This is a genomic window from Micromonospora sp. DT46 (genome assembly GCF_049841735.1).
Classification (GTDB): domain Bacteria; phylum Actinomycetota; class Actinomycetes; order Mycobacteriales; family Micromonosporaceae; genus Micromonospora; species Micromonospora reichwaldensis.
The window spans coordinates 223605-338639 of sequence record NZ_JBNCKW010000008.1; the positions used below are offsets into that span (position 1 = coordinate 223605).

General features: G+C 73.7%; 99 protein-coding genes and 1 pseudogene (1 of these 100 cut by a window edge). 52 read left to right on the forward strand and 48 right to left on the reverse strand.

All coding sequences use genetic code 11. The features are described 5' to 3' along the window. Positions 1-86: 86 nt before the first annotated feature. Entirely contained in the window at positions 87-1376 is a 1290-nt protein-coding gene (locus tag ACLQ20_RS23275) for a cation:proton antiporter (protein WP_425857680.1), read from the forward strand. A 36-nt stretch (positions 1377-1412) separates the two neighbouring features. Here ACLQ20_RS23275 and ACLQ20_RS23280 read toward each other — a convergent pair whose 3' ends face one another. Beyond that, entirely contained in the window at positions 1413-2354 is a 942-nt protein-coding gene (locus tag ACLQ20_RS23280) for an NAD(P)/FAD-dependent oxidoreductase (protein WP_192581624.1), read from the reverse strand. A gap of 164 nt (positions 2355-2518) precedes the next feature. On the opposite strand from ACLQ20_RS23280, the gene ACLQ20_RS23285 reads away from it, so the two are divergent. After that, a complete protein-coding gene (locus ACLQ20_RS23285) occupies positions 2519-2734 on the forward strand; it encodes a DUF3072 domain-containing protein (protein ID WP_327027624.1) in 216 nt (71 codons plus the stop codon). Here ACLQ20_RS23285 and ACLQ20_RS23290 read toward each other — a convergent pair. After that, entirely contained in the window at positions 2728-3243 is a 516-nt protein-coding gene (locus ACLQ20_RS23290; protein ID WP_151457665.1) for a metallophosphoesterase family protein, read from the reverse strand. The two genes, ACLQ20_RS23285 and ACLQ20_RS23290, sit on opposite strands and share 7 nt — an antisense overlap. 159 nt (positions 3244-3402) lie before the next feature. Here ACLQ20_RS23290 and ACLQ20_RS23295 point away from each other — a divergent pair, with 159 nt between their 5' ends. The 5 genes from ACLQ20_RS23295 to ACLQ20_RS23315 all read left to right on the forward strand — a co-directional run bounded on the left by ACLQ20_RS23295 (position 3403) and on the right by ACLQ20_RS23315 (position 8005). Continuing rightward, positions 3403-4782 (forward strand): glycoside hydrolase family 6 protein, encoded by a 1380-nt coding sequence (locus tag ACLQ20_RS23295; protein ID WP_425857681.1) that lies wholly within the window; start codon positions 3403-3405, stop codon positions 4780-4782. A 77-nt stretch (positions 4783-4859) separates the two neighbouring features. After that, a complete protein-coding gene (locus ACLQ20_RS23300) occupies positions 4860-5669 on the forward strand; it encodes a helix-turn-helix domain-containing protein (protein ID WP_425857682.1) in 810 nt (269 codons plus the stop codon). A 52-nt stretch (positions 5670-5721) separates the two neighbouring features. Continuing rightward, a complete protein-coding gene (locus ACLQ20_RS23305) occupies positions 5722-6306 on the forward strand; it encodes a general stress protein (protein ID WP_151456269.1) in 585 nt (194 codons plus the stop codon). Positions 6307-6525: 219 nt separating this feature from the next. Then, complete coding sequence (locus ACLQ20_RS23310; RefSeq protein ID WP_151456268.1) at positions 6526-7008, forward strand: MarR family winged helix-turn-helix transcriptional regulator; 483 nt, start codon at positions 6526-6528, stop codon at positions 7006-7008. A gap of 10 nt (positions 7009-7018) precedes the next feature. Next, on the forward strand, positions 7019-8005 hold the full coding sequence (locus ACLQ20_RS23315) for a pirin family protein (protein ID WP_151456267.1): 987 nt from the start codon (positions 7019-7021) through the stop codon (positions 8003-8005). Positions 8006-8086: 81 nt separating this feature from the next. On the opposite strand, the gene ACLQ20_RS23320 is transcribed toward ACLQ20_RS23315, so the two are convergent. Further along, positions 8087-8215, reverse strand: coding sequence for a hypothetical protein (locus ACLQ20_RS23320; RefSeq protein WP_255474758.1), 129 nt, complete (start codon positions 8213-8215; stop codon positions 8087-8089). A gap of 142 nt (positions 8216-8357) precedes the next feature. Between ACLQ20_RS23320 and ACLQ20_RS23325 the strand changes: the two genes are divergently transcribed. Then, a complete protein-coding gene (locus ACLQ20_RS23325; RefSeq protein ID WP_425857683.1) occupies positions 8358-9947 on the forward strand; it encodes a phospholipase D-like domain-containing protein in 1590 nt (529 codons plus the stop codon). A 28-nt stretch (positions 9948-9975) separates the two neighbouring features. Here ACLQ20_RS23325 and ACLQ20_RS23330 read toward each other — a convergent pair whose 3' ends face one another. Next, complete coding sequence (locus ACLQ20_RS23330) at positions 9976-10713, reverse strand: hypothetical protein (RefSeq protein ID WP_425857684.1); 738 nt, start codon at positions 10711-10713, stop codon at positions 9976-9978. Positions 10714-11089: 376 nt separating this feature from the next. Between ACLQ20_RS23330 and ACLQ20_RS23335 the strand changes: the two genes are divergently transcribed. Continuing rightward, positions 11090-11917 carry a SigB/SigF/SigG family RNA polymerase sigma factor gene (locus ACLQ20_RS23335; RefSeq protein ID WP_151456265.1) on the forward strand — a complete coding sequence of 276 codons (828 nt, stop codon included), beginning with the start codon at positions 11090-11092 and terminating at the stop codon, positions 11915-11917. 149 nt (positions 11918-12066) lie between these two features. On the opposite strand, the gene ACLQ20_RS23340 is transcribed toward ACLQ20_RS23335, so the two are convergent. Genes ACLQ20_RS23340 through ACLQ20_RS23350 form a run of 3 tightly spaced genes read right to left on the reverse strand, consistent with a single transcriptional unit; the run spans position 12067 to position 14892 of the window. Continuing rightward, positions 12067-12684: a GNAT family N-acetyltransferase gene (locus tag ACLQ20_RS23340; RefSeq protein ID WP_327027616.1), complete on the reverse strand. Its 618-nt coding sequence runs from the start codon at positions 12682-12684 to the stop codon at positions 12067-12069. Beyond that, a complete protein-coding gene (locus ACLQ20_RS23345; protein WP_425857685.1) occupies positions 12681-14210 on the reverse strand; it encodes an APC family permease in 1530 nt (509 codons plus the stop codon). The genes ACLQ20_RS23340 and ACLQ20_RS23345 overlap by 4 nt, the downstream gene beginning before the upstream one ends. Positions 14211-14250: 40 nt before the next feature. After that, positions 14251-14892 (reverse strand): GOLPH3/VPS74 family protein, encoded by a 642-nt coding sequence (locus ACLQ20_RS23350; RefSeq protein WP_151456262.1) that lies wholly within the window; start codon positions 14890-14892, stop codon positions 14251-14253. 126 nt (positions 14893-15018) lie between these two features. On the opposite strand from ACLQ20_RS23350, the gene ACLQ20_RS23355 reads away from it, so the two are divergent. The 3 genes from ACLQ20_RS23355 to hrpB are packed head-to-tail and all read left to right on the forward strand — an operon-like array spanning position 15019 to position 18738. Continuing rightward, positions 15019-15861, forward strand: coding sequence for a helix-turn-helix domain-containing protein (locus ACLQ20_RS23355; RefSeq protein WP_151456261.1), 843 nt, complete (start codon positions 15019-15021; stop codon positions 15859-15861). Between the two features lie 39 nt (positions 15862-15900). Further along, complete coding sequence (locus tag ACLQ20_RS23360) at positions 15901-16101, forward strand: DUF397 domain-containing protein (RefSeq protein ID WP_132235920.1); 201 nt, start codon at positions 15901-15903, stop codon at positions 16099-16101. Positions 16102-16131: 30 nt separating this feature from the next. Continuing rightward, positions 16132-18738: an ATP-dependent helicase HrpB gene (hrpB, locus tag ACLQ20_RS23365; protein WP_327031187.1), complete on the forward strand. Its 2607-nt coding sequence runs from the start codon at positions 16132-16134 to the stop codon at positions 18736-18738. A gap of 63 nt (positions 18739-18801) precedes the next feature. Here the strand turns inward: hrpB and ACLQ20_RS23370 are convergent, their stop codons facing one another. Beyond that, positions 18802-19527 carry a PP2C family protein-serine/threonine phosphatase gene (locus ACLQ20_RS23370; protein ID WP_151456716.1) on the reverse strand — a complete coding sequence of 242 codons (726 nt, stop codon included), beginning with the start codon at positions 19525-19527 and terminating at the stop codon, positions 18802-18804. A 228-nt stretch (positions 19528-19755) separates the two neighbouring features. Between ACLQ20_RS23370 and ACLQ20_RS23375 the strand changes: the two genes are divergently transcribed. The 4 genes from ACLQ20_RS23375 (at position 19756) to ACLQ20_RS23390 (ending at position 24525) form a co-directional block, all read left to right on the forward strand. Beyond that, positions 19756-22368: a glycoside hydrolase family 9 protein gene (locus tag ACLQ20_RS23375; protein WP_425857686.1), complete on the forward strand. Its 2613-nt coding sequence runs from the start codon at positions 19756-19758 to the stop codon at positions 22366-22368. Between the two features lie 211 nt (positions 22369-22579). Continuing rightward, complete coding sequence (locus ACLQ20_RS23380) at positions 22580-23515, forward strand: hypothetical protein (protein WP_425857687.1); 936 nt, start codon at positions 22580-22582, stop codon at positions 23513-23515. Between the two features lie 50 nt (positions 23516-23565). Next, on the forward strand, positions 23566-23826 hold the full coding sequence (locus ACLQ20_RS23385) for a hypothetical protein (RefSeq protein ID WP_151456714.1): 261 nt from the start codon (positions 23566-23568) through the stop codon (positions 23824-23826). Positions 23827-23991: 165 nt separating this feature from the next. Further along, positions 23992-24525, forward strand: coding sequence for a GNAT family N-acetyltransferase (locus tag ACLQ20_RS23390; protein WP_425857688.1), 534 nt, complete (start codon positions 23992-23994; stop codon positions 24523-24525). A 52-nt stretch (positions 24526-24577) separates the two neighbouring features. On the opposite strand, the gene ACLQ20_RS23395 is transcribed toward ACLQ20_RS23390, so the two are convergent. From ACLQ20_RS23395 to ACLQ20_RS23405, 3 genes are read right to left on the reverse strand one after another with little or no spacing between them, the layout of a single operon-like run. Then, the gene (locus ACLQ20_RS23395; RefSeq protein WP_358118986.1) at positions 24578-25543 is read right to left on the reverse strand and encodes a TIGR03885 family FMN-dependent LLM class oxidoreductase; all 966 of its coding nucleotides are present in this window, start codon (positions 25541-25543) and stop codon (positions 24578-24580) included. A 55-nt stretch (positions 25544-25598) separates the two neighbouring features. After that, on the reverse strand, positions 25599-27011 hold the full coding sequence (locus tag ACLQ20_RS23400) for an NADP-dependent succinic semialdehyde dehydrogenase (RefSeq protein WP_425857689.1): 1413 nt from the start codon (positions 27009-27011) through the stop codon (positions 25599-25601). Between the two features lie 12 nt (positions 27012-27023). Further along, positions 27024-27287, reverse strand: a complete 264-nt coding sequence (locus ACLQ20_RS23405; RefSeq protein ID WP_151456710.1) for a DUF6343 family protein — start codon at positions 27285-27287, stop codon at positions 27024-27026. A 279-nt stretch (positions 27288-27566) separates the two neighbouring features. On the opposite strand from ACLQ20_RS23405, the gene ACLQ20_RS23410 reads away from it, so the two are divergent. Both ACLQ20_RS23410 and ACLQ20_RS23415 read left to right on the forward strand, forming a co-directional pair. Continuing rightward, on the forward strand, positions 27567-28190 hold the full coding sequence (locus tag ACLQ20_RS23410) for an antibiotic biosynthesis monooxygenase (RefSeq protein ID WP_132235902.1): 624 nt from the start codon (positions 27567-27569) through the stop codon (positions 28188-28190). Positions 28191-28391: 201 nt separating this feature from the next. Then, on the forward strand, positions 28392-29243 hold the full coding sequence (locus tag ACLQ20_RS23415; protein ID WP_327027603.1) for a GDSL-type esterase/lipase family protein: 852 nt from the start codon (positions 28392-28394) through the stop codon (positions 29241-29243). A 72-nt stretch (positions 29244-29315) separates the two neighbouring features. On the opposite strand, the gene ACLQ20_RS23420 is transcribed toward ACLQ20_RS23415, so the two are convergent. From ACLQ20_RS23420 to ACLQ20_RS23430, 3 genes are all read right to left on the reverse strand, one after another. Continuing rightward, entirely contained in the window at positions 29316-30074 is a 759-nt protein-coding gene (locus tag ACLQ20_RS23420; RefSeq protein WP_370518956.1) for an EcsC family protein, read from the reverse strand. A gap of 38 nt (positions 30075-30112) precedes the next feature. Next, positions 30113-30256 carry a hypothetical protein gene (locus ACLQ20_RS23425; protein WP_165947802.1) on the reverse strand — a complete coding sequence of 48 codons (144 nt, stop codon included), beginning with the start codon at positions 30254-30256 and terminating at the stop codon, positions 30113-30115. A gap of 103 nt (positions 30257-30359) precedes the next feature. Then, entirely contained in the window at positions 30360-31202 is an 843-nt protein-coding gene (locus ACLQ20_RS23430) for a peptidase M23 (RefSeq protein ID WP_327027600.1), read from the reverse strand. Positions 31203-31619: 417 nt separating this feature from the next. Between ACLQ20_RS23430 and ACLQ20_RS23435 the strand changes: the two genes are divergently transcribed. Genes ACLQ20_RS23435 through ACLQ20_RS23445 form a run of 3 tightly spaced genes read left to right on the forward strand, consistent with a single transcriptional unit; the run spans position 31620 to position 33718 of the window. Next, complete coding sequence (locus ACLQ20_RS23435; RefSeq protein ID WP_151455215.1) at positions 31620-32540, forward strand: proteasome assembly chaperone family protein; 921 nt, start codon at positions 31620-31622, stop codon at positions 32538-32540. Positions 32541-32577: 37 nt separating this feature from the next. Then, positions 32578-33375: an exodeoxyribonuclease III gene (locus tag ACLQ20_RS23440; RefSeq protein WP_151455214.1), complete on the forward strand. Its 798-nt coding sequence runs from the start codon at positions 32578-32580 to the stop codon at positions 33373-33375. A 28-nt stretch (positions 33376-33403) separates the two neighbouring features. Then, positions 33404-33718 (forward strand): antibiotic biosynthesis monooxygenase, encoded by a 315-nt coding sequence (locus tag ACLQ20_RS23445; RefSeq protein ID WP_327027597.1) that lies wholly within the window; start codon positions 33404-33406, stop codon positions 33716-33718. Between the two features lie 38 nt (positions 33719-33756). On the opposite strand, the gene ACLQ20_RS23450 is transcribed toward ACLQ20_RS23445, so the two are convergent. Together ACLQ20_RS23450 and ACLQ20_RS23455 are read right to left on the reverse strand one after the other, a co-directional pair. Continuing rightward, positions 33757-34434: a class F sortase gene (locus ACLQ20_RS23450; protein ID WP_151455212.1), complete on the reverse strand. Its 678-nt coding sequence runs from the start codon at positions 34432-34434 to the stop codon at positions 33757-33759. 8 nt (positions 34435-34442) lie between these two features. Beyond that, entirely contained in the window at positions 34443-35066 is a 624-nt protein-coding gene (locus tag ACLQ20_RS23455; protein WP_425857774.1) for a hypothetical protein, read from the reverse strand. Between the two features lie 228 nt (positions 35067-35294). Between ACLQ20_RS23455 and trmB the strand changes: the two genes are divergently transcribed. The 3 genes from trmB (at position 35295) to ACLQ20_RS23470 (ending at position 40269) form a co-directional block, all read left to right on the forward strand. Beyond that, entirely contained in the window at positions 35295-35924 is a 630-nt protein-coding gene (gene trmB / locus ACLQ20_RS23460; protein ID WP_425857775.1) for a tRNA (guanosine(46)-N7)-methyltransferase TrmB, read from the forward strand. Positions 35925-36036: 112 nt separating this feature from the next. Beyond that, the gene (locus tag ACLQ20_RS23465; protein ID WP_151455210.1) at positions 36037-38541 is read left to right on the forward strand and encodes a DEAD/DEAH box helicase; all 2505 of its coding nucleotides are present in this window, start codon (positions 36037-36039) and stop codon (positions 38539-38541) included. A gap of 357 nt (positions 38542-38898) precedes the next feature. Beyond that, the gene (locus ACLQ20_RS23470) at positions 38899-40269 is read left to right on the forward strand and encodes an MFS transporter (RefSeq protein ID WP_425857690.1); all 1371 of its coding nucleotides are present in this window, start codon (positions 38899-38901) and stop codon (positions 40267-40269) included. A gap of 61 nt (positions 40270-40330) precedes the next feature. Here ACLQ20_RS23470 and helR read toward each other — a convergent pair whose 3' ends face one another. The 4 genes and pseudogenes from helR to ACLQ20_RS23490 all read right to left on the reverse strand — a co-directional run bounded on the left by helR (position 40331) and on the right by ACLQ20_RS23490 (position 44382). Continuing rightward, positions 40331-42505, reverse strand: coding sequence for an RNA polymerase recycling motor ATPase HelR (gene helR / locus ACLQ20_RS23475; protein ID WP_425857691.1), 2175 nt, complete (start codon positions 42503-42505; stop codon positions 40331-40333). A 358-nt stretch (positions 42506-42863) separates the two neighbouring features. Further along, on the reverse strand, positions 42864-43382 hold the full coding sequence (locus ACLQ20_RS23480) for a hypothetical protein (protein ID WP_425857692.1): 519 nt from the start codon (positions 43380-43382) through the stop codon (positions 42864-42866). 37 nt (positions 43383-43419) lie between these two features. Further along, a pseudogene (locus ACLQ20_RS23485) lies at positions 43420-43677 on the reverse strand (DUF664 domain-containing protein); the annotation flags it as partial. A 24-nt stretch (positions 43678-43701) separates the two neighbouring features. Continuing rightward, positions 43702-44382 (reverse strand): HAD family hydrolase, encoded by a 681-nt coding sequence (locus tag ACLQ20_RS23490; RefSeq protein ID WP_425857693.1) that lies wholly within the window; start codon positions 44380-44382, stop codon positions 43702-43704. A gap of 160 nt (positions 44383-44542) precedes the next feature. Between ACLQ20_RS23490 and ACLQ20_RS23495 the strand changes: the two genes are divergently transcribed. The 3 genes from ACLQ20_RS23495 (at position 44543) to ACLQ20_RS23505 (ending at position 48447) form a co-directional block, all read left to right on the forward strand. After that, on the forward strand, positions 44543-45187 hold the full coding sequence (locus tag ACLQ20_RS23495; protein WP_151455206.1) for a hypothetical protein: 645 nt from the start codon (positions 44543-44545) through the stop codon (positions 45185-45187). Positions 45188-45513: 326 nt separating this feature from the next. Continuing rightward, positions 45514-47298: a hypothetical protein gene (locus tag ACLQ20_RS23500; protein ID WP_327027588.1), complete on the forward strand. Its 1785-nt coding sequence runs from the start codon at positions 45514-45516 to the stop codon at positions 47296-47298. Positions 47299-47355: 57 nt separating this feature from the next. Next, positions 47356-48447: a glycosyltransferase family 2 protein gene (locus ACLQ20_RS23505; RefSeq protein ID WP_425857694.1), complete on the forward strand. Its 1092-nt coding sequence runs from the start codon at positions 47356-47358 to the stop codon at positions 48445-48447. Positions 48448-48469: 22 nt separating this feature from the next. Here the strand turns inward: ACLQ20_RS23505 and ACLQ20_RS23510 are convergent, their stop codons facing one another. From ACLQ20_RS23510 to ACLQ20_RS23525, 4 genes are read right to left on the reverse strand one after another with little or no spacing between them, the layout of a single operon-like run. Next, positions 48470-49414, reverse strand: coding sequence for an ABC transporter substrate-binding protein (locus ACLQ20_RS23510; protein WP_358118999.1), 945 nt, complete (start codon positions 49412-49414; stop codon positions 48470-48472). Then, positions 49414-50262 (reverse strand): ABC transporter ATP-binding protein, encoded by an 849-nt coding sequence (locus ACLQ20_RS23515; RefSeq protein ID WP_425857695.1) that lies wholly within the window; start codon positions 50260-50262, stop codon positions 49414-49416. The genes ACLQ20_RS23510 and ACLQ20_RS23515 overlap by 1 nt, the downstream gene beginning before the upstream one ends. Positions 50263-50287: 25 nt before the next feature. Continuing rightward, positions 50288-51379, reverse strand: a complete 1092-nt coding sequence (locus ACLQ20_RS23520; RefSeq protein ID WP_425857696.1) for a FecCD family ABC transporter permease — start codon at positions 51377-51379, stop codon at positions 50288-50290. Then, positions 51376-52422: a FecCD family ABC transporter permease gene (locus tag ACLQ20_RS23525; RefSeq protein ID WP_327027582.1), complete on the reverse strand. Its 1047-nt coding sequence runs from the start codon at positions 52420-52422 to the stop codon at positions 51376-51378. Before ACLQ20_RS23525 ends, ACLQ20_RS23520 begins: the two co-directional genes overlap by 4 nt. Positions 52423-52576: 154 nt before the next feature. On the opposite strand from ACLQ20_RS23525, the gene ACLQ20_RS23530 reads away from it, so the two are divergent. Further along, on the forward strand, positions 52577-52936 hold the full coding sequence (locus ACLQ20_RS23530) for a YciI family protein (RefSeq protein WP_425857697.1): 360 nt from the start codon (positions 52577-52579) through the stop codon (positions 52934-52936). Between the two features lie 12 nt (positions 52937-52948). Here the strand turns inward: ACLQ20_RS23530 and ACLQ20_RS23535 are convergent, their stop codons facing one another. Beyond that, complete coding sequence (locus ACLQ20_RS23535; protein WP_132235868.1) at positions 52949-53389, reverse strand: cytidine deaminase; 441 nt, start codon at positions 53387-53389, stop codon at positions 52949-52951. Between the two features lie 190 nt (positions 53390-53579). Between ACLQ20_RS23535 and hrpA the strand changes: the two genes are divergently transcribed. Then, positions 53580-57602, forward strand: a complete 4023-nt coding sequence (gene hrpA, locus ACLQ20_RS23540; protein WP_425857698.1) for an ATP-dependent RNA helicase HrpA — start codon at positions 53580-53582, stop codon at positions 57600-57602. Here hrpA and ACLQ20_RS23545 read toward each other — a convergent pair. Both ACLQ20_RS23545 and ACLQ20_RS23550 read right to left on the reverse strand, forming a co-directional pair. Beyond that, positions 57569-58909, reverse strand: coding sequence for an FAD-dependent oxidoreductase (locus ACLQ20_RS23545; protein WP_425857699.1), 1341 nt, complete (start codon positions 58907-58909; stop codon positions 57569-57571). The two genes, hrpA and ACLQ20_RS23545, sit on opposite strands and share 34 nt — an antisense overlap. Positions 58910-59074: 165 nt before the next feature. Beyond that, a complete protein-coding gene (locus tag ACLQ20_RS23550; RefSeq protein ID WP_151456383.1) occupies positions 59075-60004 on the reverse strand; it encodes a LysR family transcriptional regulator in 930 nt (309 codons plus the stop codon). Positions 60005-60039: 35 nt separating this feature from the next. On the opposite strand from ACLQ20_RS23550, the gene ACLQ20_RS23555 reads away from it, so the two are divergent. The 7 genes from ACLQ20_RS23555 to ACLQ20_RS23585 all read left to right on the forward strand — a co-directional run bounded on the left by ACLQ20_RS23555 (position 60040) and on the right by ACLQ20_RS23585 (position 68678). Beyond that, positions 60040-60771 (forward strand): succinate dehydrogenase cytochrome b subunit, encoded by a 732-nt coding sequence (locus tag ACLQ20_RS23555; protein WP_151456382.1) that lies wholly within the window; start codon positions 60040-60042, stop codon positions 60769-60771. 1 nt (position 60772) lies between these two features. Continuing rightward, positions 60773-62710 carry a fumarate reductase/succinate dehydrogenase flavoprotein subunit gene (locus tag ACLQ20_RS23560; protein WP_358119010.1) on the forward strand — a complete coding sequence of 646 codons (1938 nt, stop codon included), beginning with the start codon at positions 60773-60775 and terminating at the stop codon, positions 62708-62710. Then, positions 62707-63471, forward strand: a complete 765-nt coding sequence (locus ACLQ20_RS23565; RefSeq protein ID WP_132235856.1) for a succinate dehydrogenase/fumarate reductase iron-sulfur subunit — start codon at positions 62707-62709, stop codon at positions 63469-63471. The genes ACLQ20_RS23560 and ACLQ20_RS23565 overlap by 4 nt, the downstream gene beginning before the upstream one ends. Positions 63472-64208: 737 nt before the next feature. Then, positions 64209-65393, forward strand: a complete 1185-nt coding sequence (locus tag ACLQ20_RS23570) for a zinc-dependent alcohol dehydrogenase (RefSeq protein WP_327027576.1) — start codon at positions 64209-64211, stop codon at positions 65391-65393. Then, entirely contained in the window at positions 65390-66334 is a 945-nt protein-coding gene (locus ACLQ20_RS23575; RefSeq protein WP_425857700.1) for an SDR family NAD(P)-dependent oxidoreductase, read from the forward strand. Before ACLQ20_RS23570 ends, ACLQ20_RS23575 begins: the two co-directional genes overlap by 4 nt. A gap of 86 nt (positions 66335-66420) precedes the next feature. Further along, positions 66421-67422, forward strand: a complete 1002-nt coding sequence (locus ACLQ20_RS23580; RefSeq protein WP_225852431.1) for a serine hydrolase — start codon at positions 66421-66423, stop codon at positions 67420-67422. Positions 67423-67532: 110 nt separating this feature from the next. After that, the gene (locus tag ACLQ20_RS23585; protein ID WP_327027574.1) at positions 67533-68678 is read left to right on the forward strand and encodes an MBL fold metallo-hydrolase; all 1146 of its coding nucleotides are present in this window, start codon (positions 67533-67535) and stop codon (positions 68676-68678) included. 30 nt (positions 68679-68708) lie between these two features. Here the strand turns inward: ACLQ20_RS23585 and ACLQ20_RS23590 are convergent, their stop codons facing one another. After that, entirely contained in the window at positions 68709-70220 is a 1512-nt protein-coding gene (locus ACLQ20_RS23590) for a deoxyguanosinetriphosphate triphosphohydrolase family protein (protein WP_327027573.1), read from the reverse strand. Positions 70221-70368: 148 nt separating this feature from the next. Between ACLQ20_RS23590 and ACLQ20_RS23595 the strand changes: the two genes are divergently transcribed. The 6 genes from ACLQ20_RS23595 to ACLQ20_RS23620 all read left to right on the forward strand — a co-directional run bounded on the left by ACLQ20_RS23595 (position 70369) and on the right by ACLQ20_RS23620 (position 78798). Beyond that, positions 70369-72912, forward strand: coding sequence for a Tex family protein (locus ACLQ20_RS23595; protein WP_425857701.1), 2544 nt, complete (start codon positions 70369-70371; stop codon positions 72910-72912). 555 nt (positions 72913-73467) lie between these two features. Next, on the forward strand, positions 73468-73902 hold the full coding sequence (locus ACLQ20_RS23600; protein WP_151455460.1) for a hypothetical protein: 435 nt from the start codon (positions 73468-73470) through the stop codon (positions 73900-73902). A gap of 393 nt (positions 73903-74295) precedes the next feature. Next, the gene (locus ACLQ20_RS23605) at positions 74296-74991 is read left to right on the forward strand and encodes a sugar transferase (protein WP_425857702.1); all 696 of its coding nucleotides are present in this window, start codon (positions 74296-74298) and stop codon (positions 74989-74991) included. After that, positions 74988-76136 carry a DegT/DnrJ/EryC1/StrS family aminotransferase gene (locus tag ACLQ20_RS23610; RefSeq protein WP_151455459.1) on the forward strand — a complete coding sequence of 383 codons (1149 nt, stop codon included), beginning with the start codon at positions 74988-74990 and terminating at the stop codon, positions 76134-76136. Before ACLQ20_RS23605 ends, ACLQ20_RS23610 begins: the two co-directional genes overlap by 4 nt. Continuing rightward, positions 76133-76777 carry an acetyltransferase gene (locus tag ACLQ20_RS23615; protein ID WP_132235840.1) on the forward strand — a complete coding sequence of 215 codons (645 nt, stop codon included), beginning with the start codon at positions 76133-76135 and terminating at the stop codon, positions 76775-76777. Before ACLQ20_RS23610 ends, ACLQ20_RS23615 begins: the two co-directional genes overlap by 4 nt. 149 nt (positions 76778-76926) lie before the next feature. After that, positions 76927-78798, forward strand: a complete 1872-nt coding sequence (locus tag ACLQ20_RS23620) for a polysaccharide biosynthesis protein (RefSeq protein ID WP_425857703.1) — start codon at positions 76927-76929, stop codon at positions 78796-78798. Positions 78799-78858: 60 nt separating this feature from the next. Here the strand turns inward: ACLQ20_RS23620 and wecB are convergent, their stop codons facing one another. The 4 genes from wecB to ACLQ20_RS23640 are packed head-to-tail and all read right to left on the reverse strand — an operon-like array spanning position 78859 to position 83376. Further along, on the reverse strand, positions 78859-79983 hold the full coding sequence (gene wecB / locus ACLQ20_RS23625) for a non-hydrolyzing UDP-N-acetylglucosamine 2-epimerase (protein ID WP_425857704.1): 1125 nt from the start codon (positions 79981-79983) through the stop codon (positions 78859-78861). Further along, complete coding sequence (locus ACLQ20_RS23630; RefSeq protein WP_425857705.1) at positions 79980-81218, reverse strand: glycosyltransferase family 4 protein; 1239 nt, start codon at positions 81216-81218, stop codon at positions 79980-79982. The genes wecB and ACLQ20_RS23630 overlap by 4 nt, the downstream gene beginning before the upstream one ends. Then, positions 81215-82342 (reverse strand): NAD-dependent epimerase/dehydratase family protein, encoded by a 1128-nt coding sequence (locus ACLQ20_RS23635; RefSeq protein ID WP_425857706.1) that lies wholly within the window; start codon positions 82340-82342, stop codon positions 81215-81217. The genes ACLQ20_RS23630 and ACLQ20_RS23635 overlap by 4 nt, the downstream gene beginning before the upstream one ends. Next, positions 82336-83376, reverse strand: coding sequence for an SDR family NAD(P)-dependent oxidoreductase (locus ACLQ20_RS23640; protein ID WP_305069292.1), 1041 nt, complete (start codon positions 83374-83376; stop codon positions 82336-82338). The genes ACLQ20_RS23635 and ACLQ20_RS23640 overlap by 7 nt, the downstream gene beginning before the upstream one ends. A 194-nt stretch (positions 83377-83570) precedes the next feature. On the opposite strand from ACLQ20_RS23640, the gene ACLQ20_RS23645 reads away from it, so the two are divergent. Then, the gene (locus ACLQ20_RS23645; RefSeq protein ID WP_425857707.1) at positions 83571-84926 is read left to right on the forward strand and encodes an O-antigen ligase family protein; all 1356 of its coding nucleotides are present in this window, start codon (positions 83571-83573) and stop codon (positions 84924-84926) included. Here ACLQ20_RS23645 and ACLQ20_RS23650 read toward each other — a convergent pair. The 5 genes from ACLQ20_RS23650 to ACLQ20_RS23670 form a co-directional block, all read right to left on the reverse strand. Continuing rightward, the gene (locus ACLQ20_RS23650) at positions 84813-85991 is read right to left on the reverse strand and encodes a glycosyltransferase family 4 protein (protein WP_425857708.1); all 1179 of its coding nucleotides are present in this window, start codon (positions 85989-85991) and stop codon (positions 84813-84815) included. The two genes, ACLQ20_RS23645 and ACLQ20_RS23650, sit on opposite strands and share 114 nt — an antisense overlap. After that, complete coding sequence (locus tag ACLQ20_RS23655; protein WP_327027559.1) at positions 85969-87186, reverse strand: glycosyltransferase; 1218 nt, start codon at positions 87184-87186, stop codon at positions 85969-85971. Before ACLQ20_RS23655 ends, ACLQ20_RS23650 begins: the two co-directional genes overlap by 23 nt. A gap of 134 nt (positions 87187-87320) precedes the next feature. After that, positions 87321-88718, reverse strand: coding sequence for a lipopolysaccharide biosynthesis protein (locus ACLQ20_RS23660; protein ID WP_327027557.1), 1398 nt, complete (start codon positions 88716-88718; stop codon positions 87321-87323). Positions 88719-88732: 14 nt separating this feature from the next. Further along, complete coding sequence (locus ACLQ20_RS23665; RefSeq protein WP_225852284.1) at positions 88733-89671, reverse strand: NAD-dependent epimerase/dehydratase family protein; 939 nt, start codon at positions 89669-89671, stop codon at positions 88733-88735. Between the two features lie 220 nt (positions 89672-89891). Next, entirely contained in the window at positions 89892-90836 is a 945-nt protein-coding gene (locus ACLQ20_RS23670; RefSeq protein WP_151455448.1) for an NAD-dependent epimerase/dehydratase family protein, read from the reverse strand. Between the two features lie 212 nt (positions 90837-91048). Here ACLQ20_RS23670 and ACLQ20_RS23675 point away from each other — a divergent pair, with 212 nt between their 5' ends. Next, on the forward strand, positions 91049-91978 hold the full coding sequence (locus ACLQ20_RS23675; protein ID WP_425857709.1) for an NAD(+)/NADH kinase: 930 nt from the start codon (positions 91049-91051) through the stop codon (positions 91976-91978). Positions 91979-92319: 341 nt separating this feature from the next. On the opposite strand, the gene pgm is transcribed toward ACLQ20_RS23675, so the two are convergent. Together pgm and glgC are read right to left on the reverse strand one after the other, a co-directional pair. Next, the gene (pgm, locus tag ACLQ20_RS23680) at positions 92320-93966 is read right to left on the reverse strand and encodes a phosphoglucomutase (alpha-D-glucose-1,6-bisphosphate-dependent) (protein WP_151454390.1); all 1647 of its coding nucleotides are present in this window, start codon (positions 93964-93966) and stop codon (positions 92320-92322) included. Continuing rightward, entirely contained in the window at positions 93963-95195 is a 1233-nt protein-coding gene (gene glgC, locus ACLQ20_RS23685) for a glucose-1-phosphate adenylyltransferase (RefSeq protein ID WP_132235810.1), read from the reverse strand. The genes pgm and glgC overlap by 4 nt, the downstream gene beginning before the upstream one ends. A gap of 95 nt (positions 95196-95290) precedes the next feature. On the opposite strand from glgC, the gene glgA reads away from it, so the two are divergent. From glgA to glgB, 4 genes are all read left to right on the forward strand, one after another. Next, the gene (gene glgA, locus ACLQ20_RS23690) at positions 95291-96493 is read left to right on the forward strand and encodes a glycogen synthase (protein ID WP_358119034.1); all 1203 of its coding nucleotides are present in this window, start codon (positions 95291-95293) and stop codon (positions 96491-96493) included. A gap of 70 nt (positions 96494-96563) precedes the next feature. After that, complete coding sequence (locus ACLQ20_RS23695) at positions 96564-97079, forward strand: DUF3592 domain-containing protein (RefSeq protein ID WP_358119036.1); 516 nt, start codon at positions 96564-96566, stop codon at positions 97077-97079. A gap of 515 nt (positions 97080-97594) precedes the next feature. Continuing rightward, a complete protein-coding gene (locus ACLQ20_RS23700; RefSeq protein WP_425857710.1) occupies positions 97595-99688 on the forward strand; it encodes a maltotransferase domain-containing protein in 2094 nt (697 codons plus the stop codon). Continuing rightward, the gene (gene glgB / locus ACLQ20_RS23705) at positions 99676-101778 is read left to right on the forward strand and encodes a 1,4-alpha-glucan branching protein GlgB (RefSeq protein WP_425857711.1); all 2103 of its coding nucleotides are present in this window, start codon (positions 99676-99678) and stop codon (positions 101776-101778) included. The genes ACLQ20_RS23700 and glgB overlap by 13 nt, the downstream gene beginning before the upstream one ends. Positions 101779-101821: 43 nt before the next feature. On the opposite strand, the gene ACLQ20_RS23710 is transcribed toward glgB, so the two are convergent. From ACLQ20_RS23710 to ACLQ20_RS23740, 7 genes are all read right to left on the reverse strand, one after another. Next, the gene (locus ACLQ20_RS23710; protein ID WP_425857712.1) at positions 101822-103069 is read right to left on the reverse strand and encodes a PQQ-binding-like beta-propeller repeat protein; all 1248 of its coding nucleotides are present in this window, start codon (positions 103067-103069) and stop codon (positions 101822-101824) included. A gap of 99 nt (positions 103070-103168) precedes the next feature. Then, positions 103169-105193, reverse strand: coding sequence for a family 10 glycosylhydrolase (locus tag ACLQ20_RS23715; protein ID WP_425857713.1), 2025 nt, complete (start codon positions 105191-105193; stop codon positions 103169-103171). Between the two features lie 129 nt (positions 105194-105322). Then, positions 105323-105823 (reverse strand): hypothetical protein, encoded by a 501-nt coding sequence (locus ACLQ20_RS23720; RefSeq protein ID WP_425857714.1) that lies wholly within the window; start codon positions 105821-105823, stop codon positions 105323-105325. A 144-nt stretch (positions 105824-105967) separates the two neighbouring features. Then, entirely contained in the window at positions 105968-106456 is a 489-nt protein-coding gene (locus ACLQ20_RS23725) for a hypothetical protein (RefSeq protein WP_425857715.1), read from the reverse strand. A gap of 103 nt (positions 106457-106559) precedes the next feature. Then, the gene (locus tag ACLQ20_RS23730; protein ID WP_425857716.1) at positions 106560-107231 is read right to left on the reverse strand and encodes a hypothetical protein; all 672 of its coding nucleotides are present in this window, start codon (positions 107229-107231) and stop codon (positions 106560-106562) included. A 2-nt stretch (positions 107232-107233) separates the two neighbouring features. Then, the gene (locus tag ACLQ20_RS23735) at positions 107234-107611 is read right to left on the reverse strand and encodes a PadR family transcriptional regulator (protein ID WP_327031078.1); all 378 of its coding nucleotides are present in this window, start codon (positions 107609-107611) and stop codon (positions 107234-107236) included. A 164-nt stretch (positions 107612-107775) separates the two neighbouring features. Continuing rightward, positions 107776-108816 (reverse strand): App1 family protein, encoded by a 1041-nt coding sequence (locus ACLQ20_RS23740; RefSeq protein ID WP_132235800.1) that lies wholly within the window; start codon positions 108814-108816, stop codon positions 107776-107778. A gap of 180 nt (positions 108817-108996) precedes the next feature. Between ACLQ20_RS23740 and ACLQ20_RS23745 the strand changes: the two genes are divergently transcribed. The 4 genes from ACLQ20_RS23745 to ACLQ20_RS23760 all read left to right on the forward strand — a co-directional run bounded on the left by ACLQ20_RS23745 (position 108997) and on the right by ACLQ20_RS23760 (position 113362). After that, a complete protein-coding gene (locus tag ACLQ20_RS23745; protein WP_425857717.1) occupies positions 108997-110616 on the forward strand; it encodes a hypothetical protein in 1620 nt (539 codons plus the stop codon). Between the two features lie 61 nt (positions 110617-110677). After that, a complete protein-coding gene (gene yaaA, locus ACLQ20_RS23750) occupies positions 110678-111475 on the forward strand; it encodes a peroxide stress protein YaaA (RefSeq protein WP_425857718.1) in 798 nt (265 codons plus the stop codon). A 101-nt stretch (positions 111476-111576) separates the two neighbouring features. Then, positions 111577-112251, forward strand: coding sequence for a hypothetical protein (locus ACLQ20_RS23755; RefSeq protein WP_151454376.1), 675 nt, complete (start codon positions 111577-111579; stop codon positions 112249-112251). A gap of 136 nt (positions 112252-112387) precedes the next feature. Continuing rightward, on the forward strand, positions 112388-113362 hold the full coding sequence (locus tag ACLQ20_RS23760) for a TAXI family TRAP transporter solute-binding subunit (protein WP_425857719.1): 975 nt from the start codon (positions 112388-112390) through the stop codon (positions 113360-113362). 10 nt (positions 113363-113372) lie between these two features. Here the strand turns inward: ACLQ20_RS23760 and ACLQ20_RS23765 are convergent, their stop codons facing one another. Next, entirely contained in the window at positions 113373-114827 is a 1455-nt protein-coding gene (locus tag ACLQ20_RS23765; RefSeq protein ID WP_327031075.1) for a sensor histidine kinase, read from the reverse strand. Between the two features lie 9 nt (positions 114828-114836). After that, positions 114837-115035, reverse strand: the end of a protein-coding gene (locus ACLQ20_RS23770; RefSeq protein ID WP_132235788.1) for a response regulator transcription factor. Its footprint extends 458 nt past the window's final position; only the last 199 of its 657 coding nucleotides appear in the window; its start codon lies off the right edge, out of view — the gene reads right to left on this strand; its stop codon occupies positions 114837-114839.

The following is a 115035-nucleotide window of genomic DNA, read 5'->3' on the forward strand; positions in this document are numbered from 1 at the left end:
TCCGAAGAGGAATACGAGAAGTCTTCCGGGGGCAAGGACTTGCACCACCTGCCCGCACGCCGTGGGCGAGGCGGAGAGGTGGGGTCGTGGAGCCGGTAGACGTGGCGTTCGCGGTGGTCGGTCTGGGCGCGCTGCTGGCGGGGATCCTGCCCCGCGTGCTCGAACGCCGGCCACTGTCCATGCCGATCGCCTTCCTGGGGCTGGGCATGCTGGTCTTCCTCCTCCCCGTCGGGCTGCCGGACCCCGACCCGCTCGCGCACCCGGAGATCGCCACCCACCTCACCGAGATCGGCGTCATCGTCGCGCTGATGGGTGCCGGGCTGAAGATCGACCGGCCGTTGAGCTGGGCCCGCTGGTCGTCGACCTGGCGGCTGCTGGCCATCGCCATGCCGCTGTGCATCGTGGCGGTGGCGGTGCTCGGCTGGTGGTGGGCCGGGCTGGTCCCGGCCGCCGCGCTACTGCTGGGGGCGGCCCTCGCCCCGACCGATCCGGTGCTCGCCGCCGACGTGCAGGTCGGCGAGCCCACCGACGTCGAGGACTCCGAGGACGAGGTCCGCTTCGCCCTCACCTCCGAGGCCGGGCTGAACGACGGGCTGGCCTTCCCCTTCGTGTACGCGGCCATCGCCATCGCCACCACCAGCCTCGCCCCCGGCGACTGGCTGGGCCACTGGCTCGGCGTGGACGTGCTCTGGAAGGTGGCGGCCGGGGTGGCGGGCGGGTGGCTGGTCGGGTGGCTGCTCGGCAAGCTCTTCTTCCGGGCCCCGAGCAAGCTGCGGCTGGCCCGGCACTCGGAGGGCTTCCTCGCGCTGGCCGCGACCTTCCTGGCGTACGGGCTGGTGGAGGTCGTCAGCGGGTACGGCTTCCTGGCGGTGTTCGTGGCCGCGCGGGCGATCCGGGCCGCCGAGCGCACCCACGAGTTCCACGCCGTGCTGCACGACTTCGCCGAGCAGGTGGAGCGGCTGCTCACCGTGCTGTTGCTGCTGCTCTTCGGCGGCGCCGTGGTGGGTGGCCTGCTGGGCCCGCTGACCTGGCCGGCCGCCGCGGTCGGACTGGCGCTGGTCTTCGTGGTCCGCCCGCTGCTCGGCTGGTTGTCGCTGCGGGGGGCGCCCGGCCGGCCGGCCGAGCACTGGGTGATCGCCCTGTTCGGCATCCGGGGCGTCGGCTCGTTCTTCTACATCGCGTACGCGACCGCGAAGACCGACTTCCCCCAGGCGGACCTGATCTGGGCGACCGTCGGCCTCGTGGTGATCGTCTCGGTGGTGGTGCACGGCATCGCGGCGACCCCGGTGATGCAGTTGCTGGACCGGGCGGGGGAACGCACGTCCGACCCGTCCGAACGCCGCCACGCCGGCGAGCCCGTCACCGCCGGGGGTTGACCGCCCGGCCCGCCGGTGTGCGCAGGGGCCGCTTCCTCACCCTGCGCCCAGGCGGGTGACGAGGGCGCGGCCGAGGTCGCGACCGGAGAGCCAGGCGCTCTGCACCCGGGGTGCGCCGAACGCGTCGCCGGCCAGCCCGACGCCGTCGGCGTCGAGGTGGTACGTCCCGCCGGGGCCTTCGGTGGGCTTCGCGTACGTCCAGCGGTGCACGTGCACGTGCTCCGCCGCTTCGGGCAGCCCCAGCAGGTCCCGGACGGCCTCCTCGATCGCCGGGCCGGCGCCGGAGGGCTGGGCGAGGTGGCCGGCGGCGAACCCGGGCGTGGTGTGGGCGACCAGCACCGGCGCGTCGTCGCCGCGGCGGTCGCCGTCGTCGCAGACGAGGTTGAGCAGCGGGTGGTCGTTGACGAAGGCGCCCCGGAAGGTGGCCCACCGGCGGGCCGGGAAACGCAGCACCCCGGCCAGGGACGGCGACCAGCGTTGGACCTGCGTGGCCCGGGTGGCGGCGGCCAGGGCCGGGTCGAGCAGCAGGGCCGCCTGCGGCCCCGGCATGGCGAGCGCCACCGCCTCGCAGGGCCGCCCGTCCACCACCGGTCCGGGCGCGACGCCGAGCACGAGCCGGTCCACGGTCACCGGCAGGTCCCGGGCCAGGTGCTCCACCAGCGTCCGCAGCCCCCGGGTCGCCGCCCAGCGCATCGGGCCGGGCGCCGCACGCCGGCCGTCGGCGCCGTACGCGACGAAGGTGTCGGTCCACTCGCGGGCCAGGCCGGCCGCGCGCCATCCCTCGGCCACCTCGGCGAAGTCCGGATCGCTGACCGTGAAGTAGGCGGCGCCCGTGTCCGCCGGCCGGCCGTCGAAGCGGCGGCTGGCCATCCGGCCGCCGGCCACCCGGGCGCGCTCGCGGATCTCCACCGGGATGCCGGCGCGGGCCAGTTCCGTCGCGCACGCCACTCCGGCGATGCCCGCGCCGACCACCACCACACCCGCCCGCTGCGCCGCCGTCATCCGGTGATCGTATGCGCGCCCGCGTCGCCCGGACGGCCGGAGACACGCCCGACGCGTCCGGGCGTACGACGCGCCGGAGGGCCGCATGGATCGGCGCCGCACGGGGTATTGGCACGTCTGTTCGAAGGAAGGTGGAGATCATGACGGACCGCAGCAGCAGCCAGGCCGACCCACAGAGCGCCATCAAGGACCCGGACGAGTGGGTCACCGGCGAGGAGCCGCCGACCGCCGCCCAGGAGTCCTACCTGGCGACCCTGGCCCGGGAGGCCGGCGAGGAGCCGCCGGAGGGCCTGACGAAGGCCGAGGCCTCCAAGCGGATCGACCAGCTCCAGGAGGAGACCGGCCGCGGTCAGTGACCGGGCGGGCGGCGCGGTGGCAGGCGGTGCAGTTCGACCTCGTCGAGCCGTCCCGCCGCCACCCGCGCCGTCAGGTACGTGGCGTACGGCTGGGCCCGCCGGTCGGTGGGCGAGCCGGGGTTGAGCAGCCGCAGGCCACCCGGGGCGACCGTGTCCCAGGGGATGTGCGAGTGGCCGAAGACCAGCACGTCGGTGTCGGGGAAGCGGGCCGCGCAGCGGCTCTCCCGCCCGGTCTTCGGGCCGGTCTCGTGCACGACGGCGATCCGCAGCCCGTCGAGTTCCACCCGGGCGACCTCCGGCAGCCGGGCGCGCAGCGCCGGCCCGTCGTTGTTGCCGTACACCCCGACGAGGCGGCGGGCCCGGGCGGCGAGGGCGTCCAGCAGCGCCTCGTCGACCCAGTCCCCCGCGTGCAGCACCACGTCGGCGGCGTCGACCGCCGCCCAGAGCGGCTCCGGCAGGTCCCGGGCCCGCTTCGGCACGTGGGTGTCGGCGGTGATCACCAGGCGCATCCCGCCATTCTCCCCGCGGACCGCGCGCCGCGGCCGGCCCGCCGCCCCGGAAAGTCGCGGCCTCGACGCGGACCCTTCACATCGCGGCAATCAGCACGTAGTTTGACGGCGATGCATGGGAGCGCTTCCAGCGGTGCTCCTCGATGGATGGGAGATCCCGTGAGAAGCAGACCCGCACTCGCCGCGCTGAGCGCCGCGGCGGCGCTCACCGTCGCCGCCACCGTCACCGTCGGCATCGTCCGCGCACCCGCCGCGGTCGCCGCCGACTCGGCGTTCTACGTCGACCCGGCGACAGCCGCGGCGGCCTGGGTCGCCGCCAACCCCGGCGACCCCCGGGCCGCCGTGATATCCGGCCGGATCGCGAACGTTCCCCAGGGCCGGTGGTTCACCCGGACCAACACCTCGACCGTACGGTCCGAGGTCGACGCCCTGGTCGGCGCGGCGGCGGCTGCCGGGAAGGTGCCGATCCTGGTCGTCTACAACATCCCGAACCGGGACTGCAGCGGCGCGAGCGGCGGCGGCGCGCCCGACCACGCCACGTACCGGCAGTGGGTCGACCAGGTCGCGGCCGGCCTGGCCGGACGGCCGGCGACCATCGTCCTGGAACCCGACGTGTTGCCGCTGATGACCAGCTGCCAGAACGCGGCCCAGCAGGCCGAGACGAAGGCCTCCATGGCGTACGCCGGCAAAAAGCTCAAGGCGGGCTCGGCCGCCGCGAGGGTCTACTTCGACATCGGGCACTCCGCGTGGCTCGCCCCCGGCGAGGCCGCCTCCCGGCTGCTCGGCGCGGACGTCGCCAACAGCGCGGACGGCATCTCGCTCAACGTCTCCAACTACCGGCGCACCGCCGACGAGGTCGCCTACGCCAAGGCCGTGATCGCGGCGACCGGGCTGTCCCGCCTCAAGGCGGTCGTCGACACCAGCCGCAACGGCAACGGGCCGGCCGGCTCCGAGTGGTGCGATCCGGCCGGGCGGGCCATCGGCACCCCGAGCACCACCGCCACCGGCGACTCCGCCATCGACGCGTACCTGTGGGTGAAGCTGCCCGGCGAGGCCGACGGCTGCATCGCGCCGGCCGGCCAGTTCGTGCCGCAGCGGGCCTACGACATGGCCCTGGCCGCCGGCCCGGCCCCCACCACCGCCCCGCCGACCACCGCCCCGCCCACGACGGCGCCCCCGACCACCGCCCCGCCCACGACGCCCCCGCCGAGCACTCCCCCGCCGACCGGCGGCTGCACGGTGTCGTACACCCCGAACTCGTGGTCCGGTGGCTTCACCGCCGAGCTGCGGGTGACCAACCACGGCGCCGCGCTCACCGGCTGGACGCTCACGTTCGCCCCCGGCGCCGGGGTCCGGCTGACCAACGGCTGGAACGGCGACTGGACCCAGTCGGGCGACCGGATCACCGTGCGCAACGCCGCCTGGAACGCCGGCCTGCCCACGGGCGGCACGGTCTCGCTCGGGTTCCAGGGCACCTGGCCGGGCGGCGCCCTGCCCACCCCGACCGGGTTCACCCTCAACGGCACCGCCTGCTCCTGACCGCCGCGCCTCGCCCGTCCCGCACGGGGCGGGCGAGGCCCGGGGCCGTCCCGCGCAACGCGGCCTAGAATCGGCGCGTGGGCGTGGCCGTGGCGGTGGAGGAGCGGCGGGCGCCGGTCGGGGCGCTGCTGCGGCAGTGGCGCAGACGGCGCGGGCTCAGCCAGCTCGCCCTCGCGGTCGGGGCGGAGATCTCCACCCGGCACCTCAGCTTCGTGGAGACCGGGCGCTCCGCGCCGAGCCGGGAGATGGTCCTGCGGTTGGCCGAGCACCTCGACGTGCCGCTGCGTGACCGCAACCGGCTGCTGCTGGCCGCCGGGTACGCCCCCGTCTACTCCCACGCCCCGCTGGACTCCCCCGAGCTGCGACGGGTCCTCGACGCGGTACGCCGGGTCCTGCGGGCGCACGAGCCGTACCCGGCCGTCGCGGTGGACCGGCGCTGGAACCTGGTGGCCGGCAACGCCACCCTGCCGCTGCTCACGGAGGGTGTCGCCGCACACCTGCTCCGGCCGCCGGCCAACGCGCTGCGGCTGACGCTGCACCCCGAGGGCATGGCGCCCCGGATCGCCAACCTCGGCGAGTGGCGGGCCCACCTGCTCGGGCGGCTGCGCCGGCACCTGGCGCTGACCGACGATCCCGAACTGAGCGCGCTGCACGACGAGCTGCGCGGCTACCCGGGCGGGCCGGCCGACCCGGAGGCGGGCCTGCCCCGCGCCGGGGACGTGGTCGTGCCCCTGCGACTGCGTCACCCGGGCGGCGAGCTGGCCTTCCTCAGCACCGTCTCGACCTTCGGCACCCCGCTGGACGTGACGGTCGAGGAGCTCTCCATCGAGTCCTTCTTCCCCGCCGACGAGGCCACCGCCGCGTACCTGCGCGCCGCCGCCCGCTGAGCGTTACCTCGCGACGGCGGCGGGAACGCGGGCGGTGACGAAGGAGGAACTCATGACCACACCGTCGAGTCCCACCTCGGCATGGCGGCCCGGGATGCCGGGCGGCGACACCCTCCCGTCCGGTCCGGCCGGCCGCCCGAGCGGCCCCGGTCACGACGGGCACGGCCCACAGACCGGTCCGCCCACCGTGACGATCGGCTCGTATCCGGACTATCCGTCGGCCCAGCGGGTCGTCGACTACCTGGCGGACAACCGGTTCCCGGTCGAACACAGCGCCATCGTCGGCACGAACCTCACCCTGGTCGAGACCGTGCTCGGCCGGATGACGACGGGGCGGGCGGCCCTGGCGGGTGCCGGCACGGGGGCCTGGTTCGGACTCTTCATCGGGCTGCTGTTCGGCATCTTCACCGCCGGCAACTGGGTCGCGGCGATCCTGGTCGGGCTCGTCGTCGGCGCGATCTGGGGAGCGGTGTTCGGCGCGGTCGCGCACGCGATGACCGGCGGGCGGCGCGACTTCACCTCGGCCAGCTCGCTGCGCGCCGGCCAGTACGCCGTCCTCGTGGACGCCCAGTTCGCCGAGCAGGCGCGTCAGCTGCTCGGCCGGATGCACATGGCGGCCGCACCGCCCGCCCGCTGAGGCCCACGCCGGTGGCGTCCGCCGGCCGCGACCGCCCCGGGCCCGTCGTCCGGACGTCGGCGTCCGCCCCGGGCGGACGCCGGCGCCGGCCGGTCCGGGTCGGCGGCGGCCCCGCCCCGGTCCGGGTGCACCCTTCAAAGCTGAACGGAATCGCCGCGTCGCGGGTGACCGCGCCCACAGGACACTAGTTAAATTTTGAAATAGTGCTACTGTCGTGGCGTGACCGAGAGCCTGGACAGCACCCGACTCGCCGCCTGGCGCGCCTACATCGAGGCCAGTCAGCGGCTCTACACACGGCTGGAGGACGACCTGCGCGCCGAGAGCGCGCTCACCTTCGCCGACTACCACGTGCTCGTCCTGCTCTCCGAGGCGCCGGGCCAGCGGCTGCGGATGGGCGAGCTGGCGAGCCGCCTGGTCTTCTCGCCCAGCCGGCTGACGTACCAGATCACCACCATGCAGCGGCGCGGCCTGGTCGCCCGGGAGTCCTGTCCCGACGACCGCCGCGGCAGCGAGGCCGTGCTCACCGCCGCCGGGCTGCTGGCCCTGCGCGAGGCCGCCCCGCACCACCTGCGGTCGGTGCGCGCCCACCTGATGGACGACCTCGACGACGCCGAGGTCGCCTGCCTCACCCGGATCTTCGAGCGACTCGGCCGGCGCCTGCGCGCGGACCGCGACGCGTCGACCGCCCACCCGCACAGCTGAGGAGCCCCCGATGCCCGCCATCACCGTCGACAACGTGCTCGTCCTGCCCCGCCTGCCCAGGCTCGACGAGTCCACCGCGTTCCGCCCGGTCCGCCGGCTGACCACCGCGCCCAGCGGCTACGAGGGCGAGGGCTTCCCGGTCCGCCGGGCGTTCGCCGGCGTGCCGGTGAGCGAGTTGGACCCGTTCATCCACCTGGACCAGATGGGCGAGGTGGACTACGCCCCGGGCGAGCCGAAGGGCACCGCCTGGCATCCGCACCGCGGCTTCGAGACGGTGACCTACATGATCGACGGGATCATGGACCACCAGGACTCGCAGGGCGGCGGCGGCACGATCACCAACGGCGACACCCAGTGGATGACGGCCGCGAGCGGCCTGCTGCACATCGAGGCGCCGCCGGAGCACCTCGTCATGAGTGGCGGGTTGTTCCACGGCACCCAGCTCTGGGTCAACCTGCCCCGGGCCGCGAAGATGAACCCGCCCCGCTACCAGGACATCCGGGGTCGCGAGGCGGCCCTGCTGACCACGCCCGACGGCGGCGCGCTGATCCGGGTGATCGCCGGCGAGATCGCCGGGCACCGGGGGCCGGGCTCCACCCACACCCCGATCACCATCACGCACGTCACCGTGCAGCCGGGTGCCCGCGTCGACCTGCCGTGGCGGCCGGACTTCAACGCCCTGGTCTACGTGCTGGGCGGACGGGGCACGGTGGGCACCGACGGGCGGCCGGTGCACACGGGGCAGCTCGCCGTGCACGGCCCCGGCGACGCGCTGACCTTCACCGCGGACGCCAGCCAGGACGGCCACACCCCGACGCTGGACCTCTACATCATGGGCGGCGAGCCGATCCGGGAGCCGGTGGCGCACTACGGCCCGTTCGTCATGAACACCCGCGACGAGCTGCTCCAGGCGTTCGAGGACTTCAAGGCCGGCCGGCTCGGTGTCGTCCCCGCCGAGCGGCTGCCGCACACCGACGGCCAGGCCCCGAGGCCCTGATCCCACGCGCGGGCGGTGGGCGCCCCCGGCACGGCCGGGTGGCGCCCACCGGCGCGTCGGGACGTGGCGCCCACCGGCGCGTCAGGAGACGGCGAAGATGCCCGCGACTCCCAGGATCACCATGAGCAACACCGTCACCAGCGCGCCCCGCTCGCTTTCGACCGCCTGCTCGCGGTACTCGGTCACGGGGTTCGTCGTCTCGCCGGGCATGGTGTTGCCTCCTCGGTGTTCGCGTCGTGATCGGGCGGGCTGTCGGGGGCCGTCCGACCGGTCACCGGAGTGCCGGCCGGGATGCGGACCCGCGACACGGGTCCTACCGTGAGGACGTTGTCGACCTCGGGGGGCTGGAACGGTGGCACCGCGCAACTGGTTCCTGAGCGCAGCCGAACGCGCCAACCCGGTGTCAGAGTTACCCGTCTGGAGCAGCGGAAACCTTGCCGAGCCGTTAATTCACGGTGCCGCGTACTTCGACCGGCTGGTCGACGAGGTGCAGGCGCTGGAGGCCGGCGACCACCTGTTCTTCACCGACTGGCGGGGTGACCCGGACCAGCGGTTGCGCCCGGACGGGCCGACCGTGGCGCAGCTCTTCGCGCGCGCCGCGCAGCGGGGCGTGGTGGTCAAGGGCCTGATCTGGCGCTCCCACCTGGACCTCCTGGCCTACAGCGAGGCGGAGAACCGCAACCTGAGCGAGACGGTCTCCGCCGCCGGCGGCGAGGTGCTGCTCGACCAGCGGGTCCGCCGGGGCGGCTCGCACCACCAGAAGCTGGTGGTGCTGCGGCACCTGCGCGCGCCGGAACGGGACGTCGCCTTCGCCGGCGGGATCGACCTGTGCCACAGCCGCCGCGACGACGCCGCGCACCTGGGCGACCCGCAGGCGGTGCAGATGTCCGCCCGCTACGGCGACCACCCGCCCTGGCACGACGTGCAGCTCGCGGTGCGGGGGCCGGTGGTGGGCGCGCTGGACACCACCTTCCGGGAGCGCTGGACCGACCCGATGCCGCTGGACTCGGAGAACCCCCTCGCCTACCTGCGCGACCGGCTGCGCGGCGCGGACCTACGGCCCGACCCGTTGCCGCCGCAGCCGGCCGACCCGCCGCCCTGCGGCCCGCACGACGTCCAGGTGCTCCGCACCTACCCGGCGGTCCGGCCCCGCTACTCCTTCGCCCCCGACGGCGAGCGCACGGTGGCCCGCGGCTACACCAAGGCGGTCCGGCGGGCCCGGCGGCTGATCTACCTGGAGGACCAGTACCTGTGGTCCAGCGAGGTGGCCGACCTGTTCGCCCGGGCGCTGCGGGAGAATCCCGACCTGCACCTGGTCGCCGTGGTCCCCCGGTTCCCGGACGTGGACGGCCGGCTGGCGCTGCCGCCCAACATGGTGGGCCGCGAGCAGGCGCTGTCGCTCTGCGAGCGGGCGGCCCCCGAGCGGGTGCACGTGCTCGACGTGGAGAACCACGCCGGCACCCCGGTCTACGTGCACGCCAAGGTCTGCGTGGTCGACGACGTGTGGGCCAGCGTGGGCAGCGACAACTTCAACCGCCGGTCCTGGACGCACGACAGCGAGCTGTCCTGCGCGGTGCTGGACGGCACCCGGGACGACCGGGCGCCGACCGACCCGGCCGGCCTCGGCGACGGCGCCCGGGTCTTCGCCCGGGACCTGCGGCTGCGGCTGTGGCGCGAGCACCTGGACCGCGACCCCGACGGCGGCGAGGACGCCGACCTGATCGACCCGGCCGACGCCGTAACGGCGATCAGGGCCGCCGCCGACGCGCTGCAACGGTGGTACGACGACGGGCAGGCCGGTCCCCGGCCCCCGGGCCGGCTGCTGCCGCACCGGGCGGAACGGCTGCCCTGGTACACCCGGGCCTGGGCGCTGCCGGCGTACCGGCTGGTCTACGACCCGGACGGCCGGCCGCTGCGGGCCCGGCGGGCGGGCACGTGGTGAGCGCTCCGGCCCGGCACGGGGCTGACCGTCAGACGGGCACGAAGAGGGCGTCGGCCCGGCTGCGGGCGGGCTCGGCCCCGACGGGGCCGGCGTCGGCGGTGTGCACCGTCAGCCCACCGGGATAGGCGAACGAGGCGCGCGGGGAGTAGAAGCCGAAGCCGATGGTCAGCGGGTTCTCCGGGCGGAGCGCGTAGATCGGGTGGGCCGGCTCCAGGAACTCCACCGACTCGATCACGAACGGGTCGACCGGTTCGGCGACGTACGGGTAGACGGCGCTGAGCAGCTGCCCGTCGCGCGCCGTGAAGTAGCGGTGGTGGCCGCTGCTGATCGCCCGGCCCGTCTCGCCCACCTGGCAGCGGGCCCGGATCACCGGTACGCCGTCGATTTCCGTCTCGGCGACGATCTCCCCGTCGTGGTGCTCGATGCGGGTCCGGCCCACGACGGCGGGCGCCCCCCGTGCGGCGGCGTAGGCGCGGACCCGTGCGCTACAGGTCACGTAGTCCGTCCACCAGCCGCCGGGGTTGATCCCGCCCGGCGCGTCCACCCCCGCCAGCGCCACCCCGAGGTAGGTCAGCGAGTACGCGCCGAAGCCGGAGGTCTGGCTCTCGTCGTCGACCACGTACTGGTTCATGAAGACCAGGCGGTCGGCCGACGGGCGCAGCCCGGCCGGCACCAGCGCCGCGACCGCGTCCGGGTCCGCCGGCAGCCAGCCGAAGAAGAGCGTGCGGCTGTTGACGACGAGATGGGGGGCGGCGGGGTCGAGCACGGCACCTCCGGAGCGGGGCGGGTACCCGCACGCTACGGCCCGTCTCGTGGACGGGACAACGACGGAAAGCCGACAATCGGCGCCGGTCATCCGGGGTGACCGTGACCGCTCGGCCGGCCGGTCCGGGCCGCCCGGATGCGACATCGTCGATGTCCGGCGGGGCCGGCTGACCGTACGTCCGACGTAAGCCAGCCCACAATCCGAGGCCGCTTCGCCCGATTCACGCCGTCCGTGCCGGAAAATTACTTAAGTACATCGTACTTTCGGCTAGATTTCGTCATACCGATCGGGCTAAGGTGACTCCCGAACGGACATCTGAACTTAAACCTAAGCGTCACGTCTTTCATCCGCGGACGAGGTGCAGGGAGGACCACCCATGACCGCGCCAACGATCAGCGAGCCGGCGGCCACGACAGCGCCGAGCACCGCCCAGAAGCTCGACCCGCGTGCGCTCACCGACAGCGCCGCGGACCTGCTCAACGCGATGGCCGCGCTGCCGGCCGGCCACCCGTCCCGCGCCGCCCTGCGCGACAAGGCGATCGAGGCCTGGCTGCCGCTCGCCAACCACCTCGCGCACCGCTACAGCGGCCGGGGCGAGCCCACCGACGACCTGGCCCAGACCGCCGCGGTCGGCCTGATCAAGGCGATCGACAAGTTCGACCCGTCCCGCGGCGTCGACTTCGCCGGCTACGCGATCCCCACCATCATCGGGGAGCTCAAGCGGCACTTCCGCGACCGCACCTGGGACATCCGGGTCCCCCGCCGGCTCCAGGAGCTGCGGCTGGCCATCTCCGACGCCAACAGCTCGCTGTTGCAGACCCTGGGCCGTTCGCCCACGGTGGCCGACATCGCCGCCCACCTCAAGCTCACCGAGGAAGAGGTGCTGGAGGGCCTGGAGGGCGCCCGCGCCTACAACGCGGTCTCGCTCTCGACCCCGACCGGCGACGGCGACCGCGCGACCGAGCTGGGCGACATGCTCGGCGGAGTGGACGGCGAGTTCGAGCTGGCCGAGCTGCGGGTCGCCCTCGGCCCGGCGCTGGCCACGCTCGACGAGCGGGAGCAGAAGATCCTCACGCTGCGGTTCTACGGCAACCTGACGCAGTCGCAGATCGCCGATCAGATCGGCGTCTCGCAGATGCACGTGTCCCGGCTGCTGGCCCGCGCGCTGACCAAGCTGCGGGGGCAGCTCGACGGCACGTACTAGGGGTGGTGGGCGATGGCCGGGCCGGCGGGCCCGGCCATCGTCGTGTCCGGGGCGGGTGCCTCGCCACGGCGGCACGACGCCCGGGTCACCCTCTCGCGGGGGGTGACCCGGGCGTCGCCGCTCGGGCTGGTGGCACCGGGCGCCGTCGTTCAGGCGGGCTGCCCGGCCGCCGTCGCCGCGCGGCTGGGCTCCCGCCACATCGGCCAGAACGGCGTGCCGTCGGGCAGGTGGAAGGGCTCGGCGACCTGGTAGCCGTGCCGCGCGTACAGGTCGCGGCCGGTCTCGCTGGCCGCCTCCAGGTAACCGGGCACCCCCTCGGCGTCGAGGACGGCGTGGTGGTGCCGCAGCAGCGCGCTGCCCAGCCCCTGTCCCTGCCGGTCCGGTGCGACGGCGAGGAACGCCAGGTGGTGGTGGTCGGGGTGCGGGTGGTGGGCCTCGAAGAGCTTGTCCAGGTGGGCGAACCGGTCGGTCCACTCCCCGCAGGCCGCGGCCAGCCGGGCGTCGTAGTCCTCCGGCGGCGGGGCCGGGTCGCCCACCGAGGGGAACCAGACCGCGACCCCCGCCCGGTCCGCGGTCGCGTGGACGAGGCCGTACCGCATCGCGTGGTCCACCAGGATCGCGAAGTTGCCGGCCAGCACGGACTGCCGCCGCGCGGCGTCGGGCACCAGCCAACGGGGCGCGTCGAGGGCCATGAACGCCTCGGCGATCCGGCCGGCCACCAGCGACGTCTCCCGCGGCCCGAGCCGCTCGATCCGTACCTCGCTCACCGCCGCGCCGCCGTCCCGCTCGGGACGGGCCCGCCGAGATGCCCGGCCGGCGGCGGCGCCGTCACCGCCACGCTCTCCGCGCCCAGACCGATCCGGGCGTACGTGTCGGGGCGGCTGCCGCGCAGCACCAGCGCCCACAGCAGGCCGAGCAGCGCGGCGACCGGGTAGACCGCCGGGACCGCCCAGCGCAGGGGCGAGTCCGGGGCCACCCCGAGCAGGTCGGCGAAGTTGACCACCGCAAGCAGGACGATCACGGCCAGGGCCACGGCGGCTAGTCCGGGGGCGACCGCGCGCCGCCACAGCGTCTCGTTGACTCCGTTGCGGGCGAAGAAGGCGATCACCGCGACCGAGGTGGTGGCGATCAGCAGCAGCACCCCGAAGCCGCCGGCGGTGCCGACCCAGTAGAACAGCTGCACCACCGGGTCCCAGCCGTTGAGGGCGTAGAGCAGGATCACCACGAGGCCGAGCGCGCTCTGCGCGAGGGAGGCGGCCCGGGGCGAGCCGGTGCGCGGCGAGGTCTGCCCGAACACGGCCGGCAGCACCCGCTCCCGGCCGAGCGCGAACGTGTACCGGGCGGTGGTGTTGTGGAAGGAGATCATCGCGGCGAGCACCGAGGTCAGGAAGAGCGCCTGACCGATGGTGACGGCGGTGCCCCCGAGGTGCGCCTCGGCCAGGTTGAAGATGAGTCCGATGCTCTGCTCGCCCGCCTCGGCGGCGATCCGGTCCGGCCCGACGGCGACGGTCATGCTCCACGACGACAGCGCGTAGATCCCCGCGATGATGGCGATGGAGAGATAGGTGGCCAACCGCACCGTCCGCCGCGGGTCCTTGCTCTCCTCGCTGAACACCACGGCGGACTCGAAGCCCACGAAGCCCAGGATGGCCAGCACCAGCACCGCGCCGGCGCCGGGCACGACGAGGTTCTCCGGTGACAGCGCGGCGAAGCTGACGTCCCCGCCGGCCGGGTGGGTGAGCTGCCCGAGGTCGAAGACCACGATCACCACCATCTCGGCGACCAGCAGCGCCGCGAGCACCAGGCCGTTCAGGTCGATGCGGAGCAGACCGAGCACGCCGACCGTCGCCCAGGCGACCAGCGCCACCACCCACCACGCCGGGGCCACCCCGAACAGGCGGCCCAGCACCGGTTCCGCGGCGGCGCCGATGGTGCCGTAGAGCCCCACCTGGAGGGCGTTGTACGCGATCAGCGCCACCCAGGCGGCGCCGACGCCGGCCGGTCGGCCCAGCCCGCGGGCGACGTAGGCGTAGAACGCGCCGGCGTTGGCCATCCGCCGGGCCATCGCCACGTATCCGATGGAGAAGAGGGCGAGCACCGCGGCCACCGTCAGGAAGGCCAGCGGGATGCCGAGCACCCCGACGACCCCGTAGCCGGTGGTGACGACGCCGGCCACGACGGTCAGCGGGGCGGCGGCGGAGAGGACGAAGAAGATCACCGACGGCACACCGAGCCGGCCGCGGGCCAGAGCCTCGGAGACGTTGCTCGGTCGGGCGAGCGTTGGTGTCGACATACGCGGACTCCGGTTCGAGGGGAGGGAGGGGTGGAGGGCGTCAGCCGACGCCGCGCAGCACGGCGGCGCCGACGGCGGCCTCGGTGTGCGTCACGAGTTCCCGCAGCGGCGGGGGCAGCGCCGGGATGAGCACGCCCAGCCGGTGGTGTGCCCGGGGGCCGGCGCTCCACAGCACCTCGCGGCTCAGCCCGGCGGCGACGACCAGACCCAGCAGCGTCCCGTCGGGCACGCTCGGCGGTTCCGGCCGGTCGAGCAGGGCGCGCAGCCGGGTGGCCGGCCAGGCCACCGCGTTGAGGTCGATCGGCAGGTAGCTGACGGTGGTGCGCAGCAGCCGCCGGGTCTCCTGCCGGCGCAGCACCCCCGCTCTGACCAGCCGCTCGCCTACCGAGGTGGTGGCGGTCTGCGCCAGGAAGCTCAGCCAGGTACGCACCGGGTGCTGCTGCGTCTCACCGACCAGCTGGTCCAGCACGGTGTGCGCCAGCGCGTCCGCCGGCGGGCGACGGTCGAGCACCGTGACGAGCCCGGCGGAGACGGTGGCGTGTCCACGCAGGACCAGTTCACCGAGCAGCCCTGCGGCGAGGCCGAGGCCGGTCGCCGTCGGGTGCAGCTTCGCCTTGCCCCGACTGTCGTTGTGGGTGATCAGGAAGAACTCGTCGGCGATGAGCAACCGGTCCTCCCGCACGGGTTGTCCACAGTGTTCGCAACCGGGCAAGGATGCACCGGCCGTGACTGCAACGCAACTCCCGTTTATGGAAGTTGCACTCCGTGCTGGGCCCACCTGCGGATCTTGCCGTGACAGACTCGGAGGGTGACCGCGAGCCCCACCGTCCGCCGCCGCCGTATCGCCCGGGAACTCCGCCAGTTGCGCGAGCGCGCGGGCATGACCCTGGACGTCGCCGCCCGGCAACTGGACATGTCCAAGAGCAACCTCTCCCGCATCGAGAACGCCCAGATCGGCATCAAGCCGCGCGACGTCCGGGCCGCGCTGGCGCTGTACGAGGTGACCGGGGCCGACGCCGAGGCGCTCATCGAGATCGCCCGCGGGGCGCAGCAGCGCGGCTGGTGGCAGAAGTACAGCGACGTCCTGCCGGAGTGGTTCGAGTTCTACGTCGGGCTGGAGGCGGAGGCGGCGAGCCTGCGCACGTACGAGGTCGAGGCGGTGCCCGGGCTGTTGCAGACCGAGGCGTACGCGCGGGAGGTCTTCCGGCGCACCGCGGGCGAGGACGGGATCGAGCGCAAGGTCGCCGCGCGGCTGCATCGGCAGAACGTGCTGCACCGCGACAATCCGGTCGAGCTGTCCGTGGTGCTCAACGAGGCGGTGCTCTGCCGCCCGGTCGGCGGCAACGCCGTGATGGCCGACCAGATGGCCCACCTCGCGAAGGTCTCTCAACTACCGAACGTGACCCTCCAGGTACTTCCGTTCTCCGCCGGCGGGCATCCGGCGATGAACGCGCCGTACGTCGTGCTGACGTTCGCCGACACCGCCGACGCGGCCGTGGTTTACCTGGAAAACCTCACGATGGGGCTGGCTCTGGAGGAGGCCGGACAGGTGCGCGGGTATAGCCTTGTGCACGAGGAGATGTGCCGGATGGCACTCGGTCCGGAGGCGTCCCTGACCCGCCTGACGGAAGCTTCTCGTCACTTTGCGTGACCGTTGACGCGGCGCGCCGGCACAGACGGGGGTACCGCGATGAGCGCGCTCGACCTGACCCGCGCCCAGTGGCGCACCAGCAGCCGCAGCGTGGGCAACGGCAACTGCGTGGAGGTCGCCGCCGCCGGGGACCGGATCGCCGTCCGGGACAGCAAGGACCGGCCCGGCCCCGTGCTGGCCTTCCCGGCGTCGGCCTGGCGCGCCTTTGTCACCGGCGTCGACGGGGTACGCCCCGGCTGAGCCTCTCCCCGGGCGGTGCGAGACTGGGCCGTGCTCTCGGACGTACCCCTCGACCTGCCCGTACGCCCGGTGCTGCCGGAGCTGGTCGCGGCGCTGCGCGGCGCCGGCGCCGGGGTGCTGGTCGCCCCGCCCGGCACCGGCAAGACGACCCTCGCCCCGCTGGCCGTGGCCGACGAGGTCCCCGGTCGCGTGCTGGTCGCCCAGCCGCGCCGGGTGGCGGCCCGCGCGGCGGCCCGCCGGATGGCCGCGCTGCTCGGCGAACCGCTCGGCGAGCGGATCGGGTACGCGGTGCGCGGCGAGCGCCGCAGCGGACCGCGGACCCGCGTCGAGGTGGTCACCACCGGGCTGCTGGTGCGGCGGCTGCACCGCGATCCCGAGCTGGCCGGCACCGGCGCCGTGCTGCTCGACGAGTGCCACGAGCGGCAGCTCGACGCCGACCTCGCGCTCGCGTTCGCGGTGGAGGCCCGGGCCGCGCTGCGCCCCGACCTCTGGCTGCTGGCGATGTCGGCCACCCCCGAGGCGGACCGCTTCGCCGCGTTGCTCGGCGGCGGTGGCGCTCCCGCGCCGATCGTCCGGGCGTCCTCGGCCCTGCACCCGGTGACCCGGATCTGGGCGCCGCCGCCCCGGCCGGTGGCCGCGCCGGGGGCCGGCCCGGTCGACCGGGGCCTGCTCGACCACGTCGCGGCGACGGTGCGCCGGGCCCTGCGCGAGTGCGACGGTGACGTGCTGGTCTTCCTGCCCGGTGCCGGCGAGATCGGTGCCGTCGCGGGCCGGCTGGCCGACCTGCGCGACGCGGTCGCCGTCCTGCCGCTGCACGGCCGGCAGCGCGGCGCTGACCAGGACGCGGCGCTGCGCCCGGCCGACCGGCGGCGGGTGGTGCTGGCGACGGCGGTGGCGGAGAGCAGCCTGACCGTGCCGGGCGTCCGGGTGGTGGTGGACGCCGGGCTGTCCCGGGTCGCCCGGATGGACCTGGCCCGGGGCCTGGGCGCCCTGGTCACCGTCGGCGTGTCCCGGGCGGCGGCCACCCAGCGGGCCGGCCGCGCGGGCCGGGAGGCGCCCGGGCACGTCTACCGCTGCTGGTCGGCGGCGACCCACGAGCGGCTGGCCGCGCAGCCGGAGCCGGAGATAGCGACCGCCGACCTGACCGGCTTCGCCCTGGAGCTGGCCGCCTGGGGTTCGCCGGACGGCGCCGGGCTGGCCCTGCCCGACCCGCCCCCGGCGGCGTCGATGACGGTGGCCCGCGACACCCTCACCACCCTCGGCGCGCTCGACGCCGACGGGCGGATAACCGACCGGGGCCGGGCGATCGCCGCGGTCGGGGCGCATCCCCGGCTGGCCCGGGCGCTGCTCGACGGGGCCGCCCGGGTGGGGGCGGACCGGGCGGCGGAGGTCGTGGCGCTGCTCGCCGAGGACACCGCCGCCGGGCCGGGCGACGACCTGACCGCCGCGTGGCGCCGGCTACGCGCGGGCGCGGACCCGGGCGCCACCGCCCGCTGGCGTTCGGAGGTACGCCGACTGCGCGCCGCCCTGCCCGACGCGCAGTCGCGACGGCCTGACCGGGGCCGCCCGCCCCTTGCTTCCGACGCAACGGCGGGAGGCCCCGGCCGGGCGAGGTCAGCCGGCGACCCCGCACGGGCCGGCGACGCGGGCCGGTTGACCGACGACCTGGCCGCCGGGCTGCTGGTCGGGCTGGCCCACCCGGAGCGGCTGGCCCGGGTGCGGCGGCCGGGCGGCTCGGCGTACCTGATGAGCGGCGGGACCGCGGCGGAGCTGTCGCCCGGGTCGGGGCTGGCCGGCGCCGACTGGCTGGCGGTCGCGGTGGCGGACCGCTCCCCCGGCGCGCCGACCGCCCGGGTGCGGCTGGCCACCCCGCTCGACGAGGCGACCGCCCGGGAGGCGGGCGGGCCGCTGCTGCGCACCGAGCGGGAGGTCGGCTGGGCCGGCGAGGACGTGGTGGCCCGGGAGGTGCTGCGGCTGGGCGCGATCGAGCTGGTCGAGCGGCCGATCGCCCGGCCCGACCCGGCGGAGGTGGCGGGGGCCCTGCTGACCGGCCTGCGTCGTACCGGCCTCGGTCTGCTGACCTGGACCCCGGCGGCGCGGGCGCTGCGCGAGCGGCTGGCGTTCTGTCGGCAGTCGCTCGGCGGCGACTGGCCCGACGTGGGCGACGAGGCGCTGCTCGCCGACGCGCCCGCCTGGCTGGGCCCGGAGCTGGCCCGCGCCCGCCGCCGCGCCGACCTGGCCCGCCTCGACGTGGCCGGGGCGCTGCGCCGGCTGCTGCCGTGGGCGCTGGCGGCGCGGCTGGACGAGGTGGCGCCCGAGCGGATCGCGGTGCCGAGCGGATCGCGGATCCGGCTCGACTACGCCGACCCGGCGGCGCCGGTGCTCGCGGTCAAGCTCCAGGAGACCTTCGGCTGGCGGGACGCGCCGCGCATCGCCGACGGCCGGGTGCCGGTGCTGCTGCACCTGCTCTCGCCGGCCGGGCGGCCGGTGGCGGTCACCGCCGACCTGGCCTCCTTCTGGCGCACCGGCTATCCGCAGGTACGCGGGGAGCTGCGCGGGCGCTACCCGCGCCACCCGTGGCCGGAGGACCCGACCACGGCCCCGCCCACCCGGCACGCCACCCCGCGCCGGCGCTGAACGGGCTCATGTCGTCACGAGGCTCCAGAGCGCTGAACCGGCTGGTTCGCTCGCGACGCTCGCTCACTCCTGCACGACGTCGGCGACGACCACCGTGACGTTGTCCGGCCCGCCGGCGCGCAGCGCCAGGTCGATCAACCGGCGGGCGCAGTCCGCGCGGTCGGGGTGCTCGGCGAGCACCTCGGCGAGGGTGTCCGGGCGGACGACGTTGGACAGCCCGTCGCTGCACAGCAGCCAGCGGTCCCCGGCCCACGGCACCATCGTCGCGTACGAGGGGGAGACCTCCTCGCCCTGCAACGCCTGGGTGACCACGGCCCGGCGTGGGTGGCTGCTGGCCTGGTCGGCGGTGATCACCCCCTGGTCGACGAGCATCTGCACGAACGTGTCGTCCCGGGTGATCTGCTTGAGCACGCCTTCGCGGAACAGGTAGGCGCGGGAGTCGCCGACGTGGGCGAGGGCCAGGCAGCTGCCCGTCCGGGCGAAGAGCAGGGCGGTCAGCGTGGTGCCCATGCCCTGGCGTTCCGGATCCTCGGCGACCGCCTGGTGGATCCGCTCGGTGGCGAGCTGGATGCCGCTCTGCAGTGCGGCCACCAGCGCGTGCTCCGGGGTCTCCACGTCCAGCGGAGCGACCGCGTCGATGGCGATCGCGCTGGCCAGGTCGCCAGCCGCCATCCCGCCCATGCCGTCGGCGACGGCGACGAGCCAGGTGCCGGCGTGCAGGGCGTCCTGGTTTCCGCTGCGGATCAGCCCACGGTCGCTCGTTCCCACGGAGCGCAGCTTCAGGGTCATGGGTGGCAGCCTGCCAGGCGGAGGGCTCAGTTGTCTCTAGGAGATCAGGACCTCGGCGCGTCGCGCGGTGAATCTCACTGTCCCGGGGGCCCGTCGGGCTGGTCCACGCCATCCAGCCGGATCGATTGACAGGGTGCCGGCGGCACTGGAACCATCGACAGGGCCTGGGAGCGCTCCCAGGTCGCTACCGCCATCCCCCGTCCCCGCAGTCGTCCGGAAGGAACACCCGTGACGCCATCCCGACGTCGCCTCGCACTGCTCGCGACCGCGACCGCCCTCGCCCTGACCGGAGCCACCGCCGGCACCGCCCACGCCGAACCGCCCCCCGACGCCCCCGAGCAGATCGACAACGGCGACTTCAGCGCCGGCGTGTCCCCCTGGTTCTCCTACGGCACCGGCCCGCTCGCGGTCACCGACGGCCGGCTCTGCGCCACCGTGCCCGGCGGCCTGGCCAACCCGTGGGACGCCGGCATCGGCCAGGACGGCGTGCCGCTGGTCGCCGGGGCCGAGTACACGCTCGGCTTCGACGTCTCCGCCACCCCCGGCACCGCCGTCAAGGCCGTCCTGCAACTGGGCACCGCCCCCTACACCACGTACGCCAGCGTCGACGCCACCGCCGGCGGCACCGCCCAGCGGTTCGAGAAGACGTTCACGGTGCCCGAGGCGAACCCCGCCGCCCAACTGATCTTCCAGGTCGGCGGCAACGCGGCCGAGCAGACCGTCTGCCTCGACGACGTCTCGCTGCGCGGCGGCGACCCGCCCGCGCCGTACGTGCCCGACACCGGGCCACGGGTGCGGGTCAACCAGGTCGGCTACCTGCCCGGCGGACCGAAGAACGCCACAGTGGTCACGTCGGCGACCGACGCCCTGCCCTGGCAGCTCAAGTCGGCCGCCGGCACCGTCCTGGCCAGCGGCAGCACCACCCCGCGCGGCGTCGACGCCGCCTCCGGGCAGAACGTGCAGACGCTCGACTTCTCGTCGTACCGGACCCCGGGGACGGGGCTGACCCTGACCGTCGACGGCGAGACCAGCCACCCCTTCGACATCTCGGGCACCCTCTACGACCGGCTGCGCGCCGACTCCCTCCAGTTCTTCTACGCCCAGCGCAGCGGCATCGCCATCGACGGCGACCTGATCGGCGCGGAGTACGCCCGCCCGGCCGGGCACCTCGGCGTCGCGCCCAACAAGGGCGACACCTCCGTGCCCTGCCAGCCGGGCGTCTGCGACTACTCCCTCGACGTGCGCGGCGGCTGGTACGACGCCGGCGACCACGGCAAGTACGTGGTCAACGGCGGCATCGCCACCTACCAGCTGCTGAACACCTTCGAGCGGACCCGCACGGCCGCCACCGCCGGGCACGGCGCGGCCCTCGGCGACAGCACGCTGCGGGTGCCCGAGCGCGGCAACGACGTACCGGACGTGCTCGACGAGGCCCGCTGGGAGCTGGAGTTCCTGCTGCGCATGCAGGTGCCGGCCGGCAAGCCGCTCGCCGGGATGGCCCACCACAAGATCCACGACCGGAACTGGACCGGGCTGCCGCTCGCCCCGCACGACGACCCCGAGCAGCGCGAACTGCACCCGCCGTCGACCGCCGCCACCCTCAACCTGGCCGCCGTCGCCGCCCAGTGCGCGCGGCTCTTCGCCCCCTACGACGCGGCCTTCGCGAAGCGCTGCGGCACGGCGGCGAAGACGGCCTACGCCGCCGCCAAGGCCAACCCGACGCGGTACGCCAGCCCCGCCGACAGCACCGGCGGCGGCGCGTACGACGACACGAACGTCACCGACGAGTTCTACTGGGCCGCCGCCGAGCTCTTCCTGACCACCGGGGAGCAGCCGTACCTGGCGGACCTGACCGCGTCGCCGCACCACACCGGGAACGTGTTCGACCCGCGCGGCTTCGGCTGGCAGGGCGTCGCGGCGCTGGGCCGGCTCGACCTGGCCACCGTGCCGAACGGACTGCCGGCCGCCGACCTGGCCCGCGTCCGCGCCTCCGTCACCGCCGCCGCCGACGCCCACCTCGCCGAGGCGGCCCGGCAGGCGTACGGGCTGCCGATGCCCGGCGACCCGGACAGCTACTTCTGGGGCGGCAACAGCAACATCATCAACAACGCGGTCGTGCTGGCCACCGCCTTCGACCTGACCAGCAACGCGAAGTACCGCGACGGCGCGGTGCAGGCGATGGACTACGTCCTCGGCCGCAACGCGCTGAACATCTCGTACGTGACCGGGTGGGGCGAGCACGCGGCGGAGAACCAGCACAGCCGGATCTTCGGCCACCAGCTCGACCCGGACCTGCCGAAGCCGCCCGCCGGCTCGCTGGCCGGCGGCCCGAACGCCGCCCTGCAGGACCCGTTCGCCGCCAAGCTGCTCGCCGGCTGCAAGCCGATGTTCTGCTACGTCGACGACATCAACTCGTACGCGACCAACGAGGTGGCCATCAACTGGAACTCGGCGCTGGCCTGGATCGCCTCGTTCCTGGCCGACCAGGGCGACTCGAAGGCGGTGCCGGCGCCCATCTGCTCCGCCACGTACACCAACTACGGCGCCTGGCAGGGCGGCACCGGGTTCACCGCCCAGGTGACCATCCGCAACACCGGCACCAGCGCGATCGACGGCTGGGCGGCCCGCTTCGCCTTCACCGGCGACCAGAAGGTACGCGAGGCGTGGCTGGCGAAGGCGACCCAGGCGGGGGCCACGGTCACCGCGAAGAACGAGTCGTACAACGCCAGGATCGCCCCGGGCGGCACCGTCACCTTCGGCTTCAACGCGGTGACCGGCGGCGGCGCCAACCCGGCGCCCGGCCTGATCACCGTCAACGGCGCGGCCTGCGCGCTCTCCTGACCGACCCGTGGTCCGGTGCGCGCCCAGGCGATCCGTCGCCTCGGCCGCACCGGCCCGAATCGTCCCAGGTGACGAGCGCGTCGCCCGCGTAACGGCCTCCCCCGGGTCCCCGGGGGAGGCCACCACCGGGTCCGGCCGCGACGCGGGCCGTGCGGCCGGCAGCCGCCGAATCCGGTGGACGGCAGGCGGGGCGTACGACAGGGTTGCCGGCATGGACGACGCGGAGCGGCGGGTCTGGTCGCGACTGCCGGACGACACCCGGAGCGCCCTGGCCGGCCTGAGCCCGGCGGACCTGCGCACGCTGCTGCTGGCGGTGGCCCGGGACCGGGCGGCGGCGGTACGCCCGGCGGACCTGGTCCGCCGCTGGCGCACGGACCGCTTCACCCGGCCGGCGGCGGCCGACCCCCGCGCGCTGGCCGCCGTCGAGGCCCGCCTGTGGGAACTACTCCCGGCGGAGTTCGCCGGCGTCGACCTCTCCCCCGTCGCGCCGATCGGCACCTGCTCAGTCGTCACGCCGATGAGCCAGAACCGCATCGTCACCACCTTCCGCGCCACCGAGGTGCTCAGCGACCCCACCAACGCGCTCGCGATCGAGGCCGCGGTGCGCCGCCGGGAACAGCCGGCCGGCGGCACCGTGCACCTGGCCGCCTGCCACCGGGTGCTGCGGGCGCAGGACTTCGGGCCGACCTGGTCGGCGCACTTCCGGCTCTTCACGCTGGTCTCCAGCGCCCGCGACACCGGCTCGGGGCGCACCGAGGCACGGCTGCTCACCCTGCACCTGGCGTACTGGCGCACGGTGCTCGCCACCCTGCTGCCGCCGTCGGCGGCGGCCCGGGTGCGCCTGACGTTGCTGGACAGCCCCGTGGTCGGGGAACGGATCGCCGACACCGTCCGGCCGACGCTGGGCCCGGCGGGCGTGCCGCTGGTGGACGAACCGGAGCGCCGACGCGGCCGGGGCTACTACGTCGACGCGGCGCTGCGGATCACCGCTGGCAACGGCGCCGACGAGGTCGAACTCGGCGACGGCGGCTTCACGGACTGGACCGCCCGGTTCACCAGCGACGCCAAGGAACGCTGCCTGACCTCCTGCCTGAACACCGAGCGGCTCGTCGCGCTTGCCGAGGCCCGGCGGCCAGCGGCGCCCTGACCACGATCAGCCGGCCCAGAGCCTGGCGGAGCCCGCCTACCATCATGGCCATGGATGCAACGGGGTGGATCCTGACCGGGATCGCGGCGACGGTCGTCGCCCTCATCCTGGTCGTGCTGCCGCTGAGCAGGCGGCGGGCGTCGCCGCCCGACGGGCGGGACGCGGCGTTGACGGCGGCGCGCAGGGCCATCCGGCAGTCCCGCCGGGACGGACGGCGCCGTGGGCGGGGCAGCCTCCGCGGCGAAGGGTACGGCGGGGATCCCAGCACGATGGGCACCGCCAGCTCCGGCGACTCGGGCGGGACGCCATGACCTCCCGGCGTAGCTGGCGCCCGGAGCGGTGAATCGTCCACGACATCAGCTCGACAGCACGAGCGCGGGGAGACCGCCTCCCTGGCCGGGGCTCGCGGCGTCGAGGGCCGACGTCCAGTCCAACCTGCTCGCGTCGAGACACCTGGTTGTAGCAGCATGTCCGTCATGAGCGACCAGCGGAGCCTGGGTCTGCGTCCCGGCGGCCCGACCGACGCGCCCGCCGTGCTGCGGCTGCTCGACGACGCCACCGCCTGGCTGGCGGCGCGGGGTCGCACCGGCCAGTGGGGCACCGAGGCGGCCTCGACCGACCCGCGGCGGGTCGCGCAGGCCGAGGCCTGGGCGAGCGGCGGCGGGCTGTGGCTGGCGACGCTCGCCGACCGACCGGTCGGCGCACTGGTGGTGGGGACGGCGACCGAGTACGTGCCACCCGCCACCGAACCCGAGCTGTACGTGAACCTGCTGGTCACCGACCGCGCACACGCCGGGTCGGGCATCGGCGGCCGGCTGCTGGCGCACGCCGCGGAGCTGGCCCGGGAGCGCGGGCTCGGCCTGCTGCGGGTGGACTGCTACGCGGGCGACGACGGCGCGCTGGTCCGGTGGTACGAGCGGCAGGGCTTCATCGCCACCGACCCGTTCACGGTCGAGCGCCCGGGCCGCGACCCGTGGCCCGGGCAGGTCCTCGTCCGCCGCCTGCCCTGACGCCGGTCCGCTCACCCCGGGCCGGCACCGCGCAGGCCCGGGACGGGACCGCTCAGCCGGCGCTGCGCAGCTTCGGCAGCACCTCGGCGCCGAACGCGTCGATGAAGGCCCGCTGCTCCTGCCCGACGTGGTGCAGGGCGATCTGGTCGAAGCCCAGCTCCAGGTACTCCTCCAGCCAGCCGACGTGCCGGCCGAGGTCGGCGGATACGTTCACGACGTCGTGGACCTTCTCCATCGGCACGTCCTGCGAGACCACGTCGAAGTGCTCCGGGGTCTCCAGGTCCCAGCAGACCGGCGGGGCGAAGACGTTGCTGCGCCACTGGTCGTACGCGAGCCGCTCGGCCTCGGCCTGCTCCGGCGCCCAGCTCACGTGCACCTGGAGGTGCAGCGGGCCGCGCCCGCCGGCGTCCCGGTACGCGTCGATCATCTGCCGCAGGTGCGCGGTCGGGGCGTTCACGGTGATCAGCCCGTCCGCCCACTCGGCGCACCAGCGGGCGGTGGCCACGCTGACCGCCGCCCCGATCAGCGCCGGCGGCTGCTCCGGCCGGGTCCACAGCTTCGCCCGGTCCACCCGGACCAGGCCGTCGTGGCTGACCTCCTCGCCGGCCAGCAGCGCGCGGATCACGTCCACGCACTCGCGCAGCCGGGCGGTGCGGACGTCCTTGCGCGGCCAGTCGTCGCCGGTGATGTGCTCGTTGCTCGCCTCGCCGGTGCCGAGGGCGGCCCAGAACCGGCCCGGGTACATCGCCCCAAGGGTGCCGATCGCCTGGGCGATGATGGCCGGGTGGTAGCGCTGCCCGGGGGCGTTGACCACTCCGAACGGCAGGTTGGTCGCCTGGAGCGCGGCCCCCAGCCAGGACCAGGCGAAGCCGGACTGGCCCTGCCGCTCGCTCCAGGGCGCGAAGTGGTCCGAGGACATGGCGGCGTCGAAGCCGGCCCGCTCGGCGTGGATCACCGCCTCCAGCAGGGCGCGGGGATGGATCTGCTCGTGGGACGCGTGGAAGCCGAACACCGTCATGGCGTCACTCCGTACCCACGACGGCGTCCGGCTACGCCGACGAAGCCGGGCGGGGCTACTCCGCGTGCGCCCCGGCGCCGGCCGAGGCGGCCCCCTCGCCCACCCAGACGGTCTTGGTGTTGCAGAACTCCCGCATGCCGAGCGCGGAGAGCTCGCGGCCGTAGCCGGAGTTCTTCACCCCGCCGAAGGGCAGTTCCGGGTAGGACGTGGTCATCCCGTTGACGAAGACGTTCCCGGCGTCGAGGTCGACGGCGAAGCGCTCCTGCTCCTGCGGGTCCCGGGTCCAGGCGTTGGACCCCAGGCCGAAGGAGGTGCCGTTGGCCACCTCGATCGCCTCGTCGTACGACGACACCCGGTAGAGGCCCGCGACGGGCCCGAAGACCTCCTCGGACCACATCCGCATCTCCGGCCTCAGGTCGGTGACCACGGTCGGCGGGTAGAACCAACCGGGCCCGGCGGGCAGCTCGCCGCCGCAGAGCACGGTGGCGCCCTTGTCGACCGCGTCCCGCACCTGGGCGTGGATCTCGTCGCGCCCGCCCTCGCTGGCCAGCGGGCCGACGTCGGTGTCGGGGTCCATCGGATCGCCGACCCGCAGGGCCGCCATGTTCGCGGCGAACTTCTCGGCGAAGGCGTCGAAGACGTCGGCGTGCACGATGAACCGCTTGGCCGCGATGCAGGACTGGCCGTTGTTCTGGCAGCGGGCGGTGGTGGCGACCTCGGCGGCCCGGTCCAGGTCCGCCGACGGCATCACCACGAACGGGTCGCTGCCGCCGAGCTCCAGCACGGTCTTCTTCAGCTCCCGGCCGGCGATCTGGGCGATCGACCGGCCGGCGCCCTCGCTGCCCGTCAGCGTCGCCGCGCGCACCCGCGGGTCGCTGAGCACCCGGTCGACCTCGGCTGAGCCGACCAGCAAGGTGGTGAACGCCCCCTCCGGGAAGCCGGCGCGGCGGAACAGGTCCTCCAGCAGCAGCGCGGTCTGCGGCACGTTGGAGGCGTGCTTGAGCAGGCCGGTGTTGCCGGCCATCAGGGCCGGCGCGGCGAAGCGCAGCACCTGCCACAGCGGGAAGTTCCAGGGCATCACCGCGAGCACCGGCCCGATCGGCTGGTAGCGGACGAAGGCGCGGGTGGCCTTGACCGCTCCGGCGTCGGCGGGCTCGTCGGCGAGGAACTCGGCCGCCTTCGCCGCGTAGAAGCGGCAGGCGGCGGCGCACTTGGTGACCTCCGCCTGGGCCGAGGCGTACGTCTTGCCCATCTCGGTGGTCATCAGCCGGGCGATCTCGTCGCGCTCGGCCTCCAGCAGGTCGGCCGCCGCGTTCAGCCAGCGCCCGCGCTGGTCGACGGTGGTGCCGCGCAGCTGGCGGTACGCCAGGTCGGCCCGCTCGATCGCGGCGTCGATCTGCTCCGGCGACATCGGTTCGTACGTCTTGAGCGTCTGTCCCGTGGCGGGATTGGTGGTCGCGATGGGCATCTCGTACTCCTGTCACTCGAAGAGTGAGTGGCGGGCTCCCGGTTCCTCCCGGCGGCGGGCGGCGCGGCGCCGCTGGATGATGATCAGGTCGACCACGGCGACCACCGCGAAGACCACGCAGAGGACCCCGAGCCACACCAGGTCGGCGTTGAACGCCAGCACCGCGAAGACGGTCATGGTCACCAGACCGAACCCGGCGAGCACGAGCCGCATGTTGAGCGCGCTGTAGGCGTGGCCGACCGTGCCACGGGCGCGCCGGGGCTGCGATCTCGTCATCTCACCGACCTACCCCCGATCGACCCGCTTAACCCGCCCCGGCGGTGGGCCCCGGGCTCCCCCTCCTCCCCCGCTCGGGTTGGCCGGCCGCCACCCCGCCGATCGGCCGCGCCGGCCCCGCCGGTCCTGCCGCGTCGGCCCTCGCGGTGGGCCGCGCCGGCCCCACCGGTCCTGCCGCGTCGGCCCTCGCGGTGGGCCGCGTCACCCCGCTGGTGGGGTGCGTCATACCGGTGGCCCGTGAGCCTGTCGAACCGGCTCCGAGCGGAGAGGATGGCCGGTATGACGATGACCCACGCGCTGCCGGTGACCGTCGCCGTCGCCCGGCGCACCGACCCCGCCCGGACCAGCGAGATGGTGGCCTGGATGCGGGCCGGCACGGCGCTGGCCGAGGCGTTCCCGGGGTTCCTCGGGTCCGGCTGGGTACGCAGCGCGCCCGGCTCCGGGGAGTGGCACATCATCTACCGCTTCGCCGACCACGACACCCTGCGCCGCTGGGAGGAGTCCCCGCAGCGGCACTGGTGGCTCTCCTCGGCGCAGGGCATCGTCGAGCACACGCGGGTCGAGCGGCGTACCGGCGTCGAGGGCTGGTTCGACCCGCCGCAGGAGCACGTGGCGCAGACCGTGCCGGTCAGCGCCGAGCCGACGGTCCCGCCGCCCTCCCCGCCGCGCTGGAAGCAGGCGGTGACGATCTGGCTGGCGTTCTTCCCGCTCAGCCTGACCGCGACGCTGCTCACCAGCCGTTTCCTCCCGGACGTGCCGCTGGCCGCCCGGGTGCTGATGATGACCCTCACGCTGACCCCGCTGATGACCTACCTGGTGCTGCCCCGGATCACCCGGACCCTGCACTGGTGGCTGCACGGCCAGCCCGCGCCCTGGCGCGCCGACCCCCGCCTGGCGCGCTGACCCCCGCCCGACCCACCGGCATCCGCCTCGCGCGCTGGCCCCCGCCCGCCACGCTGGCCCCGCCTGACGTATCGATCCGCTAGCATGCGAAGCCGAGCGGGAACAGCCCTCTGCCGCATTGTCGACAGCGGCGGGTTGCCCCACCGGGGCCGCGCTTAGAGTTACCGCGCTGTCGCTCTCCGCTGCGGGACTGGGGATGGTATGCCTCGACGCTGGGTCACCGTGGCCGCCTGCCTGCTGGCGCTGGTCGCGCTCGCCTGCGAGGGCGGCGGGGAGCCCGGCTCCCGCCCGCCCCGGGAGACGCCGTCGCCCGGCTCGCCCGGCGGCATCGCGGCCCTCGGCGACTCGATCAGCACCGGCTTCGGCTCCTGCCTGGTGCTCGTCTCGTGCGAGCGCAACTCCTGGTCCACCGGCGACGGGCTGCGCGTCGACAGCCTCTACCGGCGGCTGCTCGACCGGAACCCGGCGATCCGGGGCAAGGCCCACAACCACGCCAGCCCCGGGGCCCGCGCGGCGTCGCTGGAGGGGCAGGCCCAGCGGGCGGTACGCGACCGCGTCGACCACGTCACCGTGCTGATCGGCGCCAACGACGTGTGCCGGGGCGGCATTGAGGCGATGACCCCGGTGAAGCAGTTCCGCGCCGAGGTGGACCGCGGCCTGCGGGTGCTGCGGCAGGGGCGACCTAAGGCCAGGGTGCTGGTGGTGAGCGTGCCCAACCTGCACCGGCTCTGGGAGGTCGGGCACACCGACGCGCGGGCGGTGCGGGCCTGGAAGCGGGGCGTCTGCCCGGCGCTGCTGGCCAACCCCACCTCGACGGACCCGCTCGACCGGGCCCGCCGGGCGGCCGTGCGGGAGCGCATCGCCGACTACAACGCCCAGCTCGCCGCCGCCTGCAAGGCGTACGGCTCGCGCTGCCGGCACGACGGCGGGGCGGTGCACCGCGTGCGGTTCGACCTGGAGCTGGTCAACCCGCTGGACTGGTTCCATCCCAACGCCGCCGGGCAGGACCGGCTGGCCGACGTGGCGTGGCGCGCCTCGGGCCTCGGCTCCTGACCCTGCCGGCCGACCGCACACCCGCAGGGGCGGGCGGGCGGACGGGCGGCGGGATGGCGGGTGACGACCGGCTCAGGGCCGGCGGGGCTCGGGGACGGTCGGTCCGCCGTGCTGGCGGTAGAGGGCGTGGGAGCGCACGGCGAGATCCTTGGTGGCCGACGAGTTGGCCCAGGTGCCGAGCACGATCGCCGCGCCGGGCACCACCTTGGCGAAGACCCGCTTCGCCGCGCGTACCCCGGCCATCTGGGCCAGTCGCACGCCGAGGCGCAGCATGACCTTGCCGAGCGGGTTCTGCCCCCCGCTGCCGAAGAGGGCCCCGGCGCGCTCCCGGCCGGCGGCCACCCCGAGCGCGAGCCGGGCGCTCTCGGCGACCTTGTGCACCTTCTGCAGCACCAGCAGGTCGGTCGCCCGGTCGCCGTGCAGCGGGTCGACCCCGTACGCGGCGGCGACGTGCAGCACCATCCGGGCCTGCGTCCAGGCCAGGATCCCCACGTCGATCACGGCGCCGGGCAGCCCGGCGGCGCCCGACACCGCCCCGGAGAGCCGGGCGTGGTTGACGAACTTGCGTACTGCCTGCTCCGCCAGGGCCTCGGCGGAGACGCCGGGCTGCTCGGCCCGGGCCCGCGCGGCCCACTGCGCCGCCTCCGGCCCCAGCCGGCGTACGGCCTCCAGGGCGAGGTGCTCGGGGGCGTACTGCGGGTCCTCCCGCATCCGGTCCCAGAGCTTCAGCGGCGGCGCCTCGGTGGCCTCCTGCGTCGGTGCCGGAACCACGGCCGGCGGCTGAGGTCCTCCGGCGACGCGCTGGTCGTCGGCGGGCGCGGGATCGGTCACAGGGTCTCCCGGGGGTCGGAGAGGTCGGCGGTGACGGGTCAGCGGCGGTTCTGGAGCTTGGCCGCGAGACCCCGGAGCTTCTGCTGGGTGCCGGGCTTGGCCAGCTCGCGACGGCCACGGTCGACCATCTGCTGACCCTTGGGCGAACGCAGGAAGGTGCTGATCCGCTGCATCAGTGACATGTCGTCCTCCAGTCGGTGGTGCCTGTTCCATGTGTACCTCGGAGCGACAACACATGTACCCCGGATGCGCGAACCGCAACCGTCCACTGTGGTTGGTAGAAGCCTACTGCCCGGCCTCCAGGCACGCCGCGACGACCTTGGAGGCGCGCCACTCGTGCTTGGCGTAGTGCTCCGGGTAGGCGGAGATCTGCACCGCCTGGGCGGCGTCGGTGAGCCGCATCTGCTGCCAGCCCGGCACCCGCGCCAGCGCCGAGAGGAACTGTCGGGTGGCGAACTCCGGGTCCATCAGCTCACCGACCTCGCCCCAGCCGCTGCTGGAGCGCTGCTGGAACAGCCCGACCGAGTCGTGGTCCCACCCGATGCCCTGGTGCGGGTACTCGCGGGACTCGGGGAGCACCCCGCTGGCGACGTTGTAGAGGTTGCTCTCCTGCATCGCGGTGGCGACCGCGATCACCAGCGCGCGCCGGGGCATCCCCATCTCGCGCCCGGTCCGCACGATCTCCTCGGCGTTCTCCATCTGGGCGTCGTCGAGCCCGACGACCGGGGCGGGGTCGATCGGCTTGCGGGTGGTCTTCTCCGGTGCCGGGGTGGTGGTGTCCGGGTCGGCGGCGCGGGTCGGGGTCGGGCTGGCGGAGGTGGCGACGCGTTCCACCTTGCGGGAGGCCGGGTCCGGCTCGGCGCGCTCGGCGAGCGCGGAGGGGGCGGCGGCGGGGGCCGGGTCGGCGGAGTCGTCCCCCGCGCCCTGGGCGACGGCGGTCAGGCCGAGACAGCACAGCACGCCGGTGGCGAGGGCGATCCGGGCCCGGGCGGGCCCGCGTGTCAGCAGGTGGGCGTACGCCCCGGCGGCGCGGAGGGCGGTTGACCGAACGTACGAGGGGGTATCGTTCGAACGGCCAACCGGGTCACCGGGGGCGATCTGGTCGTCGAGGGTGCGGTCGTCACGCATCAGCCGAGGCTAGGCAGGCCCACCCGCCGATCACCCCGGGTGATCTCGTGGCTTTCCTCACGATATGGGCTGGGCCGGGTGGACGCCCCTGCCGCCCCGGGCAGCCCGGGGGACGGACCTCGCGGACCGGTCAGACCTCCGGGTCGCCCCGGCCCGCCCCTGCGCGCCCGGAACACGGACAAACCCCCACCGTCCGGCCCATGATCCCCAAACTCGCCCGTTCGGCCGATAGCCTGGTCGTCCTGACGGTCAACGTTCCTCGTCCGCCGGTGGGCTTGCGGGCATACGCCCGATTACCGGACAGGTGACGACCCGCGGCGGGGCGCGGCGAGGAATGCACGAGGATGGCGGGTACGTTCCCCGAACCGGGTGCCCTCGCGCGGCGACCCGTACGCACGACCAGGGAGGTCCGCACCGGTGCTCGACCCACACGAGCTCTACGAGCTCACCGACGATCTGCCCGACCTCGGTCAGCCGGTCCTGATCCAGACCCTCACCGGCTTCGTCGACGCCGGCAGCGCCACCCGACTGGCCAGGGAGCAGCTGCTCACCTCCCTGGACGCCCGCCCGATCGCGCGGTTCGACGTCGACCAGCTCTTCGACTACCGCTCGCGCCGCCCGGTGATGACCTTCGTCGAGGACCACTGGGAGTCGTACGACGCCCCGGCGCTGGAGCTGCACCTGCTCCGCGACGACGACGAGACCCCCTTCCTGCTGCTCACCGGCCCGGAGCCGGACCTGCAGTGGGAGCGCTTCGTGGCCGCGGTGGCCGGCATCTCCGCGCGGCTGGACGTCCGGCTCACCGTCGGGCTCAACTCGATCCCGATGGCCGTGCCGCACACCCGGCCCGCCGGGGTGACCGCACACGCCACCCGCCGCGAGCTGATCGCCGGCTACGAGCCGTGGTTGCAGCGGGTGCAGGTGCCGGGCAGCGTCGGGCACCTGCTGGAGTACCGCCTCGGCGAGCTGGGCCGTGACGCCCTCGGTTTCGCCGCCCACGTTCCGCACTACGTGGCGCAGACGGAGTACCCGGCCGCCGCCGAGGTGCTGCTCGCCTCCGTGTCCCGCAGCACCGGGCTGCTGCTGCCCCGCGACGGGCTGCGTTCGGCGGCCGAGGTGGTCCGGGTGGAGATCGACCGGCAGGTCGCCCAGACCGACGACGCCGCCCAGCTGGTGCAGGCCCTCGAGGAGCAGTACGACGCGTTCGCGCGCGGCCGGGGCGAGAGGAACCTGCTGGCCGCCGAGGCCGGGCCACTGCCCACCGCCGACGAGCTGGGCGCCGAACTGGAGCGGTTCCTGGCCGAGCAGACCCGCCCGGGCGACACCCCGGGCAGCTGAACCGGCGACACGCGCGGGGATGGGGCAGGCTGGTCACATGCGCCTGGCGACCTGGAACGTGAACTCGGTGAAGGCCCGCCTGCCCCGGCTGCTGGACTGGTTGGCGGGCACGGGCCCCGACGTCGTCTGCCTCCAGGAGACGAAGTGCCCCGACGGCGCCTTCCCGGTGGCCGAGGTGGGCGAGCTGGGTTACACGGTGGCCAGCCACAGCGACGGCCGGTGGAACGGGGTGGCGATCCTGTCCCGGGTCGGCCTGGCGGACGTCACGGTGGGGTTCCCCGGCGAGCCGGGCTTCCCCGATCCCGAGGCCCGGGCCATCTCGGCGACCTGCGACGGGGTCCGGGTCTGGTCGGTGTACGTGCCGAACGGCCGGGCCCCGGACGACCCGCACTACGCGTACAAGCTCGCCTGGTTCGCGGCGCTGCGGGACGCGGTCGAGGCGGAGCTGACCGGCGGCCCGCCGCTGGCGGTCTGCGGCGACTTCAACGTGGCGCCCACCGACGCCGACGTCTGGGACCCGGCGCTGTTCACCCACTCCACGCACGTCACCCCCGCCGAGCGGGCGGCCCTCGCGGCGCTGCGCGACCTCGGGCTCTCCGACGTGGTGCCCACGCCGATGAAGGGCCCGCACCCGTTCACCTACTGGGACTACCGGGCCGGCATGTTCCACCAGAACAAGGGCATGCGGATCGACCTCGTGTACGCCTCGGCGCCGTTCGCCCGGGCGGTCCGCTCCGCGTACGTGGACCGGGAGGCGCGCAAGGGCAAGGGGCCCTCCGACCACGCGCCGATCGTGGTCGACGCCGACCTGGTTCCGGCCGTCGAGTCGTTCTGAGCCCCGGCCCCGTCGCTAGGGTGGAGCCATGGCAGTCGTGAAGATCAACGCGATCGACGTCCCTCCAGGCGCGGGCGAGGAGCTGGAAAAGCGGTTCGCCGCGCGGGCCGGGGCGGTGGAGAACTCCCCCGGTTTCCTCGGCTTCGAACTGCTGCGCCCGGTGGCCGGGGAGAACCGCTACTTCGTCTACACCCGCTGGGAGACCGAGGAGGCCTATCAGGCGTGGGCTGCCGGCCCTTCCCGCGCCGCCCACGCCGGGACGGGCGAGAAGCGTCCCCCGGTCGCCTCCGGCGCCACCCTCCTGGAGTTCGAGGTCGTCCAGCAGGTCCCACCCCGCCCCTGACCCGTCGCGCGAGGCGGTACGTGAGTGGGAGCCTGCGTTCAGGGGTTGCGGGAGGAGAGCAGGGTGGCGAAGGCGATGATGTTGTCGGCGTAGCCCGTCCGGCCGCCGAGCCAGTCGCCGCCGCAGGTGATCAGGCGCAGGCCCGCGGGGCCCTCGTCGCCGTAGACCCGCTCCGCCGGCAGCCGCTCCTTGGGGAAGTGCTCCACGGAGTCCACCCGGAACACCACGACCGATCCGTCCGCCCGGGCCACCTCGACGGTGTCGTCCGGGCGCAGCTTGTGCAGGTCGTAGAAGACCGACGGGCCGCGCTTGGTGTCCACGTGCCCGACGATGACCGACGGGCCCGGCTCACCCGGGGTGGGGCCCCGGTCGTACCAGCCGGTCTCGTCGGCCCGCTCCAGCGGCGGGACGGCGATGGAGCCGTCCCGGGCCTGGCCGACGGGAGCCACCGGGGCGGACACCTTGATCGCGGGAATCGACAGGCGCACCGGCCGGCTGGCCGCCAGCGCGCCGTTCTCGCTGCGGGCCGGCCGGTCCTGTCCCCCGCCGGCGGCCCAGTCGAACGGCCCGGCGGTGCGCCCCAGGCCCGCGCCGGTGGCGAAGACCCCGGCCAGCACCAGCACCACCGCCAGCGGCACCGACCAGGGGCGGCGTCCGGGCGGCCGTGGGCTGCGGGCCGCTGTGGTGGCCGACTGCGGGGCGGGTGCGGGGACCATGACCGGGCTCAGCGACGGGCGGTACGCGGGCGGCGCGCCGACCGGACCGCGAGCACGATGCCGGTCACGATCAGCGCGAGGCCACCCGGAAGCAGCAGCCCGCCGGTGAAGCCACCGCCACCACCACCGAACCCGGTCGCCGGGCCGCGACTGGGCTTCACGGCCTTGACGACCTGGAGCATGGTCGAGGCGGTCTCGCCGTCGCGGCACTCCAGCTTGATCCGGTAGTTGCCGGGCCGGGTGCGCTCCCGCACCATCGGCGCGGCGGTCAGCGTGCCGTGCTGCGGCTGCACCTGCACCCGGCCGAAGGCGTCCGAGACCACGGTGGCGGGGACCGAATTGTCCTGGCAGCTGGCCCGGATCCCCACCAGGAAGCCGGGCTCGACGGTGCTCGGGCTGACCTCGACGAAGACGCGCGGCCCCGGCGGTCCCGGCTGGGGCGCGCCGGCCCGGGCCAGCAGAGCGCCGCCGGACCTGGAGGCGACGCCGGACGGCGGGGACGACAGGGCGGCAAGGACGGTGGTGGACGACAGGGCGACGCCGGACGGCGGAGCGGCGGTGGCCGGGGCGGCCGCGAGCAGGGGACCGGCGACCACGGTCACGATCGCCAGCGCCACACCGCCGCGGTGCACCGACACGACGCCCCCTCCCGGCGCGTTGGGGCAGTGCCGGGCAACACCAGACACCCGGTCTGCCGTACGGGATGGATCCTCTCATCCCCGGGCGAACATCACATCCGATTCGGCGCGGTCGTCGCGTACCCTCGGGTCGTTGTGACCTTCACCGACTCCCCCGCCGCCGCCGTCCCCGCGCCCGCCGCCGCCCGGACGATCCGGACCTTCCATCCGCGCCGTGGCCGGATGAGCAGCCGCCAGACGGACGCCCTCGACCGGCTCTGGCCGGTCTACGGCCTGGACGTGCCGGAGCGGCCCGGCACGCCGGTGGACCTGGCCGGCCTGTTCGGCCGGCGGGCCCCGCTGGTGCTTGAGATCGGCTCCGGGATGGGCGACACCACGGCCGAGATGGCCGCCGCCGACCCCGGTCGAGACTATCTGGCGGTCGAGGTGCACACGCCCGGAATCGCCAACCTGCTGGACCTGGTGGACCGGCACGGCCTGCGCAACGTACGGGTGGCGCAGGGCGACGCCCTGGACCTGGTCGCGGGCCTGCCGGAGGCGTCGCTGGACGCCGTGCACGTCTTCTTCCCCGACCCCTGGCCCAAGTCCCGGCACCACAAGCGGCGGATCATCCAGCCGGCCCACGTGGCGCTGCTGCGCTCCCGGCTGGTGCCCGGCGGCACCCTGCACTGCGCGACCGACTGGGCCGAGTACGCCGAGGCGATGCGCCAGACCCTGGACGCCGACCCGGGGCTGGTCGACGCGCACGACGGCTTCGCTCCCCGCCCCGCCCACCGCCCGGTCACCAAGTTCGAACGCCGGGCCCTGCGGGCCGATCGCCCGATCTTCGACCTGATCCACCGCCGGTCGTGAGAGGAAGGGCCCCCTGTCAACGGATTCCGTTGCACGGGGGCCCTTCCTGACACCCTGGGCGCACGGATCCGGTTGGCGCTCGGGGGCATGACCCAGGCACCATGGACGCGCTATGACGCTCACCGCCGCGCTGCCGACAAGCGCCGACCCCGACACCCTCTTCGACGCGTTCGCCGGCTGGGCGAAGGAGCGCGGCCTCGACCTCTACCCCCACCAGGAGGAGGCGGTCATCGAGATCGTCTCCGGCGCCAACGTGATCATGAATACGCCGACCGGCTCCGGCAAGAGCCTGGTCGCGATCGCGGCGCACTTCGCGGCCCTGGCCGACGACCGGACGACCTTCTACACCGCGCCGATCAAGGCGCTGGTGTCGGAGAAGTTCTTCGCCCTCTGCGAGGTCTTCGGCGCGGACAACGTGGGCATGTTGACCGGCGACGCCAGCGTCAACGCCGACGCGCCGATCATCTGCTGCACCGCCGAGATCCTCGCCAACCTGGCGCTGCGCGAGGGCGACCGGGCCGACGTCGGCCAGGTGGTCATGGACGAGTTCCACTTCTACGCCGAGCCCGACCGGGGCTGGGCGTGGCAGGTGCCGATCATCGAGCTGCCGCAGGCCCAGTTCGTCCTGATGTCCGCCACGCTGGGCGACACCACCCGCTTCGTCGACGACCTGACCCGGCGTACCGACCGGCCCACCGCCGTCGTCCGCTCCGCCGAGCGGCCGGTCCCGCTGATCTTCTCGTACGCGATGACGCCACTGCACGAGACCCTCGAAGAGCTGCTGGAGACGAAGCAGGCGCCCGTCTACGTCGTGCACTTCACCCAGGCCGCCGCCCTGGAACGCGCCCAGGCGCTGATGAGCGTCAACGTCTGCACCCGCGCTGAGAAGGACATGATCGCCACCGCGATCGGGAACTTCCGGTTCACCTCCGGGTTCGGCAAGACCCTGTCCCGGCTGGTCCGGCACGGCATCGGCGTGCACCACGCCGGGATGCTGCCCAAGTACCGCCGGCTCGTCGAGACCCTCGCCCAGGCCGGCCTGCTCAAGGTCATCTGCGGCACCGACACCCTCGGCGTCGGGATCAACGTGCCGATCCGCACCGTGCTCTTCACCGGCCTGTCCAAGTACGACGGGGTGCGCACCCGGCTGCTCAAGGCGCGCGAGTTCCACCAGATCGCCGGCCGGGCCGGGCGGGCCGGGTTCGACACCGTCGGCCGGGTGGTCGTGCAGGCCCCCGAGCACGTCATCGACAACGAGAAGGCGCTCGCCAAGGCCGGCGACGACCCGAAGAAGCGGCGCAAGGTGGTGCGCAAGAAGCCGCCGGAGGGCTCCATCGGCTGGGGCAGACCCACCTTCGACCGCCTGGTCGAGGCCGAGCCGGAGCCGCTCACCTCCAGCTTCCAGGTCAGCCACTCGATGCTGCTCAACGTCATCGGCCGTCCCGGCGACGCGTTCGCCGCGATGCGGCACCTGCTCACCGACAACCACGAGGACCGCGCCGCCCAGCGCCGGCACATCCGGCGGGCCATCGCCATCTACCGGGCGCTGCGCGCGGGCGGGGTCGTCGAGCAGCTCGACGAGCCCGACGAGACCGGGCGGCGGGTCCGCCTCACCGTCGACCTCCAGCTCGACTTCGCCCTCAACCAGCCGCTCTCGCCGCTAGCGCTCGCCACGATCGAACTGCTCGACGTCGAGTCCCCCGCGTACGCCCTCGACGTGCTCTCGGTGGTCGAGTCGATCCTGGACGACCCGCGCCAGGTGCTCTCCGCGCAGCAGTTCAAGGCGCGCGGCGAGGCGGTCGCCGCGATGAAGGCCGAGGGCATCGAGTACGAGGCCCGCCTCGAACTCCTCGACGGGGTGACCCACCCGAAGCCCCTCGCGGAGCTGCTGGACTCGGCGTACGAGATGTACCGGCAGGGGCACCCGTGGGTGGCCGACCACCAGCTCTCCCCCAAGTCCGTCGTCCGGGACATGTACGAGCGGGCGATGACCTTCACCGAGTACGTGCAGTTCTACGGGCTGACCCGGTCGGAGGGCCTGGTCCTGCGCTACCTCGCCGACGCGTACAAGACGCTGCGGCAGACAGTGCCCGAGGACGCCAAGACCGAGGAGCTGGTCGACCTCATCGAGTGGCTCGGCGAGCTGGTCCGGCAGGTCGACTCCAGCCTCATCGACGAGTGGGAGCGGCTGCGCAACCCCACCGACGCCGCCGAGGCCGCCGAGGCGCTGGACGACCGCGTGCCGGCGGTCACCCGCAACGCCCGGGCCTTCCGGGTGCTGGTGCGCAACGCCCTGTTCCGCCGGGTCGAGCTGGCCGCCCTGCGCCGCTGGTACGACCTCGGCGAGCTGGACGCCGCGTCGGGCTGGGACGCGGACGCCTGGGCCGACGCGCTGGAGCCGTACTTCGAGGCGTACGACTCGATCGGGGTGGGTCCGGACGCCCGCGGCCCGGCGCTGCTGATGATCGAGCAGGGCCGGGAGCGGTGGACGGTCCGGCAGATCCTCGACGACCCCGAGGACGACCACGACTGGGGCATCAGCGCCGAGATCGACCTCGCGGCCTCCGACGAGGCGGGCGCGGCGGTCGTCCGGATCACCTCGGTCGGCCAGCTCTAGCCACCGCCTCGACCGTGGGGGCCGGCTCCGGCCGGCCCCACCGCGGTGCTCCGGGTGCCCGCAGGCAGGTATCGCGTTGCCGGGGTGAACCGCCCTGGACTAGGTTGACCCCGTGCCCGCCTCGGACAGGGTGCGCCGCCCCTAGCGGCGGCGCGAAACCCCAGACTGCCGAACGCTCTGCGTTTCCGCTCCGCCGCATCAGCGACCCTTCGCCGGTGTGGCCGTCCGAGCTGCCCGGCTCCGCATGCGATGTCCGGAGCCTTTCGTGAACAATTCTGCATCCACCTGTCCCGTCCCCTGTGACGCTCCCCGCTTCCGTCTCCTCCTGACCGTCGTCGTCCCGGGTCGGTGGTCGCGGTGAACGCGCGTGCCCTCACCCTGACCGCGGTGCTGTTGTCGTCGCTGTCGTTCCCGCTGACCATCACCGGGGCGTCCGTCGCGCTTCCCGGCATCCAGCACGACCTCGACACGTCGCTCACGACGGCGCAGTGGGTCGTCAACGGCTACAACCTCTGCTTCGCGGCGTTCCTGGCCTTCGGCGGCTCGCTCGCGGACCTGCTCGGCAAGCGCCGCCTCTTCACCGCCGGGGTCGCGGTCTTCCTCGCCGGCAGCGTGCTGTGCGTGCTGGCCCGGGACGCCACGGTCCTCAACCTCGCACGCGTCCTCGCCGGCACGGGTGCGGCAGCGGCGACGGCGACCGGTCAGTCGATCCTGGCGGCGACCTTCGGCGGACCGGCCCGGACCCGGGTGTTCGGCGCGCTCGGCGCGGTCCTCGGCGTCGGCCTCGCGTTCGGACCCACGATCTCCGGCCTGCTGGTGGACGCGCTCGGATGGCGGGCCGTCTTCGCGGTCCCCGCCGCGCTGGCGGGAGTCGTGCTGCTGGTGTGCCCCTTCCTGCCCGCCCTGCCTGGCGCGAGAAGGAGGATCGACTGGGCCGGCGGCACGCTGTTCACCGCCGCGCTCGCGCTCCTCATCTGGGCCTTCGTCGAGGCACCCGCCCTGGGAGCCTCGCATCCGTCGGTGCTCGCCGCGCTTCTCGCCCTCGTGATCTGCGGGATCGCGTTCGTACGCGTCGAGAAGCGCGGCACCGACCCGATGTTCGACCTCGGCCTCCTGCGCGACCGGAGCTTCGTCGGGTACTCGCTGGTCGCCGCGACCATGATGGGACTGCTCGTTCCCCTTCTGGTCTACCTGCCCTCCTACCTCATCGACGTCGCCGGCCTCGACGCCGGACGAGCCGGGCTGTGGATGCTCATGCTCACCCTGCCCTCGGTGGCCCTGCCCCCGGTCGGCGCGGCGGTCGCGCATCGCTCGCCCCGCCTGCTGTCGGTCGGGGCGATCGCCCTCGGCACGGCCGGCATGTTCACCCTCACCACCATCGGGCCCGACAGCACACCGGGTTCCCTCCTGCTCCCGCTGCTGCTGATCGGGACCGGTGTCGGCGCCACCACGGGCGTGATCGACGGACTCGCCATCGCCAGCGCGCCCGTCCGACGGGCCGGCACCGTGGCCGGGCTGTTCAACACCGGCCGGCTCGTCACCGAGACGATCGCGCTCGCGCTCGTCGGCTCCACCCTCGCCATCGTCAGCGGCGGGCACCTCGCCGGCGACGGCTTCACCGCCGCGCTGCGCGTCGTCGCGACGGCGCTCGGCTGCTTCGGCGCCGCCTCCGCCGTCGCTGTCGGTCTCCTCCTGCGACGACGGGATGCCGGGCGCCCGGCGGCGTGACGGCGCTGACGCCGCGCGTCCCGGCGCCCGCCACGTGCCGGGACGCGCGGCGGGCGCGTCGTCAGGAGGTGGTGAGGACGACGAGCTGCCGGGTCGCCCGGGTCATCGCGACGTAGCGGTCGACCGCTCCCTCGACGCCGGCGCCGAACGCCTCCGGGTCGACGAGGACGACCATGTCGAACTCGAGCCCCTTCGCCAGCTCCGGGGTCAGCGACCGGACGCGGGACATCGCCCGGAACGTGGGGTCGCCGATGACGCAGGCGGTCCCCTCGGCGTGGGCGGCGAGCCAGGTGTCGAGGATCGAGTCCCGATCGGCGGCGGATCCGCGTACGACGGGAGCGCCGCCGCCGCGGATGGAGATCGGCACGTTGGCGTCGGGGAGCACGGCCCGGATGACGGGCTCGGCCTCCGCCATGACCTCCTCCGGCGTCCGGTAGTTGACGGTCAGGGAGGTCACGGTGATCCGGTCGAGCCCGACGCGCTCCAGCCGTTCCCGCCACGACTCGGTGAACCCGCGCCGGGCCTGGGCGCGGTCCCCGACGATGGTGAAGCTCCCCGACGGGCAGCGCAGCAGCAGCATCTGCCACTCGGCGTCGGTCAGTTCCTGGGCCTCGTCCACCACGATGTGGGCGAACGGTCCGGCGAGCAGGTCCGGCTCCACGTGGGGCAGGGCGGTCCCGTCGACCAGGGCGTCCTGGAGGTCCAGCTGGCGCAGGCTCGACAGCACGCCCTCGCCGTCGTCGTAGGCGTCGGCCTCGATCAGGTCGTCGACGACGGCGGCCATGCGCGCGCGTTCGACGGCGACGACGGCCTCCTGCCGGCGCCTGCGCCCGGACGCCTCCGCGTCGCCGAGCCGTTGCCGTGCCGCGTCCAGCAGCGGCAGGTCGGACACCGTCCACGCCCCGGCGTCGCGGCGCTGGAGGGCGCGGACCTCGTCGGGGCTGAGCCAGGGAGCGCACCGGCGCAGGTAGGCGGGCACCGACCACAGGTCGCCGACGAGGTCGGTCGCCTCGATCAGCGGCCAGGCCCGGTTGAACGCCGTACGCAGCTCCCGGTTGCGCAGCAGCGAGGCGCGGACCACGTCGTCGGGCTCGTCGCCGTCGTACTTCCCCACCAGGATCGTGAGCAGCTCCTCCCAGACCTCGTCACGCGCCTCGTTGTGGGGCGTACCGGGGCCCGGCGCCTCGAACGCCTCGGCCCAGTCGGCGGCGCGCAGCCGGATGTCGGCCTCGTCCGTGCTGACCGTCATCGGTGCGGTCGGCGGCTCCTCGTAGAACCTGACGGCCGACTCGATCGCCTTCACCATCTCCGCCGACGACTTCAGGCGGGCCACCTCCGGGTCGGTCTCGACGCCCGCCGAGGCGCCCTCGGGTACGAGGTCGCGCAGGGTGCAGGTCTGCACCTCCTCCTCCCCCAGGCTGGGCAGCACGTCGGAGACGTACGCCAGGTAGGGCTGGTGCGGCCCGACGAAGAGCACGCCGCCCCGGCGGTGACCGAGGCGCGGGTCGGCGTAGAGCAGGTACGCCGTGCGGTGCAGCGCGACGACGGTCTTGCCGGTGCCGGGACCGCCGTCCACGACGAGCGCCCCGCTCGACCCCGCGCGGATGATGGCGTCCTGGTCGGCCTGGATCGTGCCGAGCACGTCGCGCATCCGCGGCGACCGGCTGGCGCCCAGGCTGGCGATGAAGGCGGACTGGTCGTCGAGCGCGGCGGCGTGCCCCTCGAGGGCGTCCGGGGTGAACACCTCGTCCCAGTAGTCGGTGATCCGGCCGCGCGTCCAGCGGTACCTGCGGCGGCTCGCCAGGCCCATCGGGTTGGCGTGGGTCGCCGCGAAGAACGGCTCGGCCGCGGGGGAACGCCAGTCGAGCAGCAGCCGCCCGCCCGCGCCGTCGGTGAGGCCACGCCGACCGACGTACGCGGGCGCTGGATCGTCGGCGCCGACCATCCGGCCGAGGCACAGGTCCACGCCGAAGCGGCGCAGTGTGCGCAGGCGGGCGGCCAGCCGACGGACCTCCATGTCCCGGTCCACCGCCTGCCGGCCCTTGCCGCCGGGGGCCCGGCGCTCGGCGTCGAGGCGGTCGGACAACTCGGTGCTCGTCCGCTCGATGCTCCCCGCGACGGCCGCGAAGTGCTGCTCGTCGGCGGCGATCAGCGTCGGATCGGCCTTGGCGGCGAGGTGGTCGGGAAGGTCGAACGCGCTGGCGGTCAGAGGGTTCACGGGATCAGCTCCGATCATGTTCCGGGTCCTGGCTCGGCGCTGCCGCACGCGTACGCGGACGCTGTGGTTCGACGTGCCGGCGCTAGCAGCACGTCGACAACGACGCCCGCAATTCGCGCGTTCCTTTTCTGCGGGCTCGGGCCTCGGCCGGTGATTTTGCGGCACGAACCAGGTCTTGCCGCAAGCCCCCTGGTGCGCTATATGTTGAGAAGGGAAAGGAGCGCACACCTCCTTTCCCTTCGTTGTCCGCAGGAACGGAAAGTCCTTCGCGAAGCGGCAACGCGCCGTTCACCACGGCACCGTTCGTACTCCACGCGCGTCGCGGTTCAGCTCGGCGACCGGGTGTTCCGGCCCCGACCAGCGACGGGAATCGGTCTCACCCTGACATCGCCAGCATGTCGAGAGCGGCGAAGAATGCCATCGGCCGGCCGGGGCGGATGACCTGTTCGAGGAGCACGACGCCGATGCGGTCGGCAACGTCGCACTCTGCTTCGATCGTCGTGCGGACGGGGCCGTACCGGCGGGAGGAGGAACGCGCCGAGGCGAGGACCATCTGGTCCCGGTGGAGCTGTGCCCGACGTGAGCTGGTGTGGACGACCTCGTACCTGCGCCCGAGGAGCGTCCAGGTGGTGCCGGCGTTGCGCCGACGGCAGGGCGCTTTCCTGCCGTTGACGAACTCGAACCGTTCACCGGTGGTCAGCGTGACCGTGACGGTGTCGGCCTGGAAGGCCAGGATCCGTGAGCGGGGCGGCCACGCCGCTTTCTCCGCGCCACGGCGCGGTTCCACGACGGTCAGCTCGGCACCGCGCTCGTCGAGCAACCGCAGCCGGCGCGCGTCCCCCGCGTCGAACGAGTATCCGAAGCTCAGGGGCCCCACCACCGGCGAATCAGTCACGCACTCATTCAATCAGTCGGGCTTGGTGGCGGCTGCTCTGGCGGCCCGTTCGATCTCGGCGCACCGCGCTGCCGCACCGAGGCACGGGTTCGGGGAACGGCCGGTCGAAGATGTCGCCGAAGTATCTGGCCTCCATCAACGACAGGTGCTTGACCAGGCCGCGAAGGTTGGTGCCGGTCGAGGTCAGGGGACGGCGGATGTCGTACTCGGAAAGCCCGTCGAGTTTCCACAGCATCACCTCGCGAATATCTCGCAGATCGCTGTGCAGGTACTCCTTGGCGAAATCATCGATCACGGAGAACGCTCCTGCCGTAGGCCGTCAATCTCTGGTGGCTGGCATCGTGTCAATCCGTTGAAGGAGGACTTCGACGGCGTTGGCGACGGTGGCGACCGTGATGTCGGGTTCCGGTTGCCCCTCGGGCCACGACCTCGACTCGGTCTGCAGCCACATGGTGCGCAATCCTGCACGGCGTCCACCGGCGACATCGAGCATCGGGTCGTCGCCGATCATCCAGCCGCCGTGCGCTATCGATGTTCCGCAGCGCTGCGCGATGATGCTGAAGATCGCCGGCTCGGGTTTGCGGATGCCGACTTCGTCGGAGATGCACCAGCCGTCGACCAGCGTGTTGAGGCCAGCGCGGTGGATCTTGCCGTGCTGGTTGTCGGTCATGCCGTTGGTGACGATCCCGATCCGCCACCCGGCGGCACGCAGCAGACGTAGCGCTTCGAGGTCTTGCGAGCGGCAGGCGACCAGTTCCGGCATGCGCTGGCGGTATTGCTGCCAGAGTTCGTCAGCGGCCTGGTCGAGGCGAAAGGTCTCGCGGACGGCGTGGAAGAAGATGCCTTTCGTACCGGAGGTCCGGGCGTCGGCGTCCAGGAGCCAGACGAAGGCGGCGGCGTCGAGGCGGTGGGTGATCACGAACTCCCGGGCCCATGCGCGGAAGGCGGCGCTGCGGTTGACGAGGGTGTCGTCCAGGTCGAAGAGCGCCAGCCGCTGCATGTCGAGATCGTAGGCGGGTTGCCTGGCCGAGATCGTCCGGTGCGGCCGTCGCCCGGCCCGGCAGGTCGACCTGACGAACGCCCCGACAAACCCTGGGAGATGTCACACCCGTCGATTAGAATGTGTGTACTAATCGAGGTCCTGACCTGGGAGGACGCCCGTGAGCACGCCCGCCTCCGCCCCACCCACCCCCTACGCCACCCTGCTCGGCTTCACCCGCTACGTCGACCGCATCGGCCCGACGAAGGCCACCTTCGTCGGGGGCCTGCGCAAGCAGCGGGCCAGCCGCTCCGGCTTCAACCCGCACGGCCAGTTCGTCAAGGCGCTCAAGGCCGACATCGCCTTCCACACCGGCGGCACCCACCTCGACCAGGTGGTCGACGTGGTCAAGCCCCGCTGGCGACCGCTCTACCAGGCCCTCGTCCCCGGCGCGACGACCTGGCTGCGCTCCCTCGGCGAACCGAGGGCCGTCGACCTCGCCCAGACCCGCGACGCGCTCGCGATGCTGGGCGACCTGCCCGTCAAGGTCAACCCCCAGTTCGGCGTACGGCACGCCGACGGTCGCGTCGAGGCCGTCCGACTGCACTTCGACGAGGCGCCGCCCAGCGAGGAGGCGACGCTCGCCACCCTGCACCTGATGGCCCGGCACATGGACGCGGTGCTCCCGCACGCCGAGCCGGTCCTGGTCGACGTCCGCCGTGGCGAGGCCCACCGCATGCCCACCGACGCCCGCCCGGAGCAGATCGAGCGCTGGCTGGCCGGCGAGGCGGCGGCCTTCCGGGCCATCTGGGCCACCGCCGCCTGATCCCTTCCCACCACCCACCCGATCCCGCTCGCCCGGTCCGGCCGACGTGGCCGGGCCGGGCGCCGACCGGGAGCCCGTGACACCCGCCGGCCGGGCAGCGCGGCCGGGATCCGCGACACGCGCCGCCGGGTCGGCGGGTCGGCGGGTCGGCGGGTCCGCGGGTCCGCGGGTCGGCGGGTCGGCGGGTCGGCGGGTCGGCGGGTCGGCGGGTCGGCGGGTCGGAGCATGTGCGGCGGCGCCCCGGGCGGGTCGGCCAACCCGCCCGGAAGCCCACATCCCGGGCGGCGGATCGACACGGCGGCCACCATCGTGAATCATCTATCTTCATGACCACCGGGTCCACGGACGCCCGACCGTCCGCCGAAATCTCCGACCACGACCAGGTTCCCGACCCCGGGGACCCCGGCCGACGGGACCGGTGGGGCTGGCTGCGCCACGAATGGACACTGGCGGTGCTCGGCGGGCTGCTGCTGGCGGTGGTGCTGACCTGGCCGACGATGCGGCATCCGGCGAGCACCATCCCCGGCGACATCGGCGACCCCACGTTGCAGGCGTGGCAGATGGCCTGGGCCGGGCACGCCGTGCTCAACAACCCGGCCGGCCTCTGGCACTCGAACACGTTCTTCCCCGAGACCTACACGTACGTCTACAGCGACACCCTGCTCGGCTACGCCCCGTTCGGGATGCTCGGCTCAGGCTTCGAGGCCGCCCTGGTCCGCTACAACGTGATGTACGTGCTGGTGCACGCGTTGGCCTTCGTCGGGGCGTACGCGCTGGCCCGGCAGCTCGGGGCGGGCCGGCTGGGCGGGGCGGTCGCCGGGATCGCGTGGGCGTACGCGCCCTGGCGGCTGGCGCACTCCGGCCACCTGAACATCCTGTCCAGCGGCGGGATCGCGTTGTGCCTGGCGATGCTGGCGCGCGGCCACGGCTGGTCGCTGCGGCACGGCTACCGGCCGGAGCGGCGGCGACCCGGCTGGGCCCTCGCGGGGTGGCTCGTCGCCGCCTGGCAGATCAGCCTGGGCTTCGGCATCGGACTGCCGCTGGTCTACTTCCTGCTGGCCGCGGTGCTGGTCGGGGCCGGCGGCTACGGCTGGTCCTGGTGGCGGCGCGGGCGACGACCCGCGTTCGGCCGGCGGCTGCTGGTCGCCGACGTGGCCGGTGGCGCCGTCTTCGGCGCGGTGACGCTCCTGCTGGGCCTGGTCTACCTGAAGGTCGTCGACCTCAACCCGCAGGCCGAACGGTCGTTGGCCTGGACGGAGATGTTCTCGCCGCCGCTGATCGGCTTCGTCACCGCCCCGGCGGACTCGTGGTGGTGGGGCGAGCGGCACGCGGCGGCGCGGGAACAGCTGTCCTGGCCGCCGGAGATGGCGCTGCTGCCCGGGATGGTTCTGCTCGCGTTGGCCGCGGCGGGGCTGTTCGTCTCGGTGTACCCGGCCCGGCACCGGGTCGCGTTGGCGCTCGGGGTGCTCGGCACGGTGCTGCTGGGCCTGGGCGTCACCCTCGGCGGCGACGGCGATCCGGGCTACCTGACGCTGTCGAAGCACCTGCCGGGCTGGGACGCGCTGCGGACGCCGGGCCGGATGATGCACTGGACGAGCCTGCTGCTGGCGGTGCTGGCGGCGGGCACGGTGACGGTGTTCGCCACGGCGGTGCGGCGGTGGTCGTCCCGGGGCTGGGCCAGGCTCCTGGCACCGGTGCTGCTGTTGGTCCCGCTGGCCCTGGTCGGGCTGGAGGGGGTCAACCGGACGCCGCATCCGGTGGTGCCGACGCCGCCGGCCGCGATGCGTACGGCGGCGGAACCGATGCTGGTGCTGCCCGCCGGCGGCGCGGTCGACCTGATCTTCATGTTGTGGACGACGGACGGGTTCCCCCGGGTCACGAACGGGCTGGGCGGGTTCGAGCCGGTCACCCAGGCGCAGACCCGGGCCGCGACGCCCACCTTCCCCGATGCGGGCAGCGTGGCCTACCTGCGCGGCATCGGGGTGCGGTCCGTGGTGGCCCTGCCGGGCTGGACCGCCGGGACGCCCTGGGAGGGCATCGCGGACCGGCCGATCGACGGGCTCGGCATCACCCGGGAGGAGATCGATGGTGTGCTGGTCTACCGCCTCTGAGCGGGGCGGCGCGAGGCGCGGCGCGGGGCGGGCGTCCTCGGGCGCCGGCCGGGCGGGGTGACGCAGGTGCGCCTTTCGCTGGTGGTGCCCTGCTTCAACGAGGAGGCCTCGGTGGAGCGCCTGCACACGGCGGTGACCGCCGCGGTCGCGGAGCTCACCGACGTCGACATCGAGGTCGTCTACGTCGACGACGGCAGCTCCGACGGCACCCTCGTGGCGCTGCGCCGGCTCGCCGCCGCCGATCCCGCCGTGCGCTACACGTCGCTGAGCCGCAACTTCGGCAAGGAGGCGGCGATGCTGGCCGGGCTGGAGCGGGCCACCGGCGACGCGGTGGTCATCATGGACGGCGACCTCCAGCACCCGCCCCGGTTGCTGCCCGACATGGTGGCGTTGTACCGGCAGGGTTTCGACCAGGTGATCGCGCGCCGGGACCGGCGTGGTGACCGCCTCGTCCGGATGCTGGCCTCGCGGTCCTTCTACCGGGTGGTCAACTGGTGGATCGACGTGCGGCTGCTGGACGGGGCGGGTGACTTCCGGCTGCTGTCCCGGCTGGCGGTGGACGCGGTGCTGGCGATGCCGGAGTACAACCGCTTCTCCAAGGGGCTGTTCTCCTGGATCGGCTTCCGGACGGTGGTGGTCGCGCACCGCAACGAGACCCGGCAGGCGGGCCGGAGCAGGTGGACGTTCGGCAAGCTGTTCAACTACGCGTTCGACGGGCTGCTGTCGTTCAACAACCGGCCGCTGCGGCTGGCGATCTACGGCGGCCTGTTCCTCACCCTGATCGCGGTGGTCTACATGGCCTGGGTGGTCGCCGACGCCGTCAGCAAGGGAATCGACGTTCCCGGCTACACCACCATCATCGTCAGTGTGATCGGTCTCGGCGGCATCCAGATGACGATCCTGGGCGTGATCGGCGAGTACATCGGCCGGATCTACTACGAGACCAAGCGTCGGCCGCACTACCTGGTCCAGGAGACCGAGGACCTGGTCACGCAGGACGGGGAGACGCCCCGGGTGCCGGAGCAGCCGGCGGTGCACCCGACCGAGCGGTTCCGGCAGGGCGGGCCGGCCCGCGAGGACCTCTCCCGGTACCGCTCGCTGCGGCGTGCCGCCGGCGAGTCCGTGACGGGTGACGCGCGGCAGCCGTAGCGGCTGCCGCGCGCGACACGGATCAGGCGGTGAGGTACTTCGCCAGGTCGTCGAGGATCTTGTTGGCGGCGCCGATGCCGATGCCCGTCATCCAGATCTCGTCGGAGACGACGTGCGACTTGCCGGCCTTGACCGCCGACAGCCCCTTCCAGAGCGTCCCGCCGGTGACCTTGGCCTGCTCGGCGGCGGCCTTCTCGCCGTACGCGGTGACGAAGATGACGTCGCCGTCGACCTCGCCGATGCGCTCCGGGCTGACCCGGTCCATCCGCCGGTCCTCCTTGCCGGTGAGCTGCTGGCGCTCGGGGCGGCCCAGGCCGGTGTCGCCGATGACGATGCCGGAGAACGAGTCCGGCCCGTACACCCGGATCTCGGTCGGCATGAAGCGGACGATGGAGACCTTGCGGTCGGCGGCGTTGCCGAGCTTGCCGCCGAACTCCCTGGCCCGGGTCTCGTACGCGGCCAGCAGGTCCTTGGCCTGCTGCTCCTTGCCGAGCGCGGCGCCGTCGAAGAGGAAGTTCTCCTTCCAGGTGATGCCGACCTTCTCGGTGAAGACGGTCGGCGCGATGGCGGCCAGCTCGTCGTAGAACTTCTCCTGGCGGAACTTGCTGCCCAGGATCAGGTCCGGCTTGAGGGCGTTGATGGCCTCCAGGTCGGGCTCGGTGAGCACCCCGACCTCCTTGATGCCGGCGAGCTTCTCCTCGCCGAAGTAGGTCGGCCAGCTCTTCGCCTCGCCGGCGGTGGCGGCGCCGACCGGTGTGACGCCGAGTGTCAGGGCTGTGTCGATCTTGTCTGTGTCGAGCACGACGACACGCTTCGGTTCCGTCGGCACCTTCGTGGTGCCCATGGCGTGGACGATCTCCCGGGTCTCCCCGGTGGTGGTGTCGGCGACCGGGTCGCTCTCACCACAGGCGGTGAGACCGACGCCGAGGGCCAGCGCCGCGGTGAGGGCGGCGGCGAGACGACGCATCAGATTCCTTTCGAAGGGTGCGAGCCGGTCAGCGGCGTCGCCGCGTCCCCGGCGGGCAGGCGGGTCAGGGTGGGACTGGTGAGCGCGGGCACCACCAGGGGCGCCCCGGTCACCGGGCAGGGCACGACCACGCAGTCGAGGCCGAAGACGTCCCGGACCAGGTCGGCGGTGAGGATCTCCCGGGGCGGCCCGGCGGCCACCACGGCACCGGAGCGCATGGCTATCAGGTGGTCGGCGTACCGGGCGGCCTGGTTGAGGTCGTGCAGTACGGCGACGACTGTGCGGCCCCGCTCGACGCGCAGCCGGTGCAGCAGGTCCAGCACCTCCACCTGGTGGGCGAGGTCGAGGAAGGTGGTGGGCTCGTCCAGCAGCAGCGCCTCGGTGTCCTGGGCGAGGGTCATGGCGATCCAGACACGCTGCCGCTGGCCCCCGGAGAGGGTGTCGACCGGCCGGTCCGCCAGCGCCGTCACGTCGGCGAGCGCCATGGCCCGGTCGACGGCGGCCCCGTCGGACTCCGACCACTGCCGCCACCACCGCTGGTACGGCTGCCGGCCTCGGCCGACCAGGTCCGCGACGGTCACCCCCTCGGGCACCAGCGGGCTCTGCGGTAGCACGCCGAGGCGGCGGGCGACCTCGCGGGTCGGCAGGTCCCGGATGGCGGTGCCGTCCAGCAGCACGGCGCCGCGCCGGGGCGTGAGCAGGCGGGCGATGGTGCGCAGCAGGGTGGACTTGCCGCAGGCGTTCGGCCCCACGATCACCGTGAACGCGTCGCCGGGCAGCTCCAGGTCGAGCCCGTCCAGCACGGTCCGCTCGTCGTAGCCGGCGACCAGGTCGCGGGTGGAGAGCATCACGCCTCCTTGCCAGGGTGGGACATCACGAGGGCCGCCGCCGACCGCGGAGCAGCAGGAAGATCAGGTACGGGCCGCCGATGGCGGCGGTCAGCACCCCGGCGGGCAGTTGGGTGGGGGCGAACAGCCGCCGGCCGCCCAGGTCGGCCAGCACCAGCAGCAGGGCCCCGAGCAACGCGGCGCAGAGCAGCGGCGGGCGCTCGGTGCGGACCAGCCGGCGGGCCAGCTGGGGGGCGACGAGGGCCACGAAGTCCACCGCGCCCACCTGCGCGGTGACCATCGCGGCGGCCAGCACCCCGGTGCCGGCGAGGCCGACCCGGCGGGCCACCGGGCGCAGGCCGATCCCCCGGGCGGTGTCGTCGTCCAGGGCGGTGCTGTTCAGCGCCCAGCCGGCCCAGGCCAGCACCGGCAGGAGCGCGGCCAGGGTGAGGGCGATCCACAGGCTCTCGTTCCAGCCCTTGCCGGCGAGCGTGCCGATCAGCCAGATCTGCGCGCGCAGCCCGTCGATCGGGTCGGCGGTGAGCAGGACGACCTCGGTCAGGGCCCGCAGCGCGAAGGCGACCGCCACGCCGGCGAGCACGAACCGCTGGGCGGCCAGCCCGTGCCGGGCGCCGAGGAGGAACAGCAGCGCGGCGGCGACCAGCCCGCCGAGCAGCGCCGCCGGGGCCACGAGCACCGCCGCGGCGCCAGTCGTCAGGGCCACCGTCGCGGCGAGGCCGGCGCCCTGGGTGATGCCGACGACGTCGGGGCTGGCGAGCGGGTTGCGGGCCACGCTCTGGATCAGCGTGCCGGCCACCCCGAAGGCCGCGCCGGCCACCGCGGCCAGCACCAGCCGGGGCAGTCGCAGGTCGAGGACCACCAGGTCGTACGGGGTGCCGGCGCCGGAGAGGGCGCGCAGCACGTCGGCCGGGGCGACGTACGGGGTGCCCAGGGAGAGGCTGAGCACCCCTGCGGCGAGCAGCAGCACGACCAGCGCGGCGGCGACCAGCACGGAGCGGCGGCGGACCTGCACGCTGACCGGGCCGATCCGCACGAGCGACCGCCCCGGCAGCGCGGTGACGCCCACCCGGGGACGGCCCGCCGGCCGCCCGGCGGCGGGGGCGGCGGGGGCGCTCACGCCGTCACGACCTTCGCGCGGCGGACCAGGAAGGCCAGCAGCGGGGCGCCGATCAGCGCGGTGACGATGCCCGCGGGCACCTCCCCGGGCGGCGCGACGAGCCGCCCGACGACGTCGGCGCCGAGCAGCAGCGCGGGCCCGAGCAGCGCCGAGACCGCGAGGGTCCAGCGGTGGTCGGCGCCGACCAGGGCGCGGGCCAGGTGCGGCACCGCGAGCCCGACGAACGCGATCGGCCCGGCGGCGGCGACGGCCGCCCCGGTGAGCAGCACCGCGGCGACGCCGCCGCCGATTCGGACCAGCCCGATCCGGTGCCCGAGGCCCCGGGCCACGTCGTCGCCGAGGGCGAGCGCGTCCAGGCCCCGGGCGACGAGGGCGGCCAGGACCAGCCCGGCGAGCACGAACGGCACCACCTGGGCGGCCACCGTGAGGTCCCGGCCGGTCAGCCCGCCGACCACCCAGAAGCGGTACTCCTCGAAGGTGCGGGCGTCCATGCTGAGCAGCGCGTACACCACGGAGGCGAGGCTGGCGTCGAGGGCCGCGCCGACCAGCGCGAGGGTGACCGGGCTGGCGCCCTCGCGGGCCTTGGCCGCGACGGCGAAGACCAGCACCCCGGCCCCGAGCGCACCGGCGATGCCGAACCAGACGTACCCGGCCAGCGTGCTCACGCCGAAGACGGAGATGGCCAGCACCACGCCGAACGAGGCGCCGGCGCTGATGCCGAGGATCCGCGGTTCGGCCAGCGGGTTGCGGGTGAGGGCCTGGAAGAGGACGCCGGCGACGGCGAGCGCCAGCCCGACGGCGAGGCCCAGCGCGGTGCGCGGCATCCGCAGTTCCCGCACGATGGTGGCGGCCTCGCCGCCGTCCGGGGCGATGAGCGCGCGCCACACCTCGTCGACGGCCAGCGCCCGGCTGCCGAGCGCGAAGCTCGCCAGCACGGCCAGCAGCAGCACCAGCGCGGCGGCGACCGTGACCGCGAGCCGACGACCCCCACGCGCCCGGGGCCGGGTGCCGGCAGGTGCCGGGCGGGTGGCGAGGGTGGTCACGAGGCTCCTGCACGTTCGGGCTTAGGGTCGCCTTACCGTAGCGGAACGCCCTGGCCGGGCCTAACTCGCCGTCGTCGATCCGGGCGGCGCTGAGCAGGGCGGACAGCGCCGGATCCGGTCGGGCGGCGGCCCCGGCCGCCCTAGGGTTGTCAGCATGCGATTCGACCAGCACACAGTGGTGCTCCTGAGCCGGCCGACGGACGCGCCGCAGCTACCGCTGGACGCGGCCGACCGGTTGCAGGACGCCCACCTGGCCCACCATGCGGGGCTGGTGGAACAGGGGCTCGTGCTGGCCGCGGGGCCCTTCGTCGACGCCGACGACGAGCGGCTGCGCGGGTTCGTCGTGCTCTCCATCTCCCCGCAGGAGGCCCGAGAGCTCTACCACAACGACCCGGCCGTGCGGGCCGGGCGGCTCAGCGTGCAGGTGATGAGCTGGATGGTGCCGGAGGGCACCGTGCGGTTCGAGAGCGTGCCGCTGCCCCGGTCGATCCTGGCGGCCGCCGCCGGCGACTGACGGCCCGGGACGTCAGTCGGCCGGTCGCGGCGCGGGGAGCGGGCCGGCGGGCCCGTCGAGCTGCTGGTCGGCCCAGACGTACGTCTCCGGCAGCAGTTCGGCGACGTGCACCACGCGCAGCGCGTCCATCGGCCCGACGATGACCCGGACGGTGGGGAAGTAGTCGCGCAGCACCTGCCGGCAGCGCCCGCAGGGCGGGATCACCCCGCGCCCCCGGTCGCCCACCGCGACGATCGTCTCCAGCTCGGTGACGCCCTGGGTGGCGGCGGCGCCGACCGCGACCACCTCGGCGCAGGGGCCACCGGTGAAGTGGTAGACGTTGACCCCGGTGAAGACCCGGCCGTCGGTGGTCCGCGCGGCGGCGGCAACCGTGTGGTTGTCGCTGCGGCAGCGCAGCTTGGCGACCGCCGTGGCGGCCTGCACCAGGGCCCGGTCGGTGTCGCGCATCGTCATCCAGTCCCCCGTGGCCAAGGTCGGTCGACGCCCCACTCTAGTCCGAGGCGACGCTGCCGCGCGCCCCCGACGGCCGGTCCGAGGCGACGCCGCCGCGCGCCCCCGACGGGCGTGGGCGCGCGCGGGCCGGGGCGGTGCGGCGGTAACCCGGGGGCGGTCCGGCCGTCGGCTGCCTATCCTTGGCGACGACATGCAGAATCCAGCCGCACCCGCCGCGACCGACCCCGTCCGCGAGCTGCACCGCCGCCTCCGTCCCCTGATGTTCCGCGACCAGCGCCGCTTGCAACGGCGCCTGGACGGGATACGCCGGCTGCGCGACCCGCAGCGCCGGGAGTCGGCGCTCGACGAGATCGCCGCCGACGTGGCGCGGGCCGAGGCGCTGCTGGCGGGCCGGCGCGCCGCCGTACCGGTGGTCACCTATCCGGCCCAGCTGCCGGTCAGCGAGCGCAAGGACGACATCGCCGCCGCGATCCGCGACCACCAGGTGGTGATCGTGGCCGGCGAGACCGGCTCCGGCAAGACCACCCAGCTGCCGAAGATCTGTCTGGAGCTGGGGCGCGGGATCACCGGGCTGATCGGGCACACCCAGCCGCGCCGGCTGGCCGCGCGTACGGTGGCGGACCGGATCGCCGAGGAGCTCGGCACCGAGCTGGGCGACGTGGTCGGCTACAAGGTGCGCTTCAGCGACCAGGTGAGCGACCGCAGCCTGGTCAAGCTGATGACCGACGGCATCCTGCTCGCCGAGTTGCAGACCGACCGGATGCTGCGCCAGTACGACACGCTGATCATCGACGAGGCGCACGAGCGCAGCCTCAACATCGACTTCATCCTCGGCTACCTCCGGCAGCTCCTCCCCCGCCGCCCCGACCTCAAGGTGATCATCACCTCGGCGACCATCGAGACCGAGCGGTTCGCCCGGCACTTCGCGGGCCCGCCCACCGCCGACGAGCCCGACGGCGTACCGGCGCCGGTGGTCGAGGTCTCCGGGCGCACGTACCCGGTCGAGGTGCGGTACCGGCCGCTGGTCGAGGTGGCCGAGGGCGAGGACGACGGGGAGGACGAGGAGAACGTCCGCGACCAGGTCCAGGCCATCGGCGACGCCGTCGAGGAGCTGGCCGCCGAGGGCCCCGGCGACGTCCTGGTCTTCCTCAGCGGCGAGCGGGAGATCCGCGACACCGCCGACGCGCTGGGCAAGCTGGTGGAGAAGAAGCCGGCGCTGCGCGGCACCGAGATCCTGCCGCTGTACGCCCGGCTCTCCACCGCCGAGCAGCACCGGGTCTTCGCCCCGCACGCCGGGCGCCGGGTGGTGCTCGCGACCAACGTGGCGGAGACCTCGCTCACCGTGCCCGGCATCAAGTACGTGGTGGACCCGGGAACGGCCCGCATCTCCCGCTACAGCAGCCGGCTCAAGGTGCAGCGGCTGCCGATCGAGCCGGTCTCGCAGGCGTCGGCCAACCAGCGCAAGGGGCGCTGCGGGCGCACCTCGGACGGCATCTGCATCCGCCTCTACGACGAGCAGGACTTCCTGTCCCGCCCGGAGTTCACCGACCCGGAGATCCTGCGCACCAACCTCGCCTCGGTCATCCTCCAGATGACCTCCATCGGGCTCGGCGACGTCGCCGCGTTCCCGTTCATCGACCCGCCGGACCGGCGCAACGTCGCCGACGGCGTCAACCTGCTGCACGAGCTCGGCGCGCTGGACCCGGCCGAGGCCGACCCGGCGAAGCGGCTCACCCCGCTGGGCCGGCGGCTGGCGCAGCTCCCCGTCGACCCGCGGCTGGCCCGGATGGTCGTCGAGGGCGAGCGCAACGGCTGCGCCACCGAAGTGATGGTGATCGCCGCCGCGCTGTCCATCCAGGACCCCCGCGAGCGGCCCGCCGACAAACAGGCCCAGGCCGACCAGGCGCACGCCCGGTTCACCGACCGCGAGTCGGACTTCGTGTCGCTGCTCAACCTGTGGCGGCACCTGCGCGAGCAGCAGCGCGAACTGTCGTCCAGCGCGTTCCGACGGATGTGCAAGGCCGAATACCTCAACTACCTGCGGGTACGCGAGTGGCAGGACATCGTCAGCCAGTTGAGGCGTACCACCGAACAGGCTGGTGGGCGACCGGCCGACGGCGGCGGCGGGCGCCGGGGCGGCGCGGACCTGCCGGAGGAGATCGACACCCCGAAGGTGCACCAGTCGCTGCTGCCCGGCCTGCTGTCGCACGTCGGGCTCAAGGACGCGCAGAAGCACGAGTACCTGGGCGCCCGGGGCGCGAAGTTCGCGCTCTTCCCCGGCTCGGCGCTGTTCAAGAAACCGCCGCGCTGGGTGATGGCGGCCGAGCTGGTGGAGACCTCCCGCCTCTGGGGCCGGGTCGCCGGCCGGGTCGAGCCCGAGTGGGTCGAACCGCTGGCCCAGCACCTGGTCAAGCGCAGCTACAGCGAGCCGCACTGGGAGAAGAAGCAGGCGGCCGTGATGGCCTACGAGAAGGTGACCCTCTACGGCATCCCGCTGGTCACCTCACGCAAGGTCAACTTCGGCCGGATCGACCCGGCGCTGTCCCGGGAGCTGTTCATCCGGCACGCCCTCGTCGAGGGCGACTGGCAGACCCACCACCACTTCTGGGCCGACAACCAGCGGCTGCTGGCGGAGATCGAGGAACTGGAGCACCGCGCCCGGCGCCGCGACATCCTCGTCGACGACCAGACCGTCTTCGACTTCTACGACGCGCGCGTCCCGGCCGACGTGGTCTCCGGGCGACACTTCGACGCCTGGTGGAAGAAGACCCGCCGGGAGCAGCCCGACCTGCTCACCTTCACCCGGGAGCTGCTGGTCAACGCCGGCCGCACCGGCGTGGACGAGGCCGACTACCCCGACGAGTGGTCCGCCGACGGGGTGACGCTGCCGCTGACCTACCGGTTCGAGCCGGGCACGCCGACCGACGGCGTGACAGTCGACATCCCGCTGCCCCTGCTCAACCAGGTGCCGGCGGAGAGCTTCGACTGGCAGGTGCCCGGGCTGCGCGAGGAGTTGGTGATCGCGCTGATCCGCTCGCTGCCCAAGGCGGTGCGCCGCAACTTCGTCCCGGTGCCGGACTTCGCGCGCGCGGCGCTGGCCGCGATGCCCGCCGGCGAGGAGCCGCTGCTGGACGCGCTGACCCGGCAGTTGCGCCGGATGACCGGCGTCACCGTGCCCCGGGACGCGTGGGAGCCGGAGAAGCTGCCGCCGCACCTGCGGGTCCGCTTCCGGGTGCTCGACGAGGAGAACAAGCCGGTCGCCGAGGGCAAGGACCTGCCGGCCCTGCAACGCCAGCTCAAGGCGGAGGTACGCCAGGTCGTGGCCGCCGCCGCACCCGACGTCGCCCGGACGGGCCTCCGTACGTGGAGCATCGACGATCTTCCTCGCACCATCGAGCAGGTCCGCTCCGGGTACGCGGTGACCGCGTACCCGGCCCTGGTCGACGAGGGCGACACCGTCGGGGTGAAGGTCTTCGACTCGCCCGCCGAGCAGGAGGCGGCGCACTGGGCGGGCACGCGGCGGCTGCTGCGGCTCACCGTGCCGTCGCCGGCGAAGTTCCTCCAGGGGCGGCTGTCCAACGAGGCGAAGCTGGCGCTGAGCCGCAACCCGCACGGCGGCGTGCAGGAGCTGATCTCCGACGCGGCCGGGGCGGCCATCGACAAGCTGATCGGCGACGCGGGCGGCCCGGCCTGGGACGCCGAGGGCTTCGCCGCCCTGCGGGACAAGGTCCGGGCCGACCTGGTGGACACCGTGGTCGAGATCATGGACCGGGTGCGCCGGGTGCTCGCCGCCGCGTACGCGGTCGAGCAGCGCCTCGGCGCCACGCGGAACCTGGCGGTGGTGGCCGCGCTGGCCGACATCCGGGTGCAGCTGAACGGCCTGGTGCACAAGGGCTTCGTCACCGAGACCGGCTACGCGCGCCTGCCCGACCTGCTGCGCTACCTCACCGCGATCGAGCGGCGGCTGGACCGGCTGCCGGGCAACCCGCAGCGCGACAAGCAGCAGCAGGACCGGGTGGCGGTGGTGCAGAAGGAGTACCAGGAGATGCTCGCCGCGCTGCCGCCCGGGCGCCGGCAGTCGGCGGCCGTCCGGCAGATCCGCTGGATGGTCGAGGAGCTGCGGGTGAACGTCTTCGCCCAGGCGCTGGGCACCCCGTACCCGGTGTCGGAGCAGCGGATCTACCGGGCGATGGACGAGGCCGAGGGCAGGTAGGGCGACCCGCGCAGCACCCGCAACAGCACCGGCGGGGAGAGCAGCCGCGTCGGCGGGTCGACGAGGTTCACCACCCGCAGGAACGCCGCGCCCAGCGCCGGGTCCCGGGTCGCCGCCTCGTGCAGCCGGCCCACGTACGCGTTGACCAGGCGTACCCGCGGCGAGCGGCGGCCGGGCACCTCGGGGAAGCGCAGGTCGGTGCCGACGGCGATGGACCACGGCCCGTCGATCAGCCGGGCCGCGCCCCGGAAGAACCGCCGGGCGAGCCGGTCGGACGGCCGTCGCAGCAGTCGGCGCAGCAGCAGGGCCTCCAGCGCGGCCACCGTCATGCCCTGCCCGTAGACCGGGTTGAAGCTGCACACGGCGTCGGCCACCACCAGGTAGCCCGCCGGGAAGCGGCGCAGCCGCTCGTAGCGCCGCCGCACGCTGGCCGGGAACTTCATCGTCGCCGGTGGGCTCTCCGGCCGCGCCGTACGCAGTAGGTCGGCGATCTGCGGGGCAGCGAGGGTCTCGGCGAAGGCGGTCATCCCCTCGTCGTCGGCCGGCGGCTCCTCGCCGAGCATGCCGCTGAGCGCCACCGCGAACCGGCCCTGCTCCTGCACGGCGACGATGCCGCCCCGGGGCTGGCCGGGCACGGCGTTGGTCAGCGCGCCGAGCAGCCCCTCCAGGTGGTGCGGCTCCCGCCGGTAGGTGCGGGTGAGGTAGGTGACGCCGACCTTGACCCGCTCCTCCGGCGCCGGCCGGTAGCCCAGCTCGGCCAGCCACACCGGGCTGCGGGTGCCCCGGCCGCCGGCGTCGACGACGAGGTCGGCGGCGACGGTGGTCGGGTCCCCGTCGCGGAAGCGCAGCCGTACGCCGGTGACCCGTCCCCGGTCGAGGGTGGTGGTCAGCCCCTCCACCTCGCAGCCCGCCACGATCCGCACCCCGGGCAGGGCGGCCACCCGCTCCCGGACGACCTGCTCCAGCAGCGGCCGGCTGACCCCGAGGGCGAACAGCGGGGACGGCGCGCGCCGCATCCGGTGGCCGTTGTTGTACCAGTGGACCTGCTCGTGCAGGTCGACCGTGGGCACGCCCCGCGCGCTCAGCTCCGCCGAGATCCCGGGCAGCAGCTCCTCGAACGCCTGCCGGCCCCGGGTCAGCAGGACGTGCAACTGCCGCCCCTGCGGTACGCCCCGGCGGCTCTCCGCCTGCTCGGGCAGCAGGTCACGGTCCACGAGGGTGACCCGCTCGTACGCCTCGGTGAGTGCGCAGGCGGTCAGCAGCCCGCCCATGCTCGCGCCGATCACCACGGCGCTGCCCGTTGCCATGCGGGCAGCGTAGGCAGGCCGGCGGGGCCCGGTCGTCTTCCGTCGTGCGCACCTGGCGGCGTCGGATGGCGCGGCCGGGCGACCTGGGACGGCACGGCCGGGCGGCGTGGGACCGGCGCGGTCCGGCGCCGTGGGACCAGTGCGGCCGGGCGCGTGCCGGCGGCGTCAGAGGGGCTCGACGCCCGGCGGCAGGTCCCCGCCGGTGGTGGCGTCGCGGACGTAGTCCAGCAGTATCCGGCGCAGCTCCCGGCCGGCGTGGGTGGGCACCACGTCGCGGCGCCGGGCGACCGCGATGGTCCGCCGGACGCCGGGTGGGGCCAGCCGGGTGACGCGTACGCCGGGGCGCCGGGCCACCACGATGCCGGGGACCAGCGCGACGCCCAGCCCGGCCTCGACGAAGCTCAGCACCGCGTCCATCTCGCCCCCGTCGACGGCGATGGTCGGCTCGAAGCCGGCCTCCCGGCAGGCCTGGAGGGTGGCGTCGCGAAGGTCGTAGCCCTCCCGGAACATCACCATCGGCTGGTCGCGCAGGTCGGCGACGCGCAGCTGACCGGTCTCCGGGCTCACCGACAGCTCCTCGACGGAGGCGACCACCAGGCTCTCCCGCAGGATGGGGTCGGCGCGCAGCCCGGGGTCGGTGCCCTGGGCCGGCATGATGATCAGTGCCAGGTCGAGGTCGCCGCGGAGCAGGCCGCGGACCAGGTCCTGTGAGCCGCTCTCCTCCACCCGAAGGTCGATGGTGGGGTGGGCGTCGCGGAACCGGCGCAGCACGGGTGGGGCGAGCGAGGTGGCGAGGCTGGGGGTGGCGCCGAGCCGGACCCGACCACGGCGCAGGCCGACCAGCTCCTGCACCTCGCGGGTTGCGGTGTCGACGTCGGCGAGGATCCGCTTGGCCAGCGGCAGCAGCACCTCACCGGCTGCGGTGAGCGTGATGTTGCCCCTTACCCGCTCGAACAGCGGGGCGCCGAGGCCGTCCTCGAGGGCGTGAACTTGCTTACTCAACGAGGGCTGGGTGATGCCCACGATGTCGGCGGCTTGGGTGAAATGTCGTACTTCGGCCACCGCAACGAAGTACTTCAGCTGATGGAGCTGCATCTACATAGCCTATAGCTATCAAGACTGCGAGTTCGATGCATTGGACGACTGAATCAAGTGCTCCTAGCGTCGATCGCGTGGTAGTCACGAGAACTCGGTCGCCCATCCGCTCCAGCGTCGGCCTGAAGGCCGTCATGGCGGTGACGGGCATCATCCTGGTGCTGTTCCTCATCGCGCACATGCTCGGCAACCTGAAGATCTTCACGGGGGCGACCTCGTTCGACCACTACGCGCACTGGCTGCGCGAGATCGGCGCCCCGATCCTGCCCGGCGTGTGGTTCCTGTGGATCCTGCGGATCGGGCTGCTGGCGGCGGTGCTCGGCCACATCTGGGCCGCGACCGCCCTCGCCGTGCGCGCCCGCGCCGCCCGCCCGGTGCAGTACGCGCACCGCAAGAAGGTGCAGGGCAGCTACGCGGCCCGCACCATGCGCTGGGGCGGCGTGATCATTCTGCTCTTCGTGATCTACCACATCCTGGACCTCACCACCGGCACGCTGAACCCGGTCGGCGACCCGAGCCGGCCGTACGCCAACGTGGTGGCCGACTTCGCCCCGGAGCGCTGGTACGTCACGCTCTTCTACACCCTGGCGGTCGTCACCCTCGGCTTCCACCTGCGGCACGGCCTGTTCAGCGCGCTGCGCAGCCTCGGCCAGCAGAGCCCGCGCGGCGAGCGGCGGGCCCGAGCCGTGGCGCTGGGCTTCGCCGTCGTGCTCTGCGCCGGCTACCTGGCGGTCCCGTTCGCCGTACTCACCGGATTGGTGTCCTGACATGGATCTCTACACCGAGGGCGACCCGATCGCCGACACCAAGGCTCCCGACGGCCCCATCGAGACCCGCTGGGAACGCCGCCGCTTCGAGGCCAAGCTGGTCAACCCGGCCAACCGCCGCAAGATGACCGTGATCGTGGTCGGCACCGGCCTGGCCGGCGGCTCGGCCGCCGCCACGCTGGGCGAGCAGGGCTACCGGGTCAAGACCTACTGCTACCAGGACAGCCCGCGCCGGGCGCACTCCATCGCCGCGCAGGGCGGCATCAACGCCGCCAAGAACTACCGCAACGACGGCGACTCGGTGCACCGCCTCTTCTACGACACCGTCAAGGGCGGCGACTTCCGCTCCCGGGAGTCCAACGTGCACCGGCTGGCCGAGGTCTCGGTCAACATCATCGACCAGTGCGTCGCCCAGGGCGTCCCGTTCGCCCGCGAGTACGGCGGCCTGCTGGACACCCGCTCCTTCGGCGGCGCGCAGGTGCAGCGCACCTTCTACGCCCGGGGCCAGACGGGCCAGCAGCTGCTGCTCGGCGCGTACCAGGCGCTGGAGCGGCAGATCGGCCTCGGCAACGTGGAGATGAACACCCGGCACGAGATGCTGGAGCTGATCGTCGTCGACGGCAAGGCCCGCGGCATCGTCGTGCGGGACATGGTCACCGGCGAGATCACCACCGAGTTCGCGGACGCCGTCGTGCTCGCCTCCGGCGGCTACGGCAACGTCTTCTACCTCTCCACCAACGCCAAGGGCTGCAACGTCACCGCCACCTGGCGGGCCCACCGCAAGGGCGCGTACTTCGCCAACCCCTGCTACACGCAGATCCACCCGACCTGCATCCCGGTCTCCGGCGACCACCAGTCGAAGCTGACCCTGATGAGCGAGTCGCTGCGCAACGACGGCCGGGTCTGGGTGCCCAAGACCAAGGGCGACACCCGCAGCCCGCGGGACATCCCCGAGGACGAGCGGGACTACTACCTGGAGCGGATCTACCCCTCCTTCGGCAACCTGGTGCCCCGCGACATCGCGTCGCGCGCCGCGAAGAACGTCTGCGACGAGGGGCGCGGCGTCGGCCAGACGGGGCTCGGCGTCTACCTCGACTTCTCCGACGCGATCGACCGGCTCGGCCGCAAGGCCATCGAGGCCAAGTACGGCAACCTCTTCGAGATGTACGAGCGGATCACCGGCGAGGACCCGTACGAGGTGCCGATGCGGATCTACCCCGCCGTGCACTACACGATGGGCGGCCTCTGGGTCGACTACGACCTCCAGTCGTCCATCCCGGGCCTGTTCGTGATCGGCGAGGCCAACTTCTCCGACCACGGCGCGAACCGGCTCGGCGCCTCGGCGCTGATGCAGGGCCTGGCCGACGGCTACTTCGTGCTGCCCAACACCGTCGCCCACTACCTGGCGTCCGGCCCGTTCGAGAAGGTCGACGCCACGCACCCGGCGGCCGTGCAGGCCCGCGCCGACGTCGAGGACCGGATCCAGCGGCTGCTGGCCGTCGACGGCGACCGGACCGTGGACTCGTTCCACCGCGAGCTGGGCCAGATCATGTGGGAGCACTGCGGCATGGAGCGCAGCGAGGCCGGGCTGCGCAAGGCGATCGACGAGATCCGCGCGCTGCGCGAGCAGTTCTGGCAGCGGGTCCGGGTGCCGGGCACCGGCGAGGGGCTCAACCAGTCGCTGGAGAAGGCCGGCCGGGTGGCCGACTTCTTCGAGCTGGCGGAGCTGATGTGCATCGACGCGCTGCACCGCGAGGAGTCCTGCGGCGGTCACTTCCGGGCCGAGCACCAGACGCCCGACGGTGAGGCGGAGCGCGACGACGACCGCTTCGCGTACGTGGCGGCCTGGGAGTTCACCGCCACCGGCGAGCCCTCGGTGCTGCACAAGGAAGACCTGAACTTCGAATACGTCCACCCCACGCAGCGGAGCTACAAGTGAACCTGACCCTGCGCATCTGGCGCCAGTCCGGCCCCGAGGACAAGGGTCGGATGGTGACCTACAAGGTCGACGACGTCTCCCCGGACATGTCGTTCCTGGAGATGCTCGACGTCCTCAACGAGCGGCTGATCCTCGCCGGCGAGGAGCCGGTGGCGTTCGACCACGACTGCCGCGAGGGCATCTGCGGCATGTGCGGCCTGATGATCAACGGCGACGCGCACGGGCCGCAGCGCGGCACCACCGCCTGCCAGCTGCACATGCGGCAGTTCTCCGACGGCGAGACGATCGACATCGAGCCGTGGCGGGCCCGGGCCTTCCCGGTCATCAAGGACCTGGTGGTCAACCGGGGCGCCTTTGACAAGATCATCGCGGCCGGCGGCTACATCACCGCGCCGACCGGCAGCGCCCCCGAGGCGCACTCGACCCCGGTCGCCAAGGCCAACGCGGACGCCGCGTTCGAGGCGGCGGAGTGCATCGGCTGCGGCGCCTGCGTGGCGGCCTGCCCGAACGGCTCCGCCATGCTCTTCACCGCCGCGAAGGTCACCCAGCTCTCGCTGCTGCCGCAGGGCCAGCCGGAGCGCTACACCCGGGTGATCGGCATGGTCGACGCGCACGACGAGGCCGGCTTCGGCGGCTGCACCAACGCCGGTGAGTGCACCGTGGTCTGCCCGAAGGGCATCCCGCTGAACACCATCGGCCGGCTCAACCGCGACTTCCTGATGGCCACCTCGAAGCGGGGCGACAACACCCCCGGTTCCTGAGCCGCACACCTCACGCCGGCGAGATCGGCACAGGGCCGCCGCGTCTTCCAACGCGGCGGCCCTCGCCGTAGCACCCACCCGATCGCGGCGACCCTCGCCGTAGCAGCTGCCGATCGCCGGCCCGCCGTCCCCCTCCCCACCGCGACGCCCGCGCCCCGATTTCGACTTCGACTTCGACTTCGACTTCGACTTCGACTTCGACGGAGTTTGGTCTGCCCCGATACGGCCCACTGTCCCGCCCGGCCGGATCTCCCTGCTCGCGCCCTGTCGAGCTGAATCGTTTGCGACATCAGCTGAGTCGTCTGCGACATCAGCTCGACAGGCAGCCACCGGACCACCGGACCACCAGACCGCCGCACGCCGCACGCCGCACGCCGCACCACCAGACCACCGGACGCCGCACCATCGGACCGCCGGGCCACCGGACGCCAGGCCACCAAACGCCGGGCCACCGGACACCGGGCCACCGGACACCGGGCCGGAGCCGCTTCGGGGACGACGCCCGACCATGCGCATCCGGCTTCGACCATCCCCGCGGCGGCTGCGGGCCGTCACCCACGCGATCCCGGCCCTCGATGCCGCCCGAACCACCCGCCCCCGGCCCGGCTGTCGCGACCCGCCCCTGGCCCCGCCATCGCGACCCGCCCGCCATCGGCCACCTCGGCGCTCCGTGCCGGTTCAAGTCGTCGGGGGCGGGTAGCAACCCCGGGGACGGCACGAGGAGGGGACGACGGGACATGAAGGCACTGACCTGGCAGGGCAAGCGGGACGTACGGGTGGAGGAGGTGCCCGATCCGCGGATCGAGGAGCCGACCGACGCCGTCGTCCGGATCACCTCGACCGCGATCTGCGGCTCCGACCTGCACCTGTACGAGGTGCTCGGGCCGTACCTGAAGCCCGGCGACGTCCTCGGCCACGAGCCGATGGGCATCGTCGAGGAGGTGGGCGCGGGGGTGACCCGGCTCAAGCCGGGCGACCGGGTGGTGGTGCCGTTCAACATCTCCTGCGGCTCCTGCTGGATGTGCGACCGGCAGCTGTACGCGCAGTGCGAGACCACCCAGGTGACGGCCGAGGGCAAGGGCGCCGCGCTGTTCGGCTACACGTCGCTCTACGGCTCGGTGCCCGGTGGGCAGGCGGAGTACCTGCGGGTGCCGCACGCCCAGTTCGGCCCGATCAAGGTGCCCGACACCGGGCCCGACGAGCGCTGGCTCTACCTGTCCGACATCCTGCCGACCGCCTGGCAGGCGGTGAAGTACGCCGACACCCCACGCGGCGGCACCCTCGCCGTCTTCGGGCTCGGGCCGGTCGGTCAGCTCTGCGCCCGCATCGGCCGGCACCTCGGCGCGGACCGGGTCATCGGGCTGGACCTGGTGCCGGAGCGGTTGGCGATGGCCCGCCGACACGGCATCGAGGTGCTCGACGTCAGCCAACTGGACGACGTGCCCAGCGCGCTGATCGACCTCGTCGACGGGCGCGGCCCCGACGCCGTCATCGACGCGGTGGGCATGGAGGCCCACGGCGCGCCCCTCGGCAAGCTCGCCCAGGCCGCCACCGGGCTGCTGCCGGACAAGCTCGCCCAGACCATGACCGACAAGGCGGGCGTCGACCGGCTCGTCGTGCTCAAGGCCGCGCTCAAGGCCGTCCGCCGCGGCGGCACGGTCTCCATCTCCGGCGTCTACGGCGGCGAGGTCGACCCGATGCCCCTGATGGAGATGTTCGACCGGGGCGTCCAGCTGCGGATGGGGCAGTGCCATGTGCGCCGGTGGACCGACGAGATCATCCCGCTGCTCTCCGGCGACGACGACCCGCTGGGCGTGATGGACCTGCGTACCCACCGGGTGCCACTGGCGGAGGCGCCGCAGGCGTACGAGATGTTCCAGAAGAAGGAGGACGGCTGCGTCAAGGTCGTGCTGGCACCGTGACCCGGACGGTGGTCGTGACGGGCGCGACCAGCGGGATCGGCCGGGCGGCGGCCCGGGCCTTCGCGGCACGCGGGGACCGTCTCGTGCTCGCCGCCCGCTCCCCCGTCACCCTCGCCGCGGTGCGCGACGAGTGCCGGGCGGCGGGCGCGCAGGTGCTCCAGGTGCCTACCGACATCACCGCCGACGCCGCGCTGACGGCGCTCGCCGACGCGGCCCTCGACCGGTTCGGCGGCATCGACGTCTGGGTGCACACGGCGGCGGTGATGGCGTACGGCCGGTTCGAGGAGACCCCGGAGCGGGTCTTCGAGCAGGTGGTGCGCACCGACCTGCTCGCCGCCGCCGCGGTGGCCCGGGTGGCGCTGCGCCGCTTCTCGGCGGACGGCGGTGGAACGCTGATCCTCACCGGGTCGGTGCTGGGCCACATCACCGCGCCCTACATGAGCGGCTACGTGGCTAGCAAGTGGGGGTTGCAGGGGCTGACCCGCACCCTCCAGCAGGAGACCCGGGAGACCCCGGGGGTGCACGTCTGCATCGTCAACCCGGGCAGTGTGGACACCCCGGTCTACCAGCGGGCCGCTAACCACCTCGGCCGGGCCGGCCGGCCCCCGCCGCCCGTCACCACCCCGGAGCGGGTGGCGCGGGCCATCGTGGACTGCGCCGACCGGCCCCGCCGGGAGGTGTCGGTGGGGCGGGTCAACCTGGTCATGCGGATCGGCTTCACCATGCTGCCGGGCGTCTACGACGCCCTCGTCGGGCCGTTGATGCGACTGCTCGGGCTGACCGACCGGCCGGTCGCACCGCACGACGGCACGGTGTTCGCGCCGGACCCGGCCGCCGCGTCGGTGCGCGGCGGCTGGCTGCCCGACCTCCAGCGGGTGGCGCGGGCCATCGGGGAACTGCCCGGCCCGGTCGTGGCGGCCGTCCGGCGCCGGCTGCCGTGAGCGCCGCGCGGGATCACCGGCGTCGATCGTCTCGCCTAGGGTGGTGGGCCGGCCCACCACGACGGGAGAGACGATTGACTATCCGGGTGAACCGCAGGACCGCGCTGGGACTGGGCACGGTGGCCACGGCGGGAACGGTGCTCGGCGCCGCCGCGCCGGCGTCCGCCGCCCCCGAGGTCGCCGAACCGGCGCCGGCGACGCCCGGGCAGGCCGCCCGCCGGGTGGCCGCGATCTACGAACGGCAGACGGTGGCAGCGGGCGGCAACTGGCAGGCGTACGTCAGCGTCGCCGACCCGGCGGGTGCCCCGGTGGTGGCCGTGTCCGACGAGCCGGACCGGCGCATCGAGGCGTACAGCGTCAACAAGATCGCGGTCGCCGTGGCGGTGCTCGACAAGGTCGACCGGGGACTGCTGACGCTCGACCAGCGGGTCGAGGTGACCGAGGCGATCGTGGTGCCCGGCGGGGACGGCATGTTCAGCCTCGACGGGGCGTACCCGAGCTTCGTGACCCTCGGGCACGTGCTGGCCAACCTGCTGACCGTCTCCGACGACACGGCGGTACGGCTGTGCGGCCTGGTCTGCCCGGCCGCCGAGCTCAACGGGATCCTGCGCGACAAGGGCTTCCCGAACACGCAGGTGCAGCCCGTCGCCAACCCCAACCGGTTCTTCCTCGGCACCAGCACCCCCCGGGAGACCCACGACCTGCTGCGCGCGCTGGTGGCCGGCACGCTGCTCTCGCCGGCCGGCACGGCGCTCGTGCTGCGGCTGCTGCGCGCCCCCGTCGCGTACACCGACGGGATCCGGCGGGTGATGTCCTCGACCGAGCGGGCCCGCGTCGCCACGAAGGCCGGCTGGTTCGCCGACGCCCGGCACGAGGCAGGGGTGATCTTCGACACGGCCGGTGCGCCCGTGCTGACGTACGCCCTCTTCGCCGACGGGCAGGCCGAGCCGGCCGACTACGGCGCCACGCATCCCGCCGTCGAGGCCCGCGCCCGGATGGGCCGGCGCTTCCTGGCCTCGGTGGACCGCCTCACCGGCACCGGCCTCACCCACCGGCCGACCGCCCAGCGGCCCAGCAACGGCGGCTGAGCCGCCCCGCGACGTGCGGGGTCCGCCGTCCCGGCGGGCCCCGCCGACCTTCCGCCGGTCCCCTGGTGGCCGGGCTACCGTGTACGACGGGACACGGCGGAGGGACGACGATGGGCGCAGCACCGGAACGCGCGGGACCCGACCGGGCACTCGGGCGGCGGCTACGCGGAGCGGCCGGGCTGGCCGCGCTCGCCGGGCTCGCGTGGGTGGCCCGGGACGTGCCGGCGGCGCTCGGCGGCCGGCTCACCGGCGCCCGCGCGGAGCGGGCCGCCCGCTCGCCCCGGTTCCACGACGGCGCCTTCCGCAACCCGGGCGGCTCCCGCTCGATGGCCGGCACCCCCGACCGCAACCTGATCCGCGAGCTGATCTTCGGCAAGCAGAAGCGCCGGCCGGGCGCCGCCGTGCCGCTGTCGCGCCCGGGCGCCGCCCCGGCCACCGACGCCGGGCGTGAGCTGAACATCGTCTGGTACGGCCACGCCTCCGCGCTGATCGAGATCGAGGGCCGCCGGGTGCTGGTCGACCCGGTGTGGAGCGACCGGTGCTCCCCGTCGGCCCTGGTCGGCCCGCGCCGCCTGCACGAGCCGCCGGTACGCCTCGACGAACTGCCCCCGGTGGACGCGATCCTGATCTCGCACGACCACTACGACCACCTCGACATGGCGACCGTCCAGGCGCTGACCGCCCTGCAGTCGGCGCCGTTCCTGGTGCCCCTGGGCGTGGGCGCGCACCTGGACCGCTGGGGCGTACCGGCCGGGCGGATCGTCGAGCTGGACTGGGAGGAGAGCCACCGGGTGGCGGGGCTGGAGATCACGGCCACCGCCGCGCAGCACTTCTCCGGCCGGGGGCTGCGCCGCGACGGGACGCTCTGGAGCTCCTGGGTGGTCGCCGGCGCGCACCGGAAGGTCTTCTACACCGGCGACTCCGGCTACTTCGACGGCTACGCCGAGATCGGCGAGCGGCACGGGCCGTTCGACGTCACGCTGGTGCAGATCGGGGCGTACGACCGGGCCTGGCCGAGCATCCACATGTTCCCCGAGGAAGCCGTCGCCGCCCACCTCGACCTGCGCGGCGGGCTGCTCGTACCGGTGCACTGGGCGACGTTCAACCTCGCCCTGCACGACTGGTCCGAGCCGGTGGACCGGATCTGGGCCGAGGCTAAGGCCCGGGACGTACGGCTGGCCGTGCCCCGCCCCGGGGAGCGGGTGGTGGTGGACGACCCGCCGGCCGTCGACGGCTGGTGGCAGGCCGTCGCCTGAGCGCCGTGGGGCGTGCCGCGGCGCCGCCCCTCAGAGGACGAAGGCGTCGGTCCAGAGCGCCCCGGATCGGCCCGACAGGGCGTCCAGCATGGCGACCGCCTGACCGTCGGTGAGCTGGGCGACGAAGTCGACGATCGCCCGCCCGCGGGCCTTGCCGATCCGGTCCGGCGTACGCGGGTGCAGCTCCGCCTCGGCCAGCTCCACGAGGTCGTGCAGGCGGCGCGGCAGCCGGGACTCCTCCTCGGGGTCGAGCAGCCACTCCAGCAGCGCCTCCACCAGGGTGCCCAGCAGCCGGGCCTGCCCGCGCTGGTGCAGGGCCAGGTCCGGCCGGGCCAGCACGAACCGGTGGTGGACGAACTTGAGCACCTGCACCTCGTGCCACTGCGCGGGGGCGAGCAGCACGTGACCGGAGCGGACCGCCGGCTGCTCGACCACGGTGATCGCGTCGACGAAGCGGGTCGTCCACCGGGCGGAGAACCGGGCCACGTACTGCTCCGCCTCGATGGAGCCGTCGAAGGGCATGGCGAGCAGCCCCTCCACCAACTCCTCGCGGACGTGCTCGACGGCGGCGGCGAACGCGTCGTCGTCGGCGATCCAGGCGTCCTTGCGGTGCAGTTGCCGGCGCAGCCGCTCGATCGCCGAGCCGGGCCGGCGGGCGGCGGCGGCCAGGGCCGCGTCGGTGATGGCCCGGAAGTGCCCGCTCTCGCGCTGCCAGGCCATCAGCTCGGCGGCCACCGCGCCCTGCTGGAGCACCCCGACCCGGTAGAAGTCCTCCACGTCGTGGATCGCGTACGCGACGTCGTCGGCGGTGTCCATGATCGACGCCTCGGGGGTCTGCTGCCAGTCCGGGATGCGCCCCACGAACGGCTCCCGGGCCTGCCGCAGGTCGCCGAGCTCGGTCCGGTACGCCCCGAACTTCGACGAGCCGCTGTCCGGGTCGTCCGGCGGCGGGGTGGCGCCGCGCGGCGGCGGGTCCAGCAGCCGGGGGTGCGGGTCGGGGTGGTCCAGCCGCGTCCACGGGTACTTCAGCAGCGCCGCCCGCACCGCCGCCGTGAGGTCCAGGCCGGTGGTCGCCGCGCCGCGGATCTCGGTGCTGGTGACGATCCGGTACGACTGGGCGTTGCCCTCGAACCCGTCGGTCAGCCCGAGCCGCTGGCGGGCCAGCCGGTCCAGCACCCGCTCCCCCAGGTGCCCGAACGGCGGGTGGCCGAGGTCGTGCGCGAGCGCGGCGGCCTCCACCACGTCCGGGTCGCAGCCGCCCAGCTTCTCCAGCAGGTCGCGGTGCGCCTCGTCGGCGGTGAGCCGCTCGGCGATGGCGCGCGCCACCTGCGCCACCTTGAGGCTGTGGGTCAGCCGGTTGTGCACGAGCAGGCCGGAGCCGCCGGGGCTGACCACCTGGGTCACGCCGTTGAGCCGGGCGAAGAACGGCGAGGCGACGATGCGGTCGCGGTCGGCCCGGAACGGGCTGGCGGCGAGGTCGCCGAGCGCCCGGGCGCTGCCGCCGAAGAGCCGCCGGGCGCGCGGGTCCACGGGCTGTTCCATGATCGCCACGCTAGCGCAGCGGGCGGCGTCGCGGGCGAGGCGGTGCAAGGAAGGGGTGGGGCGGCTCGCCGGGCCGGGGGCGGCGACGGCCGTCGGTGCGGGCCGGCACAATGCAGGGCGGAACCCACACCGAAGGCGGATCGAGATCGTGACCCTCTCTGTTCATCAGCGGATCGCCGAGGAAATCGGCGTCGCCGAGCGTCAGGTACGGGCGGCCGTGGAGCTGCTCGACGGCGGTGCGACCGTGCCGTTCATCGCCCGCTACCGCAAGGAGGCCACCGGCCTGCTCGACGACACCCAGCTGCGCACCCTGGAGGAGCGGCTGCGCTACCTGCGCGAGCTGGACGAGCGGCGCGCGGCGGTGCTGGAGTCGATCCGTGGTCAGGGCAAGCTCGACGAGGCCCTGGAAGCGCAGATCATGGCGGCCGACTCGAAGTCCCGCCTGGAGGACATCTACCTGCCGTACAAGCCCAAGCGCCGCACGCGGGCGCAGATCGCCCGCGAGGCCGGGCTGGAGCCGCTCGCCGAGTCGCTGCTGGCCGACCCGGGCCAGGACCCACGCCAGACCGCCGCCGGCTTCGTGGACGCGGAGAAGGGCGTGGCCGATGCCGCCGCCGCCCTGGAGGGCGCCCGCGCGATCCTCATCGAGCGTTTCGCCGAGGACGCCGACCTGATCGGCACGCTGCGCGAGCAGATGTGGTCGCGGGGCCGGCTGGCCTCCCGGGTACGCGACGGGCAGGAGTCGGCCGGCGCGAAGTTCGCCGACTACTTCGACTTCGCCGAGCCGTACCCGAAGCTGCCCTCGCACCGGATCCTGGCCATGTTCCGGGGCGAGAAGGAGGGCGTGCTCGACCTGACCATGGAGTCCGAGGAGGCCGGCGAGGCCGACGCGGTGGTCACCGGGCCGAGCCGCTACGAGGCGGCGATCGCCGGGCGGTTCGGCGTCACCGACAAGGGCCGGCCGGCGGACCGGTGGCTGGCCGACACGGTGCGCTGGGCCTGGCGTACGCGGATCCTCATCCACCTCGGGGCGGACCTGCGGATGCGCCTGTGGCAGGCGGCCGAGGAGGAGGCGGTGCGGGTCTTCGCGACCAACCTGCGGGACCTGCTGCTCGCCGCGCCGGCCGGCACCCGGCCCACGATGGGGCTGGACCCGGGCCTGCGCACCGGCGTGAAGGTCGCCGTCGTGGACGCGACCGGCAAGGTGGTGGCCACCGACACGATCTACCCGCACGAGCCGCGCCGGCAGTGGGACGCCTCGATCGAGACCCTCGCCCGGCTGGCCGGGGCGCACGGCGTCGAGCTGGTCGCCATCGGCAACGGCACCGCCAGCCGGGAGACCGACAAGCTCGCCGGCGAGCTGATCAAGCGGTACCCGCAGCTCAACCTCACCAAGGTGGTGGTCTCCGAGGCCGGCGCGTCGGTCTACTCCGCCTCCGCGTACGCCTCGCAGGAGCTGCCCGGGCTGGACGTCTCGCTGCGCGGCGCGGTCTCCATCGCCCGCCGCCTGCAGGATCCGCTCGCCGAGCTGGTCAAGATCGACCCGCGCTCGATCGGGGTCGGCCAGTACCAGCACGACCTGTCGGAGGTGAAGCTCTCCCGGTCGCTGGACGCGGTGGTCGAGGACTGCGTCAACGCGGTCGGCGTCGACGTCAACACCGCCTCCGCGCCGCTGCTGACCCGGGTCTCGGGCATCGGCGCCGGGCTGGCGGAGAACATCGTGCTGCACCGCGACGCGAACGGTCCGTTCCGCACCCGGTCGGAGCTGAAGAAGGTCGCCCGGCTCGGCCCGAAGGCCTTCGAGCAGTGTGCCGGCTTCCTGCGCATCCCCGGCGGCGACGACCCGCTGGACTCCTCCAGCGTGCACCCCGAGGCGTACCCGGTGGTCCGCCGGATCCTGTCCACCACGGGCCATGACCTGCGGTCGCTGATCGGCAGGAGCGCCATCCTGCGGGGGCTGCGGGCCACCGACTTCGTCGACGACACCTTCGGCCTGCCCACCGTCACCGACATCCTCGCCGAGTTGGAGAAGCCGGGCCGCGACCCGCGGCCGGAGTTCCGCACCGCCACCTTCGTCGAGGGGGTGGAGAAGATCAGCGACCTGGTGCCCGGCATGGTGCTGGAGGGCGTGGTGACCAACGTGGCCGCGTTCGGCGCGTTCGTGGACGTCGGCGTGCACCAGGACGGGCTGGTGCACGTCTCGGCCATGTCCCGGACGTTCGTGAAGGACCCGCGCGAGGTGGTCAAGTCGGGCGACGTCGTACGGGTCAAGGTGCTTGACGTCGACGTGCCCCGCAAGCGGATCTCGCTCACCCTCCGGCTGGAGGACGACGCGGAGGCGGGCGCCGGGCGCGGCGGCCCGGACGGCGGGCGCCGCGAACGTGGCGGGCAGGGCGGACCGCGCGGCGACCGGGGCGCCTCGCGGGGCGGCCAGGTCGCCCAGGCGGGTCAGGGCGGCCAGCCCGGCCAGGGCGGTGGACGCGGTGACCGGGGTGCCCAAGGCGCCCAGGGCGGCGGACGCGGCGGCCAGTCCGGTGGTGGTCAGGGCGGCGGCGGGCGCGGCGGTCAGGGCGGTCAGGGCGGGCAGGACGGCGGGCGGGGCGGGACGCAACGGCAGGGCCGAGGCGGAGCGGGACCCGCGCCGGCCAACGACGCCATGGCGGACGCACTGCGCCGGGCCGGACTGGCCTGACACGGCCCGGACCGGACTCCGCCTGACACGGCCCGGACCGCACTCGCCCGACACGGCCCGGGCCGCACTCGCCCGACACGGCCCGGGCCGCACTGGCCGGACACCGCCCAGGCCGGACTCGCCTGACACGGCCCGGGCCGCACTGGCCTGACACCGCCCAGGCCGCACTGGCCCGACACGGCCCGGGCCGCCCGGACGGAGCGACGGCGGCATGTAGGGCCAGGCCGGCCGGATTCCAGGGCGGCACGGGACGCACGCACGACGCTGTCGAGCTGATGTCGTAGACGATTCAACGACGGTTCAGGCAACCGCCTGATGTCGCAAACGACTCAGCTCGACAGCGTCACGCCGACCTCTCACCCGCGGACCCACCCACGACCGCCAGCGCCCGATGTCGCAAACGACTCAGCTCGACAGCGTCGTGCCGACCTATCCGCCTGCGGACCTGCTCACGGCCATCAGCGCCCGGCGTGCGCGCCCTGTCGACCGGCCGGACCGGCGACAGGGCGCGGTGGTGCTTTCCGGTGACGGGCGGTGGGGCGTACCGTCGCGGTCGTGGATCGGGGCGACGGCCTGGAGTGGCGGGAACGGCAGCGGCGGGCGGTGCGGGCGCACGCGGCGGCCGACGAGCGCCGGCGGGCGGCCGAGCACGCCGAGGCGGCGGAGCTGGTCGGTTGGTTCGTCGCCGAGGCGACCCGGCGCGGCCTGCCCACGGAACGACTCACGGCCCGGGGCCTCGACGGGCGCGGCAGCTACCGGACGGGGCTGCGCGGCTGGTACGTCGACCGGGCCCGCACCAGGGCCGTCGACGTCGACGGGCGGTTCCACCTGCTGACCGTGGCCGGCGGCCCGCGCGCCCTGCTGTTCGGGGCCGAGCCCCAGCCGAGTCCGCCGCCGCTCGTGGTCGGCGCGGGTGGTCGCGACGGCGAGTCGATCCCCCTGCGCACGCTACTGGTCCGCCGGCTCGAAGGCGGCGACGCGACGCCCTGAGCGTAGGCAGGCGGGAGCGCCGGACATCGGCAGTCGGGTGCGGTGACTTCGGCAGGCGGGTGCCGTGGCATCGGCAGGCGGGTGCGCCGACCATCAGCCGGCGGGTGGGTAGCGGCCCGCCGAGGGCGCGGGGCTAGCCGGTCCCTTGCGCATTCGCGGGCGGCGGCACCGGCCGGCGTCGGCCCACGTGCCGCCCCACCAGGGCCGCGACGCGGGTCGAGGGGCACGTCTTCGGCGTCGGGCCGCGTCCTGACGGGCCGTTGCGCGGTTGACCTGTCGGGATCGGCGGCGAGTGTCGCGATTTCGCACCGCTGGCGCGTTCATCCCTGTTAGAACGTGTTTGTCAACTGGTGCCCGACTCTGCCCCTGGAGGTCGAAGCCTTGCCTGGTTCCGTGGACACGCCTGGAAGCCTCGCGGAGCGGCCCCGACCGGAGGCCCTGAAGCGGGCGATCGACGTGCTGGCGGCCGCGGTGCTGCTGGTGCTGACCGCGCCACTGGTCCTCGTCGTGGCGGTGCTGGTGGCGGCGGGACTCGGTCGGCCGGTGCTGTTCCGGCAGCCCCGCGTGGGGCGGCACGGCCGGGTGTTCGAGCTGGTCAAGTTCCGCACCATGCTCCCGCCGGATCCGCTGCGGGGACGGGTGCGCGACGGGGACCGGCTGACGCCGCTGGGGCGCTTCCTGCGCTCCACCAGCCTGGACGAGCTGCCGACGCTGTGGAACGTGCTGCGCGGCGACATGAGCCTGGTCGGCCCCCGTCCCCTGCTCACCGAGTATCTGCCGCGCTACTCCCCCACCCAGGCCCGCCGGCACGAGGTTAGGCCGGGCGTCACCGGGCTGGCCCAGGTGCGTGGCCGCAACAGCCTGGGCTGGGAGGAGAAGCTGGACCTGGACGTCTGGTACGTCGACCACCGCAGCCTGCGGCTGGACCTGTCGATCCTCGCCGCGACCGTCCGCACCGTGCTGCGCCGCGAGGGGATCTCCGCAGCGGGCTCGGCCACGGCTCCCGAGTTCCTCGGCACGCACCCGCCCGCCCCGGCAGTGCCGGGACCGGACGCCACCCTCACCGTCCCCGCCGGAGGTGGCCGATGAGCGGGACCATCCACCTGTCCCCGCCCGACGTCGGGCCGCTGGAGGAGTCTTACGTCGTCGCGGCCCTGCGGTCCGGCTGGGTCGCGCCCGTCGGCCCGGACCTCGACGCGTTCGAGCGCGAGGTCGCCACGCGGGTGGGCACGCACGGGGCCGTCGCCGTGAGTTCCGGCACGGCCGCGCTGCACCTGGCGCTGCTCGGAGTGGGAGTCGGGCCCGGCGACGCCGTCATCGTGCCGACGCTGACGTTCGTGGCGAGCGCGAACGCGGTCCGCTACGCCGGTGCCCGGCCGGTCTTCGTCGACTGCGACCCGCACTCCGGGAACCTCGACGTGGCCCTCGTGGACGAGCTGATCCGGGCACTCGTCCTCCGGGGGCAGCGCGTCGGAGCGGTCGTCCCCGTCGACCTCTTCGGCAGCTGCGCCGACCACACCGCGCTGGCCCCGGTCTGCGCGGCGGCGGGCGTACCGGTGGTCGAGGACGCCGCGGAGGCCCTCGGCGCGACCCATCACGGCCGGCCCGCCGGCTCCTTCGGGCAGGTGGGCATCCTCTCCTTCAACGGCAACAAGATCATGACCACCTCGGGCGGCGGGATGCTCGTCTCCGACGACGCGGCCCTGCTGGCCCGGGCCCGGTTCCTGTCGACCCAGGCCCGCGAGCCGACGCCGCACTACGAGCACCGCGAGACGGGCTACAACTACCGACTGAGCAACCTGCTCGCCGCGTTGGGCCGCGCCCAGCTCGTCCGGCTGGACGGGATGATCGCCCGGCGCCGGCACCTGCGCGACCAGTACGCCAAGCTCTTCGCCCCGGTCCCGGGTGTGCGGCTGCTCGGCGTGGAGGACCCCGGCTCCAACTGCTGGCTGACCACCATCGCGGTCGACCCGCGGCGGGCCGGCTGGCGGGCCGCCGACCTGGCCGCCCACCTGGCGGGGCGGGACATCGAGACCCGCCCGGTCTGGAAGCCGATGCACCTGCAACCGGCGTACGCCGACGCCGAGTGCCTCGTCACCGGAGTGGCCGAGCGGCTGTTCGCCGACGGGCTGGCCCTGCCCAGCGGCAGCGCGATGAACGAGCGGCAGGTCGGCCTCGTCCTCGCCGCCGTCGACGAGTTCCTGGCGGCCCGTACGGGAGGGTCGACGGCGTGACGGTCCCGCTGGTGGTCGTCGGCTGCGGCGGGCACGGCCGGGAGGTCCTCACGATCGCGCGGGCGATGGACGTCGCCGCCGGCCGGCCACGCTGGCGCCTCCTCGGGTTCGTCGACGACCGGCCCTCCGAGGAGAACCTGAAGCGGGTGCAACGGCTCGACGTGCCCTATCTCGGCGGCGTCGCCTGGCTGCGCGACGCGCCCCCGGACGCGCACCACGTCATCGGCATCGGCGACCCGCGCGTCCGGCGGGCGGTCGCCGCCCGGGTCGAGGCGTACGGCACGCCGGCGGCGAGCCTCGTGCATCCGGCGGCGACGATCGGGCCGGACACGGTGCACGGCCCGGGCCTCGTCGCCTTCGCGGGGGCCCGGGTCACCACCAACGTCACGCTCGGCCGGCACGTGCACCTCAACCAGAACGCCACGGTCGGGCACGACTGCACCCTCGCCGACTTCGTCTCGGTCAATCCGCTGGCCGCCGTCTCGGGCGACTGCCACCTGGCGGAGGGGGTGCTGGTCGGCACGACGGCGGCCGTGTTGCAGGGCCTGCGGGTGGGCCGGGACAGCACCGTCGGGGCGGGCGCCTGCGTCGTCCGGGACGTGCCGGACGGTGTCGTGGTCAAGGGCGTGCCCGCCCGTTGACCCGACGAGCCCTCGGCCCCGCGGACGAAAAATCGGTCATCCAACCCGAAAGACGCCAAAAATCATGTTCGGGCATGTATCAACCTAAAGAGCCCTAAAGCTCCTTCCGCCCTGTGGCGGAAGCCCTCGGAGACGGACAGGGAGCACAGATGCCGCCCGAAACAGAGGCCACCCGACTCGGTGAACAGAGTTCACACCGGGCCAGGGCGCGTCGCCGCACAATCGGATTCCTCGCCACCGACAGCACCGCCTGGGTCGGTGGGTTCACCGCAGCGGTCTGGTTCCGTTACGAACTCGACCTGGCCTCCGGCCAGCTCGCGCGCGCCGCCACCTGCGGCATCCTCGCCGCCGTCGTGCACGTCGCCGTCGCGGCGGTTCGCCGGATCTACTCCGGACGCCACCCGCTGGGCAGCCTTCAGGAGGTGCAGGGGGTCGCGGGCACGGCGGCCACCACGGCCGCGATCATGCTGATCGGGCTGCTGCCGGCCGGCGTACGACCGGTGCCGGCGAGCACGCCGCTGGTCGGCGGCGCCCTGGCCCTGCTGTTCATGCTGACCGCCCGGTTCACCTACCGGCACCGCCGTGACCTCGCCATGCGGCCCGACGCCCGGTCCTCCAACCCCGTGCTGCTGTTCGGGCTCGGCGACGCCGGGCAGGGGCTGCTGCGGGCCATGCTCGGCGATCCGCGTGGACGCTACCGGCCCGTGGGCGCCCTCGACGACGACCCCGACAAGCGGGACCTGCGCATCGGCGGCGTACGCGTGCTCGGTGGCCGTCAGGACGTGGCGGCGGCCGTACGGCGCACCGGCGCGACGACGGTGATCTTCTCCGTCGCCAACGCCGACGCCGCGCTGATCCGGCAGATCCGCGAGGCCACCCTCCGGACCGGGGCGACGTTCAAGGTGCTGCCTCCGGTCCGGGACCTCGTCGACCACCGGATCACCGTCACCGACGTCCGCGACGTGCAGATCGACGACCTGCTGGGCCGCCGGCAGGTGGTCGCCGACATGGCGCTGAGCGGCAACGGGCTCAGCGGTCGACGGGTCCTGGTCACCGGCGCTGGCGGCTCCATCGGCTCGGAGCTGTGCCGGCAGGTGATGAAGGCGGACCCGGGCGAGCTGATGATGCTCGACCGCGACGAGTCGGCCCTGCACGGCCTGCAGATGTCGCTGGCCGGACGCGCCCTGCTGGACGGCCCCGAGCTGATCCTCGCCGATCTCCGCGACGACGAGGGCATCCGGCGGATCATCCGCGAGCGCCGGCCGGACGTCATCTTCCACGCCGCCGCGCTCAAGCACCTCACGCTGCTCCAGCGGCACCCCGGCGAGGCGGTGAAGACGAACGTCTGGGGCACCCTCTCCGTGCTCGACGCGTGCCGCGACGTGGCCCGCTTCGTCAACATCTCCACAGACAAGGCGGCCGACCCGATCAGCGTCCTCGGCTACTCGAAGCGGATCACCGAGCGGCTGACCGCGCACGCCGCCTCCCGGTTCCCCGGCACCTTCCTCAGCGTCCGCTTCGGCAACGTGCTGAGCAGCCGCGGCTCGGTGGTGACCGCGTTCCAGCGGCAGATCGAGCTGGGCCACCCGCTCACCGTCACCCACCCGGAGGTGACCCGTTACCTGATGACGGTGCAGGAGGCGGTGCACCTGGTGTTGCAGGCCGCCGAGATCGGCCGCGACGGGGAGGCGCTGGTGCTGGACATGGGCGAGCCCGTCCGCATCGCCGACCTGGCCCGGCAGATGGCCGAGCAGGCGGAGAGCGGCGTGCCGATCGTCTACACCGGGCTGCGCCCCGGCGAGAAGCTGCACGAGGACCTGTTCGGCACCGGCGAGACCGACACCCGGCCGCTGCACCCGCTGGTGTCGCACGTGGCGGTGCCCGCCCTGGACCCGATCGAGGTCAGCGGACTCGACCCGTACGAAGATCCGGAGAAGGTGGCCGCGCAGCTCGCCGCGCTCTGCGACCACCCGGTCGTGCCGGTCCCCCGCGCCTCGGTGCAGGTGCCGTTGTCCCGCTGACTCCCACACGGTGAGGGCCGGCGACCGGGAAGCTCCGGTCGCCGGCCCTCGCGGTACGGCTCAGCGGCGGATGCCCGCCCAGTCGTGGTGCCGGCGGACGGTGGAGAGGATGAAGTCGACCACCCGGCGGGAGGTGTCCGGGATCCGGTAGTCCACAGGGCACGGCACCCCCTGGGCGGCGACCTGGGCCACGGTGACCTCGACCGCCTCCACGACCCCCTGCGGGTCGAGCCCGGTCATGATGATCCCGCCGGCGTCCAGCGCCTCGGGGCGCTCGATCGACTCGCGCAGCGTCACGGCGGGGAAGCCGAGGATCGCGGCCTCCTCGCTGATCGTGCCGCTGTCGGAGAGCGTGCAGAACGCCCGGGTCTGCAGGTGCACGTAGTCGAAGAGGCCGAACGGCTCGTGGAACGCGATCCCGTCGAGGGCGGCGGCGTCGGGCGCCAGCGCCTCCAGCCGCTTGCGGGTACGCGGGTGCGTGGAGACCAGCACCGGGTGCCCCCACCGGTCGCGGACGGCCCGGAGGCAGTCGAGCAGGCGCTGGAGGCGGTCCGGCTGGTCCACGTTCTCCTCGCGGTGCGCGCTGACCACGAAGTACCGGCCGGGTGCGAGGTCGAGCTGGCGCAGGACGCCCGACGCGGCGACGTCGGCGCGGTAGTGCTCCAGCACCTCCCGCATGGGCGAGCCGGTGTGCAGGATCCGGCGCGGGTGCAGCCCCTCGGCCAGCAGGTTGCGTCGCGCGTGCTCGGTGTAGACCAGGTTGAAGTCGGCGACGTGGTCGACGAGCCGCCGGTTGGTCTCCTCGGGGACGTTGAGGTCGAAGCAGCGGTTGCCGGCCTCCATGTGGTAGACCGGCACCCGCATCCGCCGGGCCATCAGCGCGGCGATGCAGCTGTTGGTGTCGCCGAGCACGAGCAGCGCGTCCGGTCGGGTCTCGGCGATCGCCGTCTCCATGCCGACCAGCACGCCGCCCAGCACCCGGCCGAGCGACGAGGTGTCCACCCGCAGGAAGCGGTCCGGCTCGCGCAGCCGCAGCTCCTTGAAGAAGACGTCGGAGAGGGTGCTGTCCCAGTTCTGCCCGGTGTGCACCAGCAGGTGGTCCACGGTGTCGTCGAGCCGGGCGATCACCCGGGACAGTCGGATGATCTCCGGTCGGGTGCCGACCACCGTCATGATCCGGGTCATGCCCGTCCTCTCTCTGCTGCCAGCTTGGTCATGATGTCCTCGAACTGGTCCACGCCCACCCGCAGCGACATGCGCTCCTGGTAGACCCGTCGGGCCCGCCGGCCCAGTTCCGTCCGGGCGTCCGCGGACTCGGCCGCCGCGACGGAGAAGCGCGCGGCGAGCGCACGCCAGTCCCCCGGCGGGGAGACGAGGCCGACCCCGGCCGAGCGGACCAGGGCCGCGGCGTCGCCGCCCACCGACGCGATCACGGGGCTGCCGCAGGCCAGCGCGGCCTGCAACTTCGACGGGATGCTGCCGCGCAGCGCGGGCAGGTCGCGCAGGCAGATCAGCTGCCAGTCGGCGGCGGCGTACAGCGCGGCCATCCGTTCGGCGGGCCGTCGGCCGATGAACCGCACGTTGTCGGCGCCGAGCTCCGCGGCGAGCCGGCGCGCGGCCTCCTCGCCGGCACCGGAGCCCACCAGCACCAGGTCGATCCGGTCGCGCACGACGGCCGCCGCCCGGATCGCGGTCTCGATCCCCTGCAACAGGCCGATGTTGCCGGCGAACATCACCGTGCAGCGCCCGCGGTGGCCGAGCGCCGCACGGGCCTCGTCGGTGGCCGGCACCGGCCGGAACAGCGCGTCGTCGGTCCAGTTCCACACCACCCGCACCCGGTCCGGGTCCGCGCCCCGGGCCACGACCAGGTCGGCCATCGCCGGCGAGATCACCACCACGGCGCCGGCGAGGCGGTACGTCGCGCGCATCAGGGCGGCGACGCCGCGCTCCAGGGCCCGGCCCGCCCGGCCGGCGGGCGCCATGCCCGAGCCGAGCACCGACTCCGGCCACAGGTCCTGGACGTGCAGCACGATCGGCGTACGCCGGGCCAGGCGGACCAGCGCCGCCGCGGCCGCGGAGGTGGGTGGCGGGTGGTAGACGTAGGTGACGTCGACGCCCGCCAACCAGCGGACGCCACCCAGCGCGCTGCTGGCCCCGAAGGACAGGTGGCTCAGCGCGCGCCGGGCGGCGGACGTGTCGTGGCTGGGATAGGCGGGCACCCGCCGCACGGCGACCGGCCCGTCGGTCTCGGTGTGTCGCCAGCGCTGCCGCCAGCCGGGGAAGATCCGGCCGTGCGGGTAGCTCGGGAAGGTGGTGAGCACCCGTACGTCGTGGTCTCGCTCGGCCAGTTGCCGCGCCAGGTTGCCGGGGATGAACACCCCTTCGGGCGGGTACCACTGGCTGACCAGGCCGATCCTCACGGGACGGCCACGGCGCGCTCCGGCCGGCCCGTCTCCACCGGCTCGGGCCAGGTGTCCGGCCGTTCCGGGTCGAACAGCTCGTTCGTCCAGAACATGGTGACCAGGTCGTCGCCGCCGGTGTTGACCAGCTTGTGCGCCCACATCGTGGGCATGTCCACGAGCACCGGCTCGTCGCCGGAGACCGCGAACCGCACCACCCCGGTGTCGTCGACGCGGCGCAGGCTGATCTCCGCCGTGCCGCGCAGCACGACGAAGCGCTCCACCTTGGCCAGGTGGAAGTGCTCGCCCCGGGTGATGCCGGGGCGCGTGGTGGAGCAGAAGGTCTGGCCGCCTCCCCCGTGCGTCCGGACCGTCTCGACCAGCTCGCCCCGGGCGTCCGCCCGGCGCGGCAGCGCCAGCGGATAGTGCGCCGGGAAGCAGTGCGAGCGGTAGGTGTTGAACAGCCGCACGTCGTGCCGGTCCACCAGGGACGGCAGTTCCCCCGTCCGATAGGTGGCGGCGACGTCGGCGAGCCGGTCGGCGAGGGCCCGTACGCCGGTCCGCAGCGCCGGCATGGTGGGGTCCCAGGAGCCGCCGGCCGGGACGCCGACGAGCCGGGCCGCCGCGTCGGTGACGTGCACCAGGCTCAGCTCGCGGTCGCCGTGCACCTCCGGTTGCCCGCCCTCGGCGAGCAGCCGGCAGAACGTCGCGACCGCTGAGTTGTAGTACGGCCGGCCGTGCTCGCCGTACAGGTTGGGCAGCAGGACGTCGTCGAACGGCAGGCCCGTGTCGGCCAGGAGGCCGGCGGCGGCGGCCTTGGCGTCGCCGTAGGGGGTGCCGTTGCCGGCCTGCACCGAGTTGGCGAAGACCACCGCGCCGGGGGGCGTCGGGCAGTGCTTGAGGCCCTGCGCGAGCTGGGCGGCGAGCTGCACGTTGCCGGCGGCGACGTCGGCCGGCTCGCCCCGGTTGACCCCGGCCAGGTGCAGCACCCGGTCGACGCCGTCGAGCTTCGCCGCGACCCGCTCCGGGTCGGTCAGGTCGGCCCGCGTGACGACGACCGGCTCCGGCCGGCCGAGGACACGCAGCAGCACCCGCACGTGCCAGCCGAGGAAGCCGCCGGCGCCGGTGACCGCCAGCCTCAGCACGCCAGCACCGGGTCCCGCAGGGCCAGCTCCGCGCGTACCTCCGGCAGCGTCCTCAGCAGCTCGACGATCTCCGGTACGCCCAGCCGCGGCGCGTTGGCGGAGTTGAAGTCCTCCCGCGGCCCCCGGCCCAGCTCGCCCTCGGAGACGTAGAGCGCGTAGTTGAGGTCGCGGGCGTCCAGCGGCACCCGGAGGAAGTCGCCGAAGTCGTCCGCCTGGGCGAGTTCCTCCCGGCTGGCCAGCGTCTCGTCCTGCTTCTCGCCGTGCCGTACGCCGATCACGTCGAGCTTCGCGGGCACGTCGAAGAGTTCGCAGACCGCCTCGGCCAGGTCGCCGACGGTGCAGGCGACGGCCTTGCGGATGAAGATGTCGCCGGGCCGGGCGTGCTGGAAGGCGTGCTCGACCAGCTCCACCGAGTCGTCCAGCGACATCAGGAAGCGGGTCATCCCCGGGTCCGTGACGGTGGGCGCCCGGCCCGCCTTGATCTGCTCGATGAACAGTGGGATCACCGAGCCGCGCGAGTACATGACGTTGCCGTACCGGACGCAGGAGACCGTCGTCGCGCTGTTCGGGTTGTTCCGGGCGTGCGCCTGGGCGACCTTCTCCATCATGGCCTTGCTCATCCCCATCGCGTTGACGGGGTGGACGGCCTTGTCGGTGCTCAGCACGACCACGGAGCCGACGCCGTTACGCTCCGCCGCCTCGACGACGTTGGCGCTGCCCAGGACGTTGGTCCGCACCGCCTCCAGCGGGAAGAACTCGCAGGAGGGCACCTGCTTGAGGGCCGCCGCGTGGAAGACGTAGTCGATCCCCCGGCTGGCCCGCAGCACCGAGTCGTAGTCGCGTACGTCCCCGACGTGGTAGCGGACCCGGTCGTCGCCGAGCTGCCGGCGCATGTCGTCCTGCTTGGCCTCGTCGCGGCTGAGCACCCGGACCTCGCCGACGCCACGGTCGAGGAGGCGGCGGACCATCGTCTTGCCGAAGGAACCCGTGCCGCCGGTGATGAGTACCCGCTGGCCGTTGGAATTTGTGGTCACTCCCGCTCCCATGTCGGTTCGCCGTGCCCCGCCCCGTACGCCCGGCGGGTTCGTTGTGAGGAACGACCACTCCCGTACCGGAGAAACGCCTTTCATCCGACAATCGCTACGAATGCCCGCTTCATTAAGGAATAGGTGGGAGACTCGGCGAGCAGCGGATATGCCGCCTGGCCACCGACACGAAGGACTACAGCGTGGGCGACGTACCTCCAGGCCTCCTGTCCGGACCCGCCCGCTCGCCCGGCACGCACCGGCGACGGGCCCATCGGCGTTACGCCACACTGGTCAGCGTCGCGATCGTCAGCGTCGTCGCCCTGATGGTGGGCTGGTCGGTGGACCAGACCCCGCTGGGCCCCGCCCTGTTGGCCGCCGTCGTCCTCAGTGGTCGCATCCCCCGGCCGGGGCTGGTCGACGTGCTCGCCCTGCTGCTCGGCGTGTGGGTGGTCGCCAGCCTCGGGTGGACGCTCGACACCTCGGCGACCCGCAGCACCGTCTACCTGTACGGCACCTGCCTGCTGCTGCTGGTCGCGGTGCGGCACATCGTGACCACCACCCGCGATCTGCTCGCGGTCGGCGTCGCGTTCATCGCCGGCTGTCTCATCCGGGCGGTCGAGCTGATCCGGGCACCCTCCACCGGCGGCGACCTCGACCGGACGGGAGCCTTCGACCTCAGCGTCCGGTACGGCATCGAGGGAATCAACATCAACCTGACCGCCTACACGATGGTCGCCGGAATCCTGCTGGCGGTGTTGCTGGGCAGCGTCGGTGGGCTGCCCCGCGCGGTCCGCCTCGCGCTCTACGCGTGCGTGCCGCTGCTGGGCTACGCGGTGCTGCTCAGCGGCACGCGGGGCGCGCTGGCCGCGCTGCTGCTCGGCGCCGTCTACCTGGTGTGCAGCCGGGCGGCCCCCCGGGCGTGCTGGCTGGTCGCGGCGGTGGTCGTCCCGGCGGTCCTGCTCCTGGTACCGCTCGGCCTGGGCGAGGCGACGATGCTGCGCCTCGACGGCCTCGTCGCCGACCGGGCGACCGGTGACCTCGCCGGCCGGATGCTGGTCTGGCCCGAGGCCGTCGCTGTCTGGGGGCAGTCCCCGCTCGCCGGGATCGGGGCGGGCGCGTTCATGGCGGTCAGCTCCTGGGGAATCGGCGCCCACAGTCTGGTCCTCACCCTCGGCGCCGACCTCGGGCTCGTGGGCGTGCTGTGCTACGCGGCCGTCCTGGCCGCCGCCATGCGGCCCGTCGGGCGCGCCTCCCGGCTCGGCGCGCGGCTGGCCGGGCTGTTCCTGGTGATGTTCCTGCCGATCTGGCTCACCGGGCACTGGGAGGCCGCCCTGGCCGCCTGGCTACCGCTGGCGTTGTTCTCGCTCGTGCCCGCCCTCACGGCCGACCCGTCGAGCCGCCCGCACGGCACCGGCGGCCGGCACCACCGCAGAGACCACCGGTCAGGACCCGACGGGGTGCTTCCCCGGAGCGGCGGCCGGCGGCCGGCGGTCGTGCCGGGGGGAACCGGCGACCCGACGCCACAGGTCGGTGTGCTGGCGCAGCACGCTCTGTAGCCCGTAGAGCCGGTGCACCCGGGCCCGGGCCCGGTCGGCCAGCTCAGCACGGCGCGCCGGGTCGGTCATCAGCTCCCGCAGCGCCGCGGCGAGGCCGGCGGGGTCCGAGGGCGCGACGACCACCCCGCTGTCGTCGCCGAGGATCTCGGCGGTCGCCCCCACGTCGGTGGCGACGACCGGGCAGCCGAGCGCCATCGCCTCGACCACCACGTTGGGGAACCCCTCGGTGTGGCTGGGCAGGACGAACAGGTCGCAGCGGGCCATCATGGCGAGGACGTCCGGGTGCGGCAGCTCGCCCAGGAAGGACACCGACGCCGGCGGCTGGTGCCGCTCGGTCACCGATCCCAGGTAGGCCGGATCGGCGGGGCCGACGAAGAGCAGCCGCCAACCCGGCTGCGCGGCCGTCCGCCACGCGGCCAGCAGGTCCTCGACCCCCTTGGCGGGCAGGAACCAGCCGACGAACAGCATCGTGCGTTCCGCCGGCGCGGGATTCCGGTGTGGCGCCGGAAGCCGGTCGAGGTCCACTCCGTTCGGCATCCGCCGCACCCACACCGTGGGGAGCTGGTTGCGGACGGTGGACTCGGACGCCTCGTCGAGGACCAGAACGACCGTCGCCAGCCGCATCGCCGGGGCCATCGACCGCCACTCCCGACTGCCGCGCCCCGCGATCTCGGGGATCCGCCCGAAGTGCAGGTGGTAGACGGCCGGTCGCCGGTACACCCGGGTGATGAGCAGTAACGCCAGGTCCCGGAGGACGCCGGGGCCACCGGACGAATGCAGGTGCACGACGTCGGTCCGGCCCGCGGCCAGGACGCGGCGCAGTGCCACGGCGCCGGCCGTGAGCTGGCGTACCCCCGCCGTCAGGCGTCGCCCCGGCACGAGGTCGTGCACGCCGCGCCACCGCTGGGCGATGTCGACCACCTCGATGTGGACCTCCGGATCGTCGCGGAACCGGTCGACCAGCATCGCCACCCCGCGGGCGATGCCTCCCATCGGTGGCGGCAGGGGCCCCACCACGCACACCCGCATCCGCTCCGGCATCTCAGTGCCCCCGGTGTCCGGCACCCGTTACCTCCTGTACAGAATCGAGCAGCCGCGCCAGCGGCTGTGCGTACGCCCGGACGTCGAAGGAGTCCAGCGCCTGCTCCCGGGCGGCCTTGCGCATGAGCAGCCGTTCCTCGGCGGTCAGCCGCACCGCCCGGTGCAGCGTCGCCGCCAGCGCGGCCACGGAGTGGTCGGTGCAGACCAGGGCATTGACGCCGTCCTCCAGGTAGCGGCCCAGGTCGCTGGTCAGGTTGCAGATCACCGGGGTGCCGTTCGCCATCGACTCGCAGACCTTCGTCGGGAAGCCGGCGTTGGCGTAACGCGCCGGCGGCCGGAGCAGAACGCTGAAGTCGGCCTCGCGCAACAGCTGCGGCACCGTCCACTGCGGCACCCGGCCGACCACCTCCACCATCTCCGGCGGGTCGCCGCCGAGCAGATCGCGCAGCTGTTGGCGGGACGGCCCCACCACCCTCAGCCGCAGCCGCGCACCGGAGCGCGCCACCGCCTCGACCGCCTCGACGACGGTGCCGAGCAGGTCCTTGCGGCCGGGGGTGCCGGCGTAGACCAGGGTGAGCCCGTCCCACCCGGTGGCCGGGGTCTCCGGTGTGCTCGCCAGCTGCCGCACGTCGAGGGTCGGCGGCACCCGCACGACCTGGCAGCCCCGCTGCCGAAAGTGCTCCTCGAGCAGGGTGCTGATGGCGATGACGCCGGAGCAGCGCGGGTAGTGGTGGCGCAGGGCGAGCTTCGCAGACAGGTGCAGGGGGCCCAGCGCTCCGCCGACCAGTTGCCGAGGGCTGTACCACTCGACCACGTCGACCACCAGCGGAATCCCGTGGCGCCGGCACCACCGGCGCAGGTGGACCATGTACGGCGTCCCGCCGCCGTAGACCACGACATGTGACGGTCGGGTCGGTTGCGCCGCCAGCCAGGCGACGGTCCGCGCTCCCCAGCGGAGGAGCACCTGGGTCGCCCTGGCCGCCGGGCTCGCCCCGGCGGGCGGCAACTCGCCCACTCCGACGTGGGTTATCGTGCCCGGCCCCGTCACGACGTCGACCGGTCGAGGCTCGGCCGGGGTGTGCTCCCCGCCGACCACCACCACGTGCCGGCCGGCCAGGGCCAGCGACCGGGCGATCCCGTCGACCCGCCGGGAGCATGCCTCGCCCCACGGGTAGCGGAACGGCCCCACGTACGCCACCCAACCGGATGAATCCGTCATGGCACTGTCCTCTCCGGCACCGGGCCGGGTACGGCCACGGCGGAGACCTCCGCCGGGCGGGCGACGAAAGCCCGGGTCACCGGGCCCCTGCTGTGGTGGCACCGCGACCAGGCGCGGCCGGTCCGGCGGTCCGCTCATGCCGCGACCCGCTGGCCCTGGACCGCCGGGCCGGCTCGGGCCAGCACCTGGCGGTAACCCAGCAGCGCCGCCGGGAACACCGTCACCAGTGCGACTGCCGCACCCAGCCACGGCACCGCGGCCATCCCCAGCGCCCCGGCGCCCCACCACTTCAGCGGCACCGCCAGGACGAGGTACGCCGCCCAGGCGACGAGCTGCGGACGGACCACCCCGGCGGCGTTCTGCACCATGAACCAGGGCGAGGCCACCGCGAGCACCATCCACCAGGCACCGAGGCCGGCGAGCAGCCACCGGTCCGGTGCCTGCGTCATCCCCATCAGCGCGGCCAACGGTTGCCCACCGACGAGCGCCACCACGATGCTCGGCAGCCCGACGGCTGTCGCGGCCACGAGGGTCATCCGCCTGGTGCGGCGGCGGATCCAGGCCACCCGCCCGTGGGCCAGCGCCTCACCGTGCGCCGGCCACGCCGCCGCGCTCACCATCGACATGAGCAGCCCGAGCTGGGCGATCAGGCGGGCGGCCACGGCGAACACGGCCACGTCGGCCAGGCCACGGGTCTGTGCCACGATCAGCGGGTCGGCGTTGGTCGCGACCGTCAGCGCTGCCGTGAGCAGCAGGAACATCCCGCCCAGCCGGAGCAGCTCCCGGGCGGCGGCCCTCTCCACGCACCGCAACGACGGGGCCAGCTCCGGCATCCGCCGGATGTAGAACCACAGGCTGTTCACCGCGTTGCCCAGCAGCGGACCGATCACCACGGCGGCCACCAAGGTCACCGGCGCGGCGTCGAGGGCCACGGCGGCCAGGGTCAGCGGAAGGCAGAGCAGGGACCCGGCCAACTGCCACGTGTTGGCGCGGGCGACCTGCTGGACGCCGTACTGCACCCGGATGACCAGCGACATCGGCACGTTGAGGATGAAGACGGTCAGGCAGACCAGCGTCATGGACCGGGCGGTCGGCACCAGCTCGGCGCTGGGCAGGTTGAACACGGAGGTCCACGGGATGGCGAGCGCCCCGATCCAGAGGGCGGCGCAGGCCGCGACCGCCGCGCCGGCCAGGGTCAGGTAGGCGGTGGAGACGTAGCGTCTGGCCTGGGCGGTCTCGCCCCGGGCCTGGGTGTCCGCCAACTTGGTCATCAGCCCGTTGCCCAGGCCTAGGTCGGCGAAGGCCGCCATCGCGGTCAGTGCCGTCACCGCCTGCCACAGGCTGAACAGCTCCGTGCCGAGATACCGATGGGTGAGCGGGAGCAGCAGCAGCGGCACGACGGCACCGACCGCCCGACTGCCCACCGTCGTCGCGATGCCGGCGACCAGCCTCCGGTCACGGCCCCTGTCGTCCGCAGCCGGGTCGGCCGGCGCGGATCGGGCGTCGGCCGGCTGCGTGACGGCGGGGTGCATCGCGGTCGGCCGCCCTAGACCGGACTCAGCGCGCGGGCAGCCGAGTGCCACTCGACCGTCGCCGCCAGACCGGCGCGCAGCGAGTGCGGCCGGGCGGCGGGGAACAGCTCCTGCAGCCGGGTGCAGTCGGCCTGCGAGTCGCGGACGTCGCCGGGCCGCGGTGGGCCGTGCTCCACCTCGAGCCGCCGGCCGAGCACGACCTCCAGCTCGGCGACCAGATCCCGCAGCGACGTACGGGTGCCGAACGCCAGGTTGACCACGTCGGGCGCGCCGACGCGGCGCACCACGGCGTCGGTGATGATGTCGGTGACGTCGGCGACGTAGGTGAAGTCGCGGGTCTGCTGGCCGTCGCCGTGCAGCGTCAGGGGCCGGCCGTCGAGCGCGTCGGCGATGAACCTCGGCACCACGGCGGCGTAGGGGTGCTCGGGATCCTGCCGCGGCCCGTACACGTTGAAGAAGCGGAACGGGAGCACGGCGAGGTGGAAGCAGGCAGCGTAGGCGAGGGTGTAGGTCTCGGTGGCGAGCTTGGAGACCGCGTAGGGGCTCACCGGCATCGGCCGCAGCGCCTCGTGCCGGGGCATCCCCGGAGCCGCCCCGTAGACCGAGGAGGACGAGGCGACCACCACGTGCGGCACGTCGTGGCGGCGCACCGCCTCCAGCACGCTCACCGTTCCCGTGGCGTTGGCGTGGTGGCTGCGCGCCGGATCGTCGATCGACCCGGGCACCGAACCGAGGGCACCGAGGTGCACGACGCTCGCGGCGCCCGGTAGCGCGTCGTCCAGCACGTCCGGGTCGCAGACCGAGCCGACGAGGACCCGGGCGGGCGCGTCCAGCAGATTGTCCAGCGAACCGGTCGACAGGTCGTCGACCACCACGATCTCGCTGATCCGCGGCTGCTCGGCGAGCGCCCGGACCAGGTTCGAACCGATGAAACCGGCCCCGCCGCTGACCACGATCTTCAACTGTTTCCCCCGATGTCGCGTGTTGCCGCCTACCGGCGCCAACTAGGCGAAATGACCTTTTTGCACCCTTCTTGACAGTCAACGACAAGCAACACCCAAGGTCACGGTTGCGGATCAGGACGGGGTGCCGTCGCACCGGCGGCTCCCGCCAACCCGTTCGGGCGGGTACCGGCCACCGCCGCCCGCGCCCCGGCCGGTGGCCGGTCCGCCGTCAGGCAAGCTGCTCCGCGTGCGCCTCGTACCACTGCACGGTCGCCCGCAGGGCCTGGGCGCGCGGCACCGGCGTCACGTCGGGGAAGAGCGCGCGCAGCACCCCGTCGTCCGCGTCGGAGTGGCGCACGTCGCCCGCCCGCGACGGGCCGTGCTCCACCTCGAGCCGGCGACCGAGCACCTCCTCCAGCTCCGCGATCAGCTCCAGCAGCGAGAGCCGCGCGCCGAAGGCGAGGTTCACCACGTCGGGGGAGCAGACGCGGCGCAGGACCGCGTCGACGATCACGTCCGTGACGCTGCCGACGTAGGTGAAGTCACGGGACTGGGTGCCGTCGCCGTGCACCTGGAGCGGCCGGCCCTCCAGCGCCGCCGAGACGAACCTCGGCACCACGGCGGCGTACGCGTGGTTGGCTGCCTGCCGGGGCCCGTAGACGTTGAAGAAGCGGAACGGCAGCACGCCGATGCCGTAACAGGCGGCGTACGCGAGCGCGTAGGCCTCCGTGGCCAGCTTCGAGACCGCGTACGGGCTGACCGGCATCGGCCGCAGCGTCTCCTGGCGGGGCAGGACGGGGTTGGCGCCGTAGACGGAGGACGACGAGGCGACCACGACGTGGGGGACCCCGTGGCGCCGGACGGCCTCCAGCACGCTCAGGGTGCCGGTGGCGTTGGCGTGGTGGCTGCGCAGCGGGTCGTCGATGGAGCGGGGCACCGAGCCGAGGGCGCCGAGATGCACCACGCCGGCCGCCCCGCTGACCGCCTCGTCGAGCAGATCGGGGTCGAGGATCGTCCCCGTGAACAGCCGCACCGGCAGGTCGATCAGGTTCTCCAGCAACCCGGTGGAGAGGTCGTCGACGGCCACCACCTCGGTGACCTGCGGCGTGTCGGCGAGGGCGCGTACCAGGTTGGAGCCGATGAAACCGGCGCCACCGGTAACGACGATCTTCAAAGATCCTCCTCGTGGTTCCCGCCCGGCGCGCCACCTGCACGCGGGCCCGGGACATCGAGCCCCTGCGGACCCGCTCCCGTCTCCACCAACGACCCGTGCACCGGCGCGTCACGCGGAAAGCTCCGGACGTGACGAAGTGACACGTCGCGCGGTCGCCCGCCCGCCTCGCGGTACGCCCGTCCCGGGACCCCGGGATGTGATGAGCTGTAGGCATGGACCGGAGCCGGCTCGGGCTGGTGCTGCACCCCACCCGGGACGTCTCCGCGGTGGTCGACACCATCGTGACCTGGGCCGCCCGACACCACATCTCCCTGGCCGTACGCGCCGAGGACCGGCACCGCGTACCGGCCACGGTCGAACCGCTGCCGGTGGGCGAGGTGGCCCACCGGTCGGACGCGCTGATCGCCATCGGCGGCGACGGGACGATGCTCGGCGCGCTCCGGTCGGCCGTCCACGATCCGAAGCCGGTGCTCGGCGTACACGTCGGCAAGCTCGGCTTCCTCGTCGAGGTGGAGCCGCCGGAGCTACCGAGGGCCCTGGACCGGCTGGTGGCGCACGACTTCACGGTGGAGAACCACAGCTGCCTGGCCTGCGACGTCTGCGGCGACGACCTCGTCGCGTTCAACGACATCGCGCTGATCCGCCAGCCCGGTGCCGGCTTCGTCAGCGCCTCCCTCGCCGTCGACGGGCAGCAGTACGGGTACTACCGCTGCGACGCGCTGGTGGTCAGCACCCCGACCGGCTCGACCGCCTACAGCTACGCCGCCGGCGGCCCGCTCGTCTCGCCGGCCACCGAGGCGGTGGTGGTGACCCCGTCCGCCCCGATGGCCGGCATCTCCCGTGCGCTGGTGCTCTCCCCCCACGAGACGGTCCGCCTGCAACTGCGCGAGGGCTCCGGCCCGGTCGCGATAGAGGTGGACGGCCTGGTCATCCGGGACGCCGCGACGGAGGGCGTCGTGCAGATCCGCTACCGGCACGACGCCGGCCTGGTCGTCCGCCTGGACCCGCGCCGCTACCAGGAACGCAACCAGCTCAAGCTGAGCCTGCTGGACCTGCCGCTGCTTCCCGACCAGCTCCGCGAACTGCTGCCGGAGGGCCTGCGGGAGAAGTTCAACCGCCGCGAGCTGCCCCCGCCCCGCTGACCCGCCCACCTGCACCCAGGCCAGCCTGGGCCCGACACACGCTGGGCCCGACACACGCTGTCGAGCTGATGTCGTAGACGACTCAGCTCGACAGCGAGGCAGGCTCGACCGGCCAGGCAGGCACGGCAGGCAGGCACGGCAGGCCAGCACGACCGGCCAGGCACGCACGGCGGGCCTGGCAGGAGCGCTCCCGTCAGCAGGCGCCCGCGCCGGAGAGCGCCCCCTCCTGCCCTCGGGCATGGGGCAGCTCGACAGTCGCGCACGGCCTTCTGACGCCGGCACCGGCGCCGCTCGGTCCGGCGCACACCGGTGTCGGCTGCGGTGGGAGGCGAGCCAGGTGCTCAGGCCCGTTCGAGGACCTCCGAGACCAGGTCCTTCGCCTCCTGCTGGATCCGGGCGAGGTGCTCCGGGCCCTGGAAGGACTCGGCGTAGATCTTGTAGACGTCCTCGGTGCCCGACGGCCGGGCGGCGAACCAGCCCGACTCGGTGGTCACCTTGAGCCCGCCGATCGGCGCGTCGTTGCCGGGCGCGGCGGTGAGGGTCGCGGTGATCGGCTCGCCGGCCAGCTCGGTGGCGGTCACCTGCTCCGGCGAGAGCTTGCCGAGCACGGCCTTCTGCTCGCGGGTCGCCGGCGCGTCGATGCGGGCGTACGCGGGCGCGCCGAAGCGCTCGGCCAGCTCCGCCCAGTGCTCGCTGGGGGTGCGGTCGGTGGTCGCGATGATCTCGGCGGCGAGCAGGCAGAGCAGGAGGCCGTCCTTGTCGGTGGTCCAGGTGCTCCCGTCGCGGCGCAGGAAGGACGCGCCGGCGCTCTCCTCGCCGCCGAAGCCCACCGCGCCGTCGAGCAGCCCGGGGACGAACCACTTGAAGCCGACCGGCACCTCCAGCAGCGGGCGGCCCAGGTCGGCGGCGACCCGGTCGATCATCGAGGAGGAGACCAGGGTCTTGCCGACGGCGGCGGCGGGGCCCCACTGCGTGCGGGTGCGGAACAGGTGGCCGATCGCCACCGCGAGGTAGTGGTTGGGGTTCATCAGGCCGCCGTCGGGGGTGACGATGCCGTGCCGGTCGGCGTCGGCGTCGTTGCCGGTGGAGACCTGGTAGTCGGCGCGGGCGGCGATCAGGGAGGCCATCGCGTTCGGCGAGGAGCAGTCCATCCGGATCTTGCCGTCGCCGTCCAGGGTCATGAACCGCCAGGTCGGGTCGACCGTCGGGTTGACCACGGTCAGGTCCAGCCGGTGCCGCTCGGCGATCTCGCCCCAGTAGGCCACGCTCGCGCCGCCGAGCGGGTCGGCGCCGATGCGCACCCCGGCGTCGCGGATCGCGTCGATGTCGATCGCCGCCGGCAGGTCGTCGACGTAGCGGGCGAGGAAGTCGTACGACCCGGTGGTGTCGGCGGCGCGGGCCCGGGCGTACGGGATCCGCCGGACCTCCTTCAGTCCGTCGGCGAGGATCGCGTTGGCCCGGTCCTGGATCCACCTCGTGACGTCGGTGTCCGCCGGGCCGCCGTGGGTGGGGTTGTACTTGAAGCCGCCGTCGTCGGGCGGGTTGTGCGACGGGGTGATGACGATGCCGTCGGCGAGCCCGCTGGTACGCCCCCGGTTGTGGGTGAGGATGGCGTGCGACACCGCCGGGGTGGGCGTGTAGCCGTCGCGGCTGTCGAGCAGCACGGAGACCTCGTTGGCGGCGAGGACCTCCAGCGCGTCCACGGCGGCCGGGGCGGAGAGCGCGTGGGTGTCGCGGCCGAGGAAGAGCGGCCCGTCCAGGCCCTGCTCGCGGCGGTAGTCGCAGAGCGCCTGGGTGACCGCGAGGATGTGGTCGGAGTTGAACGCGTGGCGCAGGCTCGACCCGCGGTGCCCGGACGTGCCGAAGGAGACCTGCTGCGCCGGGTCCTGCGGATCGGGGTGCTCGGCGTAGTAGGCGGTCACCAGCCGCGGCACGTCGACCAGGTCGGCGGGCTGGGCGGGCTTGCCGGCCCGGGGATGACTGCTCACGGTTCCACCTTCTGTCCCTTGCCGATCACCACGATGCCGTTGTCGGAGACCGTGTAGCGCTGCCGGTCCTTCTCCAGGTCGACGCCGATCTCGGCCCCCTCGGGCACGATCACGTTCTTGTCGAGGATCGCCCGGCGCACGACCGCGTGCCGGCCGATGTCGACCCCCTCCATCAGCACCGCGCCGTCCACGTGCGCCCAGGAGTGCACCTTCACCTTGGGCGAGACGACCGAGTTCTCCACCAGCGAGCCGGAGATCACCGCGCCGGGCGACACCATCGAGGCGACCGCCCGGCCGACCCGCTCACCCCACTGGTGCACGAACTTGGCCGGCGGGTACGTCAGCTGCCCGGTGTAGATGGGCCAGTCGAAGTTGTAGAGGTTGAACACCGGGTGCACGTTGATCAGGTCCATGTGGGCGTCGTAGAAGGAGTCGAGCGTCCCCACGTCGCGCCAGTAGCCGCGGTCCCGGTCGGTGCTGCCGGGCACCTCGTTGTCGCGGAAGTCGTAGACGTTGGCCTCGCCGCGCTCCACCAGCATCGGGATGATGCTGCCGCCCATGTCGTGCTTGCTGGTCTTGTCCTCCGCGTCGCGCTCGACCGCCTCGCACAGCGCCTTGGTGCTGAACACGTAGTTGCCCATCGACGCGTAGATCTGGTCGGGCGCGTCGGGCAGGCCGACCGCGTCGGTGGGCTTCTCGCGGAACGCCCGGATCCGGCGGCCGTCCTCGCCGACCTCGATGACGCCGAACTGGTCGGCCATCGACAACGGCTGCCGGATGCCGGCCACGGTGACGCCGGCGCCGGAGGCGATGTGGTCCTCCACCATCTGCCGGGGGTCCATCCGGTAGATGTGGTCGGCGCCGAAGACGATCACGTGGTCGGGCTGCTCGTCGTGGATGAGGTTGAAGCTCTGGTAGATCGCGTCGGCGGAGCCGGCGAACCACCACGGGCCGCGGCGCTGCTGCGCCGGCACCGGGGTGACGTAGTTGCCGAGCAGGGTCGACATCCGCCACGTCTTGGTGATGTGCCGGTCCAGCGAGTGGGACTTGTACTGGGTCAGCACGACGATCTTGAGATAGCCGGCGTTCGCCAGGTTGGACAGGACGAAGTCGACCATGCGGTACATCCCGCCGAACGGGACGGCCGGCTTGGCCCGGTCCGTGGTGAGCGGCATCAGGCGCTTGCCTTCTCCGCCGGCCAGGACGATCGCGAGCACCTTGGCAGCCATGTCCAGACGCTATCTACCCCGCCGTCACTTCACCACTCGTACGGCACAGTTCCACAGCCGGGTGCGGCGGCGCGTTCTGCACTAGGGTGCCGTTCATGAACGACTCCGCCGGGCTGCGCGTCGACCTGCTGACCCGTGAGTACCCGCCCGAGGTGTATGGCGGCGCCGGTGTGCACGTCGAGTACCTGGCCCGGGAGCTGCGCCGGCTCGCCGACGTACGGGTGCACTGCTTCGGCGCGCCACGCACCGAGGCGGGTGTCACCGCGTACGCCGAACCGGCGGGCCTGACCGGCGCGAACGCCGCGCTGCGGACGATGGGCGTGGACCTGGAGATGGCCGCGGCCTGCGCCGGCACCGACGTGGTGCACAGTCACACGTGGTACGCCAACTTCGCGGGGCACACGGCGAAGCTGCTGCACGACGTGCCGCACGTGGTGACCGCGCACAGCCTGGAGCCGCTGCGGCCGTGGAAGGCCGAGCAGCTCGGCGGCGGCTACGCGCTCTCCTCCTGGTGCGAGCGCACGGCGTTCGAGGCGGCCGACGCGGTCGTCGCGGTCAGCGAGGGGATGCGGCGCGACGTGCTGACCGCCTACCCGGCGGTGAACCCGGACCGGGTCCGGGTGGTGCACAACGGCATCGACACGGCGCAGTACGCCCCGGACCACGGCACGGACGTGGTGGGCCGGCTCGGCATCGACCCGGCCCTGCCCAGCGTGGTGTACGTGGGGCGGATCACCCGGCAGAAGGGCCTGCCCTACCTGCTGCGCGCGGCGCGCGACCTGCCGGCGGACACCCAGCTGGTGCTGCTCGCCGGCGCACCGGACACCCCGGACATCGCCGCCGAGGTGGAGGGCCTGGTGACGGAGCTGCGGGCGAAGCGCTCCGGGGTGGTGTGGGTCGCGGAGATGCTGCCGAAGCACGAGGTGATCCAGGTGCTCACCCACGCCACGGTCTTCGTCTGCCCCTCGGTCTACGAGCCGATGGGCATCGTGAACCTGGAGGCGATGGCCTGCGAGACGGCGGTGGTGGCCACCGCCACCGGCGGCATCCCCGAGGTGGTCGCCGACGGCGAGACGGGGCTGCTGGTCCCCATCGAGCAGGCCACCGACGGTTCCGGCCGGCCGCTGGACCCGGAACGCTTCGTGGCCGACCTGGCGGCGGCGATGAACGAGCTGCTCGCCGACCCGGCTCGCACCGCCGACTTCGGCCGGGCCGGCCGGCAACGCGCCGTCGACCACTTCTCCTGGGACACCATCGCCGCCCGCACCCTCGACCTCTACCGCTCGCTGCTGAAGTGAGTCGGCAGGGTCGTCGATCCGGCACCTGACCGTCGAGACCCCAGTCGCCGACGGTGGGCAGAATGGCGGCATGGGCTGGCGGAGGAGACGTGCGCCGATCCGGCTGCGCAGCCGGTGGCTGCCCGGGTACTGGCTGCGCCACCCTCTGCTCAGCCTCGTGGTCCTGCTGGTCGGGGCCGTGGGGCTCTTACTGCTCCAGATCGACTCGGCGTACCGCACGCACCGGTTGAACACGTACGGCGTGCGCGCCACGGCGACGGTGCTGGAAGTGCACGGTCTTCAGCGGGACTCGTACGTGGTGGCCTCGTTCACCACCGCCGACGGCCATGACGTCGTCACGCAGGTCAGCGACTACTACTGGCGTCCACGGCCGCGGGTGGGCGATGCGGCCACCGTGGTCTATGACCCCGCCTCACCCGACGCGATCGTGCGCGACGTACGCATCGGCGACGACCGGTACGCGGCGTGGGTCGGCATCGGCCTGGTCGTGGCGTTGGGATCGGGTGGCGGTGTGTTCCTGTGGCGCACCTGGCCGATATGGCGCGAGAACGCCGAAGACTGGCGATCCGGACGCCGCTTCGCCTGATGGCGAAGCGGGGTCAGGTGGCGTGCAGGGCGGCGGCGAGGGCATCACTCGACCAGCCCGCCCAGTTCGGGTCCTCGCCTCGACCGACGCCCGGCCGAAGCCGCCGCCGACCGCTGCCGCTGCGTCGGCCTGGTCGAGCAGGGCGGCCATCCGGCGCTCGTCTCCCCGGCCGGCAGCGGCGAGGGCTCCTTCGTGGCAACCGAACCCGCCCGCCTGAACCCCAATCTTCCACCCCCTGGGCATAGCGTTCCGAATCTCGGGATTGCAGTAGATCTTGGCAGGAAACGGCCCTTGGAGGGGCCATTTGCTACCAAGATCTACAACGCCACTATCCACACCCCGCCACCGCGCCCACGCCAGCCGCCGCGCCTTGAGCGACGACGGCGGACTCGGGCGGATGGTGCGGGCACCAGGTGTCCGCCGGGCCCTGACCGGACCTCTCTGGACACGTCGGGAGGGAGGGCGATGGGGTGCTTGGCCGCGCGCGAAAGGATCTCGCGCAGTAGGTTGAACCGGTGACTGGACGGTTCCCGATCGAAGACGTCTCCCCCGTCGTCTCCTGCGGTCGCTACCCGGCCAAGGCGGTGGTCGACGAGCCGGTGCCGGTGTCGGCCCGCGCCTACCGGGAGGGGCACGACGCGCTCGGCTGCAACGTGGTCTGGCGTGGTCCCGACGGGCGGGCCCGACAGTTCACCCGGATGCGCCCCGGCGAGCCCGGGCAGGACCGCTGGCACGCGGTGATCCGCCCCGACGCGGTCGGCGAGTGGGTGTTCACCGTCGAGGCGTTCCAGGACCCGTACCTGACCTGGCAGAACGCGGTCACCAAGAAGATCGCCGCCGGTCAGGGGCCGGCGGACCTGGCCAACGACCTCGCCGAGGGCGCCCGGGTGCTGACCGCGGCCGTGGAGTTGGTGCCGGCCGGCGACGCGGGGCGGGTCCGCGCGGCGGTGGCGGCGCTGGGCGACGCCGACAGGGAGCTGCCCCGGCGGGTCGCCCCGGCGCTGGAGCTGGCCGACCTGCTCTGGGAGCACCCGGTCCGGGAGCTGGTCACCACCGGCGCGGAGCACCGGCTCTGGGTGGACCGCCGGCGGGCGCTCTTCTCCGCCTGGTACGAGTTCTTCCCCCGCTCGGAGGGGGCCGTCCCGGCCACCGCCGACGCGCCGGCGCGCTCCGGCACGTTCGCCACCGCCGTCGAGCGCCTGCCCGGCGTCGCGGCGATGGGCTTCGACGTGCTCTACCTGCCGCCGATCCACCCGATCGGCCGGGTCAACCGCAAGGGCCCCAACAACTCGCTGACCGCCGGGCCGGACGACGTCGGCTCGCCGTGGGCGATCGGCGCCGCCGAGGGCGGTCACGACACGATCCACCCCGACCTGGGTACGCCGGAGGACTTCCGCGACTTCGTCGCCGCCGCCGCCGAGCAGGGCCTGGAGGTGGCGATGGACCTGGCGTTGCAGTGCGCGCCGGACCACCCGTGGGTGACCGAGCACCCGGAGTGGTTCACCACCCGGGCCGACGGCAGCATCGCGTACGCGGAGAACCCGCCGAAGAAGTACCAGGACATCTACCCGGTCAACTTCGACAACGACCCGGAGGGCATCCGGGCCGAGGTCCTGCGGGTGGTGCTGCACTGGGTCGGCGAGGGCATCCGGATCTTCCGGGTGGACAACCCGCACACCAAGCCGTTCGACTTCTGGCACTGGCTGATCGCCGAGGTGAAGAAGGTCGACCCGGACGTGCTCTTCCTCGCCGAGGCGTTCACCCGGCCGGCGATCATGCACGGGCTGGGCAAGGTCGGCTTCACCCAGTCGTACACGTACTTCACCTGGCGCACGTCGGCGGCGGAGATGCGGGCGTACTGCGAGGAGCTGGTCGAGGCGGCCGACTACATGCGGCCCAACTTCTGGCCGAACACGCCGGACATCCTGCACGAGTCGTTGCAGCACGGCGGCCCGCCGATGTTCAAGATCCGGGCGGTGCTGGCCGCGCTGCTCTCCCCCTCCTGGGGCATGTACGCCGGCTACGAACTGTTCGAGCACGTCGCCCGCCCCGGCGCGGAGGAGTACCTGGACAACGAGAAGTACGAGCTGCGCCCCCGGGACTGGGCCGGCGCGCAGGCGCAGGGCCGCTCCCTCGCGCCGTTCATCGCGGTGCTCAACCGCGTACGCCGGGAGAACCCGGCCCTGCACCAGCTGCGCAACCTGGTCTTCCACGACATCGACAACCCGGCGCTGCTCTGCTGGTCCAAGCACGACCCGGAGACGGGCAACACCGTGCTCGTGGTCTGCTCGTTCGACTCGCGTGAGGTGCAGTGGGGCAACACCACGCTTGACATGCCCGCGCTCGGGTTCGACTGGCACGACCGGTTCACGGTGCGCGACGAGCTGACCGGCGCCAGCTACGACTGGGGGCAGCGCAACGCCGTGCGCCTCGACCCGTACCTGCAACCGGCGCACGTGCTGACGGTGCGGCGACCCGCGCCCGGTGCCGGCCCCGCGCCGGCGCAGGCGGCCCCGGACCTGACCGTCGAAGACGTTCCCGACGACCTTTCGGGCGGCACCGCCCCCACCACTCCCGCCCAGAAGGACGACGCCCGATGGACCAGTTGATCGCCGGCGCCACGCACGACCCGCACGCGGTCCTCGGCGCGCACCCGGCCGACGGGCGGACGGTCGTCCGGACGCTGCGCCGGGGCGCCGCCGACGTCGCCCTCGTCGTCGACGGCGAGCGGCACCGGATGCGGCGGGTGCACGACGTCGGCGTCTTCGAGGCGGAGGTCGCGGGCGAGGTGCTCGACTACCGCGTCGAGGTCGACGGCCGGACCCACGACGACCCGTACCGCTACCCGCCCACCCTGGGCGAGCTGGACCTGCACCTCATCGCCGAGGGCCGGCACGAGCGGCTCTGGGAGGCCCTCGGCGCGCGGGTCTTCGACGAGGGCGTGGCGTTCACCGTCTGGGCGCCGAACGCGCGCGGGGTGCGGGTGGTCGGGGACTTCGCGGGCTGGGCGCCGGACGACGGCTGGCCGATGCGCTCGCTCGGCGGCAGCGGGGTGTGGGAGCTGTTCGTCCCGGGCGTCGGGGCGGGGGCCCGCTACAAGTACCGGATCCTGGGCGCCGACGGGCAGTGGCGGGACAAGGCCGACCCCCTGGCGGCGTACGCGGAGGTGCCGCCGGCCACGGCCTCGGTGGTGCACCACTCGACGTACGAGTGGAGCGACGCCGACTGGCTGGCGCGGCGGGCCCGGCGGCAGCCGCACCAGGAGCCGATGAGCGTCTACGAGGTGCACCTCGGCTCGTGGCGCCCCGGGCTGAGCTACCGGGAGCTGGCCGAGCAGCTGACCGCGTACGTCACGGAGCTGGGCTTCACCCACGTGGAGTTGCTGCCCGTGATGGAGCACCCGTTCGGCGGCTCCTGGGGCTACCAGGTCACCGGCTACTACGCGCCGACGTCCCGCTTCGGCGACCCCGACGAGTTCCGGCACCTCGTGGACGCGCTGCACGCCGCCGGCATCGGCGTGATCCTGGACTGGGTGCCTGCGCACTTCCCCAAGGACGAGTGGGCCCTCGGGCGCTTCGACGGCACCGCCCTCTACGAGCACCCCGACCCGCGCCGGGGCGAGCACCCCGACTGGGGCACGTACGTCTTCGACTTCGGCCGCCCCGAGGTGCGCAACTTCCTGGTCGCCAACGCGCTCTACTGGTGCGACCAGTTCCACGTCGACGGGCTGCGGGTGGACGCGGTCGCCTCGATGCTCTACCTGGACTACTCGCGCCAGGAGGGGCAGTGGCTGCCCAACCGGCACGGCGGCCGGGAGAACCTGGAGGCCATCGCCTTCATGCAGGAGGTCAACGCGACGGTCTACAAGCACCACGCCGGGGTGACGATGATCGCCGAGGAGTCCACCGCATGGCCGGGGGTCACCCGCGCCACGGCCGACGGCGGGCTCGGCTTCGGGTTCAAGTGGAACATGGGCTGGATGCACGACACCCTGCTCTACACGTCGAAGGACCCGGTCCACCGGCAGCACCACCACCATCAGCTCACGTTCTCCCTGGCGTACGCCTGGAGCGAGAACTACGTGCTGCCGATCAGCCACGACGAGGTGGTGCACGGCAAGGGCTCCCTGGCCGGCAAGATGCCCGGCGACACCTGGCAGCGGCTGGCCAACGTACGCGCGCTGCTGGCGTACATGTGGGCGCATCCCGGCAAGCAGTTGCTCTTCATGGGCTGCGAGCTGGCCGACGACCGGGAGTGGAGCGAGGAGCGGGGCCTCGACTGGTACCTGCTGCACGACCCGGCCCGCGCCGGGGTGCAGCGGCTCGTCGGCGACCTGAACCGCGTCTACCGGGACACCCCCGCGCTGTGGGCGCAGGACACCGAGCCGGCCGGCTTCCGCTGGATCGCCGGCGACGACGTCGCCAACAACACCGTCTCGTTCGTCCGGATCGCCCCCGACGGCGCGACCCTGGTCTGCGTGGCGAACTTCTCCGCCCTGCCACTCGAGGACTACCGGATCGGGCTGCCGGCCGGCGGCACGTGGGCGGAGGTGCTCAACACCGACGCCCACCACTACGGCGGCTCGGGGGTGGGTAACCTGGGCGCCGTGCACGCCGAGGACGTGCCGTGGCACGGGCTGCCCGCCTCGGCGGCGCTGCGGGTGCCCCCGCTCGGCGTGCTCTGGCTGCGCCGCGACTGACCGTACGCCGGAGACGCCTCGGCCGTCCTCCTCGCTGCAAGGCTCAGCCGATCGCGGGATGGACCGTCATCTCCCTCTGTTCGACGTCGATCCCGAAGCCCGGAACGACGACTTCGGGGACGAAGGGGAGATCCGTGACCCTGTCCTGCCCCGTGCGCGCGTCGAGGATCAGCGGCCCGTTGCTGGTGGATCCGTAGACCACGCCACGTCGGGCGGCCGTGATTTTGGGCGCCTCCCGCCCGGAATCCTTCCCGGGCACCTGCCACAGTCGCTCGTGGGACGTGGTGTCGTACGCGACCATGGTTCCGGTCCGGCTGACGAGGTGCTGCGAGCAGACGACGACGCTCTCGTCGTCGTATCGGCAGACGCTGGCGCCACCTCCCGTCTCCAGGCGGATGACCTCGCGACCGGTCCTGATGTCGACGATCCCGTTGGACCCGTCGCCGCGGCGGCCCACCGGGTACACCTGGAGCAGCCCGCCGCCGAGTGGGCCGTTGATCAGGTTGCCGGCGGGCTTCGTCTCCTCGTGGGCCCACACCTGGGAACCGTCCGAGGCGGCGAGCCCGATCGTCGAACTCGGGACCCTGTGCGCATCCGCTCCGGAAGTCATGCCGGCGACGACGTCGCCATCGAGGGCTCGGGCCTGGAAGGCGGGCTTCGTCCACCGGACCTTGCCGGTCCTGGCGTCGAGAACGGCGGTGAAGTCGCCGCTGACGCCCGTGTCGTACGAGTCGGTGGACAGCACGACATGGTCGGAGCTGGCCGCCACCACCTTGTCGACCCCGAGGCTGCCGTCCTCGGGGATGCCCCTGTCGTCCACATCCGACTGCCAGCCGGGCGCGCCATCGGCCAGCCCGAAGCTCGCCACCCGCAGCACGGTGCGGGCGGGAACCGTTCCGCTGCCTGCGATATCCACCCGATAGGTCACGAAGGCGGTCGGCTTGCCGTCCACCTCCGCGATCATCGGCCCGGTGTTGCCCAGCCTGACCGGCGGACCGGCCAGCGGCGCACTCCAGCGACGCGCACCCGTGGCCAGGTCGTACGCGGCGAGGGCGTTCTTGCCGTCCAGCAGATACGCGGCCCCGTCCCGGAGCTGGAACATCCTGCTGGGCAGCGGTATCCGGACCGGCTTCGCGGCGAAGGCCAGCGGAGGGTCGAGTGCCGACGACTCGGAAGGGCTCGCGGTGGCGGTGGTCTTCGGCGGAGGCGGTGGCGTGTCGTCACTACATCCCGAGACACCTACGGCCAGCGCCAGCACGGCTGCCGAACCGGCGGCAACACGTCGGCGCATGAGCCCTCCCGCGGTCACGGAAACGTATTTGTCGGCCCGACTCTAGCGTTGGCCGGCCCGTTCCCCGGGGCGGCGGGACGCCCCGGGGAACGGGCATGCTCAGAGGCGGGTGATCCGGACGGCGTCGGCGACGACGTACCCCTGGGTGCTGGTCCAGCGGCTGACCCCGACGACCTGACGCGTCCCCGCGGCGAGGTCGTAGGTGCCGAGCACCCGCCACTGCCCGCCGCCGCTGCGCTGGTCGACGGTGGCGGTGACGTTCCCGTTCGCCGTCGCCACCAGGTGCGGCGTGGCGCTGTTGTAGCCGGGGTCGGCCGGGTACCAGACCTCGACCCGGTACGAGCCCGCAGCGGGCAGCGTCGCGGTGAACCAGGCCGGGTCGCTGACCGCCTGCGGGCTGGCGAACCGGTAGTTGGCCCCGTAGCGCGCCGGGAGGTACGACGACGTGCCCCAGGTGGTGGCGGCCGTGAAGCCGCCGGCCGTGGCGTTGTCCACGATCACGCTGAACGTACCGCCGGTGCCGGTGACCACCCGCGCGTTGCTGGCCGCGCTCTCGTGGTGCAGCCGGTCCAGGGCGGTCACCAGGTAGCGGTACGTCGAGCCGGCCGCGGCGGTGGCGTCGGTGAACGTCCCGGTGCCGCCCGAGGCGCGGACCGTGCCGAGCAGGTTGCGGGCGTCGGCCAGGTCGCAGGCGTCGACCGCACCGTCGCCGGGCAGCCGGTACACCGCGTACGCGGCGGTGCTGCCGGTGGCGCCGCGCTGCCAGGTGAGGGTCACGCCGCCGGTGCCGCGTACCGCCGAGGTGAGGTTCGGGGCGGCGGGCGCGGCGCCTCCCACCCCGGCCGGCGCCAGCGCGGGCCGGCGGTAGTGGTCGGTCGCCGTCCGGGAGACGGCGCCGATGCGGTCCGCGCGGACGTCCTTGGCGCTGAAGTGGATGTCGCCGACGATCCTCGGGTAGCTGCGGTTCAGCGTGAGGTGGTCGGTCAGCTCGGCCGGGTCCTGCCAGGCGGCGTCCTGCCCGGACGCGCCCGCGCGGTAGGTGGCCTGCCCCACGAGGAGCTGCACGTCGGTGCCGGCCACGGTCTCGGACCACCAGCGGACCAGCTCCGCGTAGTCGGCCGCAGGGTGGCCGATGTGCCAGTAGATCTGCGGGGCGATGTAGTCGACCCACCCCTGCCGCACCCAGCGCCGGGTGTCGGCGTAGATCGCGTCGTACGACTGGAGGCCCGTGGTGCGCGAACCGAGCGGGTCGGTGCCGGCGTTGCGCCAGATGCCGAACGGGCTGACGCCCAGCTTCACCCACGGCTTGGCCGCCCGGATCTTGTCACGCATCTCCCGGACCAGCAGGTTGACGTTGTTGCGCCGCCAGTCGCCGATGGTGCTGAAACCGGCGCCGTACTGGGCGTAGGTGGCCTGGTCGGGGAACGCCACCCCGCTGACCGGGTACGGGTAGAAGTAGTCGTCCCAGTGCACCGCGTCGATGTCGTAGCGCTTGACGGCGTCCAGCATCGCGTCCTGCACGAAGGCGCGGACGGCGGGAATGCCGGGGTTGTAGTAGATGTGCCCGCCGTAGGTGACGGTCCAGCCCGGGTTCTTGCGGGCCGGGTGGCTGGCCGCCAGCTTGGTCAGGTCGGTGTGGTTCGCCACCCGGTACGGGTTGAACCAGGCGTGGAACTCCAGGTTGCGGGCGTGCGCCTCGGCCACCATGAAGGCCAGCGGGTCGTAGCCGGGGTTGCCGCCCTGGGTGCCGGTGAGCCACTGCGACCACGGCTCGTACGTCGACGGCCAGAACGCGTCGGCGGCTGGGCGGATCTGCACGACGACGGCGTTCATCCGACGCTGCTTGGCCAGGTCGAGCCAGCCCCGGTACTCCGCCTGCTGGGCGGCGGGCGTGAGCCCCGTGCGGCTGGGCCAGTCGATGTTGGCCACGCTGGCGATCCACATGCCGCGCAGCTGCCGCTTCGGGGTGGCCGGGTCGGTCACGCAGGCCGCCTGGGCGGCGACGGGCACGGTCTCCGGCGTGGCGGGACGGGAGGCGGGGGCGCCCGTGGGGACGGCCGCGCCGAGGGCCAGCGCCGCCACCAGCGCCAGCCCGGACAGGTATCGACCATAATCTCTACGCACGAAAAGATATTCAGCGTTGCCGCGCCGCTTTGCAAGCATCCTTCACGATTTTCACCGACCGGGGTCACGTCGGCACCCGACGGTGAGGCTGCCGGCCCAGCCTGTGGGCGATCGCAGGCCGCTGGCCCCCTACTCACAGCGGAGGAATCGGACGGTATAACCCTGGTCAGGATCACCGTCGTAGCCAAAAAGCCCGATTTCGCCGTCAACTGTGCGAACTTTGAACTCGGCAGACTTTGCATTCGCCGACGAGCCGAGCACCTCGAATTCCAGATCGAGGCTGGGCGATCGGGCAGCATCATCATAGGACCAACGGCCATGTCCGCCCGCAGGCCGCCTGCCACCGAAATCCCGATCCAGCACATACCCTTCGGCGAACTCGTCATCATCGTGAAGAACGGTGAAGAAGTCATGCGACAACTTCGTGAGAACGAATTCACCTTCCTTCTTCACCGTCAACAGGTCTCCGCTTCCAGAACACCAGGTCCCCGGCACGTCATCGGCCTTGATCGGCGGTGGCTCCGTCTGCCCGCAGGCACCGAGAAGGACGCTCGCGATCACGCAGACCCCTGCCATGAGCAGAGCGTTGACGCCGCGAGAGTCGCGCCGGACCTTCTGCACTGCCGTCAACTGGCGACCACCTCGAACCAGTGGAGGTTTCTGCTGATGCTAGAGATCGACCCCGGTGCCACCCCGGGCGCCCCGCCCGGCTGGCCGAGGTGGTCCCGCGGCAGGCCACCGTCGAACTGCCCGACCACGACCCAATGAAAGGTGCTACAAAAGCCGCACCCCCAAGGGGACACCAATAGCCAGTACGGACCAGATCGAGGTCAGCCACAGCAGGTGCCGCCTCCACGGCACCCTCGACTCCACCTCGTCGCTCGCCTCGAGGGAGGCACTCCTGGTCCGATATCTCTCGATAGTGTCAGCGGCACGGTTGGCGCTGGCGGCACCGAAAATCCTGCCGACCAACGACCCCTGGAAGGCGTGGCAGACCACTTCCTTCGCGCCCACCACCTGCACCACGAGGCCGTTCTGCGCGTCGATCGACCGGATCCGACTCCACGGCACGGTGACCACCGCTCCGGGGTTGATCACCAGCAAGGCTTTCCGCTGGGGTTTCACCAGGGAGAACATCGATGCCAGGGACACCAGGTAGCAGATGACGCCGAAGAAGCTCGCGACAGCGACAAGCTCGCCCCAGTCATTGGCGGGGTTCAGGCTGAACATGATCATCATGAATCCGAACAGCAGCCACAGCATCAGGCCACCTGCCCAGTTCGTCCTGTTCCTCATCCGCTTCTCAGCAGAAGAAGGACACCCACGACCACGTCGCAGCAGGCAGCGTGAATGCGTTGAGCCGGCCTCACGCCGCTACCGCCCTTTCGTACCCGCCACCGTCACGCAGCGACCACTTGCGGGCCACAAGGGTGGCACCCGTGACGGCGGCAGCGACGAGCGCGGCCTCGATGGCCATGATGAGCGGGTGGGTGCTGTAGCCGACCGCCCTGGCGAACCCCATGGTGACCGGCATGGCGATCGCGCCGCCGATCGGCAGCAGCACGATCATGGCGTTCGCGGTCTGCCGGATCCGTGGCAGATGCCCCAGCCGCGCCCGTACCGCGATGACCGCGCCGCCGACGGCGAGCGCGGCTGCGGTGCCGTAGTAGAGCAGGACCGCCAGCACGGTCGGCATCCGGAACCCGCGCGGCACGTCGACCCACGCGACCAGGATCGGGTACACGAGGACAAGCGCGATCGCACCGACGCAGGCACCGAGCACGGCGCCGGTCAGGGCGGTCCGCGTCAGGCGGGCGTACTCGTGTCGAACGCGCTGCACTCCGGCCTCGTCGGCCAACTGTCGCGCGAACCCCCGAAGGTCGGAGCCCAGGAGTTGCTCCGGCGTGACACCGTCGGCGGCGGCTGAGCGCAACTCCAGCCGGAGATCGGCAGCGAGCACCGCGCGGTCCCGGCGACGAATGCCGCATGCCCGCCATTCCCGTTCAGCAGCCACCATGGCCTCGTCGATGGCGTCCACAATCAACTCCTTGCGCTGTCGGAGGTGGAGTCGGTCAGAGCGGTGTTCACGGTGTGGACGAACCGCGTCCACTGCCGCCGCCACGCGTCCAGACGCTCCTGGCCGGCGTCGGTGACCGCGTAGACCTTGCGGGGCGGCCCTGTCGGGCTGGCTTGCACCTCGTCGACGACGAGGCCGAGACGACGCATCCGGGTCAGCAGCGGGTAGATCGTGCCGTAGCCGACGCCCTCGATGCCGATCGCCTCAAGTCGGCCGACCAGCTCGTAGCCATGCGTCGCCCGCCTGGCGAGCAGGGCCAACAGGCACATGTCGAGGGCGCCACGCAGCAACTGCGTCTGCCTGTCGCCGTCGTCGGAGGCCCCGGAGCCGGCCGCTATCATGCGGCACACACTACCTCGACTATTATGCGTTGCCAAGTAGTTGCAGTCGGCGGGGCCATGAGTGCGATGCGAGCGGTACCTGCCCGCGGGGCAGGCTCGATGCCGTGCGGCCCCGGCGGGGCCCGGTCAGAAACAGGCTCGGAGGGCTGCCGGTCGGCGGTCCGTCAGACCAGGCCGGCGTCGCGCAGCAGCTTCCAGAGCCCTGCGCCGTCGGGCGCGGAGAGCCACTTCTGCCCCACCGGCCCCGCCGACGACTCGCCGGCCGGGGTGGGCAGGCTACCGGCCAGCACCGCCTGCGTGGGCGAGAGCCGGCGGATACCCACGCCGGCCACGTTCTCCGGGTGGGCGGCGGCGAACTCGCGGTAGATCTCCGGGTCGTGCTGCCCGTCGTCGCCGACCAGCAGCCACTTCACGTCCGGGAACTCCTTGGCCAGCCGGGCCAGGGTGACCCGCTTGTGCTCCCGCCCGCTGCGGAACCAGCGGTCGGCGGTCGGTCCCCAGTCGGTCAGCAGCAGCGGGCCGGCCGGGTAGAGGTGCCGGGACAGGAACCGGGTCAGCGTCGGCGCCACGTTCCAGGCGCCCGTGGAGAGGTAGAAGACCGGAGCGCCTGGGTGCGCGGTGACCAGCCGCTCGTAGAGCACCGCCATGCCGGGCACGGCGTTGCGGGCGTGCTCGTCGAGGACGAACGTGTTCCAGGCGGCGAGCAGCGGCCGGGGCAGCGCGGTGACCATGACCGTGTCGTCGATGTCGGAGAGGATGCCGAAGCGCACCTCCGGGTCGAGGATGCGCACCGGCGCCTCGACCGGCTCGGCGTCCGGCAGGCTGATCCGCACCGAGCCCCAGCCGGGCGGCAGGTCCGCCTCGACCACGGCGTCGACGAACCCGCTGCGGTCGGCCCGCGCCTCGTGCCGTTCCCCGCCGGCCTCGATGGTGACCGTGACGTGCTTGGCTGGCAGCGTGGTGAAGCTGCGCCACCCGCGCACCTTCTCCAGCCGGCCGCGCTGGCGGGTGTCCGGCCGACCCAGCAGCACCCGGCACATCACCCGCACCCAGCCGGGCGCGCCGTAGCCGGTGTACGCGATGACGTTCGTCCGCCAGCCGGTGCGCCGCAGCCGGCGCTCGACCAGCGAGTGCACGGCGTCCTCGATCCGCGCGGCCCGGTGCAGGTTCGGTACGGCCAGCTGGCCGGCGGCAGTGGGTGGCACGCCAGCAACCCTGCCACAACCCGGCCACCTCGGCCACGCGAGGCGATCTTCCCCGGCCGTCGGGAAGCCCGATGTCATGCCCGCCGTGGTCCGGCGGATCGTCCGCGCTGCGCCGATCCGCCCCGGCCGGCCCCGACGGCGTGAAACACTCCGGTCGGGACGACGACGGGGGCGTTGGTCGTGTCGCAACCAGTGCGCAAGCGTGGGCGGTGGCGCCCGCAGCTAGACCGGCCGGCGCTCGTGGCGCTGCTGCTCGGGCTCGCCGGGGTCGGCTACCGGCTGGTCCTGACCCTGCACACGGTGCCCGTCTCCAACAGCGACGAGGCGACGTTCGGGCTGGCCGCGCTGCACATCGCGCAGGGCCGCGAGCTGCCGGTCTTCCTCTACGGGCAGCGCTACATGGGGGTGCTGGAGTCGTACCTGGCCGCGCCGCTGATCGCGGTGGCCGGGCCGGGCTGGCCGCTGCTGCGACTGCCGCTGCTGCTGCTCTACGCCCTCTTCCTCTGGCTGATCCACCGGCTGACGCGGCGGATCGGCTCGCCCTGGTTCGCCACCGGGATCGTCGGCCTGCTGGCGCTCGGCGGGGAACGGGTCGTCCGGGACCAGCTGACCGTGGTCGGCGGTCGCCCGGAGGTGAAGGTCGCGGTGCTGGTGATGCTGCTGATCGCGGTGGGACTCGCCCGGGGAACGGTGCGGCACCGTCGGCTGGCCGTCGGGCTCTTCGGCCTGCTCGCCGGGGTGTCCGTCTGGTCGGACTGGCTGATCCTGCCCTACCTGGCGGTGGCCGCGCTGGTGCTGGCGTGGGTGGCCCGCCGGGAGCTGCTCGGTTGGGCCGGCGCGCTGCTGCTGGCCGGGTTCGCCGTCGGGATCGCGCCGATGATCCGGGACAACCTCCTCGCCCCGCCCGGCGAGGACTCGCTGTCGGTGTTCCGCGAGATCAGCACCAAGGCGGGGCCGACGCCGCCGTGGTCGCGGCGCCTCGACGGCGGGCTGCTGGAGGGGGTGCCGCTCGCCGCCGGCCTCTGCCCGATCGACGGCTGCGCCCGCTGGCAGGGCTGGTTCGGGCTGCTCTACCCCGTGCTGCTGGTGGTCGCCGCCGCGCTCGCCGTCCTCGCGTACCGCCGGGCCGCGGGCGCCCCGCGCGGCGAGCGGGTCAGCCCGGTGGTGCACCTCGCGCTGGTCGTCGGCGCGGCGTTGACCCTGCTGTCGTACGTGCGCAGCCCTCTCGCGGCCACCAGCCCCCTGGACAACGCCCGCTACCTGTCGGTGCTCCAGCTCTCCCTGCCGGCGGTGCTGTGGCCGCTCTGGGTGGCGGCGGTCGCCTGCTGGCGGGGCACGGTCGGCGCGCTCGGCCGCCTGGCCGGCGCGCTGGCCACCGCCGTGCTCGCCGCGCTGGCCGCGACCACGCTGGTGGTCACCGTGCTGTTCGCGGCCACCGGCACCGGGGCGTCCCGGATCGAGGAGCGGCAGGCCCGCGAGCTGGCCGACACGCTCCGCGCGGGCGGCCCCCGCGAGGTGTACGGGGACTACTGGACCTGCAACCGGCTGATCTTCAACACGGCCGAGGCGGTGGTGTGCGCGGTGCTCGACGGCGACCTCACCCCCGGGCAGAACCGCTATCCCGCGTACTGGCGGCAGGTGGGGCGGGCCGACCGGCCCGGGTACGTGCTGGCGGCCGACTCGGCGGCGGAACGGCGGCTGCGCCGGCTGCTGGGCGACCGGGCCGACGCCGCGCTGGTCGCCGACGTGGGCGGGTATCGCGTGTACCACCCCCAGACGCCGGTGCGGCCGTGGCGGTAGGGCCGGCCCGTACGCTGGCCGGACCGGCGCGCGGACGCCGCGCCGAGCCGAGGAGTCACCGATGCTCATCCTGCTGCCGCCCTCCGAGGGGAAGGCCGACGCCGGCACCGGCCGGCGGCTCGACCTCGCCGGGCTCTCCCTGCCGGAGCTGACCGGCGCCCGGGAGGAGGTGCTGACGGCGCTGGTCGCGCTCAGCGCCGACGGCGACGAGGGGGCGGCCCTGGCGGCACTGGGGATCAGCGAGGGCCAGCGCGGCGAGTTGCGCCACAACGCCCGGCTGCGGGCGGCGGCCACCGCGCCCGCCGGCCGCGTCTACACCGGGGTGCTCTACGAGGCGCTCGATCTCGCCTCGCTGCCGGCGACCGCGCAGCGGGCCGCCCGCCGGTCGGTGCTGATCAGCTCGGGGCTCTGGGGCGCGGTACGCCTCACCGACCGGATTCCGCCCTACCGGTGCCCGATCGGGGCGCGGCTGCCGGGGCTCGGGGCGCTGTCGGCGTACTGGCGGCGGGCGCTCGCGCCGGCGATGGCCGCGGCGGCCGGCGACGGGCCGGTGCTCGACCTGCGTTCCGGCGCGTACGCGGCCACCTGGGCGCCGCGCGGCGAGGTGGCCGACCGCACGGTGACCGTCCGGGTGCTGCACGAACGCGAGGTCGACGGCGTGCCCGTCCGGTCGGTGGTGAGCCACTTCAACAAGGCGACCAAGGGCCGGCTGGTCCGCGACCTGCTGACGGCGGGCACCCGGCCGCGTACCGTCGGCGGGCTGCTGACCGCGCTGCGCGACCTGAAGTATCCGGTGCTGGAGCAGCCCGCCCCGCCCGGTCGGCCACGCCAGGTCGACGTGATCGTCACGGAGCTGTAGGACAGCCGCAAGATTTCCTCAAGGCTGGGGCCGATCGGTTTCCCCGGCGGCGTCGAGCGACCACGGTAGAGGGACCCCGACGCCGACAAGGAGTGCCCAAGTTGGCTCCCGAACAGATCCTGCTCGATCGGCCGCGCCTGCCCGCGACGCCGCCGCCGTTGGACTGGTCCACCCTGGCGGACGCGTTCGAGGCCGCCTGCCTGCTGCGCTGCACGCCCCCGCCGGCCGTCGTCGGCACCCGCCGGCCGGCGGCGGAGCACCGCCCCCCGTCGGTGGAGTTCAACCGGGAGGAGGCGGCGCACCGCATGCGTCAGCTCCTCCACCGGCTGGACGTCCCCATCGAGCACGAGGTGACCGTGGGCGGCCTGCGCCGCCGCTTCGAGCTGCACCGGCTCTCCGTGCCGCACCAGCACCGGCCGGCGTACGCGAGGACGCTGGAGGCCGGCTGGCGGCAGGGCCGGCGCGAGCTGCTGGGCGGGCCGGTCCCGGGCGCGTCGACCGTACGGCGGGCGTGGCGGCCCCGGCTGGCCGCCGCCGCCTGGCGGGCCGCCCTGCTCGCCGGTGGGCGGCACGTCCGCCGGCACATCCTCGGCGTCCGGATCACCGACCGGGAACTGGCCGCCATCCTGGTACGCGGGGCCGCCCTGCTGGACGTTCCGGCGCTGCTGCGCCCCGGCACCGGCTGTTACCTGGTCTGTGTCGCCGACGGCCCGGACCGCCAGCGGATCCTGCACAGCACCGCGCTGGATCCCGCCCACCTGCGCGAGCGGTCGTGATTGCCGGGTGAGCACGTTCGGCGGCGCTGCGGACCGGTCGCGTACCGCAGCGAGCTGACCATCGTCACCGACACCCGCCGGGTTCCTAGCCCGGTCGGTGGGCGGCGGGTTGCGGCGACGGCCCGCACGGCGCAGAGTGCAGCGCGTGAGTCGCACCGGGTTCCGCCGTGTCCGCCCGCGCCGTGTCCACCCGCCGGCGCTGCTGGCGCTGCTGCTGGTGGTGGCGTTGCCCGGCGTCGCCGGCTGCCAGGACGCTCCCGAGCCACCGGTACGGATCCGGATCGCGACCGGCAGCCCGACGGCGGTCTACCACGCCTTCGGGCAGTCCCTGGCCGCCGTGCTCAACCGGGAGCTGCCGGACGTCCGGGCCAGCGTGGTGGTGACCGCCGCCTCGGCGGAGAACGTCCGGCTGGTCGGCTCCGGCCAGGCCGAGCTGGGTTTCACCCAGGCCGACGTGCTGCCGGCGGCGCCGGCGACGCACCCGTCCGTGGTCGCGGTCGCCCGGGTCTACGACGATCTGCTGCACCTGGTCACCACCGCCGGCGGTCCCGTCCGCACCCTGAACGACCTGCGCGGGCGGCGGGTGTCCGTGGGCGCGCCCGGCTCCGGCACCGAGATCACCGCCGTCCGGCTGCTGGAGGTGGCCCGCCTCGGTGGTGACCGGGTACGCCAGGAGCACCTCGGCCTCGACGACTCGGTCGCGGCGCTGCGGGCCGGCACGATCGACGCGTTCTTCTTCTCCGGCGGGCTGCCGGTCAGGGCGCTGGAGCAGCTCACGGACGACAGCGCGACCCGGATCGTCGACCTCGGCGAGTGGACCGGGCCGCTTCGCGAGAGCAACCCGGAGGTCTACGTCTCCCGCGACATCCCCCGCTCGGTGTACGGCACCGACCCGGTGACCACGGTGGCCAACCCGAACTTCCTGATCGTCCGGGCCGACCTGCCGACGCCCCTGATCCGGGAGGTGACCCGGCTGCTGATGGAACGCCGCCAGGAGTTGGCCGCCGCTCATCCGGCCGCCGGCCGGATGAGCCCCCGCTCGGCCATCGCCACCGCCCCCCTGCCGCTGCACCCCGGCGCCGCCGACTGGTACCGCGCCGCCAAGCCCTGACCCGCCGCCGCTACACCCCGACGCCGCTGTCGAGCTGCCCGGTGGCGCGGGGCGACGCGGGAGCGCCGTCGCGGCCCGACGCGGCGGGAGCGGCGTCGGCGGGGGCGGGGAACCAGAGGCCGGCGACCAGGCCGCGCGGCTCGCCCCCGCGCATGGTGAGCCGCCCGTCCGAGGCGTCGACCAGCACGGCGACGATGGTGAGGCCCAGCCCGGCCCCGTCGATGTTCTGCACCTCCGGGGCCCGCCAGAACCGCTCGGTCGCCTGCCCGAGCTGGCTCGCCGTCATGCCCGGCCCGGTGTCCCGGACCTCCAGCGCGGTGCCGTCGCCGTCGTGCCGGACGGTCACCGTCACCTCGCCACCGGCGTCGCTGAACTTGACCCCGTTGTCGATCAGCGCGTCCAGGGCTTGGTCGATGGCGGTCGGCACGGTCCGCGCGTACGCCGGGGCGTCCCCGGCCACCAGCCGGAGGGTGATGCGGTGGTGCCGGGCGAGCGGCTCCCAGGCGGCCACCCGGGACGCGGCGACGGCCGCCGCGTCGACGGTGACCCGCTGGTTCTCCCGCCGCTCCGCGCGGGCCAGGGTCAGCAGCGCGTCCAGCACGAGGGCCAGCCGGTCGGTCTCCTCCAGGGCCAGTTGGTGCTCGGCACGCCCGTCCGCGTCGGTGAGGCTCGGCCCCAGCTCCTCCACGCGCAGCCGCAGCGCGGTCAGCGGGTTGCGCAGTTGGTGGCTGGCGTGTGCGACGAACGCCCGCTGCCGGTCCATCACGTCGGAGACGACGTCGGCCATGTGGTTGAAGCTGGTCGCCAGGCGACGCAGCTCCGGCGGGCCGAGCCGGTGCTGCACCCGTGCGCCACGGTCCCCCTCGGCGATCTCATGGGTGACCGCGTCCAGCTCGGTGACCGGGCGCAACACCCAGCCGGCCAGCCCGAACGCGGTCAGCACGCAGGCCAGCACGGCGAGCAGCCCCGTTCCGGCCAGCGCCAGCCACCAGACGGTCACGGCCCGCCGGACCGGATCGGCGGGGGTGGTGATGACCACCGCCCCGAGCACCTCGCCACCGTCGTTGATCGGCACCGCCACGACGATCGGCCCGTCGACCCACGGCCAGACCGAGTCCGGCCCGCTGGCCTGCTGGCCGGAGAGCGCCATGTCCAACGCCTCGCGGGAACCCGGGGCCATCCGCCAGCTCCCGGAGGCCGCCACCGTCCGACGCTCCCGGTCGACCACCGCCGCGCCGATGTCGTACAGGGCGTCGTAGCTGCGCAGCTCGTTGGCGAGCGGGCCGGGGGTGCCGCCGCGCAGCGCCGGGCCGGCCAGCGAGGCGAACCGGGTGGCGTCGGCGAGCCGGTCGGCGCGTACCCGGTCGGTCTCCCGGTTCGCCAGGGTGATCGCCAGCGGGGTCTCCAACGCGATCAGCACCAGCACCATCAACAGCAGATAGCTGATCACCAGCCGACGTCGCACGGCGTCCCCTCACTCGCCGCGCAGGCGGTAGCCGACCCCGCGTACGGTCTCCACCAGGCCGGGGTCGCCCAGCTTGCCACGCAGCGAGCCGACGTGCACCTCGACCGTGTGCCCGTCGCCCCAGGTCGAGCCCCAGGCGTCGAGCAGGATCCGTTCCCGGGCCACCGCCACGCCGGGCTGCCGGGCCAGGGAGAGCAGGACGTCGAAC

Excerpts from the sequence above, each read along its gene's own strand:
- ACLQ20_RS23675 (WP_425857709.1), top strand. The coding sequence starts at position 91,049 with ATGGACCGGAGCCGGCTCGGGCTGGTGCTGCACCCCACCCGGGACGTC.
- hrpA (WP_425857698.1), top strand. The coding sequence starts at position 53,580 with ATGCAGAATCCAGCCGCACCCGCCGCGACCGACCCCGTCCGCGAGCTG.
- wecB (WP_425857704.1), bottom strand. The coding sequence starts at position 79,983 with ATGACCCGGATCATGACGGTGGTCGGCACCCGACCGGAGATCATCCGA.
- ACLQ20_RS23315 (WP_151456267.1), top strand. The coding sequence starts at position 7,019 with ATGCCCGCCATCACCGTCGACAACGTGCTCGTCCTGCCCCGCCTGCCC.
- helR (WP_425857691.1), bottom strand. The coding sequence starts at position 42,505 with ATGATCGGAGCTGATCCCGTGAACCCTCTGACCGCCAGCGCGTTCGAC.
- ACLQ20_RS23400 (WP_425857689.1), bottom strand. The coding sequence starts at position 27,011 with ATGCCCATCGCGACCACCAATCCCGCCACGGGACAGACGCTCAAGACG.
- ACLQ20_RS23430 (WP_327027600.1), bottom strand. The coding sequence starts at position 31,202 with ATGCGTGACGACCGCACCCTCGACGACCAGATCGCCCCCGGTGACCCG.
- ACLQ20_RS23360 (WP_132235920.1), top strand. The coding sequence starts at position 15,901 with ATGAGCGCGCTCGACCTGACCCGCGCCCAGTGGCGCACCAGCAGCCGC.
- ACLQ20_RS23655 (WP_327027559.1), bottom strand. The coding sequence starts at position 87,186 with ATGACGGATTCATCCGGTTGGGTGGCGTACGTGGGGCCGTTCCGCTAC.
- ACLQ20_RS23555 (WP_151456382.1), top strand. The coding sequence starts at position 60,040 with ATGCATTGGACGACTGAATCAAGTGCTCCTAGCGTCGATCGCGTGGTA.
- ACLQ20_RS23320 (WP_255474758.1), bottom strand. The coding sequence starts at position 8,215 with ATGCCCGGCGAGACGACGAACCCCGTGACCGAGTACCGCGAGCAGGCG.
- glgA (WP_358119034.1), top strand. The coding sequence starts at position 95,291 with ATGAACGACTCCGCCGGGCTGCGCGTCGACCTGCTGACCCGTGAGTAC.
- ACLQ20_RS23410 (WP_132235902.1), top strand. The coding sequence starts at position 27,567 with ATGACGATGACCCACGCGCTGCCGGTGACCGTCGCCGTCGCCCGGCGC.
- ACLQ20_RS23440 (WP_151455214.1), top strand. The coding sequence starts at position 32,578 with ATGCGCCTGGCGACCTGGAACGTGAACTCGGTGAAGGCCCGCCTGCCC.
- ACLQ20_RS23395 (WP_358118986.1), bottom strand. The coding sequence starts at position 25,543 with ATGACGGTGTTCGGCTTCCACGCGTCCCACGAGCAGATCCATCCCCGC.
- ACLQ20_RS23660 (WP_327027557.1), bottom strand. The coding sequence starts at position 88,718 with ATGCACCCCGCCGTCACGCAGCCGGCCGACGCCCGATCCGCGCCGGCC.
- ACLQ20_RS23570 (WP_327027576.1), top strand. The coding sequence starts at position 64,209 with ATGAAGGCACTGACCTGGCAGGGCAAGCGGGACGTACGGGTGGAGGAG.
- ACLQ20_RS23545 (WP_425857699.1), bottom strand. The coding sequence starts at position 58,909 with ATGGCAACGGGCAGCGCCGTGGTGATCGGCGCGAGCATGGGCGGGCTG.
- ACLQ20_RS23285 (WP_327027624.1), top strand. The coding sequence starts at position 2,519 with ATGACGGACCGCAGCAGCAGCCAGGCCGACCCACAGAGCGCCATCAAG.
- ACLQ20_RS23405 (WP_151456710.1), bottom strand. The coding sequence starts at position 27,287 with ATGACGAGATCGCAGCCCCGGCGCGCCCGTGGCACGGTCGGCCACGCC.
- ACLQ20_RS23735 (WP_327031078.1), bottom strand. The coding sequence starts at position 107,611 with ATGATAGCGGCCGGCTCCGGGGCCTCCGACGACGGCGACAGGCAGACG.
- trmB (WP_425857775.1), top strand. The coding sequence starts at position 35,295 with ATGAGCAGCCGCCAGACGGACGCCCTCGACCGGCTCTGGCCGGTCTAC.
- ACLQ20_RS23620 (WP_425857703.1), top strand. The coding sequence starts at position 76,927 with ATGCCGCCCGAAACAGAGGCCACCCGACTCGGTGAACAGAGTTCACAC.
- ACLQ20_RS23345 (WP_425857685.1), bottom strand. The coding sequence starts at position 14,210 with ATGTCGACACCAACGCTCGCCCGACCGAGCAACGTCTCCGAGGCTCTG.
- ACLQ20_RS23380 (WP_425857687.1), top strand. The coding sequence starts at position 22,580 with ATGGACGACGCGGAGCGGCGGGTCTGGTCGCGACTGCCGGACGACACC.
- ACLQ20_RS23590 (WP_327027573.1), bottom strand. The coding sequence starts at position 70,220 with ATGGAACAGCCCGTGGACCCGCGCGCCCGGCGGCTCTTCGGCGGCAGC.
- ACLQ20_RS23560 (WP_358119010.1), top strand. The coding sequence starts at position 60,773 with ATGGATCTCTACACCGAGGGCGACCCGATCGCCGACACCAAGGCTCCC.
- yaaA (WP_425857718.1), top strand. The coding sequence starts at position 110,678 with ATGCTCATCCTGCTGCCGCCCTCCGAGGGGAAGGCCGACGCCGGCACC.
- ACLQ20_RS23290 (WP_151457665.1), bottom strand. The coding sequence starts at position 3,243 with ATGCGCCTGGTGATCACCGCCGACACCCACGTGCCGAAGCGGGCCCGG.
- ACLQ20_RS23510 (WP_358118999.1), bottom strand. The coding sequence starts at position 49,414 with ATGCGTCGTCTCGCCGCCGCCCTCACCGCGGCGCTGGCCCTCGGCGTC.
- ACLQ20_RS23370 (WP_151456716.1), bottom strand. The coding sequence starts at position 19,527 with ATGACCCTGAAGCTGCGCTCCGTGGGAACGAGCGACCGTGGGCTGATC.
- ACLQ20_RS23530 (WP_425857697.1), top strand. The coding sequence starts at position 52,577 with ATGCGATTCGACCAGCACACAGTGGTGCTCCTGAGCCGGCCGACGGAC.
- ACLQ20_RS23500 (WP_327027588.1), top strand. The coding sequence starts at position 45,514 with ATGACCACCGGGTCCACGGACGCCCGACCGTCCGCCGAAATCTCCGAC.
- ACLQ20_RS23415 (WP_327027603.1), top strand. The coding sequence starts at position 28,392 with ATGCCTCGACGCTGGGTCACCGTGGCCGCCTGCCTGCTGGCGCTGGTC.
- glgB (WP_425857711.1), top strand. The coding sequence starts at position 99,676 with ATGGACCAGTTGATCGCCGGCGCCACGCACGACCCGCACGCGGTCCTC.
- ACLQ20_RS23390 (WP_425857688.1), top strand. The coding sequence starts at position 23,992 with ATGAGCGACCAGCGGAGCCTGGGTCTGCGTCCCGGCGGCCCGACCGAC.
- ACLQ20_RS23450 (WP_151455212.1), bottom strand. The coding sequence starts at position 34,434 with ATGGTCCCCGCACCCGCCCCGCAGTCGGCCACCACAGCGGCCCGCAGC.
- ACLQ20_RS23610 (WP_151455459.1), top strand. The coding sequence starts at position 74,988 with ATGAGCGGGACCATCCACCTGTCCCCGCCCGACGTCGGGCCGCTGGAG.
- ACLQ20_RS23585 (WP_327027574.1), top strand. The coding sequence starts at position 67,533 with ATGGGCGCAGCACCGGAACGCGCGGGACCCGACCGGGCACTCGGGCGG.
- ACLQ20_RS23710 (WP_425857712.1), bottom strand. The coding sequence starts at position 103,069 with ATGCGCCGACGTGTTGCCGCCGGTTCGGCAGCCGTGCTGGCGCTGGCC.
- ACLQ20_RS23515 (WP_425857695.1), bottom strand. The coding sequence starts at position 50,262 with ATGCTCTCCACCCGCGACCTGGTCGCCGGCTACGACGAGCGGACCGTG.
- ACLQ20_RS23550 (WP_151456383.1), bottom strand. The coding sequence starts at position 60,004 with ATGCAGCTCCATCAGCTGAAGTACTTCGTTGCGGTGGCCGAAGTACGA.
- ACLQ20_RS23445 (WP_327027597.1), top strand. The coding sequence starts at position 33,404 with ATGGCAGTCGTGAAGATCAACGCGATCGACGTCCCTCCAGGCGCGGGC.
- ACLQ20_RS23725 (WP_425857715.1), bottom strand. The coding sequence starts at position 106,456 with ATGCTGTGGCTGCTGTTCGGATTCATGATGATCATGTTCAGCCTGAAC.
- ACLQ20_RS23335 (WP_151456265.1), top strand. The coding sequence starts at position 11,090 with ATGACCGCGCCAACGATCAGCGAGCCGGCGGCCACGACAGCGCCGAGC.
- ACLQ20_RS23535 (WP_132235868.1), bottom strand. The coding sequence starts at position 53,389 with ATGACGATGCGCGACACCGACCGGGCCCTGGTGCAGGCCGCCACGGCG.
- ACLQ20_RS23305 (WP_151456269.1), top strand. The coding sequence starts at position 5,722 with ATGACCACACCGTCGAGTCCCACCTCGGCATGGCGGCCCGGGATGCCG.
- ACLQ20_RS23465 (WP_151455210.1), top strand. The coding sequence starts at position 36,037 with ATGACGCTCACCGCCGCGCTGCCGACAAGCGCCGACCCCGACACCCTC.
- ACLQ20_RS23695 (WP_358119036.1), top strand. The coding sequence starts at position 96,564 with ATGGGCTGGCGGAGGAGACGTGCGCCGATCCGGCTGCGCAGCCGGTGG.
- ACLQ20_RS23490 (WP_425857693.1), bottom strand. The coding sequence starts at position 44,382 with ATGCAGCGGCTGGCGCTCTTCGACCTGGACGACACCCTCGTCAACCGC.
- glgC (WP_132235810.1), bottom strand. The coding sequence starts at position 95,195 with ATGGCTGCCAAGGTGCTCGCGATCGTCCTGGCCGGCGGAGAAGGCAAG.
- ACLQ20_RS23385 (WP_151456714.1), top strand. The coding sequence starts at position 23,566 with ATGGATGCAACGGGGTGGATCCTGACCGGGATCGCGGCGACGGTCGTC.
- ACLQ20_RS23425 (WP_165947802.1), bottom strand. The coding sequence starts at position 30,256 with ATGTCACTGATGCAGCGGATCAGCACCTTCCTGCGTTCGCCCAAGGGT.